This window comes from Vibrio zhugei (assembly GCF_003716875.1).
Classification (GTDB): Bacteria; Pseudomonadota; Gammaproteobacteria; order Enterobacterales; family Vibrionaceae; genus Vibrio; species Vibrio zhugei.
The window spans coordinates 1,730,146-1,845,488 of the sequence record NZ_CP033078.1 but is presented as its reverse complement, the minus strand read 5'-3'; the positions used below and the strand labels follow the sequence as shown (position 1 = coordinate 1,845,488).

The window sequence follows — 115,343 nt, the reverse complement described above, 5'->3', positions numbered from 1 at the left end:
CATGAACAAGATGGGCACTTGCTGATGAAGTGGCAAGATGACGGTGAAGCTCCTACGTTATTAAAAATCCTGCCGAAAGAAAAAGGGTTGTTTGATCAAGGTTCTGCGCTAGTTTGTTGGAGTGTAGAAACACCTGGTGAACCACAATCAAAAACTTGGCTTGATCCAAGTATCCAGCAAAGCTGGATTGCTTTTGATAGCCAAAATGGTGATAGCATAGCCATGTGCTACGCCACTGGTGAAGAAAAACTGGCTGCGAGCAACCACCCAGCGAAGATACGTCATAGTGGTGATAAAGCTAAATTAATCTCTGCTAACGATAAAAGTGGTTATACCTTTCGAGGTCGTTTTTTATCCAATGAAGAAGCTTGCAATATTAGCTTTGAAGTGACACAAAAAGCGCACAATGCACTGCGTTGTTTGTTAACTAAGCAAAGTGTTTTTAGAAATGGCGATCAAGTTTATTTAGCTTGGGCGGTATCAGGTAAAGAAGTTCCAAAGCCTACCGAACTAGACTTCAGTGACTTTGCCAGTTTGTTAGAAGAAAAAGATAGCGTAGATCATACACAGGATTTAGGTCGAGCTTACGCTAATCAATTAAAGCGTTACTTTAACGGTATAAAAACGAAAAACCAGTTGGATGACAATGAGCAAATTGCACTGCTCGGGCTAGATTCTGCGACGCCCGGACGAATGGGTATTTTGTATTACCGTGAAACTATAGCCAAAGAGTTTTTAGCGCGATTAGAGCAGTGGCAGCTCGATCTGGGTTGGCAGCAGCGAGTCAAAATAAACGAACAGTGGCAATGGGTTTATAGTGCCCCGAGCTTATTTCGAATGCTTGATGGTGTATATGGTGATGTACTTAAATCTGCGGACACCTTAAAGAAAAACCTCATTACCCGTTTATACCCCTGTATCGTTGAGGGTAAACCCATTCCTCAAGACATCATGCACAGTGCGTTTCACCGTGCAATTAACCGCGTTGCCTATAAATCCGATCAAACTTGGCTTTGGTTGCAAAATTTAGGTATTGCCTGCTCACTGATCAAAGGTTTTTACATCCGAACAACCCATTCAACTATTCAAAAGGAATACCTAATGGCATTACAACAAGATAATGCCAGTCGCGACTATTTGTTTGGTCGTTTACTGGCGGTGGCTAACAAGATTGAAAAAGTGGCGCTCTCAAGTAGTGAAGCAAATCGTTTAACCACGGCAGAGCGTTTTATGACGCAATTTGTGAATAGACCCGCTTCAACGTGGCTAAACATCAGCAATGCCTTAGTACCCTATCAGCAAAGACTGTTTAATAACTACCAAGGATACGACAACGCAACAAAAGCACTGCTTATGCAAATAACCGATAGGTTTAATCCTGCCGACTTTACCTCAAACCAAAAACTGACCCCTGAATTTTTGCTTGGTTTTCACAACCAAATGATGTGGCTAGAAACCCATAAAGTAGAAAAAGGTCAATGGGTTAAGAAAGTAAATGACGAACAAGTTCAAGAAAATTTAGAAGAAACAGTTTAAGAAAAGGAATATCACTATGACTTTACAAAATAAAATCGACTTTGCATTAATTTTTAACGTATTAAACGCTAACCCAAATGGTGACCCTCTTAATGGCAACCGCCCGCGCACCGATTACGAGGGCTTTGGTGAAATTACCGATGTTTGTTTAAAGCGCAAAATCCGTGATCGTTTACAAGAAGCGGGAGAAAGCATTTTTGTTCAATCGGATGAAAGGAAAACCGATGGCATGACAAGCTTACGCAACCGAGCAGAATCAGACGAGGTTGGTATAGGAAAAGAGGCATTCAACAGTAAAAAAACGGCACCAAGTCAAGCCGCAAAATTATGTTGTGAAAAATGGCTCGATGTACGTGCATTTGGTCAAGTTTTTGCGTTTAAAGGAACAGGTTCGGATGGTGTGTCTATTCCAATCCGTGGGCCTGTTACGATTCAAAGCGCGTTTAGTATCGAGCCAGTGAGTATTACTAGCACACAAATTACCAAGAGCGTGAGTGGCGAAGGTGATGGCACCAAAAAATCATCAGACACCATGGGGATGAAGCATCGTGTAGATAAAGCCACCTATGTTGCTTTCGGTGCCATGACCCCTCAGCTGGCTGAGAAAACAGGCTTCAGTGATGAAGATGCAGAAAAAATCAAAGCGGTATTAGTCAAACTCTTTGAAGGTGATGCATCATCAGCGCGTCCCGAAGGTTCTATGGGTATTTCACATATTATATGGTGGAAGCATGGCTCTAAGTCTGGTCAGTATTCTTCAGCAAAAGTGCATCAAACGCTAAGAGCTCATATTGAACAAGGTTTACCGCTTGAAACGACGCCGTTGAACGATTCACTGGTAAGCGCTTTACAAGGTCTAGAGCCAGAAGTGATCGAGGGTTTCTAATGATTGATGCTCGCCTAATCAACATCTCCGCTCTACAACACTTTGCTTTTTGTCAGCGCCAATGCGCGCTGATCCACTTAGAGCAAGTGTGGCAAGAAAACTACCTAACGGCACACGGGCGGCAGTTACATGTGCGTGTGGATAATGGCGAGCCAGAAACTCGTAAAGGGGTGCGTTTTGAACGTGGCGTAGTGGTAACTGCGCCACAATTAGGCGTAACAGGAAAATTAGACTTATTAGAGCATCATAAACTCAGTAACCAATTTGTTCCCGTTGAATATAAACGAGGGAAACCAAAAGCCAGCGATATCGACAAAGTACAGCTGTGCGCGCAAGCCTTATGCATCGAAGAAATGCTATCTGTTGAGGTTACCAGTGGCGCACTTTGGTATTGGCAAACGCGTAAACGCATTGAAATTGAATTCGATAACTCACTGCGAACGCAAACTAAAACCTTGATTACCCGAATACAACAGTTGTTTGCAAACGGAAAAACACCACCGCCAACCAAAGGTAAACACTGTAAGGCATGCTCTTTAATTGAGATCTGTCAGCCAGATTTAATCAACAAAGATGGTTCAAGCGGTTACGTAGCCGGATTGTTTAATACGGAGGCGGAATGAAAAAACTGCAAAACTCACTTTATATCACCAAAGATGGCGTCTATTTACATAAGCAACGCGAAACTTTGTTGATTGAACAAAAAGTCGAGGGTGAAAAGCAAAAACTGATGCAGCTTCCTATTCATTCGATTGGTAGCATCTTTTGTTTTGGCAATATTATGGTTTCGCCGCAGTTACTTGGCTTTTGTGGTGAAAATGGTACACACCTCGCTTTTTTTGATATGCATGGCCGTTTTCTCGCCAATGTGGTTGGCAAACAAACGGGTAATGTATTGCTGCGTAGGCAGCAGTTTAGTGTTCAGGAGCAAGCCGCAAACGAGCTTGCCAAGCATATTGTCGCCGCAAAAATACGTTCATCTCGTATGTTGCTTTTACGCTTTAGACGCAATCACAGCAGTACGCCACAGTTAGAAAAAGCCATTGAGCGTTTAAAGCAAATTATTGAGCAACTCAAAGGAGTGACTAGTTACTACATCATTTTAGGGCTAGAAGGAGAGGCCGCATCACATTACTTTTCCGCGTTTGCCGACATGTTTAAAGGCAATGAAAGCAAACAGTTGTTTGATAAGCGTACTCGAAGGCCGCCTAAAGATCCTGTTAATGCGGTTATTTCTCTGCTTTACTCTGTATTAGGGCAAGAGATCAGCGGGGCATTACAAGGAGTTGGCTTAGATCCTCAGGTCGGTTTTTTACACAAAGAGCGTCCGGGCAGAAATAGCCTCGCCCTCGATCTTTTAGAAGAGTTTAGAGCTTACATTGTCGATAGTATTACCTTAAAACTCTTTAATAATAAAAGCCTCACCACGAAAGACTTTGAGACAGATTGTCTTGGTGGAGTCACCATAAAAGACGACGCGCGTAAGCTGGTTTTTCAGGCTTACCAAGCTAAAAAACAAGAAGAAGTCATACACCCTTTTTTGCAAGAAAGGGTGCAAATTGGGTTATTACCGCATGTCCAAGCCATGTTACTAGCCCGGCATTTACGTGGTGATTTAGCCCACTATCCGCCATTTGTGATCAAAAAATAAGGAGCGAGCCATGATGGTTTTGGTCACCTACGATGTATCCTTCGCCAGTGATGATGGGCAAAAACGCCTCAGGCAGTTAGCAAAAGTCTGCTTAGACTATGGTATGAGAGTGCAATATTCAGTGTTTGAATGTGAAATAGACTCAACACAATGGTTAGAATTTAAAGATAAACTTTTATCTATTTATGATCCTGAAGTCGACAGTTTGCGTTTTTATAAGCTTGGTAAAAACTGGCAAAACAAAGTAGAGCACCATGGCGCGAAAGAAGCGATAGATATATTCAGAGATACCCTGATTTTATAATCGCTAGCCTTGGGTTCTCAGTAAAACACTGGGGATCTAGCGATTACATAAGCTCTTTAAAAATATAGGAAATAATTATTTGTATAGATTCACACAAAATAGTTTTCTTCTACCGCGTAAAGTTAGCGGCAAACAATGATATGTGTTAGTTTATACGTGCCTTCCACAGTAGGCAGTCGCGCCTCCCGCAGGCGCGTGGATTGAAACATTTTTGGCCAATTCAATTTTCATTGCAGCAAAGTCGCGCCTCCCGCAGGCGCGTGGATTGAAACATTTTCACGGCCTAGCATCGTAGCGATGCAGGGAGTCGCGCCTCCCGCAGGCGCGTGGATTGAAACTCGTGTCATACATCCAATCTCACAGCATAAAACTGTCGCGCCTCCCGCAGGCGCGTGGATTGAAACCAAAATGCTGAATCGCACCAAGCTGCGCCATTGTTGTCGCGCCTCCCGCAGGCGCGTGGATTGAAACTTTATCTGCAATTCAGTGATAAACTAGCCCTATGTCGCGCCTCCCGCAGGCGCGTGGATTGAAACAAGAAGATTTAATTAATAAGCTCGCAAATAACACGTCGCGCCTCCCGCAGGCGCGTGGATTGAAACCAAAATGCTGAATCGCACCAAGCTGCGCCATTGTTGTCGCGCCTCCCGCAGGCGCGTGGATTGAAACTTTATCTGCAATTCAGTGATAAACTAGCCCTATGTCGCGCCTCCCGCAGGCGCGTGGATTGAAACCCGCCACTGTTAGAGGAACAGCGCCAACACGCGGTCGCGCCTCCCGCAGGCGCGTGGATTGAAACTGGTTTAAAGTGAAGTCTCTTTAACTCGTGCAACGTCGCGCCTCCCGCAGGCGCGTGGATTGAAACATGCATTGGCGCTTTAACATTTCTTCGTGTGGGTATGTCGCGCCTCCCGCAGGCGCGTGGATTGAAACGATCAATTCTTTGAATGACATTCCGCACGGTGTGGTCGCGCCTCCCGCAGGCGCGTGGATTGAAACATCATTACCGCGTCTGCACAGTTTGGCGATGCCGTCGCGCCTCCCGCAGGCGCGTGGATTGAAACTAGCTCTTGCTGAAACCTCCTCCGCATCTCTATGTCGCGCCTCCCGCAGGCGCGTGGATTGAAACTTAGTCTGGCGTCGATGTTATCCCATGCAAGGTTTGTCGCGCCTCCCGCAGGCGCGTGGATTGAAACTTGTCAACTTGCCATGAATATAAACTTTCATAAAGTCGCGCCTCCCGCAGGCGCGTGGATTGAAACATCCCAAAAACTGATTGCCTAACTATTGGATCTTGTCGCGCCTCCCGCAGGCGCGTGGATTGAAACCTTATCAAATACTGGTTGGATATCACCAACTTGTCGCGCCTCCCGCAGGCGCGTGGATTGAAACTTGAAAGTGAAGTTAAGCGCAATCAAGAAAAAGGAGTCGCGCCTCCCGCAGGCGCGTGGATTGAAACGTTTGCAGCTTGTTGCCTGTGTCCATTGTGAACGTCGCGCCTCCCGCAGGCGCGTGGATTGAAACATCTTCTATCTGCTGCTGTGTTTTTACATTAGCGTCGCGCCTCCCGCAGGCGCGTGGATTGAAACTTGTCCAGAGTCGCAAGCGATGCCAAGTTTTTCAAGTCGCGCCTCCCGCAGGCGCGTGGATTGAAACTTGATTATGGATTGGAAGGTTACGGTCTTTACTGGTCGCGCCTCCCGCAGGCGCGTGGATTGAAACAGGATTATTGAATATTGCATTTATGTTGGTTTCTGTCGCGCCTCCCGCAGGCGCGTGGATTGAAACATCCCTAACTCTTCGCAAACTAAAGTAAAATTAGTCGCGCCTCCCGCAGGCGCGTGGATTGAAACTATCAATCAAGTTAGGTCTATACACCCAATAATGGTCGCGCCTCCCGCAGGCGCGTGGATTGAAACCCTCGTATTCGTCCGAGTTAACAGCCCAACTTAAGTCGCGCCTCCCGCAGGCGCGTGGATTGAAACATGGTGGATATAGGTCGTCACACTGGAGCTCTTGTCGCGCCTCCCGCAGGCGCGTGGATTGAAACATGAATGGCATAATCCAGTACGGATCTATTTGAGGTCGCGCCTCCCGCAGGCGCGTGGATTGAAGCCTTCCATACGCCGATATTATGCAGCTCAATAAGGTGTTTATTGGTTTGTTGAACAGACAGATAAACTTCCCTTAGAAGCCTCCTCGATATAGTTACTCCACCAGCGTAGCATTTCTCGACGTTGATTAAGATATAAAGCCCGGTTGTAAATACCTCGAATCTGGTTTTTGTCCACGTGAGCTAGTGCTAGTTCAATGACATCATTATGAAAGAGTTTAGTTTCATTTAGCGTAGTGCTAGCTAGAGCTCTTAGACCATGGGAAACCAAACGGTCTTTAAAGCCCATACGTTTAAGGGCGATGTTAGCAGTTTGGCTGTTACTCGGCCTCATCGGGTCTTTATAGGAAGCGAATATGTATTCGCTTCCACCATTTATTTTTTTCATCTCATTCAACAGATTTAAAGTCTGCGGCGTTAGAGGCACTAGGTGATCCCTTCGTTTTTTCATTCTATCTGCTGGAATAACCCATAGATTTTCATCCCAATCAATTTCACCCCAACGAGCTTGCGCGGTCTCAATAGGTCGGGTCATGGTATGCAGTTGCCATTCAATCATACATCGAGTGGTATACATGATACTGGCCCGTCCTAGGGTTCTCATTAACTCAGGAAGTTCGTCGGCACTTATTGATTTCATATTGGTGACGGTAGGTTTCAAGAACGCAGAACTGATTTTGGCTAAAGGGTTGTACTCAATAAGTCCCTTATTCTGAGCAAAACTCATAATTTCGTTCACACGTTGGCAGATCCTTTTCAGTGTTTCTAGGTGTCCTTTAGCCTGAAGTGGCTGAAGAGTATTTATCACTAGAGGTGCAGTAAGCTCAGTGATAGGAGTGTTGCCAAGCTTCGGTAGCAGATGAAGATTTAAAGCTCGCTGAAGGTTCACCTTTGTTTTTTCACTGATGGTTGCGCTCTTTACTGTTAGCCAACTGTTTGTGACTTCAGCTAATGTGGATAGTAAGCGCTGTTGCTCTATCGTTTGTTGGTTCTTGAGTTTGACTTGAGGATCAATGCCAGTTTGTAGCGTTTCTATCGCGCCTAGAGCCTTTTTTCGTGCATTTGTTAGGGAAAGACTAGGGTAACTGCCAAACGTCATGTTAGCGCGTTTACCGTTGTGTGGACGTGTATAGTTGAATAGCCACGTCTTTGTACCGTTTGGTTTTACACGTAGACGAAGGCCGTTACCATCAAAGAGCGTGTACTCTTTACCTTGTGGTTTAGCGTTAGAGATTTGTTTATCTGTTAAAGATTTAGTTGTTCTTGCCATGATTGGTACACCGTAAATTGGAACATACGGACAATGTACCTATTTGTGTACCTAAACTTCTAAGCTAGTACGAGTCAGGAAAAGACGTTAAGAGAACGCAATCTCTTGAAATAGCTATGTTTAGATACAAAAAAAGACGTCCTAGGACGTCTTTCTTCTGGAATTTGGCTCCCCCTGCGGGACTCGAACCTGCGACATACGGATTAACAGTCCGCCGTTCTACCAACTGAACTAAGGGGGAATTGCTTGATGCGGGGCGTATACTAGCGATTGAGGTTTTTTATGTCAATGTTTTTACGGGCGAAAAATAATAAAAAAGTGCTATTTTTTTCTTTACATTTCTGTAGCCCTTACCAGTTCTAGGCTGTGTTTACTTATCCACTATTTTTGTGGATAAGTGTGTGTATTACCTTGGGGTTATTATTTTTTTATTCACAGGATTAAAAATAGAGCGGTTTTATAAAAACAAGATATTCTTTCTAATTGGTTGTAATAAAAGGTATTTTTTAATTTAATCACACCTTTTTAACCAGAAATTAGGGGAGAGTGATCACTGTGAATTTATAAGGTTTTTAGAAAAAATGGGGACAAGCCGTGGATTGTTTTTTCTGATTTTGGACGGTAATAACTGCGGGGTCGAGGATAATATCAGACATCTCGCAGGGGATCTATAGTACTAAGCCTAAAAAAATGAAATTCATGATGATAAATAAAATAGGCATTTTTATGGCGAGTTCTCGTCGTGTTATTTGCCAATACACAACAGATAATTCTTTGAGGAACTGCTTGCTATTAACGAACATCAGCAGCCAAAATAGGCCATCAGTATTGAGTAGGACGATTTAGGGGATTTATGAGTAAAGCGTTTGAATTAGTGTCACACTATCAACCAGCAGGTGATCAGCCACAAGCCATCACATCGCTTCTAGAGGGAGTGGATGCCGGCTTGGCTCATCAAACCCTATTAGGTGTGACCGGCTCGGGTAAAACTTTTACCTTGGCAAATGTGATTGCCAAGGCACATCGACCTACGATTGTGTTGGCACCGAATAAAACCTTAGCCGCGCAATTGTACGGAGAAATGAAGAGCTTTTTCCCCAACAATGCCGTTGAATATTTCGTGTCTTACTATGATTACTACCAACCCGAAGCGTACGTACCTACCACCGATACATTTATTGAAAAAGACGCCTCTGTGAATGCGCATATTGAGCAAATGCGGCTTTCCGCGACCAAAGCATTACTCGAGCGCAAAGATGCCATTATTGTTGCGTCTGTGTCCGCTATCTATGGTTTGGGCGATCCTGACTCTTATTTGAAAATGATGCTGCACTTGCGTCGCGGTGATACGGTCAATCAGCGCGATATGCTGCGTCGGTTAGCCGAGTTGCAATATACCCGGAATGAAATGACGTTCGAACGTGGTCAGTTCCGGGTACGTGGGGAAGTCATTGATATCTTTCCTGCTGAATCGGAACAAGAAGCGGTTCGAGTTGAGATGTTCGACGACGAGATTGAAAAAATCAGCTTGTTTGATCCACTGACAGGTGCGGTTAAGCAGCGCGATTTAGCCCGTTTTACCGTGTATCCGAAAACCCACTATGTTACCCCCCGAGATAAAATCTTGGACGCCATTGAGAATATTAAGCAAGAACTGCAACTGCGCCAGCAACATCTTCACGAGAACAATAAGCTGCTAGAAGAGCAGCGTATCACTCAGCGCACTCAGTTTGATATTGAAATGATGAACGAGCTGGGCTTCTGCTCGGGGATCGAGAACTATTCGCGTTATTTAAGTGGACGTAATGAGGGTGAGCCGCCACCAACCTTGTTTGATTATCTTCCTCATGACGGCTTGCTAGTCATTGATGAGTCTCACGTGACGGTGCCGCAAATTGGCGCGATGTACAAAGGTGACCGTTCACGTAAAGAGACACTAGTAGAATACGGTTTCCGGTTACCTTCTGCTTTGGATAACCGTCCACTGAAATTTGATGAGTTTGAATCGTTAGCCCCTCAAACGATTTTTGTTTCAGCGACACCCAGTCAATATGAATTAGATAAGTCAGGCGGCGATGTCGTGGAACAAGTTGTTCGACCGACGGGGCTGTTGGACCCGGAAATTGAAGTGCGGCCTGTGGCGACACAGGTTGATGATTTGCTCTCCGAAATTCGTCTAAGGTCGGCACAGGGCGAACGGGTATTGGTGACAACATTAACCAAACGTATGGCCGAGGATTTAACCGAGTACTTATACGAGCATGACATCAAAGTGCGGTATTTACATTCTGATATTGATACCGTTGAGCGTGTTGAAATTATTCGTGATTTAAGGCTCGGCAAATTTGATGCTTTGGTGGGGATCAACTTATTACGAGAAGGGTTGGACATGCCAGAAGTCTCGTTAGTCGCCATACTTGATGCGGACAAAGAGGGCTTTTTACGTTCGGAGCGGTCGTTAATACAGACCATTGGACGGGCTGCACGGAATGTGAAGGGAAAAGCGATTCTTTACGGCGATCGCATCACTCGCTCAATGAAACTGGCCATTGATGAAACCAATCGACGTCGTGAAAAGCAGCATTTGCATAACGAGAAGCTCGGGGTCACACCACAAGCTTTGAAAACCAATATCAACGATATTATGGAGCTGGGTGAGGCAACCAAAGGCAATAAAGCACCGAAAGCAAAAGCGGTTCCACTGAACAAAGTTGCTGAGAAGTCGGGGGATTACGACTCGCTGACGCCACAAGAACTCGAGAAAGAGATGCAAAAACTGGAAGCGACCATGTATCAGCACGCGCAAAATTTAGAATTTGAAGCCGCGGCTAAACTGCGTGATAAGCTTGAAACGTTACGACAGCAGTTTATTGTGAATAGTTAGACTGAGAGACGAGACATAAAAAAAGAGCCAATAGAAAGACTCTATTGGCTATAATATTGTGAACATCGAATTCACTAACAACGTCAGTTGGCTAGGTAACCCTCGCGGGTTATATTTATAATATGCATATAGCATGCCAATAATAAAAATCCTAATAAATAAAGGATGTTGTAGAGAATCGACTGAAAAATAAGATTGGTTTTTGCAAAATGCAATGATGAATGCGATGATTCTGCGCAAAATGCAAATATATTATTACGGCTAGGTTATGAAATTAGAATATCCCCCTCAACACTCCAAATATTTGTTGATGGTGGAAGATACGGCATCAGTGGCAGCACTGTACCGATCGTATCTGACGCCATTAAATATTGATATTACGCTTGTCGGTACGGGTCAGGATGCGATTCGGTCGATCGCTGAGCGCGAACCTGACTTAATTTTACTCGATTTGCGCCTGCCCGATATGACGGGTATGGATGTGTTATACGCGGTCAAACGTGAGCATCCACATGTTCCGATTGTCTTTATGACGGCCCATGGTTCCATTGACACCGCGGTTGACGCAATGCGCCATGGTGCACAAGACTTTTTGCTCAAACCTTGTGAAGCGGATCGCTTACGTGTCACGGTCAATAATGCTATGCGTAAGGCGAGTAAATTAAAAGATGATGCACTCGACCCGGATAATCAGAACTATCAGGGGTTCATTGGCAGTAGCCATACAATGCAAGCGGTGTATCGTACCATTGACTCTGCCGCCAGCAGTAAAGCCAGTATTTTTATTACTGGTGAAAGTGGTACAGGCAAAGAAGTGTGTGCCGAAGCGATTCATGCAGCCAGTAAACGAGTGGATAAGCCATTTATTGCCATTAACTGTGCGGCCATTCCGAAAGATCTCATCGAGAGTGAATTGTTCGGTCATGTCAAAGGCGCGTTTACTGGCGCTGCCACTGATCGCCAAGGGGCCGCTGAACTTGCCGATGGTGGTACTTTGTTTTTGGATGAACTGTGCGAAATGGATTTGGATCTGCAAACCAAACTGTTACGTTTTATTCAGACAGGGACATTCCAGAAAGTGGGGTCTTCGAAGATGAAAAGCGTCGATGTACGCTTTGTCTGCGCGACCAACCGGGATCCGTGGAAAGAAGTGCAAGAAGGACGCTTTCGTGAAGACTTGTACTATCGTTTGTACGTGATTCCACTGCATTTACCACCGTTGCGAGAGCGCGGGGAAGACGTGATTGAAATTGCCTATTCCTTATTAGGGTTTATGTCGAAAGAGGAAGGCAAGGGCTTTGTGAGAATGTCGGCTGATGTGGTGGAGCGGTTTAAGCATTATGAATGGCCAGGTAATGTGCGCCAGTTGCAGAACGTATTGCGTAATGTGGTGGTGTTGAATGAAGGCCGTGAAATTTTGCTGACCATGTTGCCACCGCCACTGAATCAGCCAGTGGAGAAGGCCATTACCGATGCGCGACCAGAAGCGTCGGAATCGTCATTGTCTGTGAGAGACATTCGTCCATTGTGGTTAACTGAGAAGCTTGCCATCGAACAAGCAATCGAGGCGTGTGATGGAAATATTCCACGAGCGGCGGGCTATCTCGATGTGAGTCCGTCAACCTTGTATCGTAAATTACAAACGTGGAACAGTCAGAAAATCAAAGAAAAGGAAAGTTAGACTGCATGGACTTATTGAATAAAAATAAGATTGATACGCTAGCCAGTGAAATTGGCCAAGAGAATGTACCCGTACTATTGGGTATTTTTTTAAGTGAATTAACAACTTACGAAAATAACTTACGAGAACATGCTCAGGCCGATAGTGAGTATTTGAAAGAAATTAGCCACGCACTTAAAAGCAGTGCTGCCAGTTTTGGCGCGGATAAATTATGTGCGAAGGCCATAGAGATTGATGGCATGGTCAAACTAGGGTTGGAGATGGATGTGATGTCGGAATACGAACATTTAATCCAATTATTGCGAGAGACTCGAGAGAGATACGAGCGACTTCAACCTTCATCTGGGGCTTGATTTCGAACGCCATTGCATCCGCAATGGCGTTTTGCTATTGGCGCATTTGTTCTTCAATGGCGCTCTGTAATTTCATTCGGTCATGACGCCAACTGCGATTTAATGAGGCCAGCTCACGGGTGACGCAATGCCACCGTCCTTCGAGTTCAGGATGAGGTTGCTCACCGATCACCACATCAATAGGACGTGCTTTGAACGCTCGTTCACACCATTCTAATTTTTGTTGTAACGTCATCAGCCGTGCCGGACCAAATTCTGGACACAGATTCTCTATGAACATCACCTTGGCTGTTTTATTGGCGGCGATGGCATGAGCAAGTTTCGGCAAGAGCAAGGGGGGCATGACACTGGTCAAAAAGCTGCCGGGCCCCAATATGATGGAGTCAGCTTGTTGAATTGCCAATGTGGCTTCCTTCGTCGCTGGCACTTCTGGCTCTAAATCCAAGCGCAGCAGGGGTTCTTGCATTTCATCAACGTTGGTTTCACCGGTGACCCATTGACCACTCGTCGATAGGGCCGCTAAGTCACAAGGGTGCTCTGCCATGGGCAGTAAATTGACGTGCACATCCAGCATGTTGCGGATGAGGTTGATCGCCTCTAGTGGTCGCACAGAGAGGTTACCTAACGCGGTGAGCATCAGGTTACCGAGGTTATGCCCGTCCAACTCTCCGGATCCCTTAAAACGATACTCAAACATCATGGAGCTGATACAAGGCTCGGTGATTAACTGATTTAAGCAATTACGCAAGTCGCCCCAAGCAATGCCACCTTGGCAATGGCGAATGCGACCTGTTGAGCCGCCATTGTCCGTCGTGGTAACAATGCCTGTCGCATTACTTCCGAATTCTTTTAACGCAGCGAGTACGCGCCCTAATCCATGTCCGCCACCAATCGCGACGACTTTATGCGTTTTATGTAATGACATGCTTATTTTCAATTGAATGGTCGTTACTCATGAGCGGCAACGATTTAATGATGATGCACAGTATAGAAAGTTTTATTTGAATAGGGAATTTTTTCTCTGTGAGGGTAGAAACTGCTGCCAATATTCAGTATTTTAACGCCATGCTGCTGATCCTTTCTTTTATGGGAAGTGAATCAGTTGCCATAACTCCGAGTTTACTCACCTACGTTTATCGATAGGGTGTGTAATCCTGTGGCAATACCGCCACGCGGGCATCATTAGAAATGAGGGTGCCTCCCGTGTTTGGAAAGGTGTTTCATGGCGCAACAATTCGAAGATAGTTTTCGGCGTAAGTTTAATTACTTACGCCTGTCCGTTACTGATGTATGTAATTTTAAATGTACCTACTGTTTACCCGATGGTTATTACCCTACCGGGAATAAAAACTCGTCATTTCTGAGCCTGCCTGAGATCGAACGCGTTGTGAGAACGTTTGCATCTTGTGGCACGTCGAAAGTCCGTATTACTGGTGGTGAGCCGACATTACGCAAAGACTTTTTGGAGATTGTTTCGACGGTCGCAAATATTCCAGGGATTGAAAAAGTCGCCACGACGACCAATGGTTATCGTATGGCGGATCATGTCCATGAATGGAAAGCGGCTGGCTTAAACAACATTAATGTCAGCATTGATAGTCTCGATCCACGTATGTTTCAGCAAATTACTGGCCAAAACCGTTTCCATCAAGTTATGGACGGCATTGACCAAGCGTTTATTGCGGGTTACGAACAGATCAAAGTGAACGTCGTTTTACTTAAACACTTAAATCATCAAGCCTTGCCAGACTTCCTCGCATGGATTAAAGATCGGGCGATTCAACTGCGATTCATTGAGCTGATGCAAACCGGCGATATGGACAGCTTGTTTGATAATCATCATGTGTCTGGAGTGCAAATTCAAAATGCCCTGATCGCCAACGGCTGGAGTATGAAGCCGCGCGGGTTGACCGATGGTCCTGCAAAAGTGTTTACCCATCCAGATTATTTGGGAGAAGTCGGACTGATCATGCCTTATGAGCGACACTTCTGTCAGACGTGCAACCGTTTAAGAGTATCGGCATTGGGTAAATTACATTTGTGTCTATTTGGTGAAGAAGGCGTAGAATTGCGAGACTTATTGCAATCGGATGATCAACATGAGGCGCTGGTGGCAAGAATTCACGATCACCTGCAAGGGAAGTCGATTAGCCACTACTTACATGATGGTCATACTGGAATGACGCCACATTTAGCATCGATTGGTGGTTAACCTTAAGGGCCACTGGTCATCGATGAGTCACCGTTGAGTGATGAATGAATAAAAGACAGTTGTAGTACACAGCTGCCATCGATAATGAAAGAATGAAAGGGGAATACTATGGGTCACGGAGTCAGTGAATTTCAAGCAGCAAATATTGCCGTTTTAACCGTATCGGACACTCGCACTGAAGAAAATGATACGTCAGGTCAATTTTTGGTGGAGTCATTAAAAGATGCTGGGCATCGTTTGGCTGAGAAGAAAATTATCATTGATGATCGCTATTTGATACGTGCGGTTGTCTCGCAGTGGATTGCAGACGAAGACATTCAAGTGGTATTAATTACTGGCGGTACTGGATTTACTTCTCGCGATAGCACACCGGAAGCGATTAAGCCGCTCTTTGACAAAGAAGTCGAAGGGTTTGGTGAGCTATTTCGTACGGTGTCTTATGAAGAAATTGGTACTTCTACAATTCAATCACGTGCCTTGGCGGGTTTTGCAAATCATACGGTTATCTTTGCGATGCCAGGTTCAACTGGGGCGTGTCGTACCGCGTGGACAAAAATTCTTCGTGATCAGTTAGATTCTACCCATCGTCCATGTAACTTCATGCCTCATTTGTAAGCGAGAATACCAATGTCTGAATTAACGCATATTAATGATGCGGGTGAAGCTAACATGGTGGACGTATCACAGAAGCAAGACACCGTGCGTGAAGCGCGAGCGGAAGCGTGGGTGACCATGGCGCCAGAGACGCTGCACATGATTCTGTCTGGTCAGCATCATAAAGGTGACGTCTTTGCAACGGCACGTATTGCTGGTATTCAAGCGGCAAAACGGACTTGGGAACTCATTCCACTGTGTCATCCCTTATTATTGTCCAAGGTGGAAGTGCAGATTGAAGCCTGTGAAACGTCCCATCAAGTACGTATCGAATCGGTCTGTAAGTTGGCAGGCAAAACGGGGGTGGAAATGGAAGCGCTAACGGCAGCTTCTGTGGCGGCCTTAACCATTTACGATATGTGCAAAGCCGTACAAAAAGACATGGTCATTGAGTCGGTACGTTTACTCGAGAAAACCGGTGGTAAGTCTGGGCATTTTAAGGTGGTGGAATGATTACCGTATTATTTTTTGCGCAAACGCGTGAATTAGTCGGGTGTGACAGTGTGACGGTGGCGGCTGATTGTCGTGATATTGATACGTTGCGTCAGCAGTTAGCGAGCCGCGGAGATAAATGGGCGCTGGCCTTAGAGAGTGGGAAATTGTTAGCCGCATTGAACCAAACGATCGTACCACTTGATACTGCCCTTGATGATGGTGACGAAGTGGCCTTTTTCCCACCGGTGACTGGGGGGTAAAATGGTAAGAAACATTGCGGTGCAAGCGCACGATTTTGTCTTGTCGGATGAATACGACACCTTGTCCAGTCGCACCAACATTGGGGCGGTTGTCAGTTTTGTTGGCAAGGTACGCGATATGAATCTCAATGATAACGTCATTGGTTTGAGCTTGGAACATTATCCGGGGATGACAGAAAAATCCTTACATGCGATTGTCGATCAGGCTGAACAGCGTTGGCCGTTACTTGGCGTGACCCTCATTCATCGAGTCGGTGATTTGGACCTCGGTGACCAAATCGTCTTGGTTGCCGTTGCTAGCGCTCATCGTCAGGCGGCGTTTTCGGCTTGTGATTTCATTATGGATTATTTGAAAACCCAAGCGCCATTTTGGAAAAAAGAACGTACCAAGAGCGACACAAGGTGGTTAGATGCGCGTGAGTCGGATGTGCTTGCCGCACAGCGGTGGCAAACCGAATAACGATGGACAAAAAGAGTGCAGAGGCGCTCTTTTTTATTGTCTATCACTGGAAAATAAGCTTGACCTTGGACTTGGCTCCAACCTATATACTTCTCCCATGATCCACAGGTAAAGAGAATGGTTAATGTGTACGAAACATAAAGAATGCTGTTCCAGTAAAACAGCGCCACAGCCGGCCCAGCAACACGCATCGTGTTGTGGGGGCTCAGACAAACATGTTCATGCGGACGAGCATCATGCCAGTCATTGTCATGCCTCAACGCAATCGTGTTGCAGTAGCGGCGATTCGCCGAATGACGACGATGACGATCCCGAGCGACGATCCGGACAATATCAGCAGCGCTGGACCATTCTCGGGATGGACTGTCCCTCCTGCGCGCGCAAAGTCGAAACAGCCGTGAAGCAACTGGCTGATATTCAAACGGCGAAAGTGATTTTCAGTACAGAAAAATTGGTCGTGAATTATGACCACGCGGAGACAGAACAAAAAATAGAGGCGGCGGTTCGCGCCAGTGGATTCCGTTTACAACAAACGTCCCACACCTCTTCTCAAGTGAATCAATCCACTCCTTGGTATCGTGATAGCGAAACACAACGCATTCTTGGCATTGGTCTAGGAATCGCGATTGCTGCACTGGCTGGCCTGTGGAATACCACCATCAGCCAATGGGTATATACGTTAGTGTGTTTGATTGGGTTGCTTCCCATCGCCTGTAGTGCATGGCGTTTAGCCAAATCAGGCACCCCATTTGGAATAGAAACCTTGATGTCAGTGGCGGCACTGGGCGCGCTCTATTTAGGAGCGACCGCTGAAGCGGCCATGGTCATTGTTCTTTTCATGATTGGTGAGCGCTTAGAAGGCTACGCGGCTTCACGAGCCCGCAGCGGCGTGCAATCTTTGATGGCATTGGTACCCGATACGGCTGTTCGTCTTAACGGTCATGAGCGCCAGAGTGTCTCTGCAAGTGAATTACAGCCAGGGGATTGGGTTGAAGTCACCCCAGGCAGTCGCTTACCGGCGGACGGCCGTCTGCTCGATAACGTTGTCAGTGTTGATGAAAGTGCATTAACGGGGGAATCGATACCAGTAGAACATCAAAAAGGCGCTCATATCGCCGCGGGTTGTGTTGTGGTTGATCATGTGGTGCGCATTGAAATTACGTCTCGCCAAGGTGAGAACACCATTGATCGTATTTTACACTTGATGGAAGAGGCGGAATCACACAAAGCCCCATTAGAGCGGTTTTTAGATAGGTTCAGCCGTTGGTATACCCCTTTAATGTTATTGGTCGGTCTGATGGTAGTGTTTGTTCCTCCCATCATGTTTGCCCAGCCTTGGGATACGTGGCTTTATCGTGGATTAGCGACGTTGTTGATTGCATGTCCTTGTGCGCTGGTAATCTCCACGCCAGCGGCGATTACCTCGGGGCTCGCGACTGTGACAAAGCATGGCGCTTTGGTGAAAGGCGGGGCGGCCCTAGAGCAGCTTGGTAACGTTGATGTCGTGGCATTTGATAAAACGGGCACGTTAACGCAGGGGAATCCGCAAGTGACCGACGTTTTGGTCGTGGGGAATATGGACGAGCAACGATTGGTGTCCTACGTTGCGGCAATAGAAACGGGCTCTTCTCATCCGCTTGCCACGGCGTTAATTCGCTATGCGCAAGAGAACAAGATTGCGTTTGAGGAAGCCGAGCAAAGAAGCACTCAAGCGGGACAGGGGGTTCGAGGCCACATCAACGGAGTAGAGTACCAATTGGTATCGCCACGTTTTTGTCCTGCCAGCGCGGGTTGGGATTCCATGCAACAAATCGAATCACAGGGTAAAACGGTGGCATGTGTGCTCCGTGATGGTGAGCTTGTTGGCGCCATCGCGTGGCAAGACACCATACGTGCAGAAGCCAAACAGGCGATTGAACAGTTGCAGCAGCTAGGTATTCGTAGCGTGATGTTGACGGGGGATAATGAGCGCAGCGCTGCAGGGATTGCCCAGCAATTGGGCATTGATTATCAAGCTCAGTTATTACCGGAAGATAAAGTCAAAGCGGTACGGAAATTGGCTCGCACCCATCGCGTCGCCATGATTGGGGATGGTATCAATGACGCTCCAGCAATGAAAGCAGCGCATATCGGCATTGCCATGGGAAACGGTACGGATGTCGCTTTAGATACTGCGGATGCCGCATTAACTCACAGTCGTTTAACCGCATTAGCGAGTATGATTGTGTTATCTCGTGCCACAGTGAACAATATTAAACAAAATGTGTCGATTGCACTCGGCTTAAAGGCGATCTTTTTGGTCACCAGTATTTTAGGGATGACAGGACTGTGGTTAGCGGTGTTAGCCGATAGTGGCGCAACAGCGTTGGTGACTATGAATGCGTTACGCTTGTTGCGACATAAATCCTCGTAACGATTAGTGCCGTCTATACTGTGCTGGGGCTAGGTCGTCAGATTGATAAGATAGGGAAGTAATAATGTGATAAAAATCACATTAACATGTAATTTCTTGATCATTACTTATGGGTTTTGTGAATCTGATCTATTCTGGTGGCAGAAATATCACTTAAAGTAAGTGGTGTATCCCTATTTATCATAACTATTAAGAGCTGAATAAGCCGACTAAGGAGTATCTTATGACTCAAGCTGTTTTTCATTTAGGCGTCACTAAGACCGATCTGCAAGGTGCGACACTGGCGATCATTCCTGGCGACCCTGCGCGCGTTGAAAAAATTGCAAACTTGATGGATAACCCGACATTTCTTGCCAGTCAGCGTGAATATACGGTATATCGTGGCGAGTTGGATGGGAAAGCGGTCGTGGTCTGTTCTACTGGTATTGGCGGCCCATCAACGTCAATCGCTGTTGAAGAATTGGCTCAACTTGGTGTAAGAACCTTCCTACGTGTTGGTACGACCGGTGCGATTCAGCCACATGTCAATGTGGGTGATATGATTGTGACCACAGGCTCGGTACGGCTTGATGGAGCCAGTTCGCATTTTGCACCGATGGAGTTTCCCGCCGTGGCCGATTTTGATGTCGCGACGGCAATGAAGCAAGCGGCGCAAGAAAGTGGGGCGCAAGTCTATACAGGGGTCACGGCATCTTCAGATACCTTCTATCCTGGTCAAGAGCGTTACGATACGTTCAGTGGTCGTGTGGTTCGCCGTTTCCAAGACTCGATGAAAGAGTGGCAGGAAATGGGCGTGTTGAACTTTGAAATGGAATCGGCAACCTTGCTGACCATGTGCGCGAGCTCTGGCTTGAAAGCCGGATGTGTTGCTGGGGTGATTATTAACCGTGCGCAAGCGGAAACCCCAGACCATGAGACATTGAAGAAAGCGGAAACACGCTCAATTCAGGTGGTGGTTGAAGCGGCACGTAAACTGCTATAACAGCGATGGTTCTAAGAATTAAAAAGCCCCATGATGAATGCTCATCATGGGGCTTTTTCGTGCAGTCTAGGCCATGACCATTTTGGGTAAAGGAATGAATAATGTTTTGGTGAGCCGACTGAGGATCAGATCGTATTCATTGGCAATCGCCATAGACAGCGAGTGCATCCGATGATAAAGCTCGTCAGCATCAAGTGATACCGTCTGCTCATGAGAGCAGCGTTGAAGTGCTTGCAAAGCCAACAAACAATCAGGGGTTGAGATCGGTAACGCGCTAATAAAGGAAAGCTGATTGACCTTTTTATAAACGATATCAGCATAAAGTAAGAAGCGCTGTTGGCCAGACTCCGAATCGAGATCCGCGATACAAATGTGCAATTGAGTTAATGCATCAAGGCTATCAACGACCATTTGCCATTGTTGATGGTACTCATCACAGAGCAGCTCTTTATTGGAGGTCAGTAACCAATCCAAGACCACTTCATCCCAAGACCACTTCATCAATCAAGAACATGCCATGACGAAGGGTTTTACCATGAATGATTTGGTTGCGGCTTAGTGAGTAGTTGGGCCAGTTGCTCATCACTTCTGCCAATTTCGTTTGGAAGATACGATACATGGGTTTGTTATCTAGATGCACTGTTGAGATAAGGTGATTGGAATGCACACTGATCTCTTGCTGAAGTCGTTCAATTTCAGAGGTATGGTCCTCAGCATGCAATAAAGACAGGTGAGTGATCCTGCGGTGTTGATGGGTTAAATGAAGAAGCTCACGCAACTGAACCAACACATCGTACTGACGCTGCATTATCGCTTGCTGACGTTGAGAGTATTGATAAATCGCGGCCAGTATCGCCAACGAAATGATTATCGTAACCAAGATAAACATAACTGACTCCCGGTTGGGGTACATGAGTATGTAAGAACTTAGCATGCTTAATGCCAACTCTATAAGTTAATATTTATCAATGAGTTATAATTATGATGCAGCTCTGCGTGCACCAACTGAGTGCGTAATGCGCCCAAAGCGGTGCTGCAAAATAGAAAAAGCCCGTGTTAGATAGAACACGGGCTTTGTGATTGACGCTCAGAGAAAAGCACGCGTTACATTACACGCATGCCAGGTTGAGCCCCTTCATGAGGTTCCAAAATCCACAATTCATCGCCACCAGGGCCTGCCGCAAGGATCATCCCTTCAGACATACCAAATTTCATTTTGCGTGGTTTCAAGTTCGCAACCATGACGGTGTATTTACCCACCAGTTCTTCTGGTTGATAAGCCGCCTTAATCCCCGAGAACACTTGACGCATTTCTCCGCCAATATCTAGCTGAAACTTCAGTAGTTTGTTCGCTTTTGGTACGGATTCACAAGACACAATTTTAGCGATACGCATGTCGACTTTGGCAAAATCATCAAACTCGATTTCATCGGCAATGGGGTCTTTGTCCAATTGCGTTTGCTGAGCTTGAGCCGCCGCTGCTACAACGGCTTGTTCTGCCGCGACCACTTCTTTGGAGTCTTCCAGCATGGCTTCTACATGTTTAGGATCGATGCGGTTAAAGAGCGCTTTAAAGCGGCTGATAGAGTGATCCGTCAGCGGTGTTTGTATGCCTTCCCACGTTAATTCTTGGTTTAAGAACGCTTCCGTTTTCTCGGCCAATAATGGCATGACGGGTTTCAAATACGTCATTAAAACACGGAATAAGTTGAGTCCGACGGTACAAATGTCTTGCAGCGCTTGTTCTTGACCGTCTTGCTTGGCGATAACCCAAGGTGCTTTTTCATCAATGTACTGGTTTGCTTTATCCGCCAAGGCGGTAATTTCGCGAATCGCTCGGCTGTATTCACGGTTTTCGAAGAGTTCACCAAGATGAGAAGCAGCGTCAACGAACGACTGATACAGTTCTGGCTCTGCGAATTGAGCAGAGAGCTTGCCATCAAAACGTTTGGTAATGAAGCCAGCATTACGAGACGCTAGGTTGACGATTTTATTGACGATATCTGAGTTCACACGCTGTGTGAAATCGTCTAAGTTTAGGTCAAGGTCGTCAATACGATTGTTTAATTTAGCAGCATAGTAATAACGCAGGCATTCAGGATCCAAGTGACGTAAGTACGTACTTGCTTTGATGAACGTACCTTTTGATTTGGACATTTTTGCGCCGTTTACCGTAACGTAACCGTGCACAAAGACATTGTTGGGCTGGCGGTAACCTGCACCGTCAAGCATGGCAGGCCAGAACAAGCTGTGGAAGTAAACAATATCTTTACCAATGAAGTGATAAAGCTCTGCTGAACTGTCTTTTTTCCAGTAATCATCAAAGTTTAAGTCATCGCGCTTATCACACAGATTTTTGAATGAGCCCATGTAACCAATTGGCGCATCAAGCCAAACGTAGAAGAACTTGCCAGTCTCGCCTGGGATTTCAAAGCCAAAATACGGCGCATCACGGGAAATATCCCATTGTTGTAAACCCGATTCGAACCATTCTTGCATTTTATTGGCGGTTTCGGTCTGGAGTGAACCTGAACGTGTCCACTCTTTCAGCATGCTTTCGAATTGCGGCAAGTCAAAGAAGAAGTGTTCAGAGTCTTTTAATACAGGCGTTGCGCCAGATACCGCAGAACGAGGATCAATCAATTCTGTCGGGCTATAGGTTTCACCACAGACTTCACAGTTATCGCCGTACTGATCTTCCGCTTTACATTTCGGGCAAGAGCCTTTAACGAAACGATCGGGAAGGAACATTTCTTTTTCTGGATCAAAAAGCTGAGAGATGGTACGGCTTGAGATAAAGCCATTTTTCTTCAGTTCTAGATAAATGTGTGAGGCTAACTCACGGTTTTCTTCACTGTGAGTGCTGTGATAGTTATCAAAACTGATGTTAAACCCTGAAAAATCTTGCTGATGTTCTTGGCTGACACCTGCGATCATTTCTTCTGGCGTGATACCCATCTGTTGCGCTTTAAGCATGATTGGCGTGCCGTGAGCATCGTCCGCACAGATGAAGTTAGTTGTGTTGCCTCGTAGGCGCTGGTAACGAACCCAAATATCGGCTTGGATATGCTCAAGCATATGACCCAAGTGGATAGAACCGTTAGCGTACGGAAGGGCACAAGTTACCAGAATTTTTCTCGGTTCAGTTGCCATACTTAATTATTCGCTTTTTTGATAGGTATTATAAAAGAGTGGGGGATTATACTACCTTATGATAGATAGAACGCCAAGCCACAGTCCACATGGATCGAGGAACTTTTTCAGGCTTCTTTCTCAAGAGATTGAGTGCTAGCATGGAAGAAAAAGGAGGACTTATGCATTCATTCGCGTCCAAACACGATTTCTGCGTGTGGCTTAACCAATTTTCTCATCCTCATTTGATTGCCAATTGGGCCGATCAGCCGCATGTGGTGACTTTGTCGAATGAGCATTTATTGCGTGTAGTACTGCCTTTCGCGGCCAAAGAGATTAAAGAGCAACTGGCTCAATGGATTGAGACTCAAATTGAAAACAACCAGATAGACTGTATTGCCTATGAAATATTGGTGAGACCGAGCACGTTACGCACCACCGTCGATAAATCGATTCGGGGAGTGAAAAATGTGATTGCGGTGACATCAGCCAAAGGGGGCGTGGGCAAGTCGACTACGGCCGTAAATTTGGCATTGGCGTTATCTCATTCAGGTGCCAAAGTCGGACTGCTCGATGCCGATGTATATGGTCCCTCTGTGCCGCTCATGCTGGGAACCACAGACGCCAAACCGGGCGTGGTAGACAATAAATGGATGCAGCCGATCGAGGTTCAAGGGATATATACCCATTCAATTGGTTATTTAATTGATAAAGCGAATGCCGCGATTTGGCGCGGGCCAATGGCATCAAAAGCGCTGGAGCAGTTAGTACGCGAAACGCATTGGCCTGATCTTGACTATTTGGTGATTGATATGCCACCGGGAACGGGCGATATCCAGTTAACGCTGGCTCAGCAAATTCCAGTGACGGGAGCGGTGATCGTGACGACACCGCAAGATCTGGCGCTGGCCGATGCACGTAAGGGCGCGGCAATGTTTGATGAAGTCGACGTGCCAGTAGTAGGCATTGTGGAAAACATGAGTTATCACGTTTGCAGTCATTGTGGAGCAAAGGAAGCCTTATTTGGTAGCGGTGGTGCCCAGACTTTAGCTGCAGAATGTGGTTTATCACTGCTGGCGCAATTACCGTTGCATATTGCCATGCGAGAAGACATCGATGCTGGCATCCCTACGGTTGCAAGACGCCCTGAAAGTGAACATGCTGGCGATTATTTGCAGTTGGCCGAGCGTATTGCCTCGACATTGTATTGGCAAGGGCATGTGAAACCGGATGCAATCGATATCGCCTTGGTATAGGTTTGATGGATTTTCACGTTGGCAACAGAAAGAATGTAATCGTTCTTTCTGTTGGTTTGTTAAGCAAACAGTCTACTTCCGCTGCATTTTCCTTGTTAGAATCTAGTATAACTGGCCTGTTCTCCCTATAATCAGGCGGTTTACCTAAATCCTCACATTTATCACGTATCGGGTGCTAATACATGTCTGATTATAATCAATGCGTCATCATTGGTATCGCTGGCGCTTCTGCCTCTGGAAAGAGTTTGATCGCAAGTACTGTCTACAAAGAACTTCGCGCAAAGGTTGGCGATAATCAAATTGGGGTGATTACGGAAGATTGCTACTACAAAGATCAGAGTCATCTTAGTATGGAAGAACGTGTAAAAACAAACTATGACCACCCTAGTGCGTTGGATCATGAATTGTTGTGCGAGCATTTAGAGCAGTTGGTGCGCGGCGAGCCTGTTGATGTGCCTGAGTATAGTTATAGTGAACATACTCGGACAGAACACTCAACACGCATGACACCAAAAAAAGTCATCATTTTGGAAGGCATTTTGTTATTAACGGAACCTCGTTTGCGTAACTTAATGCACGCGAGTGTGTTCATGGATACGCCCTTAGATATTTGTTTGCTGCGCCGTGTTAAGCGGGATGTGGAAGAACGTGGTCGTACGATGGAGTCGGTATTGAATCAGTATCAGAAAACGGTCCGTCCTATGTTCTTGCAATTTATTGAACCCTCCAAACAACATGCGGACATCATTGTCCCACGTGGTGGTAAGAATCGAATTGCCATTGATGTTCTTAAAGCACATATTTCTAAATTGCTAAAATCATAATTTTAACTGAATAATGGCAAAGAGTTAGAAACTTTGAACTAATATAAGTGGCACTGATGTGCCACTTTTTTTTACCGAAAGGATACCCCGAGATGAAGAAGCTTTCGATTGTACTCGGTACGCTGCTAGCGCTCATTGTTAGTTGTGTGCTCGTATTAGTGATTTTTGTTAATCCTAATCAGTTTAAACCATTAATTGTTGACCAAGTGAAAAAGAAAACTGGCTTGGATCTTGTCATTAGTGGCGATATTAGCTGGCAGTTTTTCCCATCGATTGGTTTTCAACTCGGCAAAACGGAATTGAAAAATCCTCAAGGTTATTCTTCTGCGAACCTGTTTAAAGTCGATGAAGTCGGGATTGATGTGTCCTTATTCGGGCTGCTCGATCATCAGTTAAATATTGGTAATGTACGTCTTGAGGGGGCCGAAGTACACCTTGAAACCTTGAAAAATGGTCAATCGAATTTGGACAGTTTTAAGGCGCCAGAGTCTGCTGACAGCACTCAAGAACCAGCACAATCTTCACTATCACAAGACCTGCCAGCCGATAAGGTGAAAACCTCTGAAGGCTCGCAACCGTGGGAGTTATCGGTACAAGGCGTGGATATCGTCAATGGTGTATTGGATATCCAAGATCAAAAGACAAAAACATTCATGAAACTGTACGATTTGCAGTTAACCTTGGATGATTTTGCCATGAATCAATGGTCGGATGTTACGTTCGGCGCGAAAGGGAAACACAATCAACAAACCTTCGCGATTTCAGGGACCACGGAACTGAATGTGGCGAAGCAATGGCAACAAAGTGCGCTACGCAATCTGGATCTTAAAGCCAGCTACAGTGATAAGGCCGTGCGTATTAAACAAGCGGAGTTGAGTGCAGAGTCGTTAGGCTTGGCCAAGGACAATCACATTCATTATCAGGTGTCTGGTAAAGCCAATGATATGCAGCTATCAGCCAGTGGTGATGCGTCTGTGACGCTTGATGAGGCAATGAAGCATCTACGATTGGAAAAACTGACGCTGGATAGTAAGCTGCTGGGTGAGAGTTTGCCTACTTCACCAATGACACTGACCCTTGCCGCGAATGGGGAGTATGATGTTGAGAATCAACAGGCGCAATTCACCTTCGATACGTTGGATGTCAATCAAATGCAATGGCAAGGGAGCGTCAATGCTAACCTAGCCAATACCCCCAAAATCCGATTTTCACTGGCTAGTGATGAGGTTGATCTCGACCCATTTTTAGTGTCTAAAACGCCCAAATCGCAAGACAGTAATAAAGCGGTGCCAGCGAAAAACCATGACCAATCGCTGGTTGCTCAGAAAGCCGAAGAACCTGATTTAAGTGCACTAGCGGGTTTGGATGTCTCTGGCTCAGTGAAAATGAAGAAATTCAAAGCCGCCAATGCGAAGTTGCAGAACGTCACTGTGGATGTTGCTGTTCAGCAGGGCAAAGCATTATTGAAACGCTTCGACGCGGATTTATATGAGGGGCACATCAATGCGAAAGCAACATTAGACGGCAATGATTTACCCGCGACGTATAAGGCGAATGGGACGATCAAACACGTGGCTGCGTTACCTCTGCTCAAGGACTTGACTGAGAAGCAATGGTTAGCCGGTAACATGAATGCCGATTTTAATGTAGAGGGTGCAGGTCTAACCCCAGAGATACTGAAGAAGAACTTAGAAGGAACGTTGGATATGGCGTTTACGGATGGTTCGATCAATGGTATCAACGTTGCTCAATTGATTCGCACGACGTATGCGCGTATTAAAGGGCAAAAAATTGAAGATAATGCCCCGAAAAAAACCGACTTTAGCTCTCTGACGGCCAAAGTAGCCTTGGACCAAGGTGTGGCAAATGTCACTAACGTGTATCTGCAGTCACCGTTATTACGTATTCAAGGGCAGGGTGAGGCTAATTACATCAATGAAACCATGGATATGTTGGTACGTACTTCCTTAGTGAAAAGCCTTAAAGGGCAAGGCGGTAAGGATATAGACGAGTTACGAGACGTCACTATTCCTTTGAATATTCATGGTAAATGGACCGATCCAAAATTTAAGTTGGTCTTTGATGATGTATTAAAGCAAAAAGCCCACAAAGAGTTAGATCGTGGATTGAAAAAACTCGATGACAAAATCAAAGACGAGAAAACCAAGAAAGTCGTCGATGGTTTGATTAAGGGATTATTCCACTAATCTAAGTTCATCACCTCTCATGAAAGCTCTAGAAGACAATATCGTCTCTAGAGCTTTTTTATTTGAATTACCAATCAACGCCTTGCAATGCTTTTATGCCTGAATCGAAAGCATGTTTGGTATTTTTGATGTCTGAAACGGTATCCGCCATCTCGATTAAACGCCGGTGTGCAGCGCGACCAGTGATTATGACCGATTGCATAGGTGGACGATGTTGTATCGCGCTAATCACCTCATCCAGATCGATGTAACCAAAGTTGGTCATATAGGTCAGTTCATCCAATAAAACGACGTTTAATGACGGATCGCTGAGCATTGTTACGCACTCTTGCCAGACAAGTTGAGCGGCGGCGGTGTCTGTGGTTTTGTTTTGTGTTTCCCAAGTAAATCCCGTGGCCATGACATGAAATTCAACGCCGAGTTTTTCTAACACATTGCGCTCGCCATTTTCCCATGTACCTTTAATAAATTGTGCCACTGCACATCTCTGACCATGGCCAACGGCGCGAGTAATCGTGCCAAATCCTGAAGTCGATTTGCCTTTGCCGTTTCCCGTAATCACCAAAAAAATACCCTGTTCTTTTTGAGCAGCGGCGATTCGTGCATCGACATTTTCTTTGACTTTTTGTTGTCGTGCTTTGTGTCGGTCTTGTGCTTGGTCTGACATATGTGATCCTTACTTCGTAAAAGAGAAAATGCTCTGTGTTCTATTGTACTATTAGAGAGCAATCGATTGATGAGGAAAATCCACGTGATTGAGTAGAGATTGATGTGGCGAAGTAGGTCGCTCACAATGAATGACGACGATCAAAGGAGACAATATGACAAGTCAAAAACCGATCAAAGTATTGATGGTGTGTATGGGCAACATTTGTCGTTCGCCAACCGCACAAGTGGTATTTGAACGTAAGGCGCAAGAGCTTGGTATCCGTATTGAGATTGACTCCGCCGGTGTGATGGCCTTTCATGAAGGTGAAACACCAGATCCACGAACACAAGCTGCGGGGAAACAGAGGGGCTACTCATTTTCGGGTCTCTACTCAAGACCCATTGTTGAGCAAGATTTTGTAGTGTTCGATTATATTTTTGCAGCAGATGAGCAAAATCTTGCGGATCTTAAAGCAATGTGTCCAGCGCAATACCAATCGAAAGTCTCTTTGTTATTGGCTGGATTAGGGCTTGAAACGGAAGAGATTCCAGATCCTTATTATGGGGGAGGGCAAGGGTTTTCTTATGTCCTCGATTTACTCGAGCAAGCGGCTGCGCTGCGTTTGCCGACCTTAAATCCTGCATAAAAAAAGCCCCCTAACCATGGAAACGTGATGATTAGGGGGCCGTTCGCATCGATGAAAAAAGAGCGCTCTCTTCTCGGTGCGAACAAGGTTTATACCATTGAGCGCACGAGTTAGAACGTATGGCTAAACTGTAATCCGAGTAAGATTGCATCGGCTTTGGTCGTTGCAGTCAAAACCGTTCCAGAGCCTTTTTCTGTCACGTCTTCGTTATCACCCAACAAGTAAGTGGCGCCGAAATCAATGGTTGAGTTCTTAGACAGTTTATAACCCACACCGGCAGAGAACCATTGGCGATCCGAGTCAGGAACTGAAATGGACGTTAATTGATCTTGCGCACTGGTGTCATACATATAACCGGCACGTAATGTGAGCGCTTCGGTCATGTAATAGGTTCCGCCAATCGAGTAGTGCCAACCGTCGTGCCATTGGTAGGGCTTTTTATAGCTCGTACCCGAGGTTGCACGTACCAGAGGAGATTGTCTGGCATCTAAGTTATCAAAGTCGATATTGTCAAAAGAATCCCAACCGATCCATTGAATACTGTAGTGTACGGCAAACTTGGTGTCTTTAATTTTATGAAAGCCAGAGAATTCAGCAATATCAGGCAATGGCAGTGTAATTTTTTGGCCGTAATCGTCTTTTGCCGTGAATCTTGGGCTGTAGTGGTAAGCAAGACCAAAACGGTTGTTCTCATCCACTTCGTAGACGGTTCCTAGGTTAAAGCCCACAGCCCAACCATCGGCTTTGTCGACGTCAACGAGCGCAGTACCTGTCGGTACGGTGCTGCCTAATTTTAGCGAACTCGCTTGTGCAATGGTTTTACTGGCATAGCGTTGCAATGTACCTTGTCCATAAATGACATCAATACCTGCGCCGAAACTCCATTGCTGGTTTAATCGGTAAGAGCCCGCCAATCCTAAGTTGAGGCTTTTTAGGTCGGTTTTACCGCCGTATTCTGAGGCAATGTAATCATCAGAAAACTCCGTTTTGGTCCCGAAGTTGGTGTAAGCACTCACGCCCCAAGCAAACGTGTTATTGACCGGAACAATTAAATGGAAGTTAGGGGCAATGGAAGTGCTGCCTGCATCGTCCACATCGTCGATGGGAATGGCACCATTATAGGTCGCGTTTTTCACGTCGATCTTTGTGGTGATGGTTTCAACGCCTAACGATAAAGCTTTCTTATCAAATAACGCCATGGTTGCGGCATTACGAGCCATGGAAGAAGCATTATCAGCAATGACGGCATCGCCAGCAAAAGCGCGGCCGAGGCCGGTGGCGGATTGAGCATTGAGCTGGAAACCGGCGGCAGAGGCTTGCTGGGTCACGAGGCCTATAGCCACGGCAAGCAGAGTTTTTTGATACAAGCGCGTCTTTTTCATCTTATTTATCCTACTAATCTGCCTCTTAGGGGCATTATTTTTGAGTTAATACTCAATTTCGGGCTGATACTAGAGGCAAGTGTATAAGATACATATCCGACCATTGCAAAAAATGGTGACAATTTGTAAGAAATTAGCGCAAACAAGGGCAAAAATGCGGGAAATGAGTAATATTTAGAGTAATAACTCTATTTGATCTTGCTAGTGACTCATCATATGGCGGGCTAGGGATGTGAATAAGAAGGCCTTGTATCGGTATAGCCACTTTCGTTTTTTCCCTTTCTGAGAAGGGAATGATAAAACAAACGAACTCAAGTTTGATCTAAACCAATATTTATTTCGCCCCACGTATTATAGTTGCCCCTGTCATCTCGTTAGTCGTCAGACTAGCGTATGAGCAAGATGACGTTTCTTTTTGAAGGCTGACTTTACTTTTTCCAATCAGTTGTCTGATTGTTTTGATGAGCATAAGCGAATCACTCTACATCCTCACCACACAGTTTTCTGTGTGGTTTTTTTTGTCTTTATTTCTGATGCCTAGCTATTTTCATGTCGTTTTATGTTACCTGCATCATGTTTGCTAGTGCGGCGCTGGCGAAGCCCCCCTTTGTTAGTACACTTATGATAACGCACCATAAAAAGGGAGAGGTGTTATGGTCACCCAACCGCAGGATCGAGTCGCATTTGTTGCAGGGCTGCGCACGCCGTTTGCTCGTCAAAGTACGTCACTGCAAGCGCTGACCGCATTAGAGCTTGGGCAACAGGTCGTGGATGAATTGTTGTTGCGCTCGCCAGTCGATGCAAACAGTATTGAGCAGTTGGTGTTTGGGCAAGTCATTCAGATGCCTTCGGCACCCAATATTGCCCGAGAAATTGTGCTGGGTAGCCGTATGCCCGTCACCACGGATGCTTATTCGGTGACCCGGGCTTGTGCCACGAGCTTTCAATCTGTGGCAAACATTGCGGATGCGATTTGGCAAGGACGTATCACAACAGGAATTGCAGGTGGTGCCGATTCGAGTTCTGTCTTGCCGATTGGTGTCTCGCGCGCAATGGCAGCAAGCTTACTCGCGATGAATAAACAGAAAACCTTGTGGGGGAAAGTCAAGCAACTGAGAGGTCTTAAAGCCAAAGATTACCTACCTGTGCCGCCAGCCGTTGCTGAGTATTCCACTGGAGAGACGATGGGGCAAGCCGCGGAAAAAATGGCAAAATCCATGAGTATTTCCCGCTTGGAACAAGATCAGTTCGCGTACCAATCCCATCAAAAAGCACAAGCCGCTTGGGATTCTGGGTTCCTATCTTCTCAAGTCATGCCTATCTATCCCAAGCCTTATACGGATTGGATGGAGTGCGATAATACGTTACGTCCAGAGGCCTTACTCTCTGAGTACCAATCACTTCGCCCCGCTTTTGACCGGCATCACGGGTCAGTGACTGCGGCCAATAGCTCGCCCATGACGGATGGCGCGGCAGCGTTATTAATGATGAGCGAGAAAAAGGCCAAGTCACTAGGGATTCCTATTCTTGGTTACTTGAAAGATTACGCCTTTGCAGGTTTATCGGCACAAGAGGCGTTACTGATGGGGCCTGCACATGCTACGCCAAAAGTCTTAGAACGTTGTGGTTTAACGTTGGACGATTTGACTCTGATCGATATGCATGAAGCGTTTGCAGCTCAAGTCCTCGCGAATGTGAAGATGTTCGCCAGTAAGACTTTTGCGCAGCAGCAGTTAGGTAAGACAACCCCAATCGGCGATATTGATCCGCAAAAGTTCAACGTGTTGGGCGGCTCCATTGCTTATGGTCATCCTTTTGCGGCGACAGGCGCCAGAATGATCTTACAAACCCTGCATGAATTACGCCGACGTGGTGGTGGATTGGGCCTTACGACGGCATGCGCGGCTGGTGGTCTTGGAGCGGCGATGATTTTGGAGGTGGAGTCATGACAGAACCGAGTGGTTTTTCTCATACACGTGATTCGCAAGGTATTGTGTGGCTAGCCGTTGATGTGCCAGATGCGACTGTGAATACATTGAAAGCTGAAGCGTTTCACGATGTCGGCGATATCTTAACGGAGTTAGAGGCTCGTCCACCCAAGGGAGTCATTGTCTACTCACTAAAGCGTGATCATTTTATTGCTGGCGCGGATGTCTCCATGATTGACCGATGCAAAAGCGCAGAAAAAACCCGCAATCTTGCTCGGCAAGGTCAGCAAGTGTTTCAACGTTTATCTCGCTTACCGTGTCCTGTTATTGCGGCTATTCATGGGGCTTGTTTAGGCGGTGGCTTGGAGCTGACGCTTGCCTGCGACTACCGTATTGCCAGCGATGCGCAAACCACCAACTTTGCTTTGCCTGAGGTACGCTTGGGGTTGCTTCCTGGCGCTGGGGGCACACAACGTTTACCAAGATTGATAGGTGTTCTAGCGGCGATGGACCTCATCATGACAGGTAAGACGATTTCTACTAAGAAAGCACGACAACTAGGTTTGGTTGATGAGGTGGTGTCGCAACATCAATTGTTAACTATTGCTAAGGACGCGCTGCTGAAGAACAAGATCCGTAAACGGCCGCTAGATCAGTGGCAGTCAAGTGGATGGTTGAATTATCTATTGGTTCATTCACACCTCTTGACCAAACAAGTGATAAGGCGTGCTCGCCATAAAATGATGGAAAAAACGGGCGGACATTATCCAGCGCCGAATGCCATTTTAGATGTCATGTATAGCGGTTTGAGAGGCGGGTTTACCGTTGGGCTCGAGAGTGAGTCGGAACAATTTGGTTGTTTAGCGATGACCGAGGAGTCTCAGGCCCTGCGTCGGCTGTTTCATGATACGACGGCGCTAAAACGGGAGCAACAGTCAGAAGATGACCAAGAAATCACTCATGTCATGGTATTGGGCGGCGGATTGATGGGGGCGGGCATCAGCTACGTCAGTGCGGTGAATGCTAAAGCCAACGTCAGGGTCAAAGACATTCATCATTCAGGCGTGTTGGCGGCTTTGCGACACTGTCACGATACGTTGAAGACAAAAGTACGGGCTCAGCGTATGACTTCTCGTGAGAAGCATACACATATGCGGCGTTTATCTGGCGGCATCGACTGGAATGGTATGGTGCAATGCCAATTAGTGATTGAAGCCGTTTTTGAAGATTTAACCTTGAAGCAGGCAATGCTAAAAGAGGTGGAGGCGCGTTCGGACAAGTCCGCTCTGTTTGCCACTAATACGTCCTCTATTCCGATAAGCCAAATCGCAGCGGCTGCTGAAGCGCCAGATAAAGTGATTGGTCTGCATTATTTCAGTCCTGTTGAAAAAATGCCGTTAGTGGAAATTGTCCCTCATCAAGGCACATCTCTGGAGACGATTGAGCGCGTAGTACAATTTGCCAGACAACAAGGGAAAACGCCGATTGTTGTCAAAGACAGTGCTGGTTTTTATGTCAATCGTATCCTCGCGCCCTTTTTGCGAGAAGCGCTAGTGATGCTGAGTAACGGGGAGCCCATTCGCGATATTGATCGAGCGTTGACCAAGTTTGGTTTCCCAGTCGGACCGTTTAAATTGCTTGATGCGGTAGGGCTTGATGTCTGCAATAAAGTGATTTCCGTGATGGTGAAAGAGTTGGGTGATCGCTTTACCGGACCGGATATACTGCAAGTCATGCTTGATAAGCAATGGTCGGGGAAAAAATCAGCACTGGGTTTTTACGACTACCGAGATAAAAAATCGTCAACGGTCAATCCTCAGTTATATGACCAACTGGATGTCGTACCAGAAAATCACTTAACATCGGAAACCATTGCGATGCGTTGTGTTCTCCCTATGCTCAATGAAGCCGCGCGTTGCTGGGATGAGTCTGTGATTGATTCGGAGCGTGATGGGGATATTGCGGCAATATTTGGATTCGGCTTCCCCCCATTTTTAGGTGGTCCTTTTTATTACATGCGTCATATGGGCGTGAGAGCATTATTGGGTTTGATGAACGATTACGCGAAAAAATACGGTGATCATTACCAGCCCAGTGATGCTCTAATACGTTGGGTTGAGCTGCAGGAGCATCAAGAGGACGATAACCGTGATAAATAGAGCAGCAACATCAATCGAGTATCGACCCGTGTGCCTGTTTGTTGATATTCTGAGGTGGTAAGCGCATTGGCTGCTTATTTACCCATCAAGATTGTAAGGAGAGTGCATTATGGACGCACTAGATATGCTGCTAAACCGGCGCTCTATGGCGAAGTTAACGGAGCCTGCACCGCAAGGGCAAGTCTTAGAAAATATCATTCAAGCTGGGCTACGAGCGCCCGATCATGGCTCACTCACACCATGGCGTTTTGTGATTGCTGAGGGGGATGGCTTAGACAAGCTATCTGCGATATTTGCCGAAGCAGAGGTCAAATTAGGCAGTGATGACGTGGTGATCAATAAAGCGAAAAATGCGCCCAAGCGTGCGCCAATGATCATTACAGTGGTTGCGACAGTGAAGCCTCATGAAAAAGTGCCCGCCTTAGAGCAGCATTTGTCTGCGGGATGTGCAGTGCAAGCTATGCAGATGGCCGCGATGGTACAAGGGTTTCAAGGTATTTGGCGTAGTGGCAGTTGGATTTTTAACGATAACGTTAAAAATGCCTTTCATCTTGCTCCTGATGATCAAATCGTCGGTTTTCTCTACCTAGGATCGCCTGGGATGAAACCAATGGATGTGCCTAAAAGAAACAGTCAAGATTTTGTAAGTTATTTGTAAAGCTGTGTCATTGTTTACCGCTTATGGAAAGGGTCGCAAAGACCCTTTTTATCCATGTTTTTAGCTTAGATCATAGCTGATAACAAAGTCGATAAATAAGCGAACTTTTTCAGGTAAGTGATCTTTGTGGTTATAAAGCATATAGATGTCACGAGGGTTGGCAGACCAATCATCCAATACTCGTTTTAAGGTTCCTGCCTGAATATATTCTTCTAACATCATATCTGGCATCAGTGCAATACCTAGCCCTTGTGTACATGCATGTCGGACAACATCAATCGTATTCGCTTGAAAGCGACCTTTATCCATGTTGACAACATTGTCTCCTTTGCTATTAGTTAGATGCCATTTGATTAATGGATAGCCTTTAAGAAGGTAATGTTGATGTAGGTCGTCGGCATGGGAAGGGATTGGGTTTAAGGCTAGGTAGTCAGGACTTGCCACCAGCACGTCTTTGACTTCACTGAGCTTACGAGCAATCAAGCTAGAATCTCGTTGTGGCCCGACTCGAAAAATGACATCCCATTCGGTTGGATCAAGCTGGTCTGCGTGATTGCTGGTCGTCAGTTCAATATTGATGTCTGGGTATTGCCGCATGAAGGCAATAAACATTGGCATCATTAAACGTTTGGTCAGGTTGGAAGGGGCAGAAATTTTGATTTTACCAGATGCGCCACGACATTCGTCTGTAATTTCTTCGGTCATACTGGCTAACCGATTGAGTAAAGGAGAGCATTCGTTAAAAAATCGTTCGCCCGCTTCTGTTAATGATAATTTACGAGCATGGCGATTAAGTAATCTAAGGTTTAACGAATCTTCAAGAGCCTGAATGCGTCGGGTAATGGTGGCTACTGGAATCATAGTCTTACGTGATGTCGCAGTATAGCTGCCATTTTCGACCACCAGTCGGAAGAGATTTAGGTCATCTAATTTCATAGTTCCTGACACATTGTTTACCGAGTTGAATAAATATATTTACCTCAAACTCTGTAGTCTGAGGAATGTCAATACGCTGTATGATATGTCATATTTCATACATATAGTATGCATCTTTGAGGAAAACTGGAATATTTGTATAAATCGTATTTAAAAGCTACCTTAATAGATAAGAAATGAAAGTACCTTATAACAATAAAAATATCTCTACAGAGAAAGAACATAGTGAGGCTACAAATATGTACAAAGCTGATGTTCGACTAGAAGCCGAGACTGCCATACAGACAGATCCAGAGACCGCTCAAAGTAAAATTATCATGCTGGTGGACGACGATCCAATTTTTCGTCACATGATGCGAGCTTCATTAGTGTCTCAAGGCTATGAGGTCGTGGAAGCCGAGAATGGATTGGAAGGGTTACGCCAGTTATCTGTACGTTGTCCTGATCTTATTTTGTGTGATCTCTCGATGCCTGTATTGAATGGCATGGAGTTTGTCGAAGAAGTGAGCTTGGAGTATCCAACGGTTCCGTTACTTGTTGTGTCTGCGACAGAAGATATGTCTGAGGTGGCGAAAGCACTGCGGTTTGGTATTAAAGATTTTCTTCCTAAACCGATTCGCGATCATGAACATTTGTACGGTGCGATTGAAAATACGCTAGCCGATAGTTCCCGTCATCAAACCGATCAACGTGATCTTGCCAATCAGTGGTATCGTGCTGACGATCAAGTGAGTGCCTCTGAAGAACGGGATTTGTATTGGCATCTCGATTATCTACGTAATCACCCAAATGCTGCTCGTGGCCTTTTGCAAGCGCTGTTACCTGATAATGATTCAGCGCAAGGTGCTTGGCATTGCAGTTATCGATTATTGCAATCAACAGACCATATGCCACTGATTTTTGATTATTCTTGGTTAATCAATGGGCAGATGATGTTTTATCTGGTCGATTCGAATAGTGATACCGATAACGGAGTCGGGACCACCTTATTAATCCGTGCCATGTTTTATGACTACCTAAGGAATACTCGTAATTTAAGCGTCGATCTCAAAGATTTTGCAGAACTGGTCGAGCGAGGGATCAAATGCACTGACCATATGGTGCCCGTCTCTGCCATGTTTGGTTTGGTCAATTTCAATGATGGAACGGTGTCTATTCTGCCTGCGGGGCTGTCAGGTCGTTGGTCTAATGTGAATAAGCAGGTCAATGTCTCTGGTGAGGTGTTGCTTGGAAATAACTGTTTGAAGAATTTCATGATAACAGAGTTACAATTAAAAACGGCCTGCAAGCTGTCATTGAGTGCAATAGGAAGCAGTAATTTCGTACTCGATATTTATAAGAACGATAAGCGTTAGCAATGTTGAGCGGTACATGCTGAAATATGGCCTGTGAGCAAAAGTCGGTGTGTGGTGATAAGACGACAATGGAGAAGGCTGGAGCTGTATTAAAAGTAGCCAAACGGTATATTTTGTTTGTTTTTAATCTAACTTTATGTTTTTTAAGTATATAGAAGAGAGTTTGGTCGGTTTTTTTGGCAATTTTTCTCCGATAAATAGAGCGTTTAAGAGGGATTATTCAGCGCTCTTCTCATGAGGTTGTTGCTATACGATGCGAAAATCACTAGCATTAACAGGAAGTGTGCCCACTCTTCGAGTGGGCGTTTGTATTTTTGGCGCCTGTAAATCGTTAAGATGAATGGCCACTAACTGTAAATAACATTGCTTTTGTTACCTGAGAGCATTGTGTCAAACGAAGTTAATTAAATTATGACAACCGAAACTCTTTCACTTATCAAATCAAGCATCAAAAGCGTCGCAGATTACCCAAAACCAGGGATTTTATTCCGCGATGTCACTAGCTTGTTAGAAGATTCCAAAGCTTATCAGGCAACCATTCGACTGTTTGTTGAAAAGTACCAATCGATGGGTTTTACCAAGGTAGTCGGCACAGAAGCGCGCGGTTTCCTATTTGGAGCACCATTAGCACTAGAGTTAGGTGTGGGTTTTGTACCTGTACGTAAACCAGGTAAATTACCACGTGAGACGAAAGCACAGTCTTACGAGCTAGAGTACGGTACGGATACCTTAGAAATTCATGTTGATGCAATTCAACCGGGTGATAAAGTCCTTGTTGTTGACGATCTGCTCGCAACGGGTGGAACGATTGAAGCAACGACCAAGCTGATCCGTGATTTGGGCGGTGTTGTTGAACATGCGGCATTCGTTATCAACCTTCCTGAAATTGGTGGTGATAAACGTCTGGAAAGTTTGGGATTGAACGTTTACAGTCTATGTGAATTTGACGGTCACTAAACACCAAAAACGGAAGTATTCATGAGTTATCTTGCTCTCGCGCGTAAATGGCGACCTACTCAGTTTAATGAAGTCGTGGGCCAAGCTCACGTTTTAACTGCGTTAGAGAACGCTTTGACACAGAACCGACTGCATCATGCCTATCTATTTAGTGGGACAAGAGGGGTTGGGAAAACAACCATTGCTCGCTTACTGGCTAAAGGCCTCAATTGCGAGCAAGGGATTACTTCGACGCCCTGCGGTCAGTGCGACGCTTGTCGTGAAATTGATGAAGGGCGCTTTGTTGATTTATTGGAAATCGATGCGGCGTCTCGAACCAAAGTCGAAGATACACGTGAGTTGCTTGATAACGTACAATACAAACCAGCACGTGGGCGCTTCAAAGTCTATTTGATAGATGAAGTGCACATGTTGTCGCGGCACAGTTTTAATGCGTTATTAAAGACATTAGAAGAGCCGCCAGAATACGTGAAGTTTTTACTGGCAACTACTGACCCCCAGAAATTGCCCGTAACCGTGCTGTCACGGTGCTTACAGTTTAATCTTAAGCCGATTGGGGTTGAACAGATTCAAGCTCAGCTCAGCAATGTATTGCAGCAAGAAGACATTCATTGTGATGACAAAGCGTTATCACTTATCGCTCATGCGGCCGATGGCAGCATGCGTGATGCGTTGAGTTTGACTGACCAAGCCATTGCTCTCGGTAATGGTCGAGTAGAAGGCAGTTTAGTGTCACATATGCTTGGGACTTTGGATACGGACCAAGCTTTACATTTGCTCCAATCGGTCGCCAGTAAGACACCTCAGGGGATAATGAGTGGCTTACAATCTCTCGCTGAAAACGGGGTGCAGTGGGATGGACTACTGCAGCAACTTGCGACGCAATTACATCGTATTGCTATGTATCAAGCCCTACCAGCAACGCTAGATGAACAATCCCCCGATGCGGAGAAAGTCATACAACTTGCGCAAGTTTTAACCCCGCAAGACGTGCAGCTCTATTATCAAATCGCATTAAAAGGGCGTGATGATTTAGCCTTGGCGCCAACCGCGCGTATTGGGATGGAAATGATATTGCTACGAATGTTGGCTTTTCGTCCCTCACAGCAATCTGTCTTAGATGGGGTGAGCGCTACAACAGCGGCCGCTCCCGCTCGTATTCCGCAACCTACACCGAGTGGTAAGGTTGAGGACGAGAGTGCCCCGATGGAGCATTCGTTACCGAGGCAGCAGGTTTCTGCAAATCCTACGGCAGGCCAGCCTGTGGGAGCCCAGACATATCAGCAGCAAAATGCTTGCTCTGTTGAGTCTCAACATCATACCGCTCCAGCAGAGCCGTCTGAATCAGAGGCGACGAGCGCTGCTAAAACCGTGTCAACGCCAACGACATCGCTGGTCGGCGGGCTACGTCATCAATTGCGTTCTAAGCGACAAAATCCAACGCAACCATCGGATGGACGTCGCGTAAAAAAGACAACAGCGGCATCTAAATCTAAAGAATCGGTCTTGGACCGCGTCTCTCAGCGCGCTCAGCCTAGCACCGATGCTCAATGGATGTCGCCGAATGCGCAAGCCAATCACGGCATGGCCGATGAACATCATGAACGTGACTATCAATGGCGTCCTACGCAGCCAGTGGCCGAGCCGGCCAAATCGGATGTGACACCGGCTAAGTTGCGAAAAGCGCTCGAGCACGAAAAAACACCCGAAATGAGCGAAAAGCTCACACAAGAGGCCGCCGCGCAAAACGAGTGGGCGGCACTCATTCAACGACTCACCGTCCCTAAGTTAGTGGAGCAGCTAGCACTTAACTCCGTGCTCCATCAACAAGGCGCTCACATTGAATTAACGTTGCGTCCAAGCCATGCGCATTTGCATACTGAGAAAGCACACCAAGAATTGTCGACAGCCTTGAGTGATGTCCTTGGTGAGCCGTGTCAATTGACGGTGTCGGTGGGTGAGCAGGGACAAACCCCACTGGAATTACGGGAAAGCTTGTATCAGGACAAACTTTCGCAAGCCTTCGAAAGCTTATCTTCAGATCCTAATGTACAATTTATTCAGCGTCGTTTTAATGGGACGCTTGATGAAGATAGCGTAAGACCTATTTGAACGAAAGGGGGTTGAATTGTGGTAAAATCATCCCCATTTAATGAGCAATCAATCAAGACTAACCAGAGAGAATGACAATGTTTGGTGGAAAAGGCGGTATGGGCAACCTCATGAAGCAAGCCCAACAAATGCAAGATCGCATGCAAAAGATGCAAGAAGAAGTGGCAAATATGGAAGTCACCGGTGAATCTGGTGCAGGCTTAGTAAAAGTGACCATTACTGGTAGCCATAGCGTGCGTCGTGTTGACATCGATGAAAGCTTGATGGAAGACGATAAAGAAATGCTTGAAGACTTGATTGCAGCAGCATTTAATGATGCGGCGCGTCGTGTCGAAGAAACACAAAAAGAAAAAATGGAATCAGTGACTGGCGGTATGCAATTGCCACCAGGCATGAAAATGCCATTTTAATCCAATAAGAAGGTAAATAATGCGGACCAGTCCTATGCTGGAGCATTTGATGGAGGCCCTACGTTGTCTGCCGGGAGTCGGTCCTAAGTCAGCTCAACGTATGGCCTTTCATTTGTTACAGCGTGATAGAAAAGGTGGCTTGCAGTTAGCCGATGCGCTTAGTAAAGCGATGGTCGAAATTGGCCATTGTCGTGAATGCCGCACCTTTACAGAAGACGATGTTTGTCATATCTGTAATAACCATAAACGTGCCGAAAGTGGTCAAATCTGTGTGGTTGAAAGCCCAGCAGATATTGCTGCGCTGGAAGCAACGGGGCAATTTTCCGGTCGATACTTCGTTTTGATGGGGCATTTATCGCCATTAGATGGTATTGGGCCGAGCGATATTGGACTCGATATCCTCGATTACCGCTTACAACGGGGAGATGTGCAGGAAGTCATTCTGGCCACGAATCCCACGGTTGAAGGGGAAGCGACCGCCCATTATATTGGTGAGCTTTGTCGAGAGCATGAAGTCTCTGCCAGTCGTATTGCTCACGGGGTTCCGATGGGCGGTGAGCTAGAGTTGGTTGATGGTACGACATTGTCGCATTCACTGATTGGGCGACTGAAATTATCGTAAATGAAAACCGCTCAGCACAGCGGTTTTTTTTGTTTTATTTATCACGCTTTTAAAAATGACACATTGCTGCCTCATTGTGCATTATTTTATCCTTCTTCTCATTGCTCGCGCGCCATCTCGCCATGTTGAGGCTTTCAGTTCGTCTCTTTTTATGGCAAAGCAACATTGTTCTTGTCAATTTGCCCGTTACGTTATTGCTTCGAGTTCGGTGATAATAGTGATCGCGTGAGCCGTGTCCTTACCGCATACTTCACTGTCTGCTTGAAATTGACGGCAAACTGCAGGGCGTTCTGGTTTGCCAAACAATCGACATAGGTTGTCCTCGTTAAGTTGTATACAGCGCACGCCAGCGGGCTTACCTTGCGGCATGCCTGGGATAGGCGAAGTGATACTCGGCGCAATGCAGCACGCGCCGCAGCCTAAACGACATTCCATGGATGTTCCTATAAGTGAAAGATGGGCAAGGAGGCGAATCCTAGCAGAAATGGACATGATCGACTAGTCTTGTCCTGTTTGGTGAGAAATGGGGTAGCTTACAAGAGTTGCACTTTATAAATAAGCTAGGTATAAAGGGCGCCCATTTTACCGCAACACGTGTGAGAGCTTAACCATGACAACTCCTTTTTGGCAGTCCAAATCCTTAGAACAAATGTCTGAAGAGGAATGGGAATCCTTATGTGATGGCTGTGGTAAATGCTGCCTACATAAACTCATGGATGAAGATTCTGACGAGGTGTATTACACCAATGTGGGTTGCAGTTTATTAGATAATGAGACATGCAGTTGTAAAGACTATGAGAACCGCTTTGCTTCTGGCGAAGCCTGTTTAAAATTAACGCGCGATAAGATTAGCGAGTTTAACTGGCTACCTGACACTTGCGCCTACCGTTTATTGGCTGACAACCAACCTCTCCCTGAGTGGCACCCACTGATCACGGGGTCGAAAACACGGATGCATACTGCAGGGCAAAGCGTACGCGACCAGTTTGTTTATGAAATTAATGTGATTGATTGGGAAGACCACATTATTAATCACCCAGGGCGAGAGTAATCTAAAGATTGACAGCGAATAGACATTTTGTTCATTCCAAGCCTATGGGGGTAGCCTGTAATGATGACGTTGTACGCAACTAGGCTTATGAGACTATATGTATCAAGTGCTTAATTAATAAGTGTATTGTTGTATTTATGTACTAATTAAAATTGTAATGTATTAAACAACATGAGTGAAACTGCGATTATTTTGGTCTATTATAAGACATCTGTTCCATATTGATGAAATTTTGCATTAGTGTTTCAATGTTGAGACTGATGAGTGACAGAGCGTAAAACGCGTATAATTTAGCTTTGCATCGAAAACAAATCAGGTACTATAACCTGCATGAAACATCACAGTTAGTTGACGATTTATTAACACAGACTGATGGAATTGGTTGTCGCCGCGAATGAGTAGTTATACTCAATACTCTGTAAGGTTAGCCAATGATAACCAGTTATGTTAGCTGATTGCCGATTTTCGTTACTCGCCGATTTTAAGGCAAGTTTTATAATTACTCTATTTTACGAAATCATTTTATTTTAAGGATTACATCATGTTTAATAAATTATGTGCAAAAGCTTACGCAACGACTGCTTCTTACGTTCACTCTTTTTCTGCCGACAAACGCGGTGTGACGGCAATTGAATACGCAATTATTGCTGTAGCAATTTCAGCGATCGTTCTAACTGTATTCAATGGCAGCCTAAAAGAAGCACTTCAAGGTGCTTTAAATACTGTATCAGATAATATTGATAAAGCTGCTGAGGTAAAAGTCACTAAGTAAGTAGTTTCGACAGTGACAGTGATACTAGGGTTAGCATATGTAGTGCTAACCCTTATTTTAGGTAGAATTGTGTATACAGACATCCGTTATCGTTATATTGGTAATGAGGATGTGTTGTTTACTCTATTTAGTATCTTCGCTGTACGCTTTACGGATATTAGTCATTTATCTTATTCAACCGCGATGCTTGTCTTCATATTTGGTGTGTTTTTGTGGCATTTTGGTGTGTGTGGCGCAGGTGATATCAAGTTAATAACAGTTTTAACGTTAGCCGTAGATGGGCAATGGTTCTTACTGTGCCTTGTTAGCATGCTTTTGTTAGGAGGAGTGTTAGCGATAGCGCTTTGCTTATGGGGACGTTTATCTTCTAATGGCGCACCCTATACTAAAGGCGTTCCTTATGGGGTACCTATTGTTGTGAGCTTTGGCTTCGGTATTGTGTTAACCCTGCTACCCAGTTAATTATTTTTATTAACGATATTGTGGTTATCTATGAATATAAAATTAGTCAGTTTATTTGCCGTATTAGCCATCGCAATTGGTATTTATGGTATTACTCACCAACAGCAGCATAAACAAACTAAGCCTGCTGTCGCTAAGCAAGAAAAAGGTTTTACTGTATATCTTGCCAAAACGGATCTTTCACCCAAGCAAGCCGTAACACGTTCAGATGTGTATATTGAGCAGTGGTCAGAAGCCAAGGCCAATCAATACGGTCTAGATAGTAACCTTTCTATTGATTTCTCCAAGAATCCGATTGCACGTAAAACTATTCAAAAAAATCAATTAGTGTATCGCAGTTCCATGATTTATGAGAGCGATCCCGAGTACGTTGATTATACCGTTGATGCCGGCATGATTGCCTTTCCAGTGGATATCAATTCAGATTCGATTGTCGGTGGTGTCATACATAGTGACTCTAAAGTCGACATTCTAGCATTGGCATCAACCCGGCAAAACCTCGCTAATGGTGAGACGGTCAATAGCTTCCGAGGCGTTTCTTTAACCCCCGTACTACGCAACGTACGAGTTCTGAAATTAACCAAGCATATGGTTAAAAATAAAGATGGCAAGGTCAATGGCGAAAAAACCTCGCTTGTGCTTGAGCTAAATCCAAAGCAAGTGGCGACATTAACTATTGCTAAGCGTATCGCCCAATTGGAAGTGCACCAATCGGTAAAAAATGCCACAGCGAAAGAGCTTTCTGCTGATGCTGGCGACGTACTAGATTCATACCATGCAATCACTGAGTTTCGCGCAGGCAGCGCGACCGTTAAATAGGATAGGACGAATGAAACCTTTGCGCTCTTTTATAGGAAATGCGATGACAAGGATATTAGCACTCACGATATTCGTGGGAATGAGCTTCTCAGTATTTGCTGCTGGTGTGATGAATATCAGTAATGGTGAAGCTAATTCGCTTGTTGCGAAAGATGCTATAAGCTCGGTGTTTATTGCCAATCCAGCCGTAGCCGATTACCAAGTAATTGGTAAACGAAAAGTGGTGGTCTTTGGTAAAAAGGTCGGCAACACCTCACTGATTGTATTTGATGGTGATGGTAATGCACTCATTAGTAAAACAGTGGTTGTCAATGAAAGCTTATTAGCAATTAAGCAGCAAGTTGCTATGCGTTATCCGCATCTCGATATTTCTATCTACAATTTAGGCAAACAAATTGTGCTGAGCGGTATGGTTGCCAGTGAAGAGCAAAAGCAAGGCATCGAATCGCTTATCGGTGAGTTGATGGAAAAATCTTCGACTGAAAAAACAGTATCGGTTTCGTCTGATTCAAGTAACAGTAGTTCTGGTTCAAACTCAAGCGGTTCGTCCTCTGATGATGGGATGACACTGAAACTGGGCAAAGAATACCAAGGTATTGTTAATAACCTTGAAGTTGCGGTCACCAAGCAGGTTAACGTGAAACTTACCGTTGCTGAGGTGTCCCAATCGTTTGCTGAGAATTTAGGCATCCAAATTAACTCGGCGGGTCAGAGCAATGGTATTTTTGTTAATAGTATTACTCATTTTAGCGCCAGTGATATTGTCTCAGTTATTAACGCCGTTGCGGATAATACTGTTGGACAAGTTTTAGCAGAGCCAAATATTTCTGTTATCTCTGGCGGTAATGCGAGCTTTCTGGTTGGTGGTGAGTTACCTGTAGTGACAACCAGCAATAATGGTAGCAGCGTTTCTTATAAAGAATATGGCATTCGTTTAAATTTAGCCGCAAATGTGTTGCGTGATAATAAAATTAAGCTCGCTATTAATCCTGAAGTAAGCTCATTAGATTCTCAGTTTAAAAATAATACTTATGATGTTCCTGCGCTAAAAACCCGTAAAGCGAAGACCACAGTTGAGCTTGGCGATGGGCAAAGCTTTATCCTTGGCGGTTTATTAAGTAATGAAGAAACCGAGTCACTATCCAAAATTCCTTATATTGGTGATATTCCAATTTTAGGTGCGTTATTTCGTTATACTCAGACCGAGCGTAAAAAAACCGAACTTGTGATTGTCGCGACAGTCAGTTTGGTGAAGCCGATTGAAACCAACCAAGTGACATTACCTGCGTTTGAGCGTACTACCAACTTGCAACGCTTCTTTGCTTTGGATGATAAAACCGATAGTACTTATACTGCGCGTGAGTGGTTATCTAATGGAGGATTTATCCAATGAGTATCAAAGTGATTCGCTCTCTTTCTATATTAACCACGCTACTTTTAGTGGGTTGTAGCCATGTTCACGATCGCACCGGGACAAAAGTGAACTTGTACCCAGTGAACACATCGCTGTCACTGCATGTCGACAATTATCGCAGTGCTAAGAAAAACGTTTCTGCATTTATTAAGCAGCACCAGCAACAAGCGTTGTCACAAACCATTCATATTCACTATCAAGGTCATGCCGCGAAACGGGTAATGCAAGCGGCGAAACGTCAATTACTTGCTATGGGCGTCGCGGAAAACATGCTAACCATCGAAGAGAGTGGACAAGGAAATACCTTTATCATGTCACTTGCCGAATATAAAGTGCGGATCGATGACTGTCGCTACGTAAACTACAATTCGCTGAGTCAGTTCAATGGTGATTTTGGGTGTAATGTTGAAAAAAACCGCTGGACATCGATGATCAATCCCGAACGCTCTGCGGCGATTACTGAATCTGGAAACTAGTCTTATGCTTGATCTTGTCGATATTCTTAAATCAGGTAAGCCGGATGAAAAACCGTCCGAAAGCATCACCTCGGCGCTCTTCTATCAAACCCAGCAATGCAGACAACTGGTACTTGAGTCTTATCGTTTTGAAGGCATCAGTGAGCCAGTTGTGGCAGAAAATACGGACGCTGATATTTCCGAATATGTGCGTTTGCAAACGGTTGAGATCGTTATTATTGAGCTGAATGACAGTCAGAACGTGGCAGAAGACGCGAAGCGCATTAGTCACTTATTACCAAGCCATGCTTCGGTCATTGTGATTGGCAGTGAAGACGCCATCTCCACCATTCGTAATCTCAAAGAGTTAGGGTTTTATTATCTGTTTTGGCCGATTACGAAGCAAGAATTGATCGATTTTGTGCGCAGTGTGCATGATAATCGCCAACGCAATCGTGGGCCTGGCCAGAATCGACGCGCAAAACAAGTTTCAGTGATTGGAGCTAAAGGGGGCGTCGGCACCACGGCGATCTCCGCGGAGCTGTCTTATTTGCTTTCTGAAGTGAAGCGTGCGTCATGTATCGTGGTTGACCACAACTATAACAGTGGCAATATCGACATTATGTTGGGGATAAAGCAGTTTGAGAAACGTCAAATTCAAACGGGGAGCTTTGCGGATACATTGGATTTAGCCAGTGCGAAAAGCTTACTGTATAAGCAAAGTGAATTACTTTCTTTGTTGGCATTGACTGCACCGAATTTAACGCAAAGCGAAACGACAGAATACCATCGCTTTGTCGTCGATATTATGTCGTCAGAGTGTAATTTTATTATTGAAGATGTCTCTGCGTCTTCCGGCGTGGTGTTTGAAAAAGACCACCCTTGGTTAAAAAGCGACTGTATTATATTAATCACGTCGCCAACGGTTTCTTCTCTACGTGATGCGGGCAGAATAAAATTATTAATTGAAAATTTACCTGCCTCGGAGCGCCCAAGGTTGATTGTCGTGGTGAATCACATTGTCCCAGAAAAATACGCCAGTGTGTCACAAACCGAGATTGACAAGTTTCTGAAACAAAAAGCCGACGTCGTCATACCGTTTATTAGTAACTTTTCTGATGTCATTCTTGGCGGAAAGCGCTTGGCGAATAACACACATAAATCATCGGCGTCCTTCAAATCCTTGGCATCGTTAGTGGTAGGAGAAGATTCAGAGCCGTCTAAATCTCTCTTTAAAAAGTTATTTAACAAGGCGTAATTTATGCTTGGTACGAAACATCTTTACATTCGATTGCGTAAACAAATCTTTGATGCGTTAGACCCTGCTGCTGTCGCGAATATAAGTCGCGCTCAACTGTCTAGCCAGATAGAAAATGCGATTGATATGCTGATCGAGAACGAGAATGCGTCCGTGTCTTCCGTTGTTCGTAAAGAGTTTGTTGCCAGCTTAACCGATGAATTGGTCGGGTTGGGACCGCTGCAAAGGCTCATGGATGATGAATCGATTACTGACATCATGGTGAATGGTCCGGATTCCGTCTATATCGAACGCCACGGTTTAATGGAGCCAGCCCCTATCAATTTTATCGATGAAGCTCAGTTGCTCGCGATCGCAAAGCGTATCGCTGGGCGGGTCGGCCGACGTGTCGATGAAGCTTCACCAACCTGTGATGCGCGCTTGGAAGATGGTAGCCGAGTGAATATCGTGATTCCACCCATCGCCATTGATGGGACCGCGATATCGATTCGTAAATTTAAAAAGCAAAGTATTGATTTAGGTAAATTGTGCGAGTTTGGCGCGATGAGTCCAGAAATGGCCCAACTGCTCATGGTCGCTTCACGCTGCCGTTTGAATATTTTGATTTCTGGCGGTACGGGGTCGGGTAAAACCACAATGTTAAACGCCTTGTCGCAATTTATCTCAGAGAAAGAACGCATCATCACCATTGAAGATGCGGCTGAATTGAAAATGCAGCAACCCCATGTCGTGCGATTAGAAACCCGTACTGCGGGGATTGAAAATACAGGGTTAGTGAATCAACGTGATTTGGTCATCAACTCACTGCGTATGCGGCCTGATCGGATCATTGTTGGGGAATGTCGGGGACCAGAAGCCTTCGAAATGCTGCAAGCGATGAATACGGGTCATGATGGCTCGATGTCAACACTGCACGCCAATACTCCTCGAGATGCAATGGCACGTGTTGAATCCATGGTGATGATGGCGAACAATAACCTGCCTCTTGAAGCCATTCGTCGGACTATTGTCAGTGCCGTTGATTTAGTTATCCAGATTTCTCGCTTGCATGATGGCAGCCGCAAAGTAATGAGTATTACGGAAGTTATCGGCTTGGAAGGGGATAACGTTGTGATGGAAGAAATCTTCCGTTTTCAACCTAACTATCAACAAAGTGACGACAATAAAATTCGGGGTAATTTTGTCACTGCCGGTCTTATGCAGCGTTCTGTTCTGGTCGAAAAAGCGAAGTTTTTTGGATTGGAAGAAACGTTGATGTCAGCGTTTAGAGCTGGAGAAACGATGCAATGATGTATCTTGTCATCATTTTATTCGGATTGATTGTACTCATTTATGGAGTGTTGACTCATCGGGCTTCAAAAAGTAAGCGCATCAGCTATTTGCAAGATTTCAATCGCACTGAATATGTGGGGTCCATGTCGACCTCAGAGCAAGCCATCAATTTGGCCTCTTTATTAGAGCGAAATTTCTTCGAGAGTATTGCGCTACGTTGGGAAAACTTTAAGAAGCAATTGGGCGGGCAACCACAAATAAAACTTGTGATTTTGCTCATCGTACTATTGGTTGCCGCGGTCTTTTTTAATCGAACTTTTTTACGTGCCTCACCTTTGTTGGTGACCCCCATCTTTATGCTGCTGGGGATGGTCTTGTTCTATCGTTGGATGCAAAATCGAGAGCGTAAGCTCTTTGAATCCCAGTTTCCCGATGCATTAAATATGATGACCAGTGCGGTGTCATCGGGTGAAAGTGTCATGCATGCTATTTTGTATGTCGGTGAAAAGTTAGACGGAGATATTGGTAAAGAGTTTAATATCATGGGACGACGTTTACAGCTCGGCGAAATGCCCGATGAAGTCTTTCGTAAATCGTGTCGCCGGTATCCTTACCCATCATTTTACTTCTTCGTAATTACGTTACGCGCCAATATGCAGCGCGGTGGACAGTTGAAAGACGTCATGCACCGTTTGAATCGGACCATGTTTAATGCTCGCTCGATAGAAAAGAAAAAATTCGCTTTAACATCCGAAGCGAGAACTTCTGCAAAAATCGTTGCGGCTATTCCATTTTTCTTTTTATTTATGTTGCAGTTTTTAAGTCCAGAGAATTATGAGTTTGTCATGTTCAATGATAGCGGCCGTGCCATTTTGTATTATGTGCTGGGTAGTGAGGCTATAGGGATTAGTATTGTTTGGATGCTAATGAAAAGTGTTAAATAGGTGAGCATGACCATGAATGTCTTCGTTATCATTTCCTTGATTTTAATTGTGGTTGGTATCATTGCGTTACTGTACTCACTGATTTATTTAAATCGCCAGAAAACGCTTGCCCAGTTCAATGTTGACATGACTCATGAGAAGCGCTTTGATTTAGCGAATGTATTACATGTTTTAAACGGAGTCTTTTCGTCTGAGAAAGAAGACATCGAAGGGAAGTTCGTAGCGGCCGGCTTTTATGATGTTAAGTTGGCTAAATATTATATGCCGATGAAATACATTGTACTCTGTATTGGCGCAGGGGTGATTTTTCTGCTACATACTTGGCTACAATTTTCGACCAATACATTTATTGTACTAGAAGCGGTCTTTTTGATAGCGGTGTTGATTGGTCCAGACTCTTATCTAGCGTCACGAGCTAAATCCTTGCGAAAAGCTATTTCACAAAAGCTGCCGTATATGCTCGATTTAATGGCAGTGTGCGTACAAACTGGGATGACAATAGAAGCGGCGATCAGTTATTTATCCCAAGAGTTTGGTGCATTCGATAAAGACCTAAGTCACCTTTTACGTAAAGTGGACGAGCGTGCTCGTCTAGTCGGATTAGAGCAATCTCTGCAAGAGCTATACGAACGAGTACCTACCGATGAAATACGCAGCTTTGTGATGACGCTGAATCAAAGTTTGCAATATGGCTCCTCTATTTACAGTGTATTAACTACGTTATCTGCGGATATTCGTGAAGTGCAATTGCTACATGTAGAAGAGAAAATTGGTCAACTGTCAGCAAAAATGTCGATACCATTGATTGTGTTTATCATGGTACCGATTGTGATACTCATTGCTGCGCCTGGTGTTATGAGGATGATGCAAAATGCGAATTTTTAAGTGTGCCATGTTTAGTGTAGTGCTGTTGGTGTTATCGGGCTGCGCACAGAACGATCAGCACTCTTTTTCAGACACCACTAATGAGAAGATTTTGCAGAGCAGTAGGAGTTATAATCAACTTATTGAACTGTATAAAAAGCAATTAGCTAAAAAAGAGTCGAGCGTAATCAGAAAAAAATTAATCTCAACGTATGAAAAAGTCGGAGATTATTCCTCAGCGATATTTTATCTCAAACCTTTATTAAAGCATCATGCCGATGAGTTTGAGGTGCAGCGTCTAGCGGGCATAGCCTATCTCAATACGCAAGACTATCAACAAGCGAAAATCTATCTTTCGCGAGCACACCAAAGTCAACCAAGCAACGCTGAAGTGATGAACTTACTTGGCGTTCTGGCGGGCTATCAAGGCGATCTCGTTCCCGCACAATTATGGTTTTCTAAAGCCCGTAGCTCGATGGGAAACGATCAGACCATTAAGAATAATTTAGCTTTAATCGCTATCTTACAACAAGATTATAGAACCGCACGGCGACTGTTAGAATCGTTACTCGATGATGATCAAACCAATAATCAACAGACCATCAAAGCGAACCTTGCGGTTGTTTATGCTAGGCAAGGCGATCTTCCGGCATTTTATCAGTTGACCAAATCGCTCGATCGGCCGAAGCAAAATAGGCTATATGCTCAATTGCGAGCCTTGAAGCTAGTTAACTTACAGCAGCTATCGGTGAATCAGCATGAAAAATCACGTTAGTCGTGACGCGGGCTTGTTACGTTGCTTGCACAGCATTAAGCAGCGCGGCGTTGCGTCAATCGAGTTTGCGATTGGTTTTATTTTTTTCTGGTTGATGTGTGTCGCGTGGGTAGAGATGAGCTATTTATCCTTCGTGTCGTCGATAGGGGATCTTGCCATTTCTCAAGCGGCATTACATAGTAAACGTGTCGAAAAAAATACCGATTTTTTAGCAGATTTCGCCACCGTATTAAACCGTAGTGATAGTCTATGGCGCTATGTGGTTGATGCTAAAGATTTTACTTATAGTATTCGTTATCTTAATAGCTTTAAAACGTTATCAGAAATAACCGAGCAATGTAAGCCGGAGAAAGACAGTAAGAAAAATAGTATTATTTGCGGAGAACCACCGCAGGATGCTCCCATTGCCATTTATCATATTAGCTATAACGCGCCGCCTATTTTTCATTATTTTATGGATAGTGGGACTTTATTTGCTCGTGAAGCGATCGTCATACAGGAATATCAACGTAGTGACTTTAAACTCAATTAAACAACGTGGTAATTTTACGATTGAATTTGCCATCGTTGGAATATTTTTTGGCCTGCTTTTGGTGTTCAGTGCAGACCTTGTACTCAAACTGAATGTTAAAGGTACCTTAGAGCGTTTGTCCTATTCTATGGCGAACGTGGTGAAAGAACGCACTCAGTTATTTAATCGTGATAATAATGATGACGCAAACAACTATCAATTAACAAAAGAGCAAGCCAACGAAGCGTATATCATCACAATAAATTCACTTAACCGAACCCTAGGTAGCTTTGATAAAGAGAAGTTTGGTTTTGATGTTCAAGTTTTTCAGCGAGATAATTATGGTCTTGGAAATATTAAACCCTTGGACCATTGGAATAGTTTTGATGAAAAGAAAATTGGTATTACATGTGAAGGCGGTGAGCCTAAAAAAGAGCTAATATTTCAAACGTCTTGGGGGCGCTCAGCCACGTTATATCAAGTCACACTCTGCTATGACACCATCAATTGGTTTGGCGGTTTAGTTGGGAAAAATTTTTCTCGAGTCTCAGTTCGTTCCATTTCGGTAGGACGGTAAAATGAAGCCTTGTATAACGTATACACAGCAGAGAGGCCATGCGGCGATTCTATTTGCGTTGATGATTCCGTTGCTTTTCGGGGTTTTTATCTTGGGAACTGATGGTGCGCGTGCCTTGCAAGACAAAGCCCGTTTAGAAGAGGCGTCAGAAGTCGCAGCATTAGCCATCGCGGGCCAGAGTGGCGGTAGTGAACAAGCCCGAAATAAGTTAGCAACTGATTATATTCAATATTACTTTCCGCATGCTGACGTAAACAAAATAGAAACCCAGGTTATTCCTTGTGAAGACAATGACTTCTGTGATCAAGGTGGTGCGGCTTCAGAACGTTTTTTTGAATACCAGGTGGCCGCACATATCAAAGAGCCTAATTGGTTTTCGAAATCGAGCATTGAGACCAGTTTTGGTGACAATTTGAATATTGGTGGCTATTCGTCAGCACGGAAATATCAATCGAAAACTGTGGATGTGGTACTGGTTGCTGATTTTTCTGGTTCGATGGATAAGAATTTTCAAGGGGAAGATAGTGAGCCAAGAAAATACAAAAGTTTACAAAAAGTTATTTCTGATGTTGCTGATACAATTGAATCTTATAATAAAAAAGTAGATACAAAAAAAAGCACTTTAGGTTTTGTTGGTTTTAATATATATACTCACCCAAGTTCTAATGATGGATTAGGATATAATTATATAATATGTGATAAATCTATTAATAAAAATAATCGGTATAATACAGATGACTATTTTTCAAGATATTATTACTATCAACATAATAATTATCATTATATTAATTGGAACCAGAGATATAATATTCATATAAACGGTCCTCTAAACAATCCATCCTATTCCGAGGATCGAAGCTTATACGATGGCTGGTGTGGTCAACTATATAGTGCACCTATTCGGGATAATAGTTGGCATACATATACAAAAGTTATTAATAATAGACAGTATATTAACTACAAAGCTACCGTGAAAAATATATTTGAAGTGTCTAAATTTAAGCCTAGTTTACGTGCTAATTATACTCTAAATTTTCATGATATCCCACTAACAGACGACGTGAAGTCGGTAAGCGATCAAGTATACGAATTTACACCCCAAGGCGGAACCGCATTTTATACGGGATTAATTAGAGGCGCGCAAATGGCGAACACTGGTGAAAATCCGCGGCGTTTAATTATTTTATTATCAGATGGTGTGAATACCGTCGATCAAAAAAACTATCGAGAAGATTCTAACAATGAAACTGGTGATGAAGATTCTAACAATGAAACTGGTGATACAGCCACTGACAAACTTATTAAAGCAGAATTGTGCACCCGAATATTGGACCACTTGAACCACCAGAGTGTAGGTGAGGAATCTGTTAATGCACGTATGTTTGCCATTGGTTTTGGTTCTGATTATCGGTTGGAAGACTATAATCAGATGAAGCAGTGTGTCGGTGATAATAATGTTTATGACGCTAAAAACGATAGCCAAGCCATAAAAAACAAAATACTAGAGTTAATTGCAGAAGAAATGGGGCGTTTGACGCCATCGGACGAAAAATAAAAGGATAGACAGATGAAACTGAAGCTTATTATTGCCTTGATGGCTGGGCCCCTTTCTTTTGGTGCGGTGGCGCAAGAGACATCGTTGTACTCGTACCTATGTCAGCATCACAAGAATGTGGAATCGTATGACGTTCACACTGAAACTCATGGCAAAACGTTGGTGATGTATCCTGGCGACCGTGCGCAAAGTGGCACCGTTGACTCTGTAGCGGATATTGCCTGGATTAAAACTCATATTCATCCCGCTCAGTTACCTGCTGATTGTGTGAGCTATTTTTTAAGCCAAGGCTATTGGGATACAACGGCGAATATTGCGCGTTTTCACTTTGAGTTTGATAGCTCGGCAATGAGTCAGACCGACCAGCAAGTATTATCCCGTTTGGTGCTCGCGCTCCAAGCGGTGCCTGATGTGTCCGTAGTCGGGCATACCGATAGCACAGGGTCGATTGCTTATAACGCCAGGCTGGGTTCACAACGTGCACAAACCGTATCCCAGCGTATTAAGACAAATACCACCAATGTAGCACTGGTGACCAGTAGTCAAGGTGAAAATCAGCCGATAGCAACCAATGCAACGCGGTATGGTCGACAATTAAATCGCCGAGTTGAAATTATTTTAAAAGACCATGCGCCTGATAAATGAGCATTACATTTTCGTTTATTTTGGAGAAAGCAGCCCTTAATGGCTGCTTTTTTTTGGCGGTAGTATTGTGAATATCCGCTTATTGATGAGATTAAAGTGCGGTAACGTAATCATATTGACTGTTTTTGACAGTCGTTTTTATTCATCAAGACGTTCATAGCACGGAGTATTGCTGTTTCTTCACATACCATGAGTGATATGTACTACACTTTGTCAAAGGTCTTATTATTCTTATCAAACTATTGATATAGAGTGAGCTAAGTGTGATTCATAAATAGGTGCTAAATATTTAATGAAGCGTTTTTTACAAGATTTGAAAGCGAGCGAAAAAAAGAGGCTGTTTGTCGTTTCTCTTGTGTTCTTGATGGTGTCGATTGTGTTTGTTCGTTTTGTGACACAAGAAGTGTTTGAACGGATTGCCAAGGAACAAAAACATGAGCTTGAGTCTCAAGTTTCCTTGGTTAGAGCCAATATAGAGGCGGCTATTTTTATGGATACTTACCTCGCGGACAGTTTAGCGATGATAGTGACCATTAATCCTGAGCTGGCATTAAAAGAGTGGCACTCGATATCAGAGAAAGTGCTTACTAAAGCTCAATATGTCCGCAACATGGGCATTGCACCGAACGATATTCTTAGCAATGTGTATCCCTTAGAAGGCAATGAACGAGCGATTGGGTTGGATTTTCGCACTCGTCCAGAGCAATATGCTAGCGTGTTAAATGCGAGAGAGCTTGGGCGAGTACACATTACTGGGCCTGTTAACTTGGTACAAGGAGGAAAAGCGATCATTGCCCGTTATCCTATTTTTACTGACTTCCCTCTCAATCAGGATTATTGGGGCGGAGTAAGTATCGTATTTGATTATCAGTCGATGTTGACTGCGGTTGGAATACGGGATATACGCAACGCGTACGTCACGCTTAGTAAAGGCAATACCATTTTATATGGCGATGGTTTTCTAGATAAGCCCGATATTCAGTTACCTATCCACCTGCCAAATTCTAAATGGCGGTTAGAAGCAAAAGCAGATTTTGCGAATAATCTAGATGTGACTCGCTATACGATGTTGGCCTGTGTGAGTGCTATATCCTTGTGTGTGATGGCTTACGTCATTGCATTCCTAATGTTCAGGGGATATACGAATACAAGACGCCATGCCCTGCAAGATGAACTGACCCATATTTCCAATAGGCGTCATGCGATTCAGTATATACGCAACACTCTCAATAGCCGAACAAAACCGCCATTCTCTCTATTCAGTATTGACTTGAACGGTTTTAAGAAAGTGAATGATACCTACGGGCATAATATTGGTGATGAATATTTAAAATTTGTGGCCGAAGGGTTAGCCAGCTTAATTCGTGAAACGGATTTAGTCGCAAGGATTGGCGGTGATGAATTCATTATTGTTTTAATTGATGTCCATAAGTCAGGTCAGGTGAAGGCGGTGCTCGATAAAATAGAACGATACTTTGCTACGCATCCTTTTATTGCGAATGACATTGTTCTCTATGTTTCCGTCGCGATAGGCGTGGCAATTGCCAGCGATAGAAAAGCGACATTGGATGACTTGCTGGTACAAGCTGATGAAGAAATGTACCAAGATAAATACGCAAAAAAACAAGCGAGAACATAAGATACCCATGTTAAACATTGAGCCGTTCTGATGTAGAACGGTTTTTTTATAGTGTTACTAGCCCTATTCACTGTGGATGACTCCACTTGCCCCGAGTGGGATCGATAGCATCGTTTAATCTATACCATATTTCACTTCGATACGCCGCAGTTGCCCATTACGTTTGATTTCGGCTAATCCTTGATTGAAGGCGTCCACATAACGCTGGGCATTAGGGTGATGTACACTGATAGCAAGATATAATGGCGTGGTTGAGAGGGAAGTGTCGCTGAATGCAAAATGAGAGGCGGACAAGCTCGATTGTTTGATAGTGTGGCTTGCGACAATTCTATCACTGACGGCTAAGTCAATATGCCCGGAGATGAGACGTTTTAAATTGACCATTAGCCGATCAGCTGTAATTTTTTCGACATTCTGCGCAGATAAAAAGACGCTATCATAGTGATAAGCGCCGATGCCTCCGACTTTTTTTCCATCCAAACTGCTGACACCTGAATACTTAAATGGATCGCTAGCACGTTTAACGAACGTGATTTCATTAACTAAGTAAGCATCACTGTACAGATAGTGTTTGGATCGTTTTCTTGTATACCAGAGAGCAGGGATTACATCGATTCTTGTCGTTTTCGCTGACTTTAATGCTCTCAGCCATGGGAGTACGTCAAACTGTAATTCATACCCTTGGGTCTGATAAGCAGCGGTAACTATCTCTACGACTAATCCAGGGTTAGCGTCATCGTCATTAATAAAAGGCGGCCAAGGGGATTGCGCGGCCGTAATGACGCTCGCTGACGCCGTTGGGACGATGATCCCAAAGCTTACAACAAGTATGAATAGAAAATGCATAGCTACGCCCTCGAATGGCCAGTACATAGTAAAAAAGTGTCGTCACACAATATGAATCAGTTGCGCTGATAAAAAGGAGAGGAGCGAGAGAGTTAAGAAGAAAGAAAAAGGCACTGAGGGTGCCTTTTTTAGCGCAGGAGTGCTTAAAAGTGATCAATCATCAGACGACAGCAAGTAGAATCCCTCCGATAGTCGCCGCTGCCTTCAAGTATTTTCCAGCAGAATATGAGCTATCTTCTTCAGTCTTCTTTTTTATTTCATCTGGTCTATCTAAGCCCAAAGCACCATAGGTAAAGGATTCTACCTTATCACTCAGGCTTTTCTCTTTAGGCATTGATAATGACCCGGTTTCATCGATGTGCTCTAACGTTTTCATTAAGGCTTGCCCCTGTTTAGACAGAGAGACCTTATCTGAATTTTTGTCATGCTCCACCAATGAAAAATCCGGATCTACTTCGACCTTTTTTTGTTCTAAATGGGTCGATGTATGAGTTTTCACCGCTTGGGCGGAATTCAGGTGCGCTGTGCCTGTTCCTACTGGGTTCATACTTCTCTCCTAAGTCAGTCCTCAGTAATGCTATCGGCCACCCAACAGAAAACTTGCGTGGATTTTACAATTACCGAGCAAAAAGAAAGAAGCAAACTCCATGCCTAACTGTGAGCTAACAATACTCGATGTCTTGATAAGTCCATTTATTGTCAAAAAGTGTGATTACTGTTCATAATATTTAGGTGAAAATGAGCTCAGTACAGGGTTAGGAGCGAAAAATATCGATGGACATGACGTCAATGAATATCAAAAAGTGTGAGGTTAATCACTAAGCTATTTTTTACGGTATAGATGCAGCATAAAATCTGCCTCACAGGGGAAAACGCTTGCCTGAGTCAGCGAATGGCGAAATTCATCACTTGCATGCCAATAAAATGGGGTCATCTGCAGCAAGTCGAAGGCATCGTCTCCTGGCAGAGTCATGGTGTAATTGACCTTTTCACTATGCTCTAAAGTGAAGCCATCCAGCGTTTCAGGCGATTCTTCATGGAGTCTGACTGAATCGTAAATACGAGCTTTGTATTCAAACAGGTGTCGCGCCGCAGGTGTTACGGTGAGTAAGAAGCCGCCTGGACGGATACAACGTAACATCTCTTGAGCACTACTCGGGGCGTAAATTCGCACGATCGCATCAAGGCTATTATCTGCAAAGGGTAAACGTTGACTTGATGCAACACTAAAGTGGCATTCGGGGTAACGTTTTGCTGCGAAACGCACCGCAACTTTAGAAATGTCTAGCCCATAAACCTTGGTATCCGAATGCTGTTCGAGTAACACGTTGGCAATATGAGTGGTGTAGTAGCCTTCTCCGCAGCCTAAGTCGAGAAGCTGAGGGGCGTGATTGGTGAGGAGCTCGGCACAGAGAGCGGCGACTCGGTCGCGCATGGCATCATAGTGGCCACCATTGAGAAAGCGGCGTCTCGCTTGAATCATGGCTTTATTGTCACCGGGATCTTTTGAACGCTTATGTTGAACGGGCATGAGATTGACGTAGCCTTCTTTGGCGATATCGAATTGATGTCGGTTCTCACACACATAGGCGCGTGCTTGTCGTGTCATTGGGCTGTGACATAAAGGGCATTGGTAAGCCATACATGATCTCTAGTGTAGAATGAATGGCGGTAGTGTAACGATCTGCTCTGAAAATACCAAGAGCGAAGCATCGCTCTTGGTTGAAATGAGTAGAGGAAAAGTGATTAGCGTGGGCGGCTCGAGAGACATGTGGTCAATTGATAGGTTTTTGCAGGTTGTACAATTTGCCCTTCCTCTATTGTGGGTGCGTACCATGCTGATTCCACACACAGCATGTTTTGGTAGCCATCATCCGGCATGTCAGCCATTGCTTGGGCGCCTTCTTGCCATGGATTCCATACCACAGCACTATTGTGTCCTGAGTTTTTGATAATGATATCTCGACCGAATGTTGGGTCGTGCACTACAATTTCTTCTTTGGGTTCAGTATAGATACGGTCGATAGCTGAAGCCACACTCAATGTTGCTGGTTCGGCTTGTGGCGTACCATCTTCTAATTTGTCGATAAACGCTTGCCCTAATCCTGTCACGCTCAACGTGTCAATATCACCAATATTGAGGTAAGTATGCAGTGCGCCTGTAAATGTCCATGGGTGGCCGCCAATATTCATGATTTCCAGTGTCACATTGAGCTCTTCACCCACTTCAAATAACAGCCTAGCTTTGAATGGATGCGGCCAAGTGGGATTGGTGCCTTGATCGTCTTTTAACTGAAGCGTGATCAGCGCATTTTCTTGCGTGATCTGATAAGCATGCAATTGCCACTCGCTAGTGCGAGCAAAACCATGAGCTGGGGAAGCGGCGTCTGCAAACCACGGCCAACAGATTGGAATGCCTCCGCGGATGGCTGTTTTGCCATCAAATTTAGCGTCCTCACTCAGCCAAATAAGATCTTCTTCGCCTGTGGGTTGATAAGATAAAACGTGCGCACCATGTAACGAAATCACACCATTGGCTTTGGGGTGGCGTACGCGAATCGCTCTAGAATCACCCACGTAAATGAAATCAATACTTTTGGTGAGCGAATAATCAGTCGGAGCGGAGTATAAATTCATGCTTAGAACCCTTACGTTGGTATTATTATTGGTCGAGTAAATCATTGATTCGATGATAGTACTATTGTGCACAAAAAGCAGACATAAAAAAAGGTGGCCGAAGCCACCTTATTTATTCTAGAGAGATGCAGACATTATTTAGAAATGTGAGCGATTAGGTCTAGAACTTTGTTTGAGTAACCGATTTCGTTGTCGTACCAAGATACAACTTTCACGAATTTATCAGTTAGAGCGATCGCTGCACTTGCATCGAAGATTGAAGTGCGAGTGTCGCCATTGAAGTCAGTGGATACTACTGCATCTTCAGTGTAACCAAGAACGCCAGCTAGTTCGCCTTCAGAAGCCGCTTTCATTGCTGCTTTGATTTCGTCGATAGAGGCTGCTTTTTCTAGGTTAACTGTTAGGTCAACAACAGATACGTTTGCTGTTGGTACGCGGAATGCCATACCAGTTAGCTTGCCGTTTAGTTCAGGTAGTACTTTACCAACTGCTTTCGCTGCGCCAGTTGATGATGGGATGATGTTTTGAGCCGCACCACGACCACCACGCCAGTCTTTCATAGAAGGACCGTCAACTGTTTTTTGAGTTGCAGTTGTTGCATGAACTGTTGTCATTAGACCTGACTCGATACCGAACTTATCGTTCAATACTTTAGCAACAGGTGCTAGACAGTTAGTTGTACAAGATGCGTTAGAAACAATGTCTTGACCCGCGTAAGAGTCAAAGTTTACGCCGTTAACGAACATTGGAGTTGCGTCTTTAGAAGGACCTGTAAGAACTACTTTTTTCGCACCGGCTTCGATGTGTTTACGAGCAGTTTCGTCAGTTAGGAAAAGACCGGTTGCTTCAGCAACAACATCAACACCGATTTCGTCCCATTTAAGGTCCGCTGGGTTGCGTTCTGCTGTTACACGAACAGTTTTGCCGTTAACGATAAGGTTACCGTCTTTTACTTCAACTTCGCCATCGAAACGACCGTGAGTTGAATCGTATTTCAACATGTACGCCATGTATTCTACGTCGATTAGATCGTTAATACCGACAACTTCGATATCTTGACGAGCTTGTGCTGCACGAAATACGAAACGACCGATACGGCCAAAACCGTTAATACCTACTTTGATAGTCATTATAGTTGCTCCACAACTTAAATTTCTGGTGAAAAGGAAACTGGTAGTAAAATTACAGAATCCGCTTAAAGTCTGCAACAGATAATCCGACTTAACTTGTTTAAAGTCAAAAAAAAGACGAGCTTTTTTTTATAATCCGTCATGATTGTTTGTTTTTTGCGCTTAGTGATGAATTCTGTCCCCGCCAGTAAGCACTAAAGCGATATCTAATCGTTATTTTATCAATAAAAAATTTGATATGCTCATTGCCAAAGTATGTGCTACAACACATTTACGATGCAAGCAATATCAGAGAGAATACTGGAATCAACCCCAAGTGTAGAGAGGGATAAACGTGAAGCTTGATGATAAAAAATCTATAAAATCAGATGATTATTGGCGTAATAAGCTGACAGACGAAGAATTTCGTGTGTGCCGAGAACAGGGCACAGAGAGACCCTACTCTGGCACGTTATTGCACAATGCGTCCTCTGGTATATACCATTGTACCTGTTGTCGCTCGCCGTTATTTGTGTCTGATAACAAGTACGATTCTGGCTGTGGTTGGCCTAGTTTCGATGCACCTGTGGCGTCGGATGCGATCCGGTACTTGAAAGACACCAGTCTTGGTATGGAGCGTATAGAAATCCGCTGCGCAGAATGTGACAGCCATTTAGGACATGTGTTCCCTGATGGTCCAGCCGATACCACCGGTGAACGTTACTGTGTGAACTCAGTGTCGTTAATTTTCAACAAAGAAGGCGAGTAATAAGGTGTGGAAGTGATGCCCCAAAGGGGGACATCACCCTAATGAACGGTTAAGAATCGCTCTTCGGTTGTTTGAGTAGCGTTGCCACCATATTGGCTTGATAGCTTCCTTTTTTCAGGGCGATGATGACCTTATCGGTGATGGCATCGAACTTTTTATACTGTTGCGGGGTAAAACCGTAGAGCAATTGGAGTTCTTGTGCTGATGCAATTTCTACCCCATATTGTTTGGCGACCATTGCCCAGATATAGGCTTGCGGCTTATGGTCGATCAACTGATAGTTACTGGCTAATGCTTTTAAAATATCAAGGTTAAGCGCGTCATCATTGTGGTAGAGCTCGAGGGCATGATTGAGCAGCTGAATGGTTTTTTTAGAATCTCGAGTGGTATAAAACGTCGCTAATGCATATTGCATTTGCGGCGTGTTCAATTCAGATTGACCTTCCATCTGCAAAAACTGCCGGCGCGCCTTATGATCGCCAATTTGACTCCATAAAAAATACAGCGCCTCAGGATTTTTCAGTTCACGAATTCGGGTGATGAGTGTCTTTTCATCTTCGATGGAATTACTCAGGGCTAGAAATCGTTTCTGGTTTAATTCTGTTTGGTCAATGGCTCGGATTTGTGAGGCCAGGCTCAAGCATTTTTGATAAGCCGCAATGGCATGGTATTCACCAATCAGATTCTCGATGGATGCGTCTTTAAGCACACTGTATCGTTGCCAAATCAAGTCCGTTCGAGTGATACGGCATTGTCCGTCATCAATGTTCAAGCGCTCGCATTGTAGGCCAGGATTATCGGCACACAATTTTGTAGTATTCTTACGATTCTCAAAACATCCGTTGAGTAGCACGATGAGAACCGTTAAGTAGGTTAATTTTATGATATTCATAGCGTTCACTTGTGATCCATAACACTTATTGTTTTAGTTGGTCTTGACGGAATATGCCAGAAAGTTATGTTGTCATGCTGTAGACTTGGGCTCTATAGCTCATTCATTAATCATGAGAATTCGTTATGGATAAACAACAACTCATCAATGCGATTACCCCTGATATATATCAACGTTTGCGGCAAGCGGTGGAAACAGGCAAGTGGCCTGATGGTTCACTCCTTACTCAGCAGCAACGTGATTCCTCTATGCAAGCTGTGATGATGTATCAAGCAACGCACAATGTGGAGGCTGATCATATGACAATAGACACACATGGGGAAATGGTATTTAAATCAAAGCGTGAGTTGCAGCAGCAGTTTAAAAGCGAAGATGATGAGATAGTGCGAATAAAAATGAACGACGACCCTAAATGATGGGTTAGTCTAGTGAGAAAAATGCCGTTCTCTATCAACGATAAGAACGGCATTTTTTGTGGTTTACAGCGACATTTCACCACGCAGTACTTGCTGCATTTTTTGCTTCACTTCTTCATAAGTCAGATTTTGACTCAGAAGGTAATGTAATTTTGCAAGCGCCGCTTCAGGGGTCATATCAAAACCGCTAATGACACCGGCATCATGCAGGGCGCTGCCGGTTGCATAGCCTTCCATATTGACCTTGCCTGCCAAGCATTGGGTCAGATTCACGACGATCACGCCACGTTCGGATGCGGCATGTAACTGAGCGAGAAGCTCTGGATTCTGTGGGGCATTGCCAACACCAAAGGTCAGCAAAATCATGGCGTTGACCGGTTGCATTAGCGTATTGCGAATGACTTCATATGAAATGCCAGGATACATAGTGATCACACCGATTGGCTGCGGTGTAATATTGTGGACACGGAAGTCACCGTCAGGTCGGACATCAATCGCACTATGACTGCCCACTTGGATATTGATTCCAGCTTCGAGGAGTGGTGGCAAGTTGGGCGAGGTAAAGGCATTAAATCCATCTGCGTGCGATTTCGTACTCCGGTTGCCACGCATCAATTGGTTATTAAAAAATAAAGTGACCTCATTGATGGGAAAACGAGCCGCGATGTGTAAAGCATTCAATAAATTCGCTTGGCCATCAGAGCGCAGCTCGGCAAGAGGTATCTGTGAACCGGTCACAATAACGGGCTTGCCAAGATTTTCTAGCATAAATGACAAAGCGGAAGCCGTGTAAGCCATGGTATCCGTGCCATGTAAAATCACAAAACCATCATAGTGTTCGTAATTGTCACGAATATCATCGGCAATTTTTTGCCAATCTGATGGGGTCATATCGGAAGAGTCGATGAGTGGGTCGTACTCTTTAATCGTATACTCTGGCATCTCTTCACGATGAAACTCTGGCATGTTTGCCAATTGTTTTTCCATGTAGCCCGCCACTGGCACATAGCCGTGGTCCGATTTCGTCATGCCGATAGTGCCGCCTGTATAAGCGATATAGATATGTTTTCTGGCCATTGCTAAACGTTACTCGTGTGATAGAAGTGAGAAAGAGAGGTTGATTATAATCAAAAAATAGAGAATAAAAACAGGCGCTTTACCAGCGCCTGTGCATGATCAAATTTATTTTACCTGACAGGGGAGACAGTACGCGTATTCCCCTTTAGGATCATTAAAGTGACTTAACAATTCAGCGGTGGAGCTGAGTTGTTTCGCTGCAGGTTGCAAGGCTTCGGGGAGAAGACTGGAGAGGTCAACACCAAAGCTTGCATGAGCTTCACTCATTAGTCCTTTGAATAGCTCTTGTGCGGGTGTTAATGGTTCCTCGACCCAACGGACATTATAATGTTTAAGCTTGGCTAATTGAGCGGCCGCATCGACGGCGTCATCAAAATCACCGAGTTGATCGACTAAGCCATTTTTCACGGCATCTTGACCAGTCCAGACATGGCCTTGGGCAATTTTATCCACTTGTTGATTCGACATATGACGGTATTGGCCAACCAGTGAAATAAAACGATGATAACCATGGTCAATGGCTAATTGCATCGCTTGTTTCGCGCCATCGCTGAGACCTGACGTCACCCCTTCTCCAGCAAAAGGAGTGGTTCCAACACCATCGGTCGTTATGCCCCATTTCGCCAGTCCTTTTTCAAAGGTTGGAATGACGCTAAAGATACCAATTGAGCCAGTCAGTGTGGTCGGCTGTGCGATAATTTTATCTGCCGCCATAGAAATCCAGTAGCCACCAGATGCAGCCAAACTCGACATAGAGACCACGACGGGCTTTCCGGCTGCCTTGAGCGTCGTCAGCTCTTCTCGCACCACTTCTGACGCGAAAGCACTGCCTCCAGGACTATCAACTCGGAGAATGACCGCTTTGACATGTGGGTCGTTGCGAGCATCGCGCAATTGCGCCGCTAACGTATCACCGCCCACCACGCCTGTGGACTCTTTTCCGTCTTTGATTTCTCCGCTGGCGACAATCACCGCGATGTCATTTTTCGCTTTGGGTAATTCAGCCGGTAAGGCGTCTTTGTATTGATAATAACCAATCGCGTGATAGCCATCTTTGCCATCACTACCAAATTGCTTAGCAAGCAGAGTACGCACTTGATGGCGACTCGTTAATTTATCGACCAGACCTAAGCGTAACGACAAGTCGGCTAAGCTGCCTTTCGATTGTTTAAACTCTTTCAAGAATTCTTGCATATTGGGACGTAAAACGCTGGCGTCTATATGACGGTTGGCGGCCACGTCGTCAGTATAAGCGCCCCATAATTGACTCAACCAACGGGTTGCGGCTTCTCGTGCCGCTGGTGACATATCGTTACGCATGAAAGGCTCAACCGCCGATTTGTAGGTGCCGACTCGAAAGATATGTGCGTTAACATCGATCTTATTGAGGAAGTCTTTCATATAAAGCCCATAGGCGCTGTAGCCTTTGAGTAATACGGAGCCCTCTGGCGAGAGATACACTTTATCGGCATAACTTGCGAGATAATATTGGCTCTGACTGTAAAAGTCGCCCGTCGCAAACACAGGCTTTCCTGAGGTTTTAAACTCATTAATGGCTTTGGCGATATAACGTAATTTGGTAAGGCTGGTATTAGGCATATCTTGCAGCGATAATACCAAGCCAGTAATGTTCGGATCGGTTTTGGCGTGACGAATAGTATGAACAATATCAAACAAGACATTCTCTTTTGGAATGTCGTCACCGAGCGCAGACTCTTTGAAAGAGTCGAGTGGTGTCAAATAACTTGATTTTTCAACAATCGGACCGTTGAGATTTAAAACAAGAGCAGAAGGTTGGTTGTTTTCCTGTGGAGTCGAGTCGCTGAGACTAAACCAAATTCCCACCGCAAGCATAATAAATAGGATATTCAATAGGGCCACTCGCAAGAAGGTAATGACTTTCCATACCCCTTTTATGACCTTTCCCAGATAACCGAACAGTGTTTTCATTGTCTCTCCATGTATAGCGCCAACGTTAGCTTAACAGCATCAATATTAGGATTAATCCTACGTGATTCCCAGTGGGCAAACAATCTTTATAGATGTGCGACTGGCGATAGAGGCTAAGCGGCGCGGGAGAAGGAGAGACAAGACTCTGGTTGTGTGGTGGGGGCTGAGATGCACAACCAGAGCGTCGTTATTATAAGATAATGGTTTTATTGCCTTGTACGAAGACGCGATCGCTGAGTACTTTGCTTAATGCGCGGCTCAATACGTTTTTTTCTACATCGCGGCCAGCTTGTGCCATATCTTGTGCATTGAACGTATGATCAACCGTGATCACGTCTTGCTTGATAATGGGACCTTCATCGAGGTTGCTGGTAACAAAGTGAGCGGTTGCTCCAATGATCTTCACACCACGCTCATAGGCTTGGTGATAAGGTTTGGCACCAATAAATGCTGGTAAAAAGCTGTGATGAATATTGATAATGCGATAAGGGAAATGATCCACAAATTCAGGACTCAGAATGCGCATGTATTTGGCAAGAACAAGATAATCGGGATTGTATTGCTTAATGACGTCCAGCATTTGCGTATCATGTTGAGCACGTGTGAGATCTTGGTGAGACACGCAGTGGAACGGGATATCAAAGCGCTCCGTTAGTGACTGTAAATGATCGTAGTTACCAACAACGGCCGCAATATCCACATCTAAACTACCGTCAAAATTCTTCATTAAAATATCACCAAGGCAATGGGATTCTTTCGTAACAAGAATGACGACGCGCTTACGTTGTGAGCTGGCTAATTGATATTTTGCTCCATCAGGAAGTGCTTGCGATAAATCTGCAAGAAACGTTGTATCGTTAAAATAGCCTTCTAGCTCGGTACGCATGAAGAACTGACCCGTAGTATTGTCTACGAATTCACTGTTATACGTGATGTTGAGTTGGTGTTTGTAACAAATATTGGTGATTTTAGCGATAAGCCCAGGCTTATCGCTGCAGTGTGTTAGCAGCGTTTTCTTTTCCATCAATCGATGACTTCCATAATAATTTTTATTGTCGTATACCCTGTCTGAAAAAAGCACAACGGCGCATTGCTTTTCAGTTAGAACGACTATAATTAAAGCATAATAAATTGAGTTGCAACCTTTATACACAGTCTTGGCTGTGTTTCTAGGGACCAACGCGAGGTGTTGTTGCAAGGATGATGACAATGGTCACCAGCAATTGTATTGGCAATTGTTCAACCTGAGGATAACACGATGGACAGAGACTTTTTAGCCCACAAACTCTACTGCGAACGCGTTCGTGAATTGATTGGCGATGACCTATTTGATAGTCAAATGCTTGAGCAATGCTGGGAACATCGCATGTCTCCTACGGAAGCCGCAAAAGCTTTGCAATCCCCAGAATCAGAAGACGTGTGTTTTTCTGCTTCCCCATGGTTGCAGCGGTATTTAACCCGCAAATAAGAGCATAATGACGATATGGGTGGCGGTATCGGTTTGAGCTGACTAAAGGCGCGCGGCGTAATTAGAGTCGCACCGCTCGATGAAAACTGACATAATTAACGCCACCTTCGTTATCTTTTTAGATGTGGAATGATCGCAAAAACGTTTTCCCAGCAGGGCGCCTTAGGGCAAGCTATTCCTGGATTCCAGCCGCGTCAGGCGCAAATCGATATGGCACAATCGGTGTCGGATGCTATCCGTGATAACGGACAACTGGTTGTGGAAGCGGGCACAGGAACAGGCAAAACCTTTGCGTATTTAGTCCCCGCGTTATTGAGCGGTAAAAAAACCATCATTAGTACTGGCTCCAAAAACCTTCAAGAACAACTGTTTCATCGCGACCTTCCCCTAATGATCCGTGCGCTCGGCTTTTTTGGTAAAGTTGCGCTTCTTAAAGGGCGATCTAATTATTTGTGCTTGGACCGTCTCAGTCGCCAGATGGTCGAAAGTCATACCAATTACGCAGATCCTACGTTATTGAGTCAATTAGTCAAAGTACGCCAGTGGTCCTCTGAAACGAAAAGTGGCGACTTGGGTGAGTGCGAGTCTTTACCCGAAGACAGTATGATCATTCCCACCATTACCTCCACCAATGAAAATTGCTTAGGCAAAGAGTGTCCCAGTTACGATGACTGTTTCGTCTCGAAAGCGCGTCGTAATGCGATGGATGCAGATGTCGTGGTGGTGAATCATCATTTGTTTTTGGCGGACTTGGCCATTAAAGAAACCGGGTTTGGTGAGTTAATTCCGGAAGCCGAAGTGTTTATTTTTGATGAAGCGCATCAGTTACCCGATATCGCCAGCCAATACTTTGGTCAGTCCCTATCAAGCCGCCAAGTGCAGGAGTTGGCCAAAGACATCGATATCGGTTATCGCACTGAAGCCAAAGACATGCGTCAGTTACAAAAAATTGCGGAAAAGCTACAACAAAGCTCCATGGATTTACGCATTGCTTTAGGTGACACTGGGTATCGAGGCAATTGGCGAGAAGCGATTGCATCACCTGCTATTTTGCGTGCAGTCGAGCGTTTAAAAGAGGGACTAGACTTCGCTCTAGAGGTACTGAAATTGGCGCTTGGGCGCAGTCAATTGCTGGATGCAGCGTTTGAGCGTGCCACCTTAATTAAAGGTCGTTTGGACCGAGTTTGTGATGTGTCTATTACCGGATACTCCTACTGGTTTGACACGACACCACGTCATTTTAGTTTGCATATTACACCGTTAACTGTGGCGGATAAGTTCCAAGAGCAAATGGCGATGTACCCTGGCGCTTGGATTTTTACATCGGCGACGCTGGCGGTGAAAGACGACTTTACCCATTTCACTCATCGCTTGGGTCTTAAGCCACAAGCTCAGTTTTCTTTACCCAGCCCTTTTGATTATCATAACCAAGCGAAACTGTGCGTTCCCCGCTATTTACCAGAGCCCAACAGCCCTGGAATCGCAAAAAAACTCGTCCAGATGTTGGCGCCGATCATTGAAGCCAATGGAGGGCGTTGCTTCTTCTTATGTACCTCGCACAGCATGATGCGTGAGTTGGGTGAGTTGTTTCGCGAACAGTTATCACTGCCCGTATTATTGCAAGGGGAAACCACCAAGCAGAAAACATTGGCGGAGTTTATGGCATTGGGGAATGCGTTATTGGTCGCGACCGGCGCATTCTGGGAAGGGATTGATGTTAGAGGCGATGCATTAAGCTGTGTTATCATTGATAAATTACCGTTTACTGCACCTGATGACCCTCTGCTCAAAGCACGGATAGAAGATTGCCGCCTACGCGGCGGGGATCCGTTTAGTCAAGTACAGCTGCCTGAAGCGGTCATTACCTTAAAGCAAGGTGTGGGGCGATTGATCCGAGATAAAAACGATCAAGGAGCACTGATCATCTGTGACAACCGCTTGGTGACTCGAGACTACGGTGGCACATTTTTGGCCAGTTTACCGCCTATTCCACGAACGCGGAATTTACAAGTCGTGAGCGACTTTCTTCACACCTTATCGACAACAGAAATCAACTAGAGAATTGAATGAGCGCAAAAATCCTTGCCATCGACACGTCAACAGAAATGTGTTCTGTGGCCTTAATGATGGGTAATACTGTTTATACACGTGATGCTATTGCTCCTCGTGACCATACCAAGAAAATCCTCCCTATGGTCGATGAAGTATTAAAAGAAGCCGGCGTGACGTTGCAAGAATTGGACGCATTGGCCTATGGTCGCGGTCCGGGGAGTTTTACAGGTGTTCGCATTGGCATCGGCATTGCTCAGGGGTTGGCACTTGGGGCTGAACTGCCTATGATTGGTATTTCGACACTCGCAGCAATGGCTCAGCAGGCTTACCGTCAAACTGGGGCTTCTCAAGTGGCAGCGGCGATTGATGCACGGATGAGTGAAGTGTATTGGGCGCAATATCAGCGTCAATCGAATGGAGATTGGCAAGTGGTGGGCGAAGAGTGTGTTGTCGCGCCGAATAATCTGAATTCACGTGTGAGCGGTGATGCGTTGAGTTGGACTCAAGTGGGAACGGGATGGGATGCCTATCGTGATGAGCTCAGTACGCTCAACCTCACGTGCGAACCGTCAGAGATTTTGTATCCTAAAGCGCAAGACATGGTATTTCTTGCTAAATTTGCTTTAGAACAAGGTCAAATGGTGGCAGTCGAAGATTCTAGCCCCGTGTATTTGCGAGATACCGTAACGTGGAAAAAACTACCGGGACGGTCATAACCTTTTGATGAGCATCGGCTAACTGCGGCCTGCCTAGTTGGTTAAAGGACATGTATGGTAACAATTAACGGTTTACCCTCATCGATACCGGGGCCAAATCGAACGTCAAAAAGTAAGAAAAATGAGGTTCGGCAAAGCCATAATCCTGACAAGGCCGCACAAACAACGAAAGTGGCGCATGCGGTGTCACAATCGATTCGTCATATGAACGAATCGGATTTACGTGGTGCAACCTTACATTATGATTTACCCGAAGGACGCGGGCGTAAAGCGTTAGAAGAATATATGGGAGTCATGCATCAAGCAAAACGAGACGAGCTGGCTCAATTGTTAGGTGTGGATTTATATATTTAAAGGTAAGGAGCTTTCTATGATAACCCTGCGTTCCGTGACGTTTGTTTTTATCCCACTACTCTGTCTCATCTTGACCGGGTGTGTTCAATTGCCTGATGAGCTACGCAGTCCCGCCGACACTGACGTGGTGACCGATTACGCGACCTTGGCTGCTTTATCATCCGACGGTAAGGACGCTAAGGCAGAACTCACCACTGTGCGTATCGGGGGAGTGATTGCCAGTATTGACAACCGAGCCAAACAGACACGTCTGGTGTTGGTGTCACTGCCAATTGGTCATGGTGGGCGTCCTGATATTGATCAGGAGCCTCAAGGCCGTTTTGTTGTGTATGTGAGTCGGTTTCTTGATCCGATGGCTTATCATAAAGGTCGATTATTGACGGTACTCGGCACGGCCGATGGCGTAGAGACGATCAAAGTCGGTGAGCACTCACAGTCAGCTCCAGTCATTCAGGGGCAAGGGGTACATTTATGGACCATTACACAAAGAGTCATGACCGATAGAATTGCGCCGTTACTTGCTCCATGTAATGGTATAATTTGTCGTTATCAGGGGCCCAGCGAAGGACAGATCATCAATACGGTGGAGTAGTATGCGGGAAACGCAATATCGGCTGTCTAACGTGACGTTGAACGCGTTAGAAGTGGGGGAGCCGTCGTCGTTACCATCGGTCATTTTTTTGCATGGGTGGCTCGATAACGCGGCGAGTTTTTCTACTGTGTTAGCGGCCTGCGCGGAGAGGGCACCATCGCGGCATTTCTGTGCTCTGGATTTGGCTGGACATGGATACTCCACGCATAAAGGTATGGGGTATTTTTATCCATTTCACGATTATGTTGATGATATTTATCAGCTAATAACCACTTTTTTTACACAGAAGTGTCTTTTAGTCGGGCATTCTCTTGGTGCATTGATTGCTGCTTGCTATAGTTCAACGTTTCCGGAACATGTGACGGGATTGGTTCAAATCGAAGGTATTGCACCGCTAGCGGAATCACCAGAACGAGCCGTGCCTCGTTTACGCGATAGCATTATCAGTCGTGAGCAGGTACGTTCGCACGTTGAGCGTGGCTATGCCAGCGTAGACGCAGCGGTTCGGCATCGAGCACAAGTCAGTCATGTTGCGGCTCCATTGATTCAACCTTTGGTTGAGCGAGGATTAACACCGCGAGATGGGCGCTGGTTCTGGCAGCATGATCGTCAGTTACAAACGCAGTCTGCATTCCGAATGCCTCCAGAGCAAGCCAGCACATTTATACAGGGAATCCGTTGCCCACATGGCCTGATTCTAGGGAGTGACGGCTATGCCGATTTACGCCAAAGTGCAACGGTGCTTTTATCGAAACATTGTACTATCTTAACGATAGTCGGTGGACATCATTGTCATCTTGAACAGCCTGAATATGTCGCACAGACAATTTTGGAATACATTAATTAAAAATTAACGCCGGTCAGCAAAATGCTGACATTATTTGGCTGTAGGTTTTCTACTATATTTAGAGATAGTTATGCAGCCAAGAACGAGGAGTATTACTTTGGATAAACCTTGGCTTTCACGTTATCCCGACGACGTGCCTGAAACCATCGATCCGGGGCAGTATCCAACATTGTTGGATATGTTTGAACAAGCGGTTGAGCGTTATGCTGACAAAACCGCATTCATCAACATGGGTGCGACGTTGTCTTATCGCGAATTAGAACAGCGCAGTCGCGCATTCGCGGCCTATTTACAACACGATTTACGTTTGCAGCCAGGTTCGCGCGTCGCGTTAATGATGCCGAATTTATTGCAATATCCGATCGCACTCTATGGTATTTTGCGCGCAGGCATGGTTGCGGTCAACGTTAACCCGTTGTACAAACCCCGAGAATTAGAACATCAAATCAAAGATGCTGACGTGGAAACCATTGTCATCGTCACCAACTTTGCACACACCTTAGAGCAGGTCATTGATAACACGCCCATCAAACATGTGGTGATGACCTCGTTAGGTCAAATGCTGCCAACAGTAAAAGGTAAAATTATTGACTGGGTGGTGAAATACATAAAACGGAAAGTGCCGAATTATCATCTTCCCAATGCGGTCTCAATGAAGCAGGCGTTGACGTTAGGTCGCCAATATACCTACGAACGTCCAGATGTTGCGAGCAGCGATGTGGCGTTTTTGCAATATACTGGTGGGACCACAGGTGCCGCCAAAGGCGCGGTCTTAACCCATCGCAATATGGTTGCCAATGTTCTACAAGCCAAAGGGGCGTATGGGCCTGTTCTCTCCGATGGCGATGAGCTGGTGGTTACTGCTTTGCCGCTGTATCACGTCTTTGCTTTGTCAGTCAACTGCCTACTGTTTACTGAAATGGGCGGCTCAAACTTATTAATCACTAACCCACGCGACATTCCTGGGTTTGTTAAAGACTTGGGGCGTTATGACGTTACGGCAATCACTGGCGTCAACACCCTGTTTAATGCATTGGTCAATAATGCCCACTTTAAGCAATTGGATTTTACGCACTTAAGACTTGCGGTCGGTGGTGGAATGGCCGTGCAACGGGCGGTTGCAGAAAAATGGAAAGCGATCACTGGGATTCATCTACTGGAAGGGTACGGGCTCACGGAGTGTTCACCGCTAGTCGCGGGTAACCCGTACGATCTTAAAGATTACTCGGGGGCGATTGGCTTACCGGTACCATCAACGGACGTTCGTATCGTCGATGATGAAGGTCAGGTACTGCCATTCGATCAAGTGGGTGAATTGCAAGTGAAAGGCCCACAAGTCATGAGTGGCTATTGGAATAATGCCGAAGCCACGGCTGAAGTGCTCAGTGATGATGGTTGGGTATCCACTGGCGATATGGTTCGCATTGATGAGATGGGCATGATTTATATTGTCGATCGCAAAAAAGATATGATTTTAGTGTCGGGTTTTAATGTGTATCCGAACGAGATCGAAGACGTGGTTGCTTTGCATAGTAAAGTGCAAGAGGTTGCGGCGATTGGTGTGCCGTCAGAGGCAACTGGTGAAGCGGTGAAAGTCTACGTTGTGGCGAGTGATACCTCATTGACAAACAAGGAGCTGATTGCCCATTGTCGTCAATATTTGACGGGGTATAAAGTGCCAAAAGACATCGAATTTCGCCAAGAGCTGCCTAAATCGAATGTTGGGAAAATTCTTCGTCGTGAATTACGCGAAGAAAACGATCAGCAAACCTCGGCCTCTTCATGAGGACGCCAAGACATCTGACGAAATAATGTTACAATGCCGACATAATCTGTCGGCATTATTTCATTGCCAGACTCCATATCAACAAAGTGAGCCTTGAGTGAACTACCGAATTATTAATACCTTTAGCGATCTGGAACGTGTGTGTTTAGCGGCGCGTGAAACCGATGTCGTCATGCTGGATACTGAGTTTGTAAGAACTCGCACTTACTATCCGCAATTGGGATTGATTCAATTGTATGATGGTGAAAGCTTGTCGTTGATTGATCCGTTAGAGATTGATGATATGACGCCTTTTATCCATTTAATGAAAGATACGGCGGTACTCAAAGTATTGCATGCGTGTGGTGAAGACATTGAAGTCTTTTTTAATCAATTTCAATGCGTGCCAACGCCTATGGTCGATAGCCAAATTATGGCGGCATTCTTAGGCTATGGTTTATCTACTGGTTTTGCCGCTCTGGCCAGCGAATTGCTGGGCGTGGAGCTGGATAAAAGTGAATCGCGTACCAATTGGTTAGCTCGACCACTGTCTGAACGTCAGTTAACTTATGCGGCCGCCGATGTTTTCTATCTTATGCCGATCTATGAAAAACTCTTGGCACGGGTTCAGCAAGCCGGCTGGTGGGAAGCCGCCTTAGCCGAATCACAACTGCAATGTGAAAAGCGTACTCGCCCTCAAGATGCCGAGCTCGCATATCTGAATATCAAAGGCGCTTGGCAGTTATCGCCAGAAGAATTATCAATTTTAAAGCCTTTAGCGACATGGCGCTTTCAAGAAGCGGTCAAACGTGATTTAGCATTGAATTTTGTCATTCGTGAAAATGAACTGCTGACGATTTCTCGGTTAAAGTTGACCTCGCCAAAGGCAATGGAAGAGGCCGAGTTGGATCCTCATGCGATACGTCGTCATGGCAATAAAATGGCGATGATCGTGAAACAAGCGATGCAGTTAAGTGAAGACGAATACCCGGAACCCATTGAAACGCTAGTCGATTATCCGGGGTATAAGCAGTTATTCAAAGAATTAAAAGATACCGTGAAAGGGGCGGCTCACAGTCACGGTCTCGCACCTGAATTTGTGGCCTCTAAAAAGCAACTTAATCAGTTATTAAGCTGGGTGTGGAAAGGAAACCAAGATCCTGAAAAAACACCCGATGTAATGCAGGGATGGCGACGCCAAGTAGTTGGTTCTCGCTTAATGAAAAAACTCGCGTAGCGAACTTGCCCCCATAATTCGGGGGGCTTAGCGAGTCAAAGATGGAGTTTAGATAAAATATGACTATGACGGCGACAGACTATTTAAATGATCTTAACCAACGGTATTTAAGCACTCACCGCATTAAAGAAGATTTTTTCTGGGATACCTACATGGGGATCAGTGATGACCATGAGGGTGCAGCACAAGCTCAGATGGATTGGACTAAGTTTCTAAGCCAGGGCTCGCAAATCACCGCAGTCAAAGAACAATTAGCCGCGGTTGATGCGATTGCTGATGAGCAAGAGCGCGAGCAAACACGTGTCGGTTTGCAAGGTTGGTTGGCAATGTTTGAATCTCACGCATTGGAATCGGAGCAAGCGCAAGCTCTCAAAGATGAGTTAATCCGTTTCGAAGCCGACTTGTTTGAGAAAAAGCAACAGCATGTGATGACCTATCAAGATGCGCAAGGAAACGAAGTTGAGGCTTCATTAGTCTCGCTGGGAGCGATGGTACGCACGAATGATAATGAAGCGGTACGCCAAAGCGCCCATCAGGCGTTGTTGGATCTTGAGCAATGGTTGCTTAAAAACGGGTTCATTGAGTTAGTTAAGTTGCGTAATCGATTTGCCCGTACTCTAGGATACGCGAACTTTTTCGACTATTCGGTGCAGAAAGGCGAAAAAATGTCATCGGATGCGCTGTTTGCGATTCTTGATGATTTTGAGTCTCGAACACGTGAAACCAACTTACAAAGCTTAAAAATATTAGCCGATGAGAAAGGCGATGCTGCGCTTTATGGGCATAACTTTACCTTTTCATTTGCTGGGGATGTGATGCGCGACTTGGATCCGTATGTGCCATTCTCACAATCGCTAAGACGTTGGGTTGAGTCGTTTGGTCGTTTAAACATTGATTACTCTGGCGCCGAGTTAACGCTCGATTTATTGGATCGCAAGGGTAAGTATCCGAATGGGTTCTGTCATGGTCCCATCCCGTCATTCTATGACAAAGGTGAGTGGGTTGCCGCTAAGGTGAACTTCACCAGTAATGCTAAGCCTGACCAAGTCGGCAGTGGTTATGATGGTATTAATACCTTATTTCACGAAGGCGGTCATGCGGCGCATTTCTCTAATGTGAAGATGAATGCGCCTTGTTTCTCTCAAGAGTTTGCACCGACATCGATGGCTTATGCAGAAACGCAATCTATGTTTTGTGATAGCTTGTTAACTGATGCTGACTGGTTAAAAACCTATGCGTTAGATAAGCAAGGGCAAGCGGTTCCCGATGATGTCATTAAAGCGATGATCACGGCTCGTCAGCCTTTTGAAGCCTATGGTGAGCGCAGCATTCTGGTGGTGCCTTATTTTGAGCGTGCGCTATACCAGCTCGGAGAGGATGAACTCACACCGCAAACCATTACAGATCTTGCTCGTGAAACGGAAAAGCGTATTTTAGGGCTAGCTTGTAGTCCGCGGCCATTGTTGTCTGTGCCTCATTTACTGTCTGATGAATCGGCATGTGCCTATCATGGCTACTTGCTGGCACACATGGCCGTCTACCAGACTCGAGCCTATTTTCTGGAACAGTTTGGTTATTTGACGGATAATCCGAAAATTGGTCCATTGTTAGCAAAGTATTATTGGCAGAAAGGCAATTTCCTCTCGCACAATGAAACGATTCAGTCGCTGACAGGGGAAGGCTTTAATGCAAAATACTTGGCAGATGCGTGTAACTCATCGGTTGAGGAAGAATGGCAACACCAGCTCGACAAAATTCGAGGGTTAGCGTCTCGCCAGCAAGCGCCAGTGGCACCGCTTAATGCAACCATTCGTGTGGTGGATGGTGATCGCGAGTTAGCATCGAACGTGGTGTCGAATGAAGCCATGTGCGAGCAATTTGAAGCGTATATTGCTGAGCAGTATGGCTGCTAGTGATGCCGGTCAATAATAAAAAACCAGTCGCTTGCGACTGGTTTTTTGGTTTCAGTACCGTGCTATTTGTCTTCGTCCGGCAATTTGACATTCAGCTCTAAGACAGAAATGTCGTCACCTTTTTGTTCAAAGGTCAAATCCACCATACTCGGATCGATGACCACATACTTGGCAATGACCTGAAGAATATCTTCTTTCATTTGTGGTAGATAGGTCGGTGCAGGTTCGTCGGCATTGCGACGCTCTGCAACGATAATCTGCAAGCGCTCTTTGGCCAGACTTGCCGTTGTTTTTTTCGTTGGACGGAAAAATTCAAGTAGTGACATGTGTCATTAGCCCCCAAACAGTCGTTTAAAAATTCCTTTCTTAGGCTCAGTGAGGAAGCGGAATTCGATGTCCTCTCCGAGTAAGCGGCTTACAGTATCATCGTAAGCTTGTCCTGCATCTGACTGCTCGTCGAAAATAACCGGTGTCCCTTTATTCGATGCATTCAGAACCGCTTGGCTCTCTGGAATAACGCCCAACAGCGGAATATGCAAAATCTCTTCGACATCTTGTACACTCAACATTTCGCCTTGAGTTACACGCGCTGGGTTATAACGTGTTAGCAATAAATGTTGCTTAACAGGCTCTAATCCTTGTTCAGCTCGGCGAGATTTGGAATCAAGAATCCCCAGAATGCGATCTGAATCGCGTACAGAGGACACTTCAGGGTTGGTGGTCACAATCGCTTCGTCCGCAAAATACAAGGCCATAAGAGCGCCTTGCTCGATGCCTGCGGGTGAGTCACACACGACAAAGTCAAACTCCATTGCCGCTAACTCATCAAGAATGCGTTGCACGCCATCCACAGTGAGTGCTTCTTTATCACGTGTTTGTGATGCAGGTAGAATGTACAAGTTTTCATTGCGCTTATCTCTAATCAGCGCTTGATTTAACGTTGACTCACCGTTAATCACATTGACAAAATCGTAGACTACGCGGCGTTCACAGCCCATAATTAAATCTAGATTACGCAGGCCAATATCGAAATCGATGACCGCGGTTTTCTTGCCTTTCAGCGCTAAACCAGAAGCAATTGCTGCGCTAGAGGTGGTCTTACCTACACCGCCTTTTCCTGACGTGACGACAATAATGCGTGCCATTTTCTTTTTTCCTTTCAAACTTATAGAGTCAGCAATTCAAAGTATAGTGAATCTTCATGCATTTTGAGGACCACTCGTTGTTGCCAAAACTCATTTTCAATTTGGTCGCTGAGCCAATAGTTCCCTGCAATAGAGACCAGTTCAGCTTGTAAATCTTGACATATGATTCGTGCTTTTTTTTGTCCACTGGCACCTGCGATGGCACGGCCTCGCAATGTTCCATATATGTGGATTGACCCATCAGCAATCACTTCTGCCCCTGGGCTAACATGATTAAGTATGACTAAGTCACTGTCTTTCGCGTACACTTGTTGCCCTGAACGAATCGGGGTCTCGACCACCTTCGTTGGGGCTCGTGATGCCGCTGGGACATTTTTCGGTGCGTTGGTTGTTGTCATAACGGCAAAACCCGCATCACGGGCGAAATTTTGCGTGCGTTTATCGGCACAACCCGTTACACCGACAGGAATAAACCCGGCATCAGAGATGCCTTGTTTGAGGCTTGGAAAATCAATCTCCCCGCCAACTTTTTCAATATTAATGACCACTGGGGCTCCGGCAAAAAATGCGGGCGCCTGATCCACCTTCTGTTTTAAAAATTCTACGCAATTTGCGACCTGATTGTCAGAAAGGTGTAATACTGACAAAGTAAAACTACTGCCTTTTAGGTCAGGTATATTGGACATTGTTACTTTGACCTCGATAAACTCATGGCTTAATTGTGAAAGGGCGTTGCCTGAGACTAGGGGTGTCATGTTATATTTCATGGCTAACTACAGCAAGTTATCTTACAACCTTTTGAGTGATTTGCTGTCAATTTTATGGAAACTTACCGTTATCTAAATAAAAACGCGATAAATCCCGCGTTTTTTACACTTGAAGGTTTGTCATGCTTTGTTCTATCTATAAAAGTGCTAAAAAAGAAGGTGCGTATTTATACTTACCGAAACGAGATGATTTTTCACAGGTACCTGACACCTTGTTAGATATGTTTGGTAAACCTAGGTTTGTCATGTTAATCAACTTGAAAGATCGTCAATTAGCCACCGTTGATATTGAGCATGTGAAAGCGTCGCTCAATGACAAAGGGTTCTTTTTGCAATTACCACCACCACCCGAAAATTTATTAGAGACATATAAGAAAGATAAAGCTCGCTTTGATGGTTCATCAAGCGATTAAGTCATTATAGGCGATAAGCTCAAGGAGGAGATCTTGAGAAAGTTACTTTCTATTATTTTAGGTGTGACATTGGCGTCACCCGTCCTCGCTGCGGATATGAGCTTTGACAAATATGTTGAAGGCTTAAAACAAGAAGCTCGCCAAGAAGGTATTTCAGAGAAAATTCTGAAAGAGGCGTTCAGCGATGTAAAATATCGACCAAGAGCTGTTGTTGCCGATCGCAATCAACCGGAGAAGAAGCTCACTCTGGATGAATACATTCCACGTGCGGTTCCGACATGGAAAGTGGAGAAAGCGAAGGCACTGTATAAAAAATACTACCCTCAGCTGCAAGCCATTGGGGCGAAATATGGGGTACAACCGCGTTTTATCGTCGCACTGTGGGGCGTTGAGAGTAACTTTGGCACCTTTACCGGTGGCTATAGTGTGATCGATGCGTTATCAACGATGGCGTACGATGGTCGACGCGAAGCGTTTTTCCGCAATCAAACCATGGCGGCATTGAAAATTTTACAACAAGGTCACATTGATGCTAGCCATATGAAAGGCTCTTGGGCGGGAGCAATGGGGCAATGTCAGTTTATGCCAAGTTCGTTTTTATCCTTCGCCGCGGATGGGGATGGCGATGGCAAAAAAGACATTTGGGAGTCTAAAGCGGATGTGTTTGCCTCAACCGCGAATTACTTGAGTCAATCTGGCTGGAAGGAACATCGCACTTGGGGACGCCAAGTGAAATTGCCGAAAGGGTTTGATGTTGGCTTGGCTGGACGTAATGCGGAGAAAGGAAAATACTTAGCGGAATGGAATAAGCTTGGTATCACACGTTATGATGGTCGTGCTTTACCGGCGTTGAAACACGACATCAAAGCGTGGCTCATCGTTCCAGATGACGAAAAAGGGCGTGTGTATTTGGTGTATAACAACTACAACGTCTTGATGAAGTGGAACCGCTCATATTATTTTGCATTAGCGGTCTCTCACTTAGCCGATGCGATGGTCTTTTAGTGTCGCGTGCTTAATGGTCGGCATTCATGTCGCGCTATAGAAAAAAGCAGCACTCAGTGCTGCTTTTTTATTGGATGATGGAAGCTTAACGCTCAGCTTCGTTGGTTTCGCAGGCTATGAGTGTGTTTTCTATCAAGCTTGCAACCGTCATTGGGCCAACGCCCCCAGGAACGGGCGTAATATAGCTAGCACGTTGCTGGGCGACATCAAACGCGACATCGCCAATGAGTTTGCCCGTGTCTAGACGATTAATGCCCACATCGATGACGACAGCGCCTTCTTTAACCCATTCTCCGGGAATGAAATTGGGTTTACCAACCGCCACAACAAGAATATCCGCTTGTTTGACGTGATACGCGAGGTCGTCAGTAAAGCGATGACAGGTGGTGGTGGTGCAGCCTGCCAGTAAGAGCTCTAAGGTCATAGGACGACCAACGATGTTGGATGCGCCAACAATAACAGCGTGTTTCCCTTTTAGCTCAATGTCATAGCGCTCGAGTAGAGTAATAATGCCTTTAGGGGTGCAAGAGCGCAGTTTTGGTATGCGCTGACATAGCCGACCGACGTTGTAGGGATGAAAGCCATCGACGTCTTTTTTCGGAGAAATACGCTCTAAAATTTTCGTTGAGTCAATCCCTTCAGGCAACGGCAGTTGTACGAGAATGCCATCGATGTCTGGATCTTGATTAAGTTCATCGACCAATTGGATAATGTCGTTTTCTGTCGTCGTCGCTGGCAGATCGTACGACTTAGAAATGAAACCGACTTCTTCACACGCGCGGCGTTTACTACCGACATAAACCTGTGATGCTGGATCTTCACCGACGAGTACCACAGCAAGGCCAGGGGCACGTAACCCTTTATCAAGGCGCTCTTGTACACGTTCAGCTACTTCAGAACGCACAGTTTGCGATATGTGCTTTCCATCTATTTTTACGGCAGTCATGACTTTCCTTAACACTTAATTATGCGTGAAAATTTTTCGGGGTATTGTCGCAGATTACGACATGAACATCCACAAGCAAACGTTTGCTAAGAAGGGTTTTTGAGCGATTATTTCATGGTTGATAACTTTTTAGACACCTAAACCAATTTCATCGATAAATTCATTGATTTACACGTGCTAACTCGTATAATCCTTTCCCTGTAACGCGCCCTTAGCTCAGTTGGATAGAGCACCTGCCTTCTAAGCAGGTGGTCACAGGTTCGAATCCTGTAGGGCGTACCATATTTTAAAGCCCTGAACACTCTTAGAGTGTTCAGGGCTTTTTCGTTTATATGATAAAATGGTGTCTTAAGTTACTGACAAGGAAAGGAAAAGTGCTAAAAACATCACGTACTAAGATTGACCTATTGCGGCCGCAATATGCACAAGCGATAGCAGAGTATTACCAGAATAATCGTGACCATTTATCCCCATGGGAGCCTGTGCGTGCTGAGGATTACTACACGCTGGTATTTTGGCAAAATGTGGCGGAGCAAAACGTATTAGCGTTTGAACTGGAGCAGGAGTTTCGGTTTGTGGCGTTTCATCACGATGATCCGCATCAAATCATTGGCGTATGTAACTTTACAGGGTTGATTCGAGGCGCTTTTCAAGCGTGTTTGATGGGGTATTCGTTGGATCGTCAGTACCTTAATCAAGGATATATGACCGAAATTGTCCGTGTGACGACGCAGTATATGTTTGAGCAGGTGGGCTTGCATCGTATTATGTCTAATTACATGCCGAATAATATCGCCAGTGAGCGGGTCTTACAAAAGTTGGGGTTTGAACGAGAAGGCTATGCTAAGCGTTATTTAAAGATAGCGGGGCAGTGGGAAGATCATATTTTAACGGCTAAGATTCATGAGATAAAGTAATTGGCTGCGAGCAAGGGGCGTAATATCTCTAAGAGAGTGTTAAACATACGCCCCATCAACTCGGGTAATATTGCCAGCAAGTGTTTACTTACCAAGACAGTGATTTACCTTGAAAATCAAGGAAGTGATGACCTTGCTTGCCTTGTGCTTGTTCTATCACGTTGGCTAATCCTGCCGCACTGGCGTCCACTGAAACGGGCGCGACTTCTCCACCAAGGCGTGTACTGACCCATCCTGGATGTAACGACAGCAAAGTGACGCCATTGGCCGTCGCTTGTGGTCGTAATGAACGAGTCAGCATATTCAGGGCACTTTTACTGGATGAATAGATTGGCATTGCCGCTTCGGTATTTTCGTTTAAGCTTCCCATGATTGAGCTAGTAAAGCCGAGTACCCCTGTGTCAGCCTTCACATAGGGTAGCAAGTGCGAGGCCAGTCGCATCGGTGAAATCGTGTTGGTTTTATACAGTTCAAATAAATCGTCATCGGATGCCTTATCGACGAAGGTACAATGGGGACCGTGGATTCCTGCATTGATAATAATGGCATCATATTTTTGGCTTTGAAGCTGTTCGCAAAAAGCACGGTGTTGCTTGGTATCATTGATATCCAGTGTGAGCCATTGAATCGTAGGATCGCTATTGTCTTCTGTGGTAGAGCGATACGTGGCGGTGACTTGCCAATCACGACTCGCGAGAACTTGGCTCAGGCCAAACCCAATACCTTGTGATGCGCCAATGATTAAAGCCTGTTTTTTCATAATAATCCTTTCCTTAAATGACGAAAATCATATCAAAATGAATATAAGCGTTGTGTGATATAAACCCTAACATGTCGTTCGTCACTTGAGCAATAAAGCCCAATCGAGATTGGGCTTTACAATATTTACAATGATAATTTGCGAGTAAGGCGATTAATTTCTTCTTGCCACGCTCGCTGATGTTGAGGTTTTTGATGTTTGGGTTTACGTTGACGATCACTCGCCAGTTTCTCCTCTAATTCAATCAACCGTTCTAGATCGTGACTCTGGTCATGGTCTTGCCGCTCAGTCAATGAAAGGGAGGTATCGTCAAGTGGGCTTGACGGGCCATCATTCATGCTCTCCTGATTGGCGCTCTTCAGTAACTCGAACACTGCATCATCCAACTGTGTCCATTCATGAACTTTCCCGTTTATGATGATCCAAAATCGCTGACAGGTTTGGCGCAGTAAGTCGCGATCGTGACTGACAAGGACAGCCGCACCGGCATAATTTTGCAGTGTTTCAATTAATTGCTCTTTGCCTTCTAAGTCGAGATGGTTGGTCGGTTCATCAAGGAACAACATATGATGCTGGGCAAGGCTTAATCCTAAAAACAGCAGGCGTGCTCGCTCTCCACCACTCAGAGAGTGGACGTATTGCTGGTGGCGCTCAAAGGCAAATCCCGTGCTGATTAACGCCTGCTTGCGTTGATCATCATTGAGGGGCGCAAAGGGAATCAAGGCATCGTGAATGGTTTGCGTATCGTCTAATTGTTCAAGGTCTTGATCGTAATAGCCCAGTTGGCATTTTGGGTGCCACGTGACGGTGTTTTCCTTTAACATCGACTCGATGTTCAGTGTCACTGTTTGTGTGTCTGCTGCCTGATAGCTCGCATACAGCGCTTTGAGAAGGGTCGACTTACCACAGCCATTGCGCCCCAAAATGGCGATATTTTCTCCACTTTTGACTTGTTTATTTTTTAAAGTCAATAAGGGGGTCGGCTCTTGGGGTAGTGACAGGCAGACCGTCTTAATATCAAGTAGGCGATTGGCGGGAAGCGGTTGACCACGCAATTGCAAGCGCCAATCTGTCTCACGTGACAGTACGGTTTGTTGAACCTGTAACTTTTCTTTTCGGGCTTGCATGGTTTTCGCTTTTCGTGCGAGGTCTTCGTTATCATACACTTTCCCCCAGTTGGCCAGCCGTTTCGCGCTTGCCTCTAGGCGGTCAATCTCTTTTTGCTCAGAATTAAAGCGCTGCTGATCGGCACTGTCTTGCTCTACTAGTGCCTGTCTTGCTTGTGTGCAGGGCAGAGCAAAAGTATGCAGCTTGGCATCGCGGAGAATCCAACTTATTGAGGTTACGTTATCGAGCAAGGTCGAGTCATGGGAGACGATGATAAACGCGCCTTTCCACTGGGAGAGGAAGGTTTCTAGCCACAACAATGATGGCAAATCGAGATGATTGCTGGGCTCATCCAGTAATAATAAGTCCGGCTGTTGAATGATGGCGATGCCCATCAGTAATCGCATTTGCTGGCCACCACTTAAGGTTTGAATCGCCACCGATTGAGCGTATTCGCTAAGACCTAATTGTTGGCACAGCGCGTCTGCGCGCCAAAAATCTTCAGGGGCTAAGTGATCGCGCAATAAGTCGATGGCCGTCATTGTCAGTGCTGAGGCTGGAAAATGTTGTTCTACACGGGCAATCACGCAATGCTTTGCTCGGTGAATAGTGCCCGATGAATGATGGGTTGGGTGGGTGAGTGCGTGTAATAAGGTACTCTTTCCACAGCCATTTTGGCCGATTAAACCAATTTTTTCCCCTTGACGAACGGAAAAAGAGGCATTGTTTAATAGCACTCGCGTGCTAAGAGTGAGCGAGAGTTGCTGGGAAGTAAGATAGGTTGTCATAGTGAATACTCAAGAATTATAGGCGTTAACAAGCCTTGTCAAAATTGCTGACAATAATTCTTAGAGCTAGAGAGAAAAGAATTCGACTAGCAGTCTTTAGAACGGTCGTGATTTTCGCTCAGGCTAAGATTATCGCAGCGCGATGGATGTCTTGCTTGAGCGAGCGATAACGCCAAAGAAATGTGGGTTGATTTTGTTGTTCCACATCATAATAAGAGCCTCCTTGTTGTCGTTGAGCACCGGGGTGCAGTGAATCGATGAATCCATGCTAAGCAACTGTGGGGGAAAATTCAAGTTAAACAGTCTCATCGCTGGGTTTCTGTTGTGACTGCAAGGTCGCGGAGTGTGAGCTGGAACTGATTAGTGATAGCGTTGTACCGGATACCTAAGTAAAATGCGCGGACAATGTTTTGGAGAGCAGAATGAATACCCAAATTTTACCGAAGATATCCAAACCGGCTTTGTTCGTGTTATACCTCATCATCTTTTTAGGCTCGGCAGGTTTTTTTATTACGATACCCGCTTATGTGAGCTTATTTCTTTCCAATGAGCACTCAATGGCCATAGCCAAAGCGATGCCATTATCACAACGCCGTGAATTGTTCGGTATTGTTATGTCTGCGGCTCCGTTTCTGTCCATGTTTTTTACCCCCTTTATTGCGCGTTTTGCCGATCGTTTCAACCGTCAGTGGGTGATGATTGCCTGTTTGGCGGTGGCGAGTTTAGGATTTGTGCTTCCTGTTTATGCCATCATCACGGGCTCGGTTGTGTTGTTATTCGCCGGCAATATGATCAATAGCATTGGCTCTGCGAGCCAACCTATCGCGCAAGCTATTCTTGCTGATAATAGCCAAGGCAAAAATAAAGCGACGCTAATGAGTTTCGTGGCCGTGGTCATGACTGCGGCGATGTCTTTTGGCCCTGCGCTTGGCAGTAAGCTTTTGGCCAATTATGGGGTCACAGGGCCTTTTTATGCTTGCTTGCTGATTGCAGTGGTTTGTGGCGTGTTACTGCTATGGATTCGTTGCCCACAACAGGTGTCAGTACCAAACGAAAATCCGTTCTCTCTTGCCGCGCCGCTCGAGCGGAGTAAAGCAGGTCTATTAAAATGTTTATGGATTGTCTTTTTGTGCCAATTCAGTTGGAGCCTGTATTTTCAAAATATCTCGTTCATTTTCCCACAGACCTTTCATTTATCCTTAGAAAGCAGTCAATATCAGTATTACATGATGGCGATTGGGCTGGTCATGATGGCTTCTTTGATACTGTTACCGCGCATAGTGCTATCTTGGTTGCCTTTGGCGCGAGCATTGAAGTGGGTGTTGACCGCGGCAGGTGTCGGTATGGTTTTGCTGGCTTGGACTCCCACGTTTGTCATACATGCTGTGATCATGGTGTTTACCGCGGCGATGGTCGCTCTGGCGTTTCCGCTCTATATCACCGCCTTGTCTGATCGTGCCAGCGACCAAGACCAAGGATGGGCAATGGCGTTATCCAGTGCGATGGTCGGATTGGCATGGACGTTAACGGGCTATTTAACCGCCATTATGGTGAATGTTGATGTGAAATTACCCACATTAGTGGCGGCATTGGGTTATGCGGTAGCGCTCATGCTCATTCCTCGGACCACCACGCAACAATTGAAAGAGGCTCAAGTATGAGTGCAGCGTTTGAAGCGTTAATTAAACGTTATGATTATCACCCTGTGATTCCTGCGGAGCGCCAATATGGCCAGCCGTTGATTGTTGATTTGACGCCTGAGAGTGAGATTTGGCAGAAAGTCAGTGATGGCCACGATTACGCACAAGAAATCAAACGGCAGGCGGCCGAGTTGCAGGCGACGGTGGAAGTTGGGCGCTATGCCGAGGAGCGGTTGATCTATCAAGAGACCGACAATTTTGTCGGGCAAGAGGCCAGAACACTGCACATCGGTATAGACTTAGGGATTCCTGCGGGGAATCCAGTGTATGCACCATTAGAAGGTTGTGTATTGGGCTTTGGTAATGATCCCACGCAAGGCTCCTATGGACCATCGGTTGTTTTACGTCATGAATTAGAAGGACAGGTGTTTCATACCTTGTATGGCCATCTATCGGTCCGCTCTTTGGCGGCGCTTTCGGTGGGGCAAGAGATCGGGCGAGGAGAGGCGTTCGCCGCGATAGGTTCGCCGGATGAAAATGGCGGCTGGCCACCGCATCTGCATTTCCAACTGATTCGTGATATGCAAGGACATACCGCTGATTATGTCGGTGTTGTCGATCCCCAATATGCGGAGTTTTATTTAGATAATTGCCCCGATCCCAACTGGATTCTGAATATGTCTTTATAGTCCAGTGAGTCTGAATTATTCAGGAAGCACCGACGTTTTTTGACTGGCTTTTTACGTTGCCGTTAACACATCTTGTTCGTGTTTTTATAAAGTGACCTCACATGCAATCAAGACATAGGTATGAAGATGATTGACTTTTCGTCGGCCAGACGAGGTTTGCTAGTTGGGGCGATGTTGGCGGGGTTATTTATCGGCGCCTTCATTCCTGCGGTTGGCAAGGCGGCTGGGCCTTGGCATATTGAACTGCATTTTTTAGCCTTTGCTCTGGTTGGCAGTGTGCTGACTGCATGTTTATGGCGATTACATTGGTATTGGCATGGGATCATCATCGTTGTGATTCCAGTGATTCACGAGATCTGTGAAATCTGGGGACACCATCATGGCTTGGAGGTCATGGATATTATTATTGATATCGGAGGGGGGTTGACGGGGGTCATTGCTTGGTATGCCATGAAGAAATTCACAGCCAAGTATTGATACCTAGGATGCCTTAAAAAGAGTTATCATGGATAAGCGTTGAATTGTGCTATATTCAACGCCCATTAAAACCGATATGAAATAACCGATGAATCGTAAAAAACGCATTAATGAAGCGCTGCAGAAAAGGCTTAAAAAACAGAATGCCAAGTTGCATCGTAGTAATAAACCTCGTTACATCTCTAAAGCGGAACGAGCAAAAATGGAACAAGATCAAGAACTCGCGGAGTCTGAGGGTGTTGTTTCTGCGGTGAGTGAATAGATTATTTACCGCTGCATCGCTGTGGGGTCAGCGTGTGAATACTGCCCCACAGTCGCTTAGCCTGACCAAACGGAATTAGTCTGGAATGGAAAAGCCCAATTCCACTGCTTTATTTCTCCGCGCCTCTCGGCTCTCCAAATCATCACTCGCTTCTACCCATAACCGAGAGCAACGTGTCCCTGTGCGGCAAAACGCTAAAACGGGTGTCGTTGCTGTTCTCAGTATATCCGCAAAATTGTCATAGTCCTCTGGTGTGATCGCGGCCGATTGTACGGGTTGCTCGATAAAAGTGATGCCTAATTGCTGGGCTTGTTTGGCGAGCTCTGCATTACGCGGTTGTTTTTCTCCTTCGCCATCAGGGCGGTTACTTATGATGGTTTTATAGCCCGCCTCCGCTATCACGGTGAGATCGGCTGGCTCGATTTGTCCAGTTACGGATAAATCATCGGTTAATGGCACCATTGTCGTCATGTTTTTATCCTATTGTCGTTCCATTTTCGGTTGTTCTGATCGTCTTATTGAGCTTGCGATACTGCACGTCTCTACTCATTTCAATACTCTTCAATCTGACATTACAGCAACATTCGACGTTTTACTATGTATAGAAACAGTAACTCAATAGGAAGTAAAACGCGTGTCAAGCAGGAATGAATATCCAGTAGTGATGGTTTTGTCACCGAGCAACTCGGGCTGACGGTAGAGTAACGGTCATCACTTACTTGATACTCAGTTGATGGGGCAATCGAGTCAATGGTATTCATCAACCAATTGATAGATATTTAGTTATTGCATTGCTGCCCATGGCGTCTTTACACAGGAAAGACTCTAAAAATCGACAGTTCTACGATTTATAGGAATGGATTATTTTGTAATACACAGTGAAATGACGGACCTTATCGCTTCAATTTTGTGATGACGTTCTTAACTTTATTGGCTGAAAGTATGGATGAAGTTGCTGTAGTTTAACTAGTTAGAATGCTTTAACAGTCCTATGCGCTTGGACACGTTACAAAGGCGACCACAACGAGAATATTGAAGCAGTTATGAGGTCTCCTATGAAAAATTACAAATTATCAGTATTGGAGAAAGTCGGGTTTGGATCTGGGGATATGGCCGTTAATGTGGTCATATCTTCAATGATGTTGATCATTACTTTTTTCTATACCGATGTCTTCGGGATTAAATCGCAAGACTTAGCCATGTTATTCATTGTCGTTCGCTTGATTGACGCGGTTACTGACCCAGTGATGGGCATCATTACCGATAAGGTGAATACTCGTTGGGGGCGTTATCGTCCATACATGCTCTTTTTGTCCGTCCCTTTTGGTCTTTCTGTCTTTCTGACATTCAGTACGCCAGACGTGGATTACAACTCGAAGTTAGCGTACGCCTATGCGACCTACATTTTGGTCACAATTATGTTTACCGCGGTCACTATCCCTTATATCTCCTTGATCAGTGTGTTGACCAATGATCCCAAAGAACGCCTTTCTGCGAATGGTTACCGTTTGTTCTTCGCTAAAATTGCGGCATTTCTTGTCACGATCATTGTTCCGCAACTCGCAGCGGCCTCAGGGGATGGGGTACAAGAAGGCTACAAATACGCGATGGGGCTCATGGGGCTGATGGGCACGTTATTGTTCCTGTTCTGTTTCTTTACCACCAAAGAACGAGTGGCGCACGAAGTCGAAACCAAGACGTTATTTCAACAAGCTGCATTATTGGTCAAAAATGATCAATGGCTGATTTTATTCTCAGTGTGTGTCACAGGAACCGTTGGCTATGTGATTCGCGGGTCTGTTGGTGCTTATTACGCGAAATACTATTTAGGTGGAGATGCCGCGACGATTTCCTCGTTTCTCGCGACAGGAGTAACGGCGGCGATACTTGCGATGGTGGCTTCCACTTGGATCACCAAGCGCTGGTGTAAAGTACAGTTATTCCGCTACTCACAGATTGCCGTGCTGGTTCTCAGTGCCATGATGTATTTTCTTGTTGGGCGTGACGATGTCGCGTTGGCGTTCGTCTTCTATTTCCTGATTTCTTTCGTTGTGGATTTACATGCGCCCGTTTTTTGGTCCGCGATTGCCGAGGCCGTCGACTATGGTCAATATAAAAATCACGAACGTGTCTCGGGGTTATCTTTCGGTGGGATTTCATTTGCTCAAAAATTTGGCATGGGAATCGCTGGTGCCATCGTCGGTTGGCTACTGACGTACTTTAATTATGTACCGAATCAAGCACAAACGGCAGAGACCTTAACAGGGATTGCATTAATGCTCACCATCATTCCTGGGGTATTCCACTGTATAATGGGGTTATTGATGTTCAAGTACAAAGTGACCGATGACTACTATCAAAAAATGATGGTCAACATGCCAGACGATGCGGATGATGTTATCGCTGGAGACGCGGCCCCCGAACCTGTTAATTCTGCCTTAAAATAGACAAAGAGAAGGACATTCGATGAAATTTAAGAATCCCGTTATCACGCAGCGTGCGGACCCACAAGTGTACCGCCATACGGATGGCTATTATTATTTTACCGCGTCGGTTCCCGCTTATGATCGTATTGAGCTACGTCGGGCCACCACACTCACAGGGTTAGCAGAACCTGAAGCCATAATCACGGCTTGGCAAAAACCGGACGAGGGACCTTATTCTGAGTTAATTTGGGCGCCTGAAATTCATTTTGTCAAAGGACGTTGGATGATTTATTTTGCGGCCGCGCCAAGCCGAGCAATTAAAGACGATTTATTTCAGCACCGCATGTATGCGATTGAAAATTTAAGTGCGGACCCGATGACTCCTGAGTGGTCATTCTGTGGTCAGATTGATTCGGGTATTGATGCGTTTTGTCTTGATGCGACCGTGTTCTCTCATCAGGGTACCGATTATTATATATGGGCGCAAAAAGATCCTGAGATAGCAGGGAACTCAAACTTATACATTGCCGAAATGTTATCCCCAACGGAGTTGAAACTACCAGGAACCTTACTCACTGTTCCTGAATATGAGTGGGAGACTCGCGGGTTTATGGTCAATGAAGGGCCATATTTACTCAATAGTCACGGCAAAGTGTGGTTAACCTATTCCGCCAGTGCCACCGACGAAAACTATTGTATGGGGATATTGTGGGCAGATGAAGACAGTGACTTGCTCGAGGCCGCCAATTGGACGAAGTCTGCAGAGCCTGTTTTTACTTCTAACACCCCAGCAAAGGTGTTTGGGCCTGGGCATAGCTGTTTTACTCAAGATGAAAATGGCGAAGATGTCTTGGTGTATCATGCCCGTGAGTATACCGATATTGAGGGGGATCCCTTGTGGGATCCTAACCGGCATACGCGTATGAAATATGTCACGTGGAGTGACGGATTTCCTCAATTTGGAGAGGCCGAATAACGCCCCCTTCAGCCGATAAAAAAGCCCCTGTCATCGGGGGCTTTTTCGTCCATAAGCAACCAGACAATGCCTCGCTATCTCGTTAGCTGACAAACAACCAAATGGCGACGCCAATCATTAATGTGCCGGCAATACGATTCAATAAGCGTATGTTGTTGGGTTTATTGAGCGCTCGGCGCAGCCCTTTACCCCCCGTCGCGTAGAGAGACATACAGACGAACTCTGAGATCATAATGATCCCCACAAGATAGGCGAGTTGTGGTGCAATACGAACAGAGTTATCAATAAACGGAGGCAGCAAAGAAATCATAAATGCCCATCCTTTCGGATTGGCGATGGCCGTGACAAAGCCTTGGACCACAAGATCCCAATCGGAGCCGGTAAACGCGTGTTGCTCAAAACTGATCGCTAGCTTGCCACGGGCGAGCCACATTTGTATGCCCAAATACGCTAAATACACTGCGCCAATGGTTTTGCACAGAGTAAAGATCAATGGGTAATTGAGCATGACGGCGGCAATGCCGACAACGGCGGAAATCGCAACCGCAGCCACTCCGAACACTTCCCCCAACATCATCCATAGTGTGCGTTTATAGCCGATACTCATCCCAAGCGTGAGCGCCAGAGTCATGCACATACCTGGTGTGATAGATACAAAGAAAAAAGTGGGAATGAAAACCCCTAAGATTGCCGTATTCACGAATGACCATCCATATCGATTTGATTGATGTTGTACAGTAATGGTTTGCTTGTGGCTTATCAAGCGTAAAGACGTGAACAATCAAGGCTAGACCTAGAGATTGAGCCTCGCTATAGTGATTTGAATTTATTGATTAAAAATTGTAAGAGGATAAGCTTGAATGAAATTATATGTCTATGAACATTGTCCTTTTTGTGCACGTGTTGGATTTATCGCTGGAATGTTACATATTCCACTAGAGCAGGTTGTGCTGGTCTACGATGATGTGACCACTCCGACTGAGCTGGTGGGGAAAAAAGCGGTCCCCATTTTGGAAAAAGAAGACGGAACTGCGATGGATGAAAGCATGGACATTATCGATTATTTTGTGCAGTTGCGTTTCCCGAACGCACCGTCACTGAGTGCGTCTTCCGAGGTGCTTGATTGGCAAGCTCAAGCTTTTCCATTATTGCAAAAAATTGGCTATCCACGTTGGCCTGAGTTGGGCTTAGGAGAGTTTTTAACGGCCAGCAGTCGGCAGGCGTGGCTCGATAAAAAGCAAACCGACGAGCTTAACTTCGCTGAGTTGAAAGCGAATACCCCCGAGATTGCAGCGCAGGTCTCGGCGTTGATTAAGCAGGTGGAGCCGATTTTATTTCCTCAATCTGGGGTGCCAACCTTCATTGATGAGGCGATTGTCTTTTCGTTATTACGTGGGTGGGTCTGTGAGCCGAGCATTGAATGGCCTCCAGCGGTCATGCAATGGCTACGCCGCCGTTCAGCTGTGACAGGCGTCAGTGTGCTAATGCGTGATTAGCGCATTGATGTCGCGGCCGGTCTTGGTTTGACGCCACCCCAATGATATGGGGTGGCGTTTTCGATCGTGCGTACGGACTGATGCCGCGATCAAGACTCTGTTTTTGGTGAGGTAAAGTTGCCGTACAGATCAAGACGGCGGTGACGTAAGTTGGTTACAGAGCCTTCAGTATTGAGGTGTTTGAGCTTGTCTAAATCGACATCGGCAAAGATGATCATCTCGGTATTCGGGCTCGCTTCTGCAATAGTGGCATCATGGGGGAAATAGATGTCAGACGGTGAAAAGACCGCTGATTGTGCGTATTGAATATCCACATTATCAACACGTGGTAAGTTACCCACACTGCCGCCAATTGCCACATAGCATTCGTTTTCGATGGCTCTGGCTTGCGAGCATAAGCGCACCCGCTGATAGCCATTTTTGGTATCGGTCCAGAAGGGGACGAATAATATTTGCACATCGTCTTCCGCCATCATTCGTCCTAATTCTGGAAACTCTGAGTCATAACAAATCAGAATGCCGATACGCCCAGCATCGGTGTTAAATACTTGGACTTTATCACCGCCGGTAATAACCCAGTCACGTTGTTCGTGTGGGGTAATATGGATTTTTTTCTGTTCATCAATTGAACCATCGCGGTGCAATAAATAGGCGACGTTATATAATTCACCCTCTTCTTCAACGGGCATGCTGCCTGCGATGATATTGATATTGTAAGTCACAGCCAATTCACTGAAGCGCAGTTTGATCTGTTCACTGAAGGATGCGAGGAAACGGATGGCTTCTTCCGGTCGCTGGTCGCTTTTCAACCCCATGAGCGGAGCATTAAAAAACTCGGGAAATAAGGCGAAATCGGCTTTATAGCTACAAGAAGAGCGGACGAAGAATTCGGCTTGCTCCATTAAATCTTTCACATCGTTAACGGCCCGCATTTGCCATTGTACGATACCAATACGGATAAGCGTCTTATCGGCATCATGAATGGATGTCACATCTTCTTCGTAGAAAATGTTATCCCATTCCAATAAGGTGGCGTAACCACGTGAACTGCTGTCTTCTGGTAAGTAATGGCGCATGACACGTTTGACATCGAAGTCATTGGCTAGCTGAAAGGACAAAATGTGGTCGTGAATTTCTTTACGGCTGACTTTTTCGATGTATTCCAGTACCGAATATTGGTCGGCATAATCTTTATACTTAGGAATACGGCCACCGGCGAGAATGGCTTTGAGGTTATCGCTGCGACAGATTTCTTTACGAGCTTCATACAAACGGCGGCCCAGACGCAGCCCACGGTAATCAGGGTGGACAAACACGTCCAAACCGTATAGTGCGTCACCATTGCGTTGGTGTTGAATCACGTTGTGCTCATTCACAATGTCGGTGTACACATGAGGCAATGACATACGGCTATAGTCGACCTTGATGGTTAAGGCAGCGCCGACAATACGGCCGTCATCTTCGATACAAATTTGACCATCAGGGTATTGGTGGATCAGATCTAATATGGTCATTCTTGGCCAGGCGCCGCCCACATCTGGGAAAACCAGATCCATGAGTTCCGCAAGTTGTGGATAGTCTTTTTTATCGATGACTCGCAAAGTAAGGCGTGTATTTGGCGTTCTCATGCAGCTTAATCCTTTATCACAATAGTGCCGTTATATTGACGATGTTAGGTAGGCAATTCAAGCGGTAAAATGCCGCTGTAGCGACATTCCTTATCTGATTCGGCGCGAGAACGAGCATGAGCGTCGCTAAAACCTAGTCAAACACTCAGGTATTTGTTAGGGTCATTTCTCCGCACTTAATGGGATCAATTATGTCAGTCTGGAACCGAGTCGACGTCACCACTCGCTTTAGTGAATTACCGCGAGCCTTTTATACGGTTGTAAAGCCGCAGCCGTTAACCGACCCTGATTGGGTTATGTGGAATGAAGATTTAGCGTTGCAATTTGGTTTGCCCCCTGAGCCGAGTGAAGAGCTGCTTAATGTGTTTTCTGGGCAGACCATTCCTGATGTTTTTGCGCCATTAGCCATGAAGTATGCTGGACATCAATTTGGCATCTATAACCCCGATCTTGGTGATGGACGGGGTTTGTTATACGGAGAACTCCGGACTCTGAGCGGGCAGTATTATGATGTGCATGTGAAAGGTTCCGGATTGACGCCGTATTCACGCATGGGCGATGGGCGCGCGGTGCTGCGTTCTTCCATCCGCGAGTATCTGTGCAGTGAAGCGATGGCTGGCCTTGGTATTGCCACAACAAGGGCTTTAGCTTTGGTGAGCAGTCAAACACCGGTGAGACGGGAGAGAATGGAAACGGGGGCTATGTTGACTCGTGTGGCTAAAACGCACATTCGTTTTGGTCATTTTGAGCACTTATTTTATACCAATCAGCTCGCTGAATTAACTTTACTTGCGGATAAAGTCATTGATTGGTATTACCCCGAATGTCGCCATACTGATAGCCCGTACGCGCAAATGTTCGCGCGGATTGTAGAGCGTACCGCGTGTATGATTGCAGAATGGCAGGCTACAGGCTTTGCTCATGGCGTCATGAACACCGACAATATGTCCATAGTCGGGGAAACTTTCGATTATGGGCCATTTGCGTTTATGGATGACTACGACCCAGGTCTTATCTGTAATCACTCGGATTATCAAGGTCGTTATCAATTTGACCGTCAACCATCGATTGGGCTTTGGAACCTGACGGCGCTGGCCCATGCATTGTCCCCGTTAATTGAACACGCGGATTTGGAGCGGATTCTTTCCACGTACGAACCCACCATGCAACGACGTTACAGCGTCATTATGCGTGAGAAGTTAGGACTGAAACAAAGTCGAGCCGAAGATAGCCAGTTATTTGATGATCTGTTCCAGTTGATGGCCGCCAATCATGTCGACTACGCCCGTTTTCTTCGTCAACTATCGAATCTAGATGTTGATGGACGTCAGCCGGTGGTGGACTTGGTGATGGACAGAGAACACGCTCAGCAGTGGCTCAGCCGTTACTTGACGCGCTGCGCCGCAGAAGACGGTGGAGAAGCTGAGCAAGCAATGCAACAACGCTGCACGTTGATGCGCTTAAAAAATCCTAAATATCGTTTACGCAATTACTTGGCGCAAATCGCGATTGAGAAAGCGGAGCAGGGTGACTATTCTGACGTCGCCACGTTAGCCTATTTACTGGCGCATCCTTTTGATGAGCACCCCGAGTACCACCATTACGCGGCATTACCACCGCAGTGGGGGAAAGACTTAGCCATCAGTTGTTCTTCATAAATCACAGCGAATCAAACCGCCTATTTCCATGGATGAACAAGCGAATGAGCGTCCGTGAGTTGGACGCTTTTCGCTCAAAAGGCACCGAGCTTGGTTTTTTTTAGTGGGTTAGTGAAAAAAATTGGATAATTCCCTTGAAAATAGCGTTTTTCTTCCCCATTTCTCTGTGTAGCGGTGTCGTGTTGTGCTGCTTTTTTTAGCACTTGGTAGAGTTTTTAGGACTTAACGTCACTCAGTGTAGGCGGATACTCGACAGGTTTCGATCTGCTCGTTAGAATGGCGCGTCTATATATGTATATCCTGAGACTAATCGGAGATACCTTTCGATAGATTATCGTTAAGATATCGCTAATTAGTTCGATAGTGTGCCACTAGGCAGATTATCTAAACTCGATTTTAAAGTGTTCGCTTGAACACAACACATGGATGCAGCCAAACAACTCTTTGGCTCATGATGCTCAATATACTGAGCAAGCTTTGAGGTTTAAAAATAATGCAAGTTACTGTTGAAACTCTAGAAGGCCTACAGCGCCGCCTTAATATTACTGTTCCTGCTGATACTGTTGAAAAAGCGGTAACAGCAGAACTTCGCAATATCGCGAAAAACCGTCGTTTTGATGGTTTCCGTAAAGGCAAAGTGCCTTTGAAAATGGTTGATCAAATGTACGGTCAATCAGTACGTCAAGACGTACTGGGCGAATTGATGCAACGTCACTTCATTGAAGCGATCGTGCAAGAGAAAATCAACCCAGCGGGTGCGCCAACGTTCGCTCCAACAGACGTAACTGCAGGTCAAGATGTTGTGTTCTCAGCAACGTTCGAAGTGTACCCAGAAGTTGAGTTGAAAGGTCTAGAAAACATCTCTGTTGAAAAACCAACAGCTGCTGTGGGTGACGAAGACGTCGCTGAAATGCTAGAAACACTACGTAAGCAACAAGCGGAATGGAAAGAAGTTGATGAAGCGGCTGAAGAAGGCAAGCGCGTCACTATCGATTTCGTTGGTTCTATCGACGGCGAAGAATTCGAAGGCGGTAAAGCAGAAAGCTTCCCTCTAGAAATGGGCGAAGGCCGCATGATTCCTGGTTTTGAAGACGGCATTGCTGGCAAAACGAAAGGCATGGAATTCGAAATCGACGTCAACTTCCCAGAAGACTACCACGCTGAAAACTTGAAAGGTAAAGCAGCAAAATTTGCTGTGACTATCCACAAAGTTGAAGCCCGTGAACTTCCAGAAATGACAGACGAATTCGTTGCTAAGTTCGGTGTTCAAGAAGGCGGTGTTGAAGCGTTGAAAGCGGAAGTTCGCAAGAATATGGAACGTGAACTAAAACAAGCGATTAAAGCGAACATCAAAGAGCAAGCGATCGAAGGTCTTGTGAAAGAAAACGACATCGATGTACCTGCCAGCTTGATCGACCAAGAAATCGGTGCGCTACGTAAGCAAGCAGCACAACGTTTCGGTGGTAACACTGAAGCGGCTGATCAACTTCCGCGTGAACTATTTGAAGAACAAGCAAAACGTCGTGTTGTAGTTGGTCTATTATTAGGTGAAGTCATCAACGCGAAAGAGCTTAAAGCTGACGAAGCGAAAGTAAAAGCACTTATCGAAGACATGGCGACAGCATACGAAGATCCATCAGAAGTGATTGCTTACTACGAGCAAGACGAGAAAATGATGGAAAATATGCGTAACCTTGCCCTTGAAGAGCAAGCTATTGATGCGATCATTGCTGAAGCAAAAGTGTCTGAGAAAGAAGTAAGCTTCAACGAGCTTATGAACTCTCAACAAACTGCTGCTTAATAAGCACACTATAACGTAGAAGGTTGACGTCAAGTTGACTCTTCTGCTAACAATGGTCCGTATGATACTTGTCATTCGGGCCATTTATTTTAGGGATATAAGACTATGAGCAACCAAGAAAATAATGCAATGTCTCCAATCATTGATGCACTTGTGCCAATGGTAGTAGAGCAGACCTCCCGAGGCGAACGTTCTTACGATATTTATTCTCGTTTGTTGAAAGAGCGTGTTATCTTCCTGACGGGACAAGTCGAAGACCAGATGGCGAATTTGGTTGTGGCGCAACTGCTTTTCTTAGAATCTGAAAACCCTGATAAAGATATTTTCCTATACATTAACTCACCAGGCGGTAGTGTGACGGCAGGGATGTCTATCTACGATACGATGCAGTTTATCAAGCCAAACGTGAGCACGGTATGTATGGGGCAAGCAGCGTCTATGGGAGCATTCCTATTAGCCGGTGGTGCGAAAGGAAAACGCTACGTGTTACCTAACTCGCGCGTCATGATTCACCAACCACTCGGTGGTTTCCAAGGCCAAGCGTCTGATATTCAAATTCATGCGCAAGAAATCTTGTCAATTAAACAAAAGCTAAACCGTTTGTTATCTGAGCACACTGGCCAACCGCTGGACGTTATTGAGCGCGATACCGATCGTGATAACTTTATGTCTGCGGAAGCTTCTGTGGAATACGGTCTAGTTGATGCAGTGTTAACACACCGCAATAGCTAAAATTGTTAAGTTTAAGCTGAATATTGGTTGTATATCACTTCTGTAAATTGCACACGCATTTTGACAAAAATTGATATACACTCAGTCCTAAATATATACAGGCTAAGAGGTTAGCGAATGACAGACAAAAGCAAAGAGAGTAGTAGCAGTAAACTGCTTTACTGCTCTTTCTGTGGCAAAAGCCAACACGAAGTTCGCAAGCTAATCGCAGGTCCTTCGGTTTACATCTGTGACGAATGTGTGGATTTATGTAACGACATTATTCGTGAAGAAATTAAAGATGTATTGCCAAAGAAAGAGTCATCAGCGTTACCTACGCCACGTGAGATTCGTGAGAATCTAGATGATTATGTGATTGGCCAAGATCAGGCTAAAAAAGTGTTATCTGTAGCGGTATACAACCATTACAAACGCTTGCGTAACGGCGACACCACCAGTGACGGCGTTGAGCTAGGCAAGAGTAACATCTTGCTGATTGGTCCCACAGGGAGTGGTAAAACCTTGCTAGCGGAAACGTTAGCGCGCTTTTTGGACGTGCCATTTACTATGGCCGATGCGACCACACTAACCGAAGCGGGTTATGTGGGCGAAGATGTGGAAAACATCATCCAAAAACTGCTGCAAAAATGCGATTATGATGTGGCAAAAGCCGAGCGCGGTATTGTCTACATTGATGAAATCGATAAAATTTCACGTAAAGCAGAAAACCCATCGATTACCCGTGATGTTTCCGGTGAAGGTGTTCAGCAAGCGCTCTTGAAATTGGTTGAAGGGACAATTGCATCCGTACCACCACAAGGTGGACGTAAGCACCCTCAACAGGAATTTTTGCAAGTCGATACGTCTAAGATTCTATTTATCTGTGGCGGTGCTTTCGCTGGCTTAGATAAAGTGGTTGAACAGCGTGTAGCGAAAGGTTCTGGTATCGGTTTTGGCGCAGAAGTTCGTTCTAAAGATGAAAGTCAAAGCATTGGGCAACTGTTCACACAGGTAGAACCAGAAGATTTGGTGAAATACGGTTTGATTCCTGAGTTTATCGGTCGTTTACCTGTGACTGCGACATTGACTGAGCTAGACGAAGATGCCTTGATTCAAATCTTGAGTGAACCTAAAAATGCGCTGACCAAGCAATACGGTGCATTGTTCGATCTTGAAGATACTGAACTTGAGTTCCGTGAAGATGCATTGCGCGCCATCGCTGCGCAGGGCATGAAACGTAAAACCGGTGCTCGTGGCTTGCGCTCAATTCTAGAAGAAGTCCTTCTAGAGACTATGTACGAGCTGCCATCAATGAAAGATGTGAGCAAAGTGGTGATTGACGAATCCGTGATCAACGGTGAATCTGAACCCTTGATGATTTACTCAACCAATGACAGCCAAGCGGCTGGAGCAGAGTAGCGTCGAAAAATAATGCAAAAGGAGGTAGAAATACCTCCTTTTTTTATATTCCATCATTGATTCCAGTCAGTTAACCCCCATATACTTCCATATGAATTAAGCGGAAGAGAGAAAAATATGAACTTGGAACGTTCCGAGCGTGTTGAGATCCCCGTACTACCTCTGCGCGATGTGGTGGTCTATCCACATATGGTTATCCCATTGTTTGTTGGTCGTGAAAAATCGATTCAATGTTTAGATGCTGCAATGGATAACAATAAGCAAGTTCTCCTTGTCGCACAAAAGCAGGCGGAGACTGATGAGCCGACAGTTTCAGACCTATTTGAGGTCGGAACGGTGGCCACTATCTTGCAATTACTCAAATTGCCAGATGGGACTGTAAAAGTGCTAGTGGAAGGTCAGCAGCGAGCAAAAATTGAAAACTTTATCGAAGGTGAGTATTTTTCTGCTGACGCGCAATTCCTAGCGACTCCCGAATTGGACGAAAAAGAGCAAGAAGTGATTGTTCGCAGTGCGATCAATCAGTTTGAAGGCTTTATTAAACTCAACAAAAAAATTCCACCTGAAGTACTGACGTCACTGAACGGCATTGAAGAAGCAGCCCGCCTTGCGGATACGATTGCAGCACATATGCCACTCAAGTTAGACGAGAAACAAAAGGTACTGGAAATTCTAGACGTAACAGAACGTTTAGAGTTTTTGATGGGCCAAATGGAATCGGAAATCGATCTGCTGCAAGTTGAAAAACGCATCCGTGGTCGGGTGAAAAAGCAGATGGAGAAATCTCAGCGCGAGTATTATTTGAATGAGCAAATGAAAGCCATTCAAAAAGAGCTTGGCGAGATGGATGATGCGCCTGATGAATTTGAAGCACTGCAACAAAAAATTGAACAGTCTAAAATGCCAAAAGAAGCGCGTGAAAAGACTGAACAAGAACTGCAAAAGCTAAAAATGATGTCGCCAATGTCGGCAGAAGCGACCGTTGTCCGCAGTTATATCGATTGGATGGTCAGCATTCCTTGGGCTAAGCGCTCGAAAGTCAAGCGTGATTTATCTAAAGCCGAAGACGTATTAAATGCCGATCACTATGGTTTAGAGCGTGTTAAAGAGCGTATCGTCGAATACCTCGCGGTACAAAGCCGTGTCAACAAGCTTAAAGGACCGATCCTTTGTTTGGTTGGGCCTCCAGGTGTGGGTAAAACCTCATTAGGTCAGTCAATTGCTAGTGCCACTGGACGTAAATACGTTCGCATGGCATTGGGTGGCGTACGTGATGAAGCGGAAATTCGTGGTCACCGCCGTACTTATATTGGCTCCTTGCCTGGCAAACTTATCCAGAAAATGGCGAAAGTAGGGGTTAAAAACCCACTATTCCTGTTGGATGAAATCGATAAGATGGCGGCGGACATGCGTGGTGATCCAGCGTCAGCGCTATTAGAAGTGTTGGATCCGGAGCAAAATAACTCGTTTAACGATCACTACTTAGAAGTGGATTACGACTTGTCGGATGTAATGTTTGTTGCAACGTCGAATTCCATGAATATTCCAGGCCCGTTATTGGATCGTATGGAAGTGATTCGCTTGTCGGGTTATACCGAAGATGAAAAACTCAACATCGCGAAACGTCACTTAGTGACGAAACAGATTGAGCGTAATGGCCTGAAAGAGAAAGAGATTACGATTGAAGACTCAGCCATCATTGGGGTAATTCGTTACTATACGCGTGAAGCGGGTGTGCGTAACCTCGAGCGTGAAATCTCCAAAATCTGTCGTAAAGCCGTCAAACGTATTCTTCTCAATAAAGATGAGAAACACGTTAACGTGTCGATGGACAACTTAAAAGACTTCCTCGGTGTGCAGCGTTTCGACTACGGTAAAGCGGATGATAACAACCGAGTCGGTCAAGTGGTTGGTTTGGCGTGGACAGAAGTCGGTGGTGACTTGCTGACTATCGAAGCGCAGTCTATGCCTGGTAAAGGTAAGATGACGCAAACGGGTTCCCTGGGCGATGTCATGCAAGAGTCGATTCAAGCTGCATTGACGGTCGTGCGTTCACGTGCTGAGAAATTGGGGATTAATCCTGATTTCTATGAAAAACGTGATATCCACGTTCACGTCCCTGAAGGGGCTACCCCGAAAGATGGTCCTAGTGCCGGTATTGGTATGTGTACATCATTGGTGTCTAGCTTAACGGGTAACCCTGTGAAAGCGGATGTTGCGATGACCGGCGAAATTACACTGCGCGGTGAAGTGTTGCCGATTGGTGGCTTGAAAGAGAAACTGTTAGCCGCTCACCGTGGTGGGATTAAAACGGTGCTTATTCCTAAAGAGAATGAGCGTGATCTTGAAGACATTCCTGCGAATATCATTGCTGATTTGGACGTGCGTCCAGTGCAATGGATCGATGAAGTTCTTAAGGTCGCTTTGGTTGAAGATCCAACAGGTATTGATTTTGCGCCTGTAAAAGAGTGATACGCAGCAAAATAAGTAAAAGATTACGCTGATAAGTTTAAAAAATGCTTGTCAGCGTTTTTTTTGAACGCTAACGTAAAGCCGTGTAGCGTTAGCCCTGTTATAACAAGGCTTGAGCTGGAGTTTTGGAATATTAATGGAAAAATCGGCACCCAAATCATTCGTCATGGTTGCCAAAGGGGATATACAGTGAATAAAACACAATTAGTAGAACAAATTGCAGCGAATGCTGACCTTTCTAAAGCATCAGCAGGACGTGCACTTGATGCGTTTATTGAAGCCGTGTCTGAATCATTACAATCGGATGATTCTGTTGCATTAGTGGGCTTTGGTACTTTCCAAGTACGTACTCGCGCAGCACGCACAGGACGTAACCCGAAAACTGGTGAAGAAATCCAAATTGCAGAAGCAAAAGTACCTGCATTTAAAGCGGGTAAAGCATTAAAAGATGCCGTCAACGAATAATCTTACAAATTGTTAGTCGGTTTCCCGTTAGAACTTTTTTTAATTATGCGCATCTTACTGATGCGCATTTCTTTTTCTGATATTATCGCGCTATTCCATATTGAACGACGTATCTAAATTACTTATCCGGAGAGCAATAACACTATGATGGATCGATTACGCGAAGGCGCTAATAGCATCGCGATCAAAGTTATTCTAGGGCTCATCATTTTATCTTTTGTGTTCGCAGGGATTGGCAGCTATCTCGTAAGTGGTAGCAACAATGCAGCAGCAAAAGTGGGTGATACCACCATTAGTCGTGCTAAATTTGAACAAGCATACCAAAACGAGCGCAATCGCATGCAGTCTCAAATGGGCGACTACTTTTCTAACTTATTAGGCGACCCATCTTATGTGGCCTCCTTTCGTAAGTCGGTTCTCGACCGTATGATTAACGATGCGTTGATCGAGCAGTACGCAAAAGAGTTAGGTTTGCGCGTCAGCGATAAGCAAGTTCGTGAGCAATTATTGCAAATTCCGGCTTTCCAAAAAGACGGTCAGTTTGATAAGAGTGTTTACCAAGCGGCGTTGCAACGTTCACAATTTACGCCAGATACATTTGCTGAGTACTTGCGTCAAGACATGCTACGGAATCAATTGATGCAGGCTATCCAATCGAGTGAATTTACGCTACCGGACGAAGTGAAGCAGCAAGCGGCATTGATTGGGCAAACGCGTTCAATTCGCACAATCACTTTGGATACTGCGGACTTTGCTAAAAAAATCTCATTGAAAGATGATGAAATTAAGCAATATTACCAAGAGCATCCGCAAGCGTTTACTCGTCCTGAGCAAGAAAAAGTTTCGTATCTTGAGTTATCAGCCAACGCATTGAAAGAAGGCATTACTATCTCGGATGATGCGGCCAAACAGTATTACGATGAGCATAAATCACAGTATTCAACGCCAGAGCAGCGTGATGTGAGCCATATCTTAATTAAAGGCGATGAACAACAAGCTCAAGCTATCTTAAAAGAACTGCATAACGGCGCGAAGTTCTCTGTCCTTGCCAAAAAAGAATCACAAGATGTAGGCAGCGCAAAACAAGGTGGTGAGTTAGGCTGGATCGAACGTAAAACCATGGACCCTAAATTTGAAGATGCGGCATTTGCATTGAAGAAAGCAGGGGATATTTCTGGTGTTGTAAAATCGTCTTTTGGTTACCACATCATCAAACTGAATGGAATCAAAGCACCTAAAGCGAAACCGTTTAGTGAGGTGAAAGACAAAATTGTTGCTGATCTCAAAGACCAAAAAGCCGTCGATAAATTCTATACACTGCAAGACAAGTTAGAAAAAGTAGCGTTTGAATCTCCAGATTCTTTGGATGCTGCCGCCAAAGCGATCGGTGTTCAGTATAAAACGACGGATTTCATCGGCATGAATGGTCAAGGTCCAGAGCTGCTTCAGAATCAAGACGTTCAAAAAGCGTTGGATAGCGAAGATGTTAAAGATGAAGGTTTGAACTCTAAAGTGATTCAGCTTGGTCCTGAAGATGTTGCCGTGGTTCGTGTTGAACAGACGCGTCCTGAGAAGCTATTACCGCTAGAAGAGGTTAAATCCGATGTCGTGAAGACCTTAACGACAATGAAAGCGGAAGACCAAGCGAATACATTGGCGGATAAAGTGATTGATGCACTGAATAAAGGCGATCAGTCGATTTTAAAAGCGAACGATTTAGCCTTCAGCAGCGAAAAAACCATTGATCGTAACTCAGCTCTTGCGAGTACCGTGTTCTCAATGGCGAAACCACAAAAAGGCAAAGTCAGTTATGAGCGTGCTCAAGATGAGAAGAATAATACCATCATTGTCGCACTCGATAGCGTTGCAACGAAAAGTGACGCTAAATTGAATGAGCAACTTGAACAGCAATTGCCACGTTTACTCTTGAAGCAAGACATTCAAGGCATTCTTTCCGTCCTTCGCGCGAATACAGATATTGAGTATTATGTGAAGTAGCATCGGCATGATGTGAAAGCGGGTGATAGATTACGACGGACTCTTTACAGAGTCCGTCGTAATTTTATCGGGCGAGGGCTTACTCTTTTGTGAGAGCTTGTATGATGAAAATGCTTAATCATACAAGGAGCACTGACATGAATATCCGCACACTTTTTATCACTCTTCTGTTTGCTTTTACGCTTTCCGGTACCGCAGCGATGGCCGATTCCTCAACACAGGTTGATGAGATTCAAATCACGGTCAACGTGAATCAGGCATCCGCAGAAGAACTGGCCACTTTACTCAATGGTATTGGCCAGTCCAAAGCGAATGCTATCGTGATGTATCGTGATAAAAACGGGCCGTTTAAAAGCAAAGAAGAACTCATGAAGGTCAAAGGTATTGGTAATGCACTCGTTGCGAAAAATGACGCACGTTTGCGTCTTAAGTAACCTTGATACCTTTTGATTTGAGAACAGAAAACTCAAGTATACACTTGAGTTTTCTAACTATTTACACTTCCACACATGACTAATTTCAATACAAAACTGGCGTAGCCGCAGGTTTATTATTATAATTTCACGCCAGCAGCGCATGGTGCATTCTTTCTGCGCAATTATCATATTATTGGAGTTTATACATGTCCTCTCACACCCCCGTCGTCACCGTAGATGGCCCCAGTGGAGCAGGCAAAGGAACGCTTTGCATGTTACTGGCTAAGAAACTTGGTTTTCACCTTCTTGATTCAGGCGCCATCTATCGAGTGTTAGCCTTGGCGGCCATTCACCATGGTGTGGACACAGACTCTGAAGACGCACTGGTACCACTGGCCACTCACCTCGATGTGCAATTTATTAGCGAAGGTGAATTGGTCAAAGTCATCTTAGAAGGTGAAGATGTGTCAGGTGACTTACGCAAAGAAGAAACAGGCATGGCCGCGTCAAAAGTGGCCGCACTACCGCGCGTCCGAGAGGCGTTATTACGCCGTCAGCGTGCCTTTGCGGATGGCAACGGTTTAGTCGCCGATGGCCGAGATATGGGCACGGTTGTTTTCCCTGACGCTCCAGTGAAAATATTCCTTGATGCCAGTGCCGATGAACGCGCTCGTCGCCGTTATAAGCAGTTGCAACTGAAAGGGTTAGATGTTAGATTTGACGCCCTTTTAAGCGAAATTCAGCAGCGTGACGATCGCGATCGTAACCGTGCAGTGGCACCGTTGAAGCCGGCTGATGATGCTTTATTGCTTGATTCAACCCGTTTATCTATTGAAGAAGTGGTCGAACAAGCATTACAATACATAGAATCTAAACTGTCTTGAACTCGATAGTATCAAGGCGGATAGAGCGTTGGTTGCAAGGATGATGACCGGCGAATTTAATAACCCCATGTGGTAGGATACCCGTGGACGTTTACTCAAATTGAAGATTATATAAATGACTGAATCTTTTGCTCAACTCTTTGAAGAGTTTCTAAACGAAACTGAATTCCAACAAGGTACTATCGTTAAAGGTACTGTTGTTGCTATCGAAAACGGCTATGTACTTGTTGATGCAGGTCTAAAATCTGAATCTACTATCCCAGCTGAACAATTCAAGAACGCTGCTGGCGAACTTGAAGTTGAAGTGGGTTCTGAAGTCGATGTTGCTCTAGACGCTGTAGAAGATGGTTTCGGCGAAACTCAACTTTCTCGTGAGAAAGCAAAACGTCACGAAGCTTGGATCGTTCTTGAGAAAGCTTACGAAGAAGCTGAAACTGTTGTTGGTATCATCAACGGTAAAGTGAAAGGCGGTTTCACTGTTGAACTTAACGGTATCCGTGCGTTCCTACCTGGTTCTCTTGTTGATGTTCGTCCAATTCGTGACACAACTCACCTAGAAAACAAAGAGCTAGAGTTCAAAGTAATCAAGCTTGACCAGAAACGTAACAACGTTGTTGTTTCACGTCGTGCTGTTATCGAATCTGAAAACAGTGTTGAACGCGAACAGCTTCTTGAAACGCTTCAAGAAGGTACTGAAGTTAAAGGTATCGTTAAGAACCTTACTGACTACGGTGCATTCGTTGACCTTGGCGGTGTTGACGGCCTACTACATATCACTGATATGGCTTGGAAACGCGTTAAGCACCCATCTGAGATCGTTAATGTTGGTGACGAAATCAATGTTAAAGTTCTTAAGTTTGACCGTGAGCGTACTCGCGTATCACTAGGTCTTAAACAGCTAGGTGAAGATCCATGGGTAGCAATCGCAGCTCGTTACCCAGAAGGTCACAAACTAACTGGTCGCGTTACTAACCTTACTGATTACGGTTGTTTCGTTGAAATTGAAGAAGGCGTTGAAGGTCTTGTTCACGTTTCAGAAATGGATTGGACTAACAAGAACATCCACCCATCTAAAGTTGTTAATGTTGGCGACGAAGTTGAGGTTATGGTTCTTGATATCGACGAAGAACGTCGTCGTATCTCTCTAGGTCTGAAACAGTGTAAAGCTAACCCTTGGCAAGAGTTTGCAGAAACTCAAGCTAAAGGCGACAAAGTCACTGGTAAGATCAAGTCTATCACTGACTTTGGTATCTTCATCGGTCTTGAAGGCGGCATCGACGGTCTAGTTCACCTATCTGACATCTCTTGGAACGCTCCTGGAGAAGAAGCAGTACGTGAATACAAGAAAGGCGACGAGATCTCTGCAGTTGTTCTAGCTGTAGACGCAGATCGTGAGCGCATTTCTCTAGGCGTTAAGCAAATGGAAAATGACCCATTCAATGCTTACGTTGCTGACAACAAGAAAGGCACTCTAGTTAACGGTACAATTACCGCTGTTGACGCAAAAGGTGCGAACATCGAACTTGCTGAAGGCGTTGAAGGTTACATCCGTGTATCTGAACTGTCTCGCGAGCGCGTTGAAGATGCAAGCTCAATCCTTAACGTTGGTGACAGCATCGAAGCGAAATTTACTGGTGTAGACCGTAAAAACCGCGTCGTTAATCTGTCTATCAAAGCGAAAGACGAAGCTGACGAGCAAGAAGCAATGGCATCACTGAACAACAAGCAGGATGAATCTGCGTTCGGTAACGCTATGGCTGACGCTTTCAAAGCGGCAAAAAGCGAGTAATCGTTTTTTGTGAGAGGGGGAGCCATAACGGCTCCCTTTTTTTGTTTACTTTTTAGTATTAATTCCTATTCTAACCACATGTTTGCACGTTTCTTACACACATTTTTATAATGGTTGTGTAAACTGGATCAAAGATTGAATAACTGACCGACGGCTTTCGTGACATTTATTGTCAAGTGTTTGTTGGAATTGGTATTACTGACTATAATGAGTTTTGAACAACTCAATGAGGGAAACTATGACTAAGTCTGAATTGATCGAAAGACTTTGTGCTGAAAAAACACATTTATCAGCCAAAGAAATTGAAGATGCGGTGAAAGACATTCTTGAACATATGGCATCTACGTTGGAAGGTGGAGAACGCATCGAAATTCGTGGTTTCGGTAGTTTCTCTTTACATTATCGTGAGCCTCGCATTGGGCGTAATCCTAAAACTGGTGAAAAAGTGGAGCTGGAAGGAAAGTATGTCCCTCATTTCAAACCAGGCAAAGAGTTACGTAAGCGTGTGAACGAAAGTCTCTGATAATACATCTTATTTGGATAAAGCGGCATGCCCTTCAGCGTGCCGTTTTTTTATAGTACGAATGTACATTAGGCGTGGTTTGCAAGCGTATTTTCCTGCATAATCTAGGGAAGCGATTCTTGGACTGGTGATAGATGATGAAAATTATTAAAGGCATATTGATTCTCGTTTTATTCTTAATTGCTCTGGCAATGGGCGCACAAAACCAGGCCGTCGTCACTTTCAATTATTTGTTGGCACAAGGACAGTTTCATCTTTCAACCTTGCTAGGCAGTGTCTTTCTTGTTGGCTTTCTATTGGCGTGGGGAATGTGTTATGGATTCTACTTCAAGTCGAAAGTAACCATACGCAAGTTGAACAAGCAATTGAAAAAGCACAACGCCAATAACGATGTTTCTAATGAGAACTGATTTACCGTATAAGGCTGTTTTTTAATGTTAGAAATCCTGTTCTTGCTATTACCAATCGCAGCCGCTTATGGTTGGTATATGGGACACCGCAGTGCCCAGCAAGAAAAGCAGAAGCAATCTCATCAAATATCTCGTCAATATGTCACGGGGTTAAACCTCTTATTGTCTGATCAATCGGACAAAGCGGTCGATCACTTCATCGAATTGCTTCAGGTTGATAATGACACCGTCGATACTCACCTCGCGCTCGGGAACCTATTTCGTTCTCGTGGCGAAGTCGATCGCGCCATTCGTATTCACCAAAACCTCATTTCTCGTACTGGGTTGACCATAGAACAAAAAAATATCGCCTTACAGCAATTAGCCAAAGATTATATGGTGTCTGGCTTTCTCGACCGAGCGGAACGCATTTTTGAACAGCTCGTTGATGAACCTGAGCATCGAGAGTCTGCTCTACAGCAGTTGACGGCGATTTATCAACAAACTCGTGAGTGGCATAAAGCCATTGAATGTGCGCAAGCATTGGTGAAGTCAGGTCGAACCAAAATGAAGCGCAGTATTGCGCATTTTTGGTGTGAAATTGCGATGCAAGAAAAAGCCGATGGGAATCATGACAAGGCGGTGCAACTTTTCAAGCGTGCTCTGCAGGTGGATCCAGAATGTGTGCGTGCAACGATGTCGTTAGGCAAGTTATATCTTGAATACGAAGAATACCAACGAACGGCAGAATTCATGCGCACAGTGTTGGAACAAGACATCGACTTTGTCGGTGAGGTGTTACCGATTATCGCCGACTGTTACCATCACTTGGGACAAGAGCACGAGCTGGTCCAGTTTTTACGAGCGTGTATTGCCAATAAGGCTGGCGTGTCGGCTGAGTTAATGTTAGCTCAGTTAGTTGCGAAACATGAAGGGACCGCATCGGCGCAAGATTTGTTGACCCGTCAGTTAGTGGTTAATCCCACCATGAAGGGGTTTTATCGTTTGATTGACTACCACATTGCTGAGGCGGAAGAAGGCCGTGCGAAAGCCAGCTTACTGACGCTTCAGAAGCTTGTCGGGGAACAAATGAAGGCTAAGCCTCATTATCGCTGTAAGCAGTGCGGTTTTGCCACTCACTCGTTGTATTGGCATTGTCCGTCTTGTAAAAGCTGGGGCACCATTAAGCCGATTCGTGGCTTAGATGGAGAGTAATCCACGAGAGATGCGAAAATTGAACGAAGAAGATAATGCAGCCAAGGTGCTGCATTTTGTTTGTGTAAAAAAGGAGTACGAATGAACGATTCAAAAATTATTGTTGCCCTAGATTATGAGCAGCAAGCGGATGCCTTGGCGTTTGTGGATAACATTGATCCGGACAGTTGCCGATTGAAAGTCGGTAAAGAGATGTTCACTTTGTTTGGTCCTCAGTTTGTGACGTCTTTGCATCAACGTGGCTTTTCTGTCTTTTTGGATCTGAAATTTCATGATATTCCAAATACGTGTTCTAAAGCTGTTCGCGCGGCTGCCGAGCTGGGTGTATGGATGGTGAATGTTCATGCGAGTGGCGGAGAGCGTATGATGACGGCGTCACGTGAGATTCTTGAACCTTATGGAAAAGATCGTCCATTGCTTATCGGAGTGACGGTGTTAACCAGTATGGAGCAGAGTGATTTGACCGCGATTGGTATTGACGGAGAACCTGCCTCCCATGTGAAGCGCTTGGCGACATTAAGCAAAAATGCCGGTTTGGATGGGGTGGTGTGTTCGGCACAAGAAGCCACGATGCTGAAAGCAGAGCTCGGACAAGCCTTTAAGCTAGTTACGCCAGGTATTCGTCCTGAGGGCTCTGTCGTCGGCGATCAGCGCCGAATTATGACGCCTAATCAAGCCATCGCAGCCGGGTCAGATTATTTAGTGATTGGTCGGCCGATTACTCAAGCGGCCGACCCCGCAGCTGTACTGGCAAGTATTAACGCAACACTATAATCGAGTTCGGATTCCATCGCCCCCTTCTTGCTATTGTTGGGGGGCTATTGAATATGGCCCTCTCAAATGACAGGTTTATACCCAGTTTGGTGTGCCGCTGTGAAAGCGTAATTCACCATCGTTGGCTTGAATGAGGTCGGCTTCTACACGTCCAAAATACGCAATGCGGTCATTGATATTGGTCCCAGCGATGTGTTCAGCGAGCGTGAGATAGTCTTGATAATGACGCGCTTCAGAGCGTAACAAGGAAATATAAAAACGCGCTAAGTCTTCATCAAGATATGGCGCCAAGCTGGCAAACCGTTCGCAGGAACGCGCTTCTATATAAGCGCCAATGATCAATTTATCGATGAGCGCTTCTGGCTCATAAGTCCGCATGTGCGACAGCATGCCCTTGGCGTAGCGACTGGCGGGTATCGATTCGTACGTCATACCACGATTGGTCAATATTTCTAAAACTTGATAAAAGTGATGCAGCTCTTCTTTTATCAGTAAGACCATTTTATCGATCAGTTCTTGGCTGTATGGCGAATCAGACTTTGCAAAGATGCGTTTGGAAATTTGGCTTTTGTCTTTTAGAGTCTCTAGCGACCCTACACCACGATAAACAAAGTCTTCATAAGGTTTAAACCATTCTAATAGCGAATGCTGACTGTCTTGATCCACGGCATATTTGCGAATCAGATACATCGCAGATTGGCCTGCTTTTAGCTCACACATCAAATGATCGAGGAGCAATAGGCGTAAATTATCAGGTTTACGTGCTTCTTCTAGCCATGCGAGAGGGGTTGGACAGCGCAAAAATTGGTGAATCGGGGTAAGCAATTCGTTGATGGTATCTTGTTTCATGATTATTTTCGTAAGGATAGTGCATTAAAAAGGGTCGTTGATACGACCCTAGAAAAAGAGAGTTCGGAATACTGAGCCGTCAGCTTACCATTTTTTCTTCTCGCCGAAGAGGGCTTCCATATCGCTGTCGTGCTCGTTTGATTCTACATGCTGAGATAAATCGGCTTCATGTTTGGATTGGCGTCGCTGTTCAAGTTCGTCAAACATTTTTTGAAGTCTTTCTCGTGCTTGTGTCGAATAGCTATCATTCTTGGAGCTGAGAACGTCTAAGCCTTTACGCAGTAGCTGCATCGCAGTACCGGGTTGACCACGCACAACGGAATCATGTGCTCGTTTGATGACATTTTCGATGTTGATACGGACTTGGATACCTTCTAAACGTGCATTTTCTGCAACAAAGGTTTGAGTATCTAATCGGCCTTTATTATGCTCGCTGCGTACCGTATCACGTAAGCGTTTCGTCAGTTTCAACATCACCAACGCTTGTTTATCGCTACTCGGCACTTTAAAAGGCGTACTTTCGCCGCCAGGATGATTGGCTTTTAAGTTGTCGATTTGTGAGCGCATGTTTTCCACGCGTTGTTGTGTGTTTTTGTCTTTTGGGTCCAGCTCTGACATGGCTTCTAAAGCATCCAGAATACGGACATTCAGGCACACCAACAGTTCCTTGCTAAAAGGCAGATGATGGGCATTCCCAATCAAATCTTCTGTTGCATCGATGATGGCTATATACTTTGATACTTCTTGTTTCTTGGATGATTCCAAGCGGACTTTGTACTGAAGCATAATATTGTAACCCAGTACCAATACCAATAAGACAGCAACAAGGCCGATAATTAAACCAATATTCATAAAATCCAAGTCTTCATAATTGAACGGCTAACGATTTAAGGATACACGATCTATCCTTACCAAGCACTACGTTGTCGAATTTATCTTCTTTGAATGCCCATAGAGAGTGATAGTATATCAATAAGTGTTGAGTTTGGGCGAAACTTGACAGTTTTTCCATAGAAACTCAGAAAACTTTAAGGTTACTTATCACATTTCCTTGTTTATTCTTTGAAAACAGACATATGATCACACAATGACTCTCTGAGAACGGGAGTATTTTTGTTGACTTAATGGTTGAAAAAGTCGATGAGTTCATCAACTTACCGAACTGGTGATAGGATCTCGAAAGTGTAAACTGTGATTTCAAGCGGTTTGACCACAGAAAGCCTTATTCCTTAACCCTGAGTAACAAAATCGTTGATTGTTATTCCTCTATTCGTTGCGTAGAGAGCGATTTAAGTCATGGGTTGGAGGCAGAGCGCGATGTAGGCACATTAACGGAGCAGGCATGGGTTTGAGCCTGTGAATGGCAATGTGATGTTGTGACCTAGGTCAGCGCTGAGTTCTGGGTGGTCAAAAACACGCGCTGACCTGTCTTTGTTCGTTAAGTTAGCTATCGCTATTAATGAGCTCATCCGCCGGAACATAGGGAAGCCCAAATCCTTCTGCAACATGTTGGCAGGTGATATGGCCTTGGCAGATGTTGAGACCCTGTTTTAAGCCGGGATCATCGCGCATTGCTTGTTGGTATCCTAAGTTGGCGATATTAATGATATACGGTAACGTGGCATTGTTTAATGCCAGTGTGGCTGTTCTTGCGATAGCACCGGGCATGTTAGCGACGCAATAATGAATAATATTTTGCTCAATAAACGTTGGCTCATCATGTGTGGTTGGCCGAGAGGTTGCAAAACATCCACCTTGATCAATCGCGACATCGACGAGGACGGCTCGCGGTTTCATGAGCGCTAATTGTTGCTTTGAGACCAGTTTAGGCGCTTGTGCACCAGGAATAAGGACCGCTCCGATCACCAGGTCGGCACGTTTAAGTTGAGTTTCAATGGCATCTTGAGTGGCAAATAATAAGGTCGCTTTGCCTTGGAATTCTCGGTCGAGGCCGCGTAATACCTCGATGTTACGGTCGATGAGGGTAACATTGACTCGCATCCCAAGCGCAATGCGTGCAGCGCTTGAGCCTACCACGCCAGCGCCTAAAATGAGGACATTGGCTGGGGCCACACCAGGGACACCTCCAAGCAAAATACCTTGGCCTCCTTTGGATTTTTCCAGTATGTTTGCTCCGGCTTGTACCGACATACGGCCTGCAACTTCTGACATTGGGGCTAAAAGTGGCAGTCTACCCATATAATCTGTTACAGTCTCATAGGCAATGCAGATAGCTTTGCTCTTGATAAGTGCTTCAGTTTGTGGAAAATCTGGAGCAAGGTGCAAATAAGTAAATAATATTTGCCCCTTCCTCAACATAATCAGTTCATTATCCAAAGGTTCTTTAACCTTGATGATCATATCTGCTTGTGAGAAAACTTCGGTGGCAGTAGGAAGAATGGAAGCGCCTGCAGCGATGTAGTCACTGTCAGAAATGCCGATGCCGAAACCCGCGTTGGTTTCAATCATAACTTGATGTCCATGTGCAATGAGTTCTTTTGCACTGGCAGGGGTTAAGCCAACACGGTATTCATGGTTTTTGAGTTCTTTGGGGACGCCAATAATCATTTTAGTACCTCGCTAAGCCAAGGGGATAATGATAATGTTTTTGGTGAGGGGAATTAACGAATTTAACACTAGTATAGTTGCTGGTTGTTTATATTTAATGCTAAATATGAGTAATATATAACACATATATTTGCAAGGAAGTAAAAAGGTGGAATAAAAAATGGTAGACAACTATAAAAAGCCGTCCAAGGATTTAGACCGTATCGATCGCAATATACTCAATGAGTTGCAGAAAGATGGTCGAATTTCTAACGTTGAATTATCCAAACGTGTTGGACTTTCTCCCACGCCCTGTTTGGAACGTGTGCGTCGCTTGGAGCGTCAAGGCTATATCAATGGCTACACAGCATTATTGAACCCGCAGTATCTTGATGCCTCATTATTGGTTTTTGTTGAAATTACACTCAATCGTGGTGCACCGGATGTCTTCGAACAGTTCAACACGGCAGTACAAAAATTGGATGATATTCAAGAGTGTCACTTAGTGTCGGGTGATTTTGACTATCTCCTTAAAACTCGTGTGTCTGATATGAGTGCATATCGGAAATTGCTCGGGGATACGTTATTGCGTTTACCTGGCGTTAATGACACACGAACCTATGTTGTAATGGAAGAAGTAAAACAAACCAACCATTTGGTGATCAAAACTCGCTAACGTGAGTTTTGTTAAATATTGTCACTTCTTGCCACATTCTGACTTTACCTGATTGGGTTTTTGACGTGATTGTGGTTAAATCTTGCAACAAACCGAGCGGCCTTGTGCCGCTCGGACTGTTTTCACGTCTATTATGTACGTATAGTATTTCCTATATTGGCTAAAGTCATATCAAGTTGGTTTATGTTCAGAGAACACAAGAATAAAGTGGCAACCATAATTAAGACAGGCGATGATGCTCCGATGTTTCGCTTGAATGGTGTCGAACGATTAAAAGAGTGTGGCCTTATCTTAGCCGTATTGGCTTCGGTGTTGCTGGCTGTGTCCCTATTTAC

Annotated in this window: 110 protein-coding genes, 2 tRNA genes, 1 CRISPR repeat array and 1 riboswitch (2 of these 114 only partly in view); of the genes, 81 read left to right on the top strand and 31 right to left on the bottom strand. The window is 45.2% G+C overall.

The genetic code is table 11. From position 1 onward, the window contains the following. The 5 genes in view from cas8c to cas2 are tightly spaced (at most 16 nt apart) and all read left to right on the top strand, a layout consistent with a single transcriptional unit that may run on beyond the window. On the top strand, positions 1 to 1,536 hold the 3' portion of the coding sequence (gene cas8c, locus EAE30_RS13795; RefSeq protein WP_123016447.1) for a type I-C CRISPR-associated protein Cas8c/Csd1. Its footprint begins 432 nt before the window's first position; the window shows 1,536 of its 1,968 coding nt (coding positions 433–1,968); its start codon lies off the left edge, out of view; it ends in the stop codon at positions 1,534 to 1,536. A 16-nt stretch (positions 1,537 to 1,552) separates the two neighbouring features. Further along, positions 1,553 to 2,422: a type I-C CRISPR-associated protein Cas7/Csd2 gene (gene cas7c, locus EAE30_RS13790; RefSeq protein ID WP_123016446.1), complete on the top strand. Its 870-nt coding sequence runs from the start codon at positions 1,553 to 1,555 to the stop codon at positions 2,420 to 2,422. After that, entirely contained in the window at positions 2,422 to 3,045 is a 624-nt protein-coding gene (gene cas4 / locus EAE30_RS13785; protein ID WP_123016445.1) for a CRISPR-associated protein Cas4, read from the top strand. The genes cas7c and cas4 overlap by 1 nt, the downstream gene beginning before the upstream one ends. Further along, positions 3,042 to 4,073 (top strand): type I-C CRISPR-associated endonuclease Cas1c, encoded by a 1,032-nt coding sequence (cas1c, locus tag EAE30_RS13780; RefSeq protein ID WP_123016444.1) that lies wholly within the window; start codon positions 3,042 to 3,044, stop codon positions 4,071 to 4,073. Before cas4 ends, cas1c begins: the two co-directional genes overlap by 4 nt. 10 nt (positions 4,074 to 4,083) lie before the next feature. Continuing rightward, a complete protein-coding gene (cas2, locus tag EAE30_RS13775) occupies positions 4,084 to 4,377 on the top strand; it encodes a CRISPR-associated endonuclease Cas2 (RefSeq protein WP_099612541.1) in 294 nt (97 codons plus the stop codon). A gap of 175 nt (positions 4,378 to 4,552) precedes the next feature. Further along, positions 4,553 to 6,493: direct repeats of the CRISPR family, unit length 32 nt; unit sequence GTCGCGCCTCCCGCAGGCGCGTGGATTGAAAC. A 37-nt stretch (positions 6,494 to 6,530) separates the two neighbouring features. Here cas2 and EAE30_RS13770 read toward each other — a convergent pair. Both EAE30_RS13770 and EAE30_RS13765 read right to left on the bottom strand, forming a co-directional pair. Beyond that, the gene (locus EAE30_RS13770; RefSeq protein WP_123016443.1) at positions 6,531 to 7,760 is read right to left on the bottom strand and encodes an integrase domain-containing protein; all 1,230 of its coding nucleotides are present in this window, start codon (positions 7,758 to 7,760) and stop codon (positions 6,531 to 6,533) included. Between the two features lie 165 nt (positions 7,761 to 7,925). Next, positions 7,926 to 8,001, bottom strand: a tRNA-Asn gene (locus EAE30_RS13765). A 612-nt stretch (positions 8,002 to 8,613) separates the two neighbouring features. Here EAE30_RS13765 and uvrB point away from each other — a divergent pair. From uvrB to luxU, 3 genes are all read left to right on the top strand, one after another. Then, positions 8,614 to 10,644, top strand: coding sequence for an excinuclease ABC subunit UvrB (uvrB, locus tag EAE30_RS13760; protein ID WP_123016442.1), 2,031 nt, complete (start codon positions 8,614 to 8,616; stop codon positions 10,642 to 10,644). A gap of 268 nt (positions 10,645 to 10,912) precedes the next feature. Then, complete coding sequence (luxO, locus tag EAE30_RS13755) at positions 10,913 to 12,325, top strand: quorum-sensing sigma-54 dependent transcriptional regulator LuxO (RefSeq protein ID WP_453891332.1); 1,413 nt, start codon at positions 10,913 to 10,915, stop codon at positions 12,323 to 12,325. Between the two features lie 5 nt (positions 12,326 to 12,330). Continuing rightward, positions 12,331 to 12,678 carry a quorum-sensing phosphorelay protein LuxU gene (gene luxU, locus EAE30_RS13750; protein WP_123016441.1) on the top strand — a complete coding sequence of 116 codons (348 nt, stop codon included), beginning with the start codon at positions 12,331 to 12,333 and terminating at the stop codon, positions 12,676 to 12,678. 34 nt (positions 12,679 to 12,712) lie between these two features. Here luxU and yvcK read toward each other — a convergent pair whose 3' ends face one another. Next, positions 12,713 to 13,603: a uridine diphosphate-N-acetylglucosamine-binding protein YvcK gene (gene yvcK, locus EAE30_RS13745; RefSeq protein ID WP_123016440.1), complete on the bottom strand. Its 891-nt coding sequence runs from the start codon at positions 13,601 to 13,603 to the stop codon at positions 12,713 to 12,715. A 174-nt stretch (positions 13,604 to 13,777) separates the two neighbouring features. Next, a riboswitch (molybdenum cofactor riboswitch) is annotated at positions 13,778 to 13,913 on the top strand. On the opposite strand from yvcK, the gene moaA reads away from it, so the two are divergent. From moaA to udp, 7 genes are all read left to right on the top strand, one after another. Beyond that, positions 13,901 to 14,890 (top strand): GTP 3',8-cyclase MoaA, encoded by a 990-nt coding sequence (gene moaA, locus EAE30_RS13740; RefSeq protein ID WP_123016439.1) that lies wholly within the window; start codon positions 13,901 to 13,903, stop codon positions 14,888 to 14,890. (Overlaps the previous riboswitch by 13 nt.) A gap of 108 nt (positions 14,891 to 14,998) precedes the next feature. Then, on the top strand, positions 14,999 to 15,505 hold the full coding sequence (gene moaB / locus EAE30_RS13735; RefSeq protein WP_123016438.1) for a molybdenum cofactor biosynthesis protein B: 507 nt from the start codon (positions 14,999 to 15,001) through the stop codon (positions 15,503 to 15,505). Between the two features lie 12 nt (positions 15,506 to 15,517). After that, complete coding sequence (gene moaC, locus EAE30_RS13730; protein WP_123016437.1) at positions 15,518 to 15,997, top strand: cyclic pyranopterin monophosphate synthase MoaC; 480 nt, start codon at positions 15,518 to 15,520, stop codon at positions 15,995 to 15,997. Beyond that, positions 15,994 to 16,239, top strand: coding sequence for a molybdopterin synthase sulfur carrier subunit (gene moaD / locus EAE30_RS13725; RefSeq protein ID WP_123016436.1), 246 nt, complete (start codon positions 15,994 to 15,996; stop codon positions 16,237 to 16,239). Before moaC ends, moaD begins: the two co-directional genes overlap by 4 nt. A 1-nt stretch (position 16,240) precedes the next feature. Beyond that, positions 16,241 to 16,699 (top strand): molybdopterin synthase catalytic subunit MoaE, encoded by a 459-nt coding sequence (moaE, locus tag EAE30_RS13720; protein ID WP_123016435.1) that lies wholly within the window; start codon positions 16,241 to 16,243, stop codon positions 16,697 to 16,699. A gap of 124 nt (positions 16,700 to 16,823) precedes the next feature. Further along, positions 16,824 to 19,112, top strand: a complete 2,289-nt coding sequence (locus EAE30_RS13715) for a zinc/cadmium/mercury/lead-transporting ATPase (RefSeq protein WP_123016434.1) — start codon at positions 16,824 to 16,826, stop codon at positions 19,110 to 19,112. Positions 19,113 to 19,335: 223 nt separating this feature from the next. Beyond that, complete coding sequence (gene udp / locus EAE30_RS13710) at positions 19,336 to 20,094, top strand: uridine phosphorylase (RefSeq protein WP_123016433.1); 759 nt, start codon at positions 19,336 to 19,338, stop codon at positions 20,092 to 20,094. A 66-nt stretch (positions 20,095 to 20,160) separates the two neighbouring features. Here udp and EAE30_RS13705 read toward each other — a convergent pair whose 3' ends face one another. The 3 genes from EAE30_RS13705 to metG all read right to left on the bottom strand — a co-directional run bounded on the left by EAE30_RS13705 (position 20,161) and on the right by metG (position 23,247). Then, positions 20,161 to 20,595 carry a hypothetical protein gene (locus EAE30_RS13705; protein WP_123016432.1) on the bottom strand — a complete coding sequence of 145 codons (435 nt, stop codon included), beginning with the start codon at positions 20,593 to 20,595 and terminating at the stop codon, positions 20,161 to 20,163. Then, positions 20,576 to 20,983 carry a hypothetical protein gene (locus tag EAE30_RS13700; RefSeq protein ID WP_123016431.1) on the bottom strand — a complete coding sequence of 136 codons (408 nt, stop codon included), beginning with the start codon at positions 20,981 to 20,983 and terminating at the stop codon, positions 20,576 to 20,578. The genes EAE30_RS13705 and EAE30_RS13700 overlap by 20 nt, the downstream gene beginning before the upstream one ends. A 215-nt stretch (positions 20,984 to 21,198) precedes the next feature. Beyond that, the gene (metG, locus tag EAE30_RS13695) at positions 21,199 to 23,247 is read right to left on the bottom strand and encodes a methionine--tRNA ligase (RefSeq protein ID WP_123016430.1); all 2,049 of its coding nucleotides are present in this window, start codon (positions 23,245 to 23,247) and stop codon (positions 21,199 to 21,201) included. A 161-nt stretch (positions 23,248 to 23,408) separates the two neighbouring features. Between metG and apbC the strand changes: the two genes are divergently transcribed. From apbC to EAE30_RS13680, 3 genes are all read left to right on the top strand, one after another. Continuing rightward, the gene (apbC, locus tag EAE30_RS13690; protein WP_123016429.1) at positions 23,409 to 24,482 is read left to right on the top strand and encodes an iron-sulfur cluster carrier protein ApbC; all 1,074 of its coding nucleotides are present in this window, start codon (positions 23,409 to 23,411) and stop codon (positions 24,480 to 24,482) included. A 182-nt stretch (positions 24,483 to 24,664) separates the two neighbouring features. Next, the gene (udk, locus tag EAE30_RS13685) at positions 24,665 to 25,306 is read left to right on the top strand and encodes a uridine kinase (RefSeq protein ID WP_123016428.1); all 642 of its coding nucleotides are present in this window, start codon (positions 24,665 to 24,667) and stop codon (positions 25,304 to 25,306) included. A gap of 92 nt (positions 25,307 to 25,398) precedes the next feature. Further along, complete coding sequence (locus tag EAE30_RS13680; RefSeq protein ID WP_123016427.1) at positions 25,399 to 27,513, top strand: AsmA family protein; 2,115 nt, start codon at positions 25,399 to 25,401, stop codon at positions 27,511 to 27,513. Between the two features lie 67 nt (positions 27,514 to 27,580). Here EAE30_RS13680 and cobO read toward each other — a convergent pair whose 3' ends face one another. Next, complete coding sequence (gene cobO / locus EAE30_RS13675; protein WP_123016426.1) at positions 27,581 to 28,180, bottom strand: cob(I)yrinic acid a,c-diamide adenosyltransferase; 600 nt, start codon at positions 28,178 to 28,180, stop codon at positions 27,581 to 27,583. A gap of 154 nt (positions 28,181 to 28,334) precedes the next feature. Here cobO and EAE30_RS13670 point away from each other — a divergent pair, with 154 nt between their 5' ends. Further along, positions 28,335 to 28,808, top strand: a complete 474-nt coding sequence (locus tag EAE30_RS13670) for a low molecular weight protein-tyrosine-phosphatase (protein WP_123016425.1) — start codon at positions 28,335 to 28,337, stop codon at positions 28,806 to 28,808. A 110-nt stretch (positions 28,809 to 28,918) separates the two neighbouring features. On the opposite strand, the gene EAE30_RS13665 is transcribed toward EAE30_RS13670, so the two are convergent. Beyond that, positions 28,919 to 30,190 carry an outer membrane protein transport protein gene (locus tag EAE30_RS13665; protein WP_123016424.1) on the bottom strand — a complete coding sequence of 424 codons (1,272 nt, stop codon included), beginning with the start codon at positions 30,188 to 30,190 and terminating at the stop codon, positions 28,919 to 28,921. 653 nt (positions 30,191 to 30,843) lie between these two features. Here EAE30_RS13665 and fadI point away from each other — a divergent pair. The 3 genes from fadI to EAE30_RS13650 all read left to right on the top strand — a co-directional run bounded on the left by fadI (position 30,844) and on the right by EAE30_RS13650 (position 34,935). Further along, the gene (gene fadI / locus EAE30_RS13660; RefSeq protein WP_123016423.1) at positions 30,844 to 32,139 is read left to right on the top strand and encodes an acetyl-CoA C-acyltransferase FadI; all 1,296 of its coding nucleotides are present in this window, start codon (positions 30,844 to 30,846) and stop codon (positions 32,137 to 32,139) included. Then, positions 32,136 to 34,277 carry a fatty acid oxidation complex subunit alpha FadJ gene (gene fadJ, locus EAE30_RS13655; RefSeq protein ID WP_123016422.1) on the top strand — a complete coding sequence of 714 codons (2,142 nt, stop codon included), beginning with the start codon at positions 32,136 to 32,138 and terminating at the stop codon, positions 34,275 to 34,277. Before fadI ends, fadJ begins: the two co-directional genes overlap by 4 nt. A 109-nt stretch (positions 34,278 to 34,386) precedes the next feature. After that, positions 34,387 to 34,935 (top strand): NAD(P)H nitroreductase, encoded by a 549-nt coding sequence (locus EAE30_RS13650; protein WP_123016421.1) that lies wholly within the window; start codon positions 34,387 to 34,389, stop codon positions 34,933 to 34,935. A gap of 60 nt (positions 34,936 to 34,995) precedes the next feature. On the opposite strand, the gene EAE30_RS13645 is transcribed toward EAE30_RS13650, so the two are convergent. After that, positions 34,996 to 35,871 carry a LysR family transcriptional regulator gene (locus EAE30_RS13645; RefSeq protein ID WP_123016420.1) on the bottom strand — a complete coding sequence of 292 codons (876 nt, stop codon included), beginning with the start codon at positions 35,869 to 35,871 and terminating at the stop codon, positions 34,996 to 34,998. 239 nt (positions 35,872 to 36,110) lie between these two features. On the opposite strand from EAE30_RS13645, the gene EAE30_RS13640 reads away from it, so the two are divergent. The 5 genes from EAE30_RS13640 (at position 36,111) to recR (ending at position 41,327) form a co-directional block, all read left to right on the top strand. Then, positions 36,111 to 37,226: a response regulator gene (locus EAE30_RS13640; protein WP_123017382.1), complete on the top strand. Its 1,116-nt coding sequence runs from the start codon at positions 36,111 to 36,113 to the stop codon at positions 37,224 to 37,226. A 411-nt stretch (positions 37,227 to 37,637) separates the two neighbouring features. Then, a complete protein-coding gene (apt, locus tag EAE30_RS13635; RefSeq protein WP_123016419.1) occupies positions 37,638 to 38,183 on the top strand; it encodes an adenine phosphoribosyltransferase in 546 nt (181 codons plus the stop codon). Between the two features lie 21 nt (positions 38,184 to 38,204). Then, positions 38,205 to 40,295, top strand: a complete 2,091-nt coding sequence (gene dnaX / locus EAE30_RS13630; RefSeq protein ID WP_123016418.1) for a DNA polymerase III subunit gamma/tau — start codon at positions 38,205 to 38,207, stop codon at positions 40,293 to 40,295. 77 nt (positions 40,296 to 40,372) lie between these two features. Further along, positions 40,373 to 40,705 (top strand): YbaB/EbfC family nucleoid-associated protein, encoded by a 333-nt coding sequence (locus EAE30_RS13625; RefSeq protein ID WP_123016417.1) that lies wholly within the window; start codon positions 40,373 to 40,375, stop codon positions 40,703 to 40,705. A 19-nt stretch (positions 40,706 to 40,724) separates the two neighbouring features. Beyond that, the gene (recR, locus tag EAE30_RS13620; protein ID WP_123016416.1) at positions 40,725 to 41,327 is read left to right on the top strand and encodes a recombination mediator RecR; all 603 of its coding nucleotides are present in this window, start codon (positions 40,725 to 40,727) and stop codon (positions 41,325 to 41,327) included. 186 nt (positions 41,328 to 41,513) lie between these two features. Here the strand turns inward: recR and EAE30_RS13615 are convergent, their stop codons facing one another. Next, positions 41,514 to 41,762, bottom strand: coding sequence for a YkgJ family cysteine cluster protein (locus tag EAE30_RS13615; RefSeq protein WP_123016415.1), 249 nt, complete (start codon positions 41,760 to 41,762; stop codon positions 41,514 to 41,516). A gap of 175 nt (positions 41,763 to 41,937) precedes the next feature. Between EAE30_RS13615 and EAE30_RS13610 the strand changes: the two genes are divergently transcribed. From EAE30_RS13610 to EAE30_RS13535, 16 genes are all read left to right on the top strand, one after another. After that, positions 41,938 to 42,378 (top strand): YcgN family cysteine cluster protein, encoded by a 441-nt coding sequence (locus EAE30_RS13610; RefSeq protein WP_123016414.1) that lies wholly within the window; start codon positions 41,938 to 41,940, stop codon positions 42,376 to 42,378. 541 nt (positions 42,379 to 42,919) lie between these two features. After that, positions 42,920 to 43,150 (top strand): Flp family type IVb pilin, encoded by a 231-nt coding sequence (locus tag EAE30_RS13605; RefSeq protein WP_123016413.1) that lies wholly within the window; start codon positions 42,920 to 42,922, stop codon positions 43,148 to 43,150. Between the two features lie 12 nt (positions 43,151 to 43,162). Further along, positions 43,163 to 43,612 carry a prepilin peptidase gene (locus EAE30_RS13600; RefSeq protein ID WP_123016412.1) on the top strand — a complete coding sequence of 150 codons (450 nt, stop codon included), beginning with the start codon at positions 43,163 to 43,165 and terminating at the stop codon, positions 43,610 to 43,612. Positions 43,613 to 43,642: 30 nt separating this feature from the next. Beyond that, positions 43,643 to 44,431, top strand: coding sequence for a Flp pilus assembly protein CpaB (gene cpaB / locus EAE30_RS13595; protein WP_123016411.1), 789 nt, complete (start codon positions 43,643 to 43,645; stop codon positions 44,429 to 44,431). Positions 44,432 to 44,474: 43 nt separating this feature from the next. Next, positions 44,475 to 45,824 (top strand): type II and III secretion system protein family protein, encoded by a 1,350-nt coding sequence (locus EAE30_RS13590; RefSeq protein WP_123017381.1) that lies wholly within the window; start codon positions 44,475 to 44,477, stop codon positions 45,822 to 45,824. Next, positions 45,821 to 46,321, top strand: coding sequence for a hypothetical protein (locus EAE30_RS13585; protein ID WP_123016410.1), 501 nt, complete (start codon positions 45,821 to 45,823; stop codon positions 46,319 to 46,321). The genes EAE30_RS13590 and EAE30_RS13585 overlap by 4 nt, the downstream gene beginning before the upstream one ends. A gap of 4 nt (positions 46,322 to 46,325) precedes the next feature. After that, the gene (locus tag EAE30_RS13580; protein ID WP_123016409.1) at positions 46,326 to 47,558 is read left to right on the top strand and encodes a CpaE/TadZ family protein; all 1,233 of its coding nucleotides are present in this window, start codon (positions 46,326 to 46,328) and stop codon (positions 47,556 to 47,558) included. A gap of 3 nt (positions 47,559 to 47,561) precedes the next feature. Beyond that, entirely contained in the window at positions 47,562 to 48,848 is a 1,287-nt protein-coding gene (locus EAE30_RS13575) for a TadA family conjugal transfer-associated ATPase (protein WP_123016408.1), read from the top strand. Then, positions 48,848 to 49,774 (top strand): type II secretion system F family protein, encoded by a 927-nt coding sequence (locus tag EAE30_RS13570; protein WP_199287107.1) that lies wholly within the window; start codon positions 48,848 to 48,850, stop codon positions 49,772 to 49,774. The genes EAE30_RS13575 and EAE30_RS13570 overlap by 1 nt, the downstream gene beginning before the upstream one ends. Positions 49,775 to 49,786: 12 nt before the next feature. Then, positions 49,787 to 50,659 carry a type II secretion system F family protein gene (locus EAE30_RS13565; protein ID WP_241967663.1) on the top strand — a complete coding sequence of 291 codons (873 nt, stop codon included), beginning with the start codon at positions 49,787 to 49,789 and terminating at the stop codon, positions 50,657 to 50,659. Further along, the gene (locus EAE30_RS13560; protein ID WP_123016405.1) at positions 50,646 to 51,413 is read left to right on the top strand and encodes a tetratricopeptide repeat protein; all 768 of its coding nucleotides are present in this window, start codon (positions 50,646 to 50,648) and stop codon (positions 51,411 to 51,413) included. Before EAE30_RS13565 ends, EAE30_RS13560 begins: the two co-directional genes overlap by 14 nt. Then, a complete protein-coding gene (locus EAE30_RS13555; RefSeq protein ID WP_241967661.1) occupies positions 51,397 to 51,945 on the top strand; it encodes a TadE/TadG family type IV pilus assembly protein in 549 nt (182 codons plus the stop codon). The genes EAE30_RS13560 and EAE30_RS13555 overlap by 17 nt, the downstream gene beginning before the upstream one ends. Further along, a complete protein-coding gene (gene tadF / locus EAE30_RS13550) occupies positions 51,926 to 52,501 on the top strand; it encodes a tight adherence pilus pseudopilin TadF (protein ID WP_123016404.1) in 576 nt (191 codons plus the stop codon). Before EAE30_RS13555 ends, tadF begins: the two co-directional genes overlap by 20 nt. Position 52,502: 1 nt before the next feature. Further along, the gene (locus tag EAE30_RS13545; protein ID WP_123016403.1) at positions 52,503 to 54,056 is read left to right on the top strand and encodes a vWA domain-containing protein; all 1,554 of its coding nucleotides are present in this window, start codon (positions 52,503 to 52,505) and stop codon (positions 54,054 to 54,056) included. Positions 54,057 to 54,068: 12 nt separating this feature from the next. Further along, positions 54,069 to 54,701 (top strand): OmpA family protein, encoded by a 633-nt coding sequence (locus tag EAE30_RS13540; RefSeq protein WP_123016402.1) that lies wholly within the window; start codon positions 54,069 to 54,071, stop codon positions 54,699 to 54,701. Positions 54,702 to 54,993: 292 nt separating this feature from the next. Next, positions 54,994 to 56,340: a diguanylate cyclase gene (locus EAE30_RS13535; protein ID WP_123016401.1), complete on the top strand. Its 1,347-nt coding sequence runs from the start codon at positions 54,994 to 54,996 to the stop codon at positions 56,338 to 56,340. A 114-nt stretch (positions 56,341 to 56,454) separates the two neighbouring features. Here EAE30_RS13535 and EAE30_RS13530 read toward each other — a convergent pair whose 3' ends face one another. The 5 genes from EAE30_RS13530 to gap form a co-directional block, all read right to left on the bottom strand. Beyond that, positions 56,455 to 57,186, bottom strand: a complete 732-nt coding sequence (locus EAE30_RS13530; RefSeq protein WP_164711865.1) for a substrate-binding periplasmic protein — start codon at positions 57,184 to 57,186, stop codon at positions 56,455 to 56,457. A gap of 160 nt (positions 57,187 to 57,346) precedes the next feature. Continuing rightward, positions 57,347 to 57,733 (bottom strand): hypothetical protein, encoded by a 387-nt coding sequence (locus tag EAE30_RS13525; RefSeq protein ID WP_123016399.1) that lies wholly within the window; start codon positions 57,731 to 57,733, stop codon positions 57,347 to 57,349. A gap of 276 nt (positions 57,734 to 58,009) precedes the next feature. After that, positions 58,010 to 58,828: a 23S rRNA (guanine(745)-N(1))-methyltransferase gene (gene rlmA, locus EAE30_RS13520; protein ID WP_123016398.1), complete on the bottom strand. Its 819-nt coding sequence runs from the start codon at positions 58,826 to 58,828 to the stop codon at positions 58,010 to 58,012. A 104-nt stretch (positions 58,829 to 58,932) separates the two neighbouring features. Continuing rightward, on the bottom strand, positions 58,933 to 59,823 hold the full coding sequence (locus EAE30_RS13515; protein ID WP_123016397.1) for a D-hexose-6-phosphate mutarotase: 891 nt from the start codon (positions 59,821 to 59,823) through the stop codon (positions 58,933 to 58,935). Positions 59,824 to 59,957: 134 nt separating this feature from the next. Continuing rightward, positions 59,958 to 60,953: a type I glyceraldehyde-3-phosphate dehydrogenase gene (gene gap / locus EAE30_RS13510; RefSeq protein ID WP_123016396.1), complete on the bottom strand. Its 996-nt coding sequence runs from the start codon at positions 60,951 to 60,953 to the stop codon at positions 59,958 to 59,960. A gap of 334 nt (positions 60,954 to 61,287) precedes the next feature. Between gap and msrB the strand changes: the two genes are divergently transcribed. After that, on the top strand, positions 61,288 to 61,701 hold the full coding sequence (gene msrB, locus EAE30_RS13505) for a peptide-methionine (R)-S-oxide reductase MsrB (protein ID WP_123016395.1): 414 nt from the start codon (positions 61,288 to 61,290) through the stop codon (positions 61,699 to 61,701). 49 nt (positions 61,702 to 61,750) lie between these two features. Here msrB and EAE30_RS13500 read toward each other — a convergent pair whose 3' ends face one another. After that, the gene (locus EAE30_RS13500; RefSeq protein WP_123016394.1) at positions 61,751 to 62,593 is read right to left on the bottom strand and encodes a DUF2989 domain-containing protein; all 843 of its coding nucleotides are present in this window, start codon (positions 62,591 to 62,593) and stop codon (positions 61,751 to 61,753) included. 125 nt (positions 62,594 to 62,718) lie between these two features. On the opposite strand from EAE30_RS13500, the gene EAE30_RS13495 reads away from it, so the two are divergent. After that, positions 62,719 to 63,009, top strand: a complete 291-nt coding sequence (locus EAE30_RS13495) for a YeaC family protein (RefSeq protein WP_123016393.1) — start codon at positions 62,719 to 62,721, stop codon at positions 63,007 to 63,009. 63 nt (positions 63,010 to 63,072) lie between these two features. On the opposite strand, the gene ansA is transcribed toward EAE30_RS13495, so the two are convergent. The 3 genes from ansA to purU all read right to left on the bottom strand — a co-directional run bounded on the left by ansA (position 63,073) and on the right by purU (position 67,060). Further along, on the bottom strand, positions 63,073 to 64,086 hold the full coding sequence (ansA, locus tag EAE30_RS13490) for an asparaginase (RefSeq protein ID WP_123016392.1): 1,014 nt from the start codon (positions 64,084 to 64,086) through the stop codon (positions 63,073 to 63,075). Positions 64,087 to 64,191: 105 nt separating this feature from the next. Continuing rightward, positions 64,192 to 66,036: a signal peptide peptidase SppA gene (gene sppA / locus EAE30_RS13485; RefSeq protein ID WP_123016391.1), complete on the bottom strand. Its 1,845-nt coding sequence runs from the start codon at positions 66,034 to 66,036 to the stop codon at positions 64,192 to 64,194. Between the two features lie 190 nt (positions 66,037 to 66,226). Beyond that, positions 66,227 to 67,060, bottom strand: coding sequence for a formyltetrahydrofolate deformylase (gene purU / locus EAE30_RS13480; RefSeq protein ID WP_123016390.1), 834 nt, complete (start codon positions 67,058 to 67,060; stop codon positions 66,227 to 66,229). A 234-nt stretch (positions 67,061 to 67,294) separates the two neighbouring features. On the opposite strand from purU, the gene EAE30_RS13475 reads away from it, so the two are divergent. The 9 genes from EAE30_RS13475 to EAE30_RS13435 all read left to right on the top strand — a co-directional run bounded on the left by EAE30_RS13475 (position 67,295) and on the right by EAE30_RS13435 (position 76,980). Next, a complete protein-coding gene (locus tag EAE30_RS13475; RefSeq protein WP_123016389.1) occupies positions 67,295 to 67,504 on the top strand; it encodes a hypothetical protein in 210 nt (69 codons plus the stop codon). Between the two features lie 129 nt (positions 67,505 to 67,633). Beyond that, positions 67,634 to 69,562: a DNA repair helicase YoaA gene (locus EAE30_RS13470; RefSeq protein ID WP_123016388.1), complete on the top strand. Its 1,929-nt coding sequence runs from the start codon at positions 67,634 to 67,636 to the stop codon at positions 69,560 to 69,562. Positions 69,563 to 69,570: 8 nt separating this feature from the next. Further along, complete coding sequence (gene tsaB, locus EAE30_RS13465) at positions 69,571 to 70,272, top strand: tRNA (adenosine(37)-N6)-threonylcarbamoyltransferase complex dimerization subunit type 1 TsaB (protein WP_123016387.1); 702 nt, start codon at positions 69,571 to 69,573, stop codon at positions 70,270 to 70,272. Positions 70,273 to 70,326: 54 nt separating this feature from the next. After that, the gene (locus tag EAE30_RS13460; protein ID WP_123016386.1) at positions 70,327 to 70,626 is read left to right on the top strand and encodes a chromosome partitioning protein ParA; all 300 of its coding nucleotides are present in this window, start codon (positions 70,327 to 70,329) and stop codon (positions 70,624 to 70,626) included. Positions 70,627 to 70,642: 16 nt separating this feature from the next. Then, on the top strand, positions 70,643 to 71,218 hold the full coding sequence (locus tag EAE30_RS13455; protein WP_123016385.1) for a Slp family lipoprotein: 576 nt from the start codon (positions 70,643 to 70,645) through the stop codon (positions 71,216 to 71,218). A gap of 1 nt (position 71,219) precedes the next feature. Continuing rightward, positions 71,220 to 72,065 (top strand): alpha/beta fold hydrolase, encoded by an 846-nt coding sequence (locus EAE30_RS13450; protein WP_123016384.1) that lies wholly within the window; start codon positions 71,220 to 71,222, stop codon positions 72,063 to 72,065. 97 nt (positions 72,066 to 72,162) lie between these two features. Further along, positions 72,163 to 73,851, top strand: a complete 1,689-nt coding sequence (fadD, locus tag EAE30_RS13445) for a long-chain-fatty-acid--CoA ligase FadD (RefSeq protein WP_123016383.1) — start codon at positions 72,163 to 72,165, stop codon at positions 73,849 to 73,851. A gap of 97 nt (positions 73,852 to 73,948) precedes the next feature. Then, a complete protein-coding gene (gene rnd, locus EAE30_RS13440) occupies positions 73,949 to 75,067 on the top strand; it encodes a ribonuclease D (protein WP_123016382.1) in 1,119 nt (372 codons plus the stop codon). A gap of 65 nt (positions 75,068 to 75,132) precedes the next feature. Continuing rightward, positions 75,133 to 76,980 (top strand): M3 family metallopeptidase, encoded by a 1,848-nt coding sequence (locus EAE30_RS13435; protein ID WP_123017379.1) that lies wholly within the window; start codon positions 75,133 to 75,135, stop codon positions 76,978 to 76,980. A 62-nt stretch (positions 76,981 to 77,042) separates the two neighbouring features. On the opposite strand, the gene minE is transcribed toward EAE30_RS13435, so the two are convergent. Genes minE through minC form a run of 3 tightly spaced genes read right to left on the bottom strand, consistent with a single transcriptional unit; the run spans position 77,043 to position 78,811 of the window. After that, entirely contained in the window at positions 77,043 to 77,306 is a 264-nt protein-coding gene (gene minE, locus EAE30_RS13430; RefSeq protein ID WP_123016381.1) for a cell division topological specificity factor MinE, read from the bottom strand. Between the two features lie 6 nt (positions 77,307 to 77,312). Next, the gene (gene minD / locus EAE30_RS13425) at positions 77,313 to 78,125 is read right to left on the bottom strand and encodes a septum site-determining protein MinD (protein ID WP_123016380.1); all 813 of its coding nucleotides are present in this window, start codon (positions 78,123 to 78,125) and stop codon (positions 77,313 to 77,315) included. A gap of 20 nt (positions 78,126 to 78,145) precedes the next feature. Next, entirely contained in the window at positions 78,146 to 78,811 is a 666-nt protein-coding gene (gene minC / locus EAE30_RS13420; RefSeq protein ID WP_123017378.1) for a septum site-determining protein MinC, read from the bottom strand. A gap of 203 nt (positions 78,812 to 79,014) precedes the next feature. Between minC and EAE30_RS13415 the strand changes: the two genes are divergently transcribed. Further along, positions 79,015 to 79,305: a YcgL domain-containing protein gene (locus tag EAE30_RS13415; protein ID WP_123016379.1), complete on the top strand. Its 291-nt coding sequence runs from the start codon at positions 79,015 to 79,017 to the stop codon at positions 79,303 to 79,305. Positions 79,306 to 79,338: 33 nt separating this feature from the next. Beyond that, positions 79,339 to 80,310 (top strand): lytic murein transglycosylase, encoded by a 972-nt coding sequence (locus EAE30_RS13410; RefSeq protein ID WP_123016378.1) that lies wholly within the window; start codon positions 79,339 to 79,341, stop codon positions 80,308 to 80,310. Positions 80,311 to 80,395: 85 nt separating this feature from the next. Here the strand turns inward: EAE30_RS13410 and folD are convergent, their stop codons facing one another. Then, positions 80,396 to 81,256 (bottom strand): bifunctional methylenetetrahydrofolate dehydrogenase/methenyltetrahydrofolate cyclohydrolase FolD, encoded by an 861-nt coding sequence (gene folD / locus EAE30_RS13405; RefSeq protein WP_123016377.1) that lies wholly within the window; start codon positions 81,254 to 81,256, stop codon positions 80,396 to 80,398. Positions 81,257 to 81,461: 205 nt separating this feature from the next. Here folD and EAE30_RS13400 point away from each other — a divergent pair. Next, positions 81,462 to 81,538 (top strand) — tRNA-Arg (locus EAE30_RS13400). Positions 81,539 to 81,630: 92 nt separating this feature from the next. Beyond that, positions 81,631 to 82,173 carry a GNAT family N-acetyltransferase gene (locus EAE30_RS13395; protein WP_123016376.1) on the top strand — a complete coding sequence of 181 codons (543 nt, stop codon included), beginning with the start codon at positions 81,631 to 81,633 and terminating at the stop codon, positions 82,171 to 82,173. An 88-nt stretch (positions 82,174 to 82,261) separates the two neighbouring features. Here EAE30_RS13395 and EAE30_RS13390 read toward each other — a convergent pair whose 3' ends face one another. Together EAE30_RS13390 and EAE30_RS13385 are read right to left on the bottom strand one after the other, a co-directional pair. After that, a complete protein-coding gene (locus EAE30_RS13390; protein ID WP_123016375.1) occupies positions 82,262 to 82,933 on the bottom strand; it encodes an SDR family NAD(P)-dependent oxidoreductase in 672 nt (223 codons plus the stop codon). A 125-nt stretch (positions 82,934 to 83,058) separates the two neighbouring features. Then, a complete protein-coding gene (locus EAE30_RS13385; RefSeq protein ID WP_123016374.1) occupies positions 83,059 to 84,828 on the bottom strand; it encodes an ABC-F family ATP-binding cassette domain-containing protein in 1,770 nt (589 codons plus the stop codon). 422 nt (positions 84,829 to 85,250) lie between these two features. On the opposite strand from EAE30_RS13385, the gene EAE30_RS13380 reads away from it, so the two are divergent. The 4 genes from EAE30_RS13380 to EAE30_RS13365 all read left to right on the top strand — a co-directional run bounded on the left by EAE30_RS13380 (position 85,251) and on the right by EAE30_RS13365 (position 87,896). After that, positions 85,251 to 86,489 (top strand): MFS transporter, encoded by a 1,239-nt coding sequence (locus EAE30_RS13380; RefSeq protein ID WP_123016373.1) that lies wholly within the window; start codon positions 85,251 to 85,253, stop codon positions 86,487 to 86,489. Then, positions 86,486 to 87,157 (top strand): peptidoglycan DD-metalloendopeptidase family protein, encoded by a 672-nt coding sequence (locus EAE30_RS13375; protein ID WP_123016372.1) that lies wholly within the window; start codon positions 86,486 to 86,488, stop codon positions 87,155 to 87,157. The genes EAE30_RS13380 and EAE30_RS13375 overlap by 4 nt, the downstream gene beginning before the upstream one ends. A gap of 126 nt (positions 87,158 to 87,283) precedes the next feature. Further along, on the top strand, positions 87,284 to 87,634 hold the full coding sequence (locus EAE30_RS13370; RefSeq protein WP_123016371.1) for a hypothetical protein: 351 nt from the start codon (positions 87,284 to 87,286) through the stop codon (positions 87,632 to 87,634). An 88-nt stretch (positions 87,635 to 87,722) separates the two neighbouring features. Continuing rightward, positions 87,723 to 87,896, top strand: a complete 174-nt coding sequence (locus EAE30_RS13365; protein ID WP_123016370.1) for a DUF2986 domain-containing protein — start codon at positions 87,723 to 87,725, stop codon at positions 87,894 to 87,896. A gap of 75 nt (positions 87,897 to 87,971) precedes the next feature. Here EAE30_RS13365 and EAE30_RS13360 read toward each other — a convergent pair whose 3' ends face one another. Then, positions 87,972 to 88,367, bottom strand: a complete 396-nt coding sequence (locus EAE30_RS13360; RefSeq protein ID WP_123016369.1) for a protein tyrosine phosphatase family protein — start codon at positions 88,365 to 88,367, stop codon at positions 87,972 to 87,974. A 584-nt stretch (positions 88,368 to 88,951) separates the two neighbouring features. Here EAE30_RS13360 and EAE30_RS13355 point away from each other — a divergent pair. Together EAE30_RS13355 and EAE30_RS13350 are read left to right on the top strand one after the other, a co-directional pair. Beyond that, positions 88,952 to 90,343 (top strand): MFS transporter, encoded by a 1,392-nt coding sequence (locus tag EAE30_RS13355; protein ID WP_123016368.1) that lies wholly within the window; start codon positions 88,952 to 88,954, stop codon positions 90,341 to 90,343. A gap of 19 nt (positions 90,344 to 90,362) precedes the next feature. Continuing rightward, positions 90,363 to 91,298, top strand: coding sequence for a glycoside hydrolase family 43 protein (locus EAE30_RS13350; RefSeq protein WP_123016367.1), 936 nt, complete (start codon positions 90,363 to 90,365; stop codon positions 91,296 to 91,298). An 82-nt stretch (positions 91,299 to 91,380) separates the two neighbouring features. On the opposite strand, the gene EAE30_RS13345 is transcribed toward EAE30_RS13350, so the two are convergent. After that, positions 91,381 to 91,998, bottom strand: coding sequence for a LysE family translocator (locus tag EAE30_RS13345; RefSeq protein WP_123016366.1), 618 nt, complete (start codon positions 91,996 to 91,998; stop codon positions 91,381 to 91,383). 160 nt (positions 91,999 to 92,158) lie between these two features. Between EAE30_RS13345 and grxB the strand changes: the two genes are divergently transcribed. After that, on the top strand, positions 92,159 to 92,794 hold the full coding sequence (gene grxB / locus EAE30_RS13340) for a glutaredoxin 2 (RefSeq protein WP_123016365.1): 636 nt from the start codon (positions 92,159 to 92,161) through the stop codon (positions 92,792 to 92,794). Between the two features lie 89 nt (positions 92,795 to 92,883). Here grxB and EAE30_RS13335 read toward each other — a convergent pair whose 3' ends face one another. Further along, positions 92,884 to 94,422 carry a bifunctional GNAT family N-acetyltransferase/carbon-nitrogen hydrolase family protein gene (locus EAE30_RS13335; RefSeq protein ID WP_123016364.1) on the bottom strand — a complete coding sequence of 513 codons (1,539 nt, stop codon included), beginning with the start codon at positions 94,420 to 94,422 and terminating at the stop codon, positions 92,884 to 92,886. A 191-nt stretch (positions 94,423 to 94,613) separates the two neighbouring features. Between EAE30_RS13335 and EAE30_RS13330 the strand changes: the two genes are divergently transcribed. From EAE30_RS13330 to pyrF, 14 genes are all read left to right on the top strand, one after another. Beyond that, the gene (locus EAE30_RS13330) at positions 94,614 to 96,080 is read left to right on the top strand and encodes a protein adenylyltransferase SelO (RefSeq protein WP_123016363.1); all 1,467 of its coding nucleotides are present in this window, start codon (positions 94,614 to 94,616) and stop codon (positions 96,078 to 96,080) included. A gap of 493 nt (positions 96,081 to 96,573) precedes the next feature. After that, the gene (gene tig / locus EAE30_RS13325; protein ID WP_123016362.1) at positions 96,574 to 97,881 is read left to right on the top strand and encodes a trigger factor; all 1,308 of its coding nucleotides are present in this window, start codon (positions 96,574 to 96,576) and stop codon (positions 97,879 to 97,881) included. Between the two features lie 105 nt (positions 97,882 to 97,986). Further along, positions 97,987 to 98,613: an ATP-dependent Clp endopeptidase proteolytic subunit ClpP gene (gene clpP, locus EAE30_RS13320; RefSeq protein ID WP_123016361.1), complete on the top strand. Its 627-nt coding sequence runs from the start codon at positions 97,987 to 97,989 to the stop codon at positions 98,611 to 98,613. Positions 98,614 to 98,730: 117 nt separating this feature from the next. Further along, the gene (gene clpX, locus EAE30_RS13315) at positions 98,731 to 100,011 is read left to right on the top strand and encodes an ATP-dependent protease ATP-binding subunit ClpX (RefSeq protein ID WP_123016360.1); all 1,281 of its coding nucleotides are present in this window, start codon (positions 98,731 to 98,733) and stop codon (positions 100,009 to 100,011) included. 117 nt (positions 100,012 to 100,128) lie between these two features. After that, the gene (gene lon, locus EAE30_RS13310) at positions 100,129 to 102,483 is read left to right on the top strand and encodes an endopeptidase La (protein WP_123016359.1); all 2,355 of its coding nucleotides are present in this window, start codon (positions 100,129 to 100,131) and stop codon (positions 102,481 to 102,483) included. 159 nt (positions 102,484 to 102,642) lie between these two features. Continuing rightward, complete coding sequence (locus tag EAE30_RS13305; protein ID WP_261809164.1) at positions 102,643 to 102,948, top strand: HU family DNA-binding protein; 306 nt, start codon at positions 102,643 to 102,645, stop codon at positions 102,946 to 102,948. Positions 102,949 to 103,092: 144 nt separating this feature from the next. Beyond that, positions 103,093 to 104,946 carry a peptidylprolyl isomerase gene (gene ppiD, locus EAE30_RS13300; protein WP_123016357.1) on the top strand — a complete coding sequence of 618 codons (1,854 nt, stop codon included), beginning with the start codon at positions 103,093 to 103,095 and terminating at the stop codon, positions 104,944 to 104,946. Between the two features lie 143 nt (positions 104,947 to 105,089). Next, positions 105,090 to 105,380 (top strand): ComEA family DNA-binding protein, encoded by a 291-nt coding sequence (locus tag EAE30_RS13295; protein ID WP_199287106.1) that lies wholly within the window; start codon positions 105,090 to 105,092, stop codon positions 105,378 to 105,380. A 188-nt stretch (positions 105,381 to 105,568) separates the two neighbouring features. Next, a complete protein-coding gene (cmk, locus tag EAE30_RS13290) occupies positions 105,569 to 106,246 on the top strand; it encodes a (d)CMP kinase (protein ID WP_123016355.1) in 678 nt (225 codons plus the stop codon). Positions 106,247 to 106,361: 115 nt separating this feature from the next. Continuing rightward, complete coding sequence (gene rpsA, locus EAE30_RS13285) at positions 106,362 to 108,035, top strand: 30S ribosomal protein S1 (protein ID WP_123016354.1); 1,674 nt, start codon at positions 106,362 to 106,364, stop codon at positions 108,033 to 108,035. A gap of 238 nt (positions 108,036 to 108,273) precedes the next feature. Further along, entirely contained in the window at positions 108,274 to 108,558 is a 285-nt protein-coding gene (gene ihfB, locus EAE30_RS13280; RefSeq protein WP_123016353.1) for an integration host factor subunit beta, read from the top strand. A 137-nt stretch (positions 108,559 to 108,695) separates the two neighbouring features. Further along, positions 108,696 to 108,968 (top strand): LapA family protein, encoded by a 273-nt coding sequence (locus EAE30_RS13275; protein ID WP_123017377.1) that lies wholly within the window; start codon positions 108,696 to 108,698, stop codon positions 108,966 to 108,968. A gap of 24 nt (positions 108,969 to 108,992) precedes the next feature. Beyond that, positions 108,993 to 110,162: a lipopolysaccharide assembly protein LapB gene (gene lapB / locus EAE30_RS13270; RefSeq protein ID WP_123016352.1), complete on the top strand. Its 1,170-nt coding sequence runs from the start codon at positions 108,993 to 108,995 to the stop codon at positions 110,160 to 110,162. A gap of 81 nt (positions 110,163 to 110,243) precedes the next feature. Continuing rightward, positions 110,244 to 110,936, top strand: coding sequence for an orotidine-5'-phosphate decarboxylase (pyrF, locus tag EAE30_RS13265; RefSeq protein WP_123016351.1), 693 nt, complete (start codon positions 110,244 to 110,246; stop codon positions 110,934 to 110,936). Between the two features lie 75 nt (positions 110,937 to 111,011). Here the strand turns inward: pyrF and miaE are convergent, their stop codons facing one another. The 3 genes from miaE to ald all read right to left on the bottom strand — a co-directional run bounded on the left by miaE (position 111,012) and on the right by ald (position 114,353). Then, on the bottom strand, positions 111,012 to 111,785 hold the full coding sequence (miaE, locus tag EAE30_RS13260; RefSeq protein ID WP_123016350.1) for a tRNA isopentenyl-2-thiomethyl-A-37 hydroxylase MiaE: 774 nt from the start codon (positions 111,783 to 111,785) through the stop codon (positions 111,012 to 111,014). 84 nt (positions 111,786 to 111,869) lie between these two features. Then, positions 111,870 to 112,637, bottom strand: coding sequence for a DNA repair protein (locus tag EAE30_RS13255; RefSeq protein ID WP_123016349.1), 768 nt, complete (start codon positions 112,635 to 112,637; stop codon positions 111,870 to 111,872). Between the two features lie 591 nt (positions 112,638 to 113,228). Further along, a complete protein-coding gene (gene ald / locus EAE30_RS13250) occupies positions 113,229 to 114,353 on the bottom strand; it encodes an alanine dehydrogenase (RefSeq protein ID WP_123016348.1) in 1,125 nt (374 codons plus the stop codon). Between the two features lie 160 nt (positions 114,354 to 114,513). Between ald and lrp the strand changes: the two genes are divergently transcribed. Both lrp and EAE30_RS13240 read left to right on the top strand, forming a co-directional pair. Further along, a complete protein-coding gene (gene lrp, locus EAE30_RS13245) occupies positions 114,514 to 115,008 on the top strand; it encodes a leucine-responsive transcriptional regulator Lrp (RefSeq protein ID WP_123016347.1) in 495 nt (164 codons plus the stop codon). Between the two features lie 183 nt (positions 115,009 to 115,191). After that, on the top strand, positions 115,192 to 115,343 hold the start of the coding sequence (locus EAE30_RS13240; protein ID WP_123016346.1) for a DNA translocase FtsK. The gene runs 2,749 nt beyond the window's last position; the window shows 152 of its 2,901 coding nt (coding positions 1–152); its start codon is at positions 115,192 to 115,194; the stop codon falls past the right edge of the window.

Coding starts and splice junctions, on each gene's coding strand:
- cas7c (WP_123016446.1), top strand. CDS start 1,553: ATGACTTTACAAAATAAAATCGACTTTGCATTAATTTTTAACGTATTA.
- cas4 (WP_123016445.1), top strand. CDS start 2,422: ATGATTGATGCTCGCCTAATCAACATCTCCGCTCTACAACACTTTGCT.
- cas1c (WP_123016444.1), top strand. CDS start 3,042: ATGAAAAAACTGCAAAACTCACTTTATATCACCAAAGATGGCGTCTAT.
- cas2 (WP_099612541.1), top strand. CDS start 4,084: ATGATGGTTTTGGTCACCTACGATGTATCCTTCGCCAGTGATGATGGG.
- EAE30_RS13770 (WP_123016443.1), bottom strand. CDS start 7,760: ATGGCAAGAACAACTAAATCTTTAACAGATAAACAAATCTCTAACGCT.
- uvrB (WP_123016442.1), top strand. CDS start 8,614: ATGAGTAAAGCGTTTGAATTAGTGTCACACTATCAACCAGCAGGTGAT.
- luxO (WP_453891332.1), top strand. CDS start 10,913: ATGAAATTAGAATATCCCCCTCAACACTCCAAATATTTGTTGATGGTG.
- luxU (WP_123016441.1), top strand. CDS start 12,331: ATGGACTTATTGAATAAAAATAAGATTGATACGCTAGCCAGTGAAATT.
- yvcK (WP_123016440.1), bottom strand. CDS start 13,603: ATGTCATTACATAAAACGCATAAAGTCGTCGCGATTGGTGGCGGACAT.
- moaA (WP_123016439.1), top strand. CDS start 13,901: ATGGCGCAACAATTCGAAGATAGTTTTCGGCGTAAGTTTAATTACTTA.
- moaB (WP_123016438.1), top strand. CDS start 14,999: ATGGGTCACGGAGTCAGTGAATTTCAAGCAGCAAATATTGCCGTTTTA.
- moaC (WP_123016437.1), top strand. CDS start 15,518: ATGTCTGAATTAACGCATATTAATGATGCGGGTGAAGCTAACATGGTG.
- moaD (WP_123016436.1), top strand. CDS start 15,994: ATGATTACCGTATTATTTTTTGCGCAAACGCGTGAATTAGTCGGGTGT.
- moaE (WP_123016435.1), top strand. CDS start 16,241: ATGGTAAGAAACATTGCGGTGCAAGCGCACGATTTTGTCTTGTCGGAT.
- EAE30_RS13715 (WP_123016434.1), top strand. CDS start 16,824: ATGTGTACGAAACATAAAGAATGCTGTTCCAGTAAAACAGCGCCACAG.
- udp (WP_123016433.1), top strand. CDS start 19,336: ATGACTCAAGCTGTTTTTCATTTAGGCGTCACTAAGACCGATCTGCAA.
- EAE30_RS13705 (WP_123016432.1), bottom strand. CDS start 20,595: ATGAAGTGGTCTTGGGATGAAGTGGTCTTGGATTGGTTACTGACCTCC.
- EAE30_RS13700 (WP_123016431.1), bottom strand. CDS start 20,983: ATGTTTATCTTGGTTACGATAATCATTTCGTTGGCGATACTGGCCGCG.
- metG (WP_123016430.1), bottom strand. CDS start 23,247: ATGGCAACTGAACCGAGAAAAATTCTGGTAACTTGTGCCCTTCCGTAC.
- apbC (WP_123016429.1), top strand. CDS start 23,409: ATGCATTCATTCGCGTCCAAACACGATTTCTGCGTGTGGCTTAACCAA.
- udk (WP_123016428.1), top strand. CDS start 24,665: ATGTCTGATTATAATCAATGCGTCATCATTGGTATCGCTGGCGCTTCT.
- EAE30_RS13680 (WP_123016427.1), top strand. CDS start 25,399: ATGAAGAAGCTTTCGATTGTACTCGGTACGCTGCTAGCGCTCATTGTT.
- cobO (WP_123016426.1), bottom strand. CDS start 28,180: ATGTCAGACCAAGCACAAGACCGACACAAAGCACGACAACAAAAAGTC.
- EAE30_RS13670 (WP_123016425.1), top strand. CDS start 28,335: ATGACAAGTCAAAAACCGATCAAAGTATTGATGGTGTGTATGGGCAAC.
- EAE30_RS13665 (WP_123016424.1), bottom strand. CDS start 30,190: ATGAAAAAGACGCGCTTGTATCAAAAAACTCTGCTTGCCGTGGCTATA.
- fadI (WP_123016423.1), top strand. CDS start 30,844: ATGGTCACCCAACCGCAGGATCGAGTCGCATTTGTTGCAGGGCTGCGC.
- fadJ (WP_123016422.1), top strand. CDS start 32,136: ATGACAGAACCGAGTGGTTTTTCTCATACACGTGATTCGCAAGGTATT.
- EAE30_RS13650 (WP_123016421.1), top strand. CDS start 34,387: ATGGACGCACTAGATATGCTGCTAAACCGGCGCTCTATGGCGAAGTTA.
- EAE30_RS13645 (WP_123016420.1), bottom strand. CDS start 35,871: ATGAAATTAGATGACCTAAATCTCTTCCGACTGGTGGTCGAAAATGGC.
- EAE30_RS13640 (WP_123017382.1), top strand. CDS start 36,111: ATGTACAAAGCTGATGTTCGACTAGAAGCCGAGACTGCCATACAGACA.
- apt (WP_123016419.1), top strand. CDS start 37,638: ATGACAACCGAAACTCTTTCACTTATCAAATCAAGCATCAAAAGCGTC.
- dnaX (WP_123016418.1), top strand. CDS start 38,205: ATGAGTTATCTTGCTCTCGCGCGTAAATGGCGACCTACTCAGTTTAAT.
- EAE30_RS13625 (WP_123016417.1), top strand. CDS start 40,373: ATGTTTGGTGGAAAAGGCGGTATGGGCAACCTCATGAAGCAAGCCCAA.
- recR (WP_123016416.1), top strand. CDS start 40,725: ATGCGGACCAGTCCTATGCTGGAGCATTTGATGGAGGCCCTACGTTGT.
- EAE30_RS13615 (WP_123016415.1), bottom strand. CDS start 41,762: ATGGAATGTCGTTTAGGCTGCGGCGCGTGCTGCATTGCGCCGAGTATC.
- EAE30_RS13610 (WP_123016414.1), top strand. CDS start 41,938: ATGACAACTCCTTTTTGGCAGTCCAAATCCTTAGAACAAATGTCTGAA.
- EAE30_RS13605 (WP_123016413.1), top strand. CDS start 42,920: ATGTTTAATAAATTATGTGCAAAAGCTTACGCAACGACTGCTTCTTAC.
- cpaB (WP_123016411.1), top strand. CDS start 43,643: ATGAATATAAAATTAGTCAGTTTATTTGCCGTATTAGCCATCGCAATT.
- EAE30_RS13590 (WP_123017381.1), top strand. CDS start 44,475: ATGACAAGGATATTAGCACTCACGATATTCGTGGGAATGAGCTTCTCA.
- EAE30_RS13585 (WP_123016410.1), top strand. CDS start 45,821: ATGAGTATCAAAGTGATTCGCTCTCTTTCTATATTAACCACGCTACTT.
- EAE30_RS13580 (WP_123016409.1), top strand. CDS start 46,326: ATGCTTGATCTTGTCGATATTCTTAAATCAGGTAAGCCGGATGAAAAA.
- EAE30_RS13575 (WP_123016408.1), top strand. CDS start 47,562: ATGCTTGGTACGAAACATCTTTACATTCGATTGCGTAAACAAATCTTT.
- EAE30_RS13570 (WP_199287107.1), top strand. CDS start 48,848: ATGTATCTTGTCATCATTTTATTCGGATTGATTGTACTCATTTATGGA.
- EAE30_RS13565 (WP_241967663.1), top strand. CDS start 49,787: ATGAATGTCTTCGTTATCATTTCCTTGATTTTAATTGTGGTTGGTATC.
- EAE30_RS13560 (WP_123016405.1), top strand. CDS start 50,646: ATGCGAATTTTTAAGTGTGCCATGTTTAGTGTAGTGCTGTTGGTGTTA.
- EAE30_RS13555 (WP_241967661.1), top strand. CDS start 51,397: ATGAAAAATCACGTTAGTCGTGACGCGGGCTTGTTACGTTGCTTGCAC.
- EAE30_RS13545 (WP_123016403.1), top strand. CDS start 52,503: ATGAAGCCTTGTATAACGTATACACAGCAGAGAGGCCATGCGGCGATT.
- EAE30_RS13540 (WP_123016402.1), top strand. CDS start 54,069: ATGAAACTGAAGCTTATTATTGCCTTGATGGCTGGGCCCCTTTCTTTT.
- EAE30_RS13535 (WP_123016401.1), top strand. CDS start 54,994: ATGAAGCGTTTTTTACAAGATTTGAAAGCGAGCGAAAAAAAGAGGCTG.
- EAE30_RS13530 (WP_164711865.1), bottom strand. CDS start 57,186: ATGCATTTTCTATTCATACTTGTTGTAAGCTTTGGGATCATCGTCCCA.
- EAE30_RS13525 (WP_123016399.1), bottom strand. CDS start 57,733: ATGAACCCAGTAGGAACAGGCACAGCGCACCTGAATTCCGCCCAAGCG.
- rlmA (WP_123016398.1), bottom strand. CDS start 58,828: ATGGCTTACCAATGCCCTTTATGTCACAGCCCAATGACACGACAAGCA.
- EAE30_RS13515 (WP_123016397.1), bottom strand. CDS start 59,823: ATGAATTTATACTCCGCTCCGACTGATTATTCGCTCACCAAAAGTATT.
- gap (WP_123016396.1), bottom strand. CDS start 60,953: ATGACTATCAAAGTAGGTATTAACGGTTTTGGCCGTATCGGTCGTTTC.
- EAE30_RS13500 (WP_123016394.1), bottom strand. CDS start 62,593: ATGAATATCATAAAATTAACCTACTTAACGGTTCTCATCGTGCTACTC.
- EAE30_RS13495 (WP_123016393.1), top strand. CDS start 62,719: ATGGATAAACAACAACTCATCAATGCGATTACCCCTGATATATATCAA.
- ansA (WP_123016392.1), bottom strand. CDS start 64,086: ATGGCCAGAAAACATATCTATATCGCTTATACAGGCGGCACTATCGGC.
- sppA (WP_123016391.1), bottom strand. CDS start 66,036: ATGAAAACACTGTTCGGTTATCTGGGAAAGGTCATAAAAGGGGTATGG.
- purU (WP_123016390.1), bottom strand. CDS start 67,060: ATGGAAAAGAAAACGCTGCTAACACACTGCAGCGATAAGCCTGGGCTT.
- EAE30_RS13475 (WP_123016389.1), top strand. CDS start 67,295: ATGGACAGAGACTTTTTAGCCCACAAACTCTACTGCGAACGCGTTCGT.
- EAE30_RS13470 (WP_123016388.1), top strand. CDS start 67,634: ATGATCGCAAAAACGTTTTCCCAGCAGGGCGCCTTAGGGCAAGCTATT.
- tsaB (WP_123016387.1), top strand. CDS start 69,571: ATGAGCGCAAAAATCCTTGCCATCGACACGTCAACAGAAATGTGTTCT.
- EAE30_RS13460 (WP_123016386.1), top strand. CDS start 70,327: ATGGTAACAATTAACGGTTTACCCTCATCGATACCGGGGCCAAATCGA.
- EAE30_RS13455 (WP_123016385.1), top strand. CDS start 70,643: ATGATAACCCTGCGTTCCGTGACGTTTGTTTTTATCCCACTACTCTGT.
- EAE30_RS13450 (WP_123016384.1), top strand. CDS start 71,220: ATGCGGGAAACGCAATATCGGCTGTCTAACGTGACGTTGAACGCGTTA.
- EAE30_RS13435 (WP_123017379.1), top strand. CDS start 75,133: ATGACGGCGACAGACTATTTAAATGATCTTAACCAACGGTATTTAAGC.
- minE (WP_123016381.1), bottom strand. CDS start 77,306: ATGTCACTACTTGAATTTTTCCGTCCAACGAAAAAAACAACGGCAAGT.
- minD (WP_123016380.1), bottom strand. CDS start 78,125: ATGGCACGCATTATTGTCGTCACGTCAGGAAAAGGCGGTGTAGGTAAG.
- minC (WP_123017378.1), bottom strand. CDS start 78,811: ATGTCCAATATACCTGACCTAAAAGGCAGTAGTTTTACTTTGTCAGTA.
- EAE30_RS13415 (WP_123016379.1), top strand. CDS start 79,015: ATGCTTTGTTCTATCTATAAAAGTGCTAAAAAAGAAGGTGCGTATTTA.
- folD (WP_123016377.1), bottom strand. CDS start 81,256: ATGACTGCCGTAAAAATAGATGGAAAGCACATATCGCAAACTGTGCGT.
- EAE30_RS13390 (WP_123016375.1), bottom strand. CDS start 82,933: ATGAAAAAACAGGCTTTAATCATTGGCGCATCACAAGGTATTGGGTTT.
- EAE30_RS13385 (WP_123016374.1), bottom strand. CDS start 84,828: ATGACAACCTATCTTACTTCCCAGCAACTCTCGCTCACTCTTAGCACG.
- EAE30_RS13380 (WP_123016373.1), top strand. CDS start 85,251: ATGAATACCCAAATTTTACCGAAGATATCCAAACCGGCTTTGTTCGTG.
- EAE30_RS13375 (WP_123016372.1), top strand. CDS start 86,486: ATGAGTGCAGCGTTTGAAGCGTTAATTAAACGTTATGATTATCACCCT.
- EAE30_RS13370 (WP_123016371.1), top strand. CDS start 87,284: ATGATTGACTTTTCGTCGGCCAGACGAGGTTTGCTAGTTGGGGCGATG.
- EAE30_RS13365 (WP_123016370.1), top strand. CDS start 87,723: ATGAATCGTAAAAAACGCATTAATGAAGCGCTGCAGAAAAGGCTTAAA.
- EAE30_RS13360 (WP_123016369.1), bottom strand. CDS start 88,367: ATGACGACAATGGTGCCATTAACCGATGATTTATCCGTAACTGGACAA.
- EAE30_RS13355 (WP_123016368.1), top strand. CDS start 88,952: ATGAAAAATTACAAATTATCAGTATTGGAGAAAGTCGGGTTTGGATCT.
- EAE30_RS13350 (WP_123016367.1), top strand. CDS start 90,363: ATGAAATTTAAGAATCCCGTTATCACGCAGCGTGCGGACCCACAAGTG.
- grxB (WP_123016365.1), top strand. CDS start 92,159: ATGAAATTATATGTCTATGAACATTGTCCTTTTTGTGCACGTGTTGGA.
- EAE30_RS13335 (WP_123016364.1), bottom strand. CDS start 94,422: ATGAGAACGCCAAATACACGCCTTACTTTGCGAGTCATCGATAAAAAA.
- EAE30_RS13330 (WP_123016363.1), top strand. CDS start 94,614: ATGTCAGTCTGGAACCGAGTCGACGTCACCACTCGCTTTAGTGAATTA.
- tig (WP_123016362.1), top strand. CDS start 96,574: ATGCAAGTTACTGTTGAAACTCTAGAAGGCCTACAGCGCCGCCTTAAT.
- clpP (WP_123016361.1), top strand. CDS start 97,987: ATGAGCAACCAAGAAAATAATGCAATGTCTCCAATCATTGATGCACTT.
- clpX (WP_123016360.1), top strand. CDS start 98,731: ATGACAGACAAAAGCAAAGAGAGTAGTAGCAGTAAACTGCTTTACTGC.
- lon (WP_123016359.1), top strand. CDS start 100,129: ATGAACTTGGAACGTTCCGAGCGTGTTGAGATCCCCGTACTACCTCTG.
- ppiD (WP_123016357.1), top strand. CDS start 103,093: ATGATGGATCGATTACGCGAAGGCGCTAATAGCATCGCGATCAAAGTT.
- cmk (WP_123016355.1), top strand. CDS start 105,569: ATGTCCTCTCACACCCCCGTCGTCACCGTAGATGGCCCCAGTGGAGCA.
- rpsA (WP_123016354.1), top strand. CDS start 106,362: ATGACTGAATCTTTTGCTCAACTCTTTGAAGAGTTTCTAAACGAAACT.
- ihfB (WP_123016353.1), top strand. CDS start 108,274: ATGACTAAGTCTGAATTGATCGAAAGACTTTGTGCTGAAAAAACACAT.
- EAE30_RS13275 (WP_123017377.1), top strand. CDS start 108,696: ATGAAAATTATTAAAGGCATATTGATTCTCGTTTTATTCTTAATTGCT.
- lapB (WP_123016352.1), top strand. CDS start 108,993: ATGTTAGAAATCCTGTTCTTGCTATTACCAATCGCAGCCGCTTATGGT.
- pyrF (WP_123016351.1), top strand. CDS start 110,244: ATGAACGATTCAAAAATTATTGTTGCCCTAGATTATGAGCAGCAAGCG.
- miaE (WP_123016350.1), bottom strand. CDS start 111,785: ATGAAACAAGATACCATCAACGAATTGCTTACCCCGATTCACCAATTT.
- EAE30_RS13255 (WP_123016349.1), bottom strand. CDS start 112,637: ATGAATATTGGTTTAATTATCGGCCTTGTTGCTGTCTTATTGGTATTG.
- ald (WP_123016348.1), bottom strand. CDS start 114,353: ATGATTATTGGCGTCCCCAAAGAACTCAAAAACCATGAATACCGTGTT.
- lrp (WP_123016347.1), top strand. CDS start 114,514: ATGGTAGACAACTATAAAAAGCCGTCCAAGGATTTAGACCGTATCGAT.